Source organism: Agrobacterium sp. 719_389 (genome assembly GCF_900188475.1).
Classification (GTDB): Bacteria; Pseudomonadota; Alphaproteobacteria; order Rhizobiales; family Rhizobiaceae; genus Agrobacterium; species Agrobacterium radiobacter.
This window is the reverse complement of sequence record NZ_FYEM01000007.1, coordinates 1-115,343: the sequence shown is the minus strand read 5'-3', so window position 1 is coordinate 115,343 and position 115,343 is coordinate 1. Positions and strand designations below refer to the sequence as shown.

General features: G+C 60.4%; 106 protein-coding genes (1 of these 106 running past the window's edge). 29 read left to right on the top strand and 77 right to left on the bottom strand.

Going from position 1 to position 115,343, the window contains the following annotated elements:
* From CFB10_RS14330 to tssH, 6 genes are all read right to left on the bottom strand, one after another.
* Positions 1-71 carry the 5' end (the start) of a DUF4123 domain-containing protein gene (locus tag CFB10_RS14330; RefSeq protein ID WP_020010217.1) on the bottom strand. The gene continues 526 nt to the left of window position 1, outside the view, so 71 of the gene's 597 nt are visible here — the first part of the coding sequence; it begins with the start codon at positions 69-71; its stop codon lies off the left edge, out of view.
* A gap of 8 nt (positions 72-79) precedes the next feature.
* Positions 80-2,443 carry a type VI secretion system tip protein TssI/VgrG gene (gene tssI, locus CFB10_RS14325; RefSeq protein ID WP_020010216.1) on the bottom strand — a complete coding sequence of 788 codons (2,364 nt, stop codon included), beginning with the start codon at positions 2,441-2,443 and terminating at the stop codon, positions 80-82.
* 13 nt (positions 2,444-2,456) lie between these two features.
* Entirely contained in the window at positions 2,457-2,957 is a 501-nt protein-coding gene (locus CFB10_RS14320; RefSeq protein ID WP_020010215.1) for a type VI secretion system amidase effector protein Tae4, read from the bottom strand.
* An 11-nt stretch (positions 2,958-2,968) separates the two neighbouring features.
* Positions 2,969-3,358, bottom strand: a complete 390-nt coding sequence (locus CFB10_RS14315) for a Rap1a/Tai family immunity protein (RefSeq protein WP_003504562.1) — start codon at positions 3,356-3,358, stop codon at positions 2,969-2,971.
* A gap of 109 nt (positions 3,359-3,467) precedes the next feature.
* Positions 3,468-3,944 carry an Hcp family type VI secretion system effector gene (locus CFB10_RS14310; RefSeq protein WP_003504561.1) on the bottom strand — a complete coding sequence of 159 codons (477 nt, stop codon included), beginning with the start codon at positions 3,942-3,944 and terminating at the stop codon, positions 3,468-3,470.
* A 57-nt stretch (positions 3,945-4,001) separates the two neighbouring features.
* On the bottom strand, positions 4,002-6,656 hold the full coding sequence (gene tssH / locus CFB10_RS14305) for a type VI secretion system ATPase TssH (protein ID WP_020010214.1): 2,655 nt from the start codon (positions 6,654-6,656) through the stop codon (positions 4,002-4,004).
* A 220-nt stretch (positions 6,657-6,876) separates the two neighbouring features.
* On the opposite strand from tssH, the gene tssA reads away from it, so the two are divergent.
* The 14 genes from tssA (at position 6,877) to CFB10_RS14235 (ending at position 25,527) form a co-directional block, all read left to right on the top strand.
* The gene (gene tssA, locus CFB10_RS14300) at positions 6,877-7,929 is read left to right on the top strand and encodes a type VI secretion system protein TssA (protein ID WP_081629507.1); all 1,053 of its coding nucleotides are present in this window, start codon (positions 6,877-6,879) and stop codon (positions 7,927-7,929) included.
* Between the two features lie 67 nt (positions 7,930-7,996).
* Positions 7,997-8,506, top strand: coding sequence for a type VI secretion system contractile sheath small subunit (gene tssB / locus CFB10_RS14295; protein WP_020010212.1), 510 nt, complete (start codon positions 7,997-7,999; stop codon positions 8,504-8,506).
* Between the two features lie 98 nt (positions 8,507-8,604).
* A complete protein-coding gene (gene tssC / locus CFB10_RS14290; protein WP_003504545.1) occupies positions 8,605-10,086 on the top strand; it encodes a type VI secretion system contractile sheath large subunit in 1,482 nt (493 codons plus the stop codon).
* Between the two features lie 56 nt (positions 10,087-10,142).
* Positions 10,143-11,537, top strand: coding sequence for a type VI secretion system contractile sheath large subunit (tssC, locus tag CFB10_RS14285; protein ID WP_020010211.1), 1,395 nt, complete (start codon positions 10,143-10,145; stop codon positions 11,535-11,537).
* Complete coding sequence (locus CFB10_RS14280; protein WP_020010210.1) at positions 11,534-12,358, top strand: type VI secretion system accessory protein TagJ; 825 nt, start codon at positions 11,534-11,536, stop codon at positions 12,356-12,358. Before tssC (CFB10_RS14285) ends, CFB10_RS14280 begins: the two co-directional genes overlap by 4 nt.
* Positions 12,351-12,860, top strand: coding sequence for a type VI secretion system baseplate subunit TssE (gene tssE, locus CFB10_RS14275; protein ID WP_026363610.1), 510 nt, complete (start codon positions 12,351-12,353; stop codon positions 12,858-12,860). The genes CFB10_RS14280 and tssE overlap by 8 nt, the downstream gene beginning before the upstream one ends.
* A complete protein-coding gene (gene tssF, locus CFB10_RS14270; RefSeq protein ID WP_020010208.1) occupies positions 12,853-14,634 on the top strand; it encodes a type VI secretion system baseplate subunit TssF in 1,782 nt (593 codons plus the stop codon). The genes tssE and tssF overlap by 8 nt, the downstream gene beginning before the upstream one ends.
* 9 nt (positions 14,635-14,643) lie before the next feature.
* Positions 14,644-15,645, top strand: a complete 1,002-nt coding sequence (gene tssG, locus CFB10_RS14265) for a type VI secretion system baseplate subunit TssG (RefSeq protein WP_020010207.1) — start codon at positions 14,644-14,646, stop codon at positions 15,643-15,645.
* A 4-nt stretch (positions 15,646-15,649) separates the two neighbouring features.
* The gene (locus CFB10_RS14260) at positions 15,650-16,855 is read left to right on the top strand and encodes an FHA domain-containing protein (RefSeq protein WP_020010206.1); all 1,206 of its coding nucleotides are present in this window, start codon (positions 15,650-15,652) and stop codon (positions 16,853-16,855) included.
* Positions 16,845-18,185, top strand: a complete 1,341-nt coding sequence (gene tssK / locus CFB10_RS14255; RefSeq protein WP_026363609.1) for a type VI secretion system baseplate subunit TssK — start codon at positions 16,845-16,847, stop codon at positions 18,183-18,185. Before CFB10_RS14260 ends, tssK begins: the two co-directional genes overlap by 11 nt.
* A complete protein-coding gene (tssL, locus tag CFB10_RS14250; protein ID WP_020010204.1) occupies positions 18,182-19,684 on the top strand; it encodes a type VI secretion system protein TssL, long form in 1,503 nt (500 codons plus the stop codon). Before tssK ends, tssL begins: the two co-directional genes overlap by 4 nt.
* On the top strand, positions 19,681-23,160 hold the full coding sequence (gene tssM, locus CFB10_RS14245; protein WP_020010203.1) for a type VI secretion system membrane subunit TssM: 3,480 nt from the start codon (positions 19,681-19,683) through the stop codon (positions 23,158-23,160). The genes tssL and tssM overlap by 4 nt, the downstream gene beginning before the upstream one ends.
* A gap of 83 nt (positions 23,161-23,243) precedes the next feature.
* Positions 23,244-24,644, top strand: coding sequence for a type VI secretion system-associated protein TagF (gene tagF, locus CFB10_RS14240; RefSeq protein ID WP_020010202.1), 1,401 nt, complete (start codon positions 23,244-23,246; stop codon positions 24,642-24,644).
* The gene (locus CFB10_RS14235; protein ID WP_026363608.1) at positions 24,631-25,527 is read left to right on the top strand and encodes a protein kinase; all 897 of its coding nucleotides are present in this window, start codon (positions 24,631-24,633) and stop codon (positions 25,525-25,527) included. Before tagF ends, CFB10_RS14235 begins: the two co-directional genes overlap by 14 nt.
* Before the next feature lie 10 nt (positions 25,528-25,537).
* On the opposite strand, the gene CFB10_RS14230 is transcribed toward CFB10_RS14235, so the two are convergent.
* Positions 25,538-26,674, bottom strand: coding sequence for a polysaccharide biosynthesis/export family protein (locus tag CFB10_RS14230; RefSeq protein WP_020010200.1), 1,137 nt, complete (start codon positions 26,672-26,674; stop codon positions 25,538-25,540).
* A 275-nt stretch (positions 26,675-26,949) separates the two neighbouring features.
* On the opposite strand from CFB10_RS14230, the gene CFB10_RS14225 reads away from it, so the two are divergent.
* The gene (locus CFB10_RS14225; RefSeq protein WP_003504518.1) at positions 26,950-27,246 is read left to right on the top strand and encodes a PRC-barrel domain-containing protein; all 297 of its coding nucleotides are present in this window, start codon (positions 26,950-26,952) and stop codon (positions 27,244-27,246) included.
* Between the two features lie 166 nt (positions 27,247-27,412).
* Positions 27,413-28,933: a glycine betaine/L-proline transporter ProP gene (gene proP, locus CFB10_RS14220; protein WP_020010199.1), complete on the top strand. Its 1,521-nt coding sequence runs from the start codon at positions 27,413-27,415 to the stop codon at positions 28,931-28,933.
* A gap of 103 nt (positions 28,934-29,036) precedes the next feature.
* Here the strand turns inward: proP and CFB10_RS14215 are convergent, their stop codons facing one another.
* The 14 genes from CFB10_RS14215 to CFB10_RS14150 form a co-directional block, all read right to left on the bottom strand.
* A complete protein-coding gene (locus tag CFB10_RS14215; protein ID WP_020010198.1) occupies positions 29,037-29,762 on the bottom strand; it encodes an SDR family oxidoreductase in 726 nt (241 codons plus the stop codon).
* A 57-nt stretch (positions 29,763-29,819) separates the two neighbouring features.
* On the bottom strand, positions 29,820-31,430 hold the full coding sequence (locus tag CFB10_RS14210) for an FGGY-family carbohydrate kinase (RefSeq protein WP_020010197.1): 1,611 nt from the start codon (positions 31,428-31,430) through the stop codon (positions 29,820-29,822).
* A gap of 90 nt (positions 31,431-31,520) precedes the next feature.
* Positions 31,521-32,252: an SDR family oxidoreductase gene (locus CFB10_RS14205; RefSeq protein ID WP_020010196.1), complete on the bottom strand. Its 732-nt coding sequence runs from the start codon at positions 32,250-32,252 to the stop codon at positions 31,521-31,523.
* Positions 32,253-32,291: 39 nt separating this feature from the next.
* The gene (locus tag CFB10_RS14200) at positions 32,292-33,269 is read right to left on the bottom strand and encodes an ABC transporter permease (protein WP_020010195.1); all 978 of its coding nucleotides are present in this window, start codon (positions 33,267-33,269) and stop codon (positions 32,292-32,294) included.
* Complete coding sequence (locus CFB10_RS14195) at positions 33,259-34,761, bottom strand: sugar ABC transporter ATP-binding protein (RefSeq protein WP_020010194.1); 1,503 nt, start codon at positions 34,759-34,761, stop codon at positions 33,259-33,261. The genes CFB10_RS14200 and CFB10_RS14195 overlap by 11 nt, the downstream gene beginning before the upstream one ends.
* Positions 34,762-34,831: 70 nt before the next feature.
* On the bottom strand, positions 34,832-35,743 hold the full coding sequence (locus tag CFB10_RS14190; protein WP_020010193.1) for an ABC transporter substrate-binding protein: 912 nt from the start codon (positions 35,741-35,743) through the stop codon (positions 34,832-34,834).
* 97 nt (positions 35,744-35,840) lie between these two features.
* Positions 35,841-36,725 (bottom strand): helix-turn-helix domain-containing protein, encoded by an 885-nt coding sequence (locus CFB10_RS14185; RefSeq protein WP_003504503.1) that lies wholly within the window; start codon positions 36,723-36,725, stop codon positions 35,841-35,843.
* A gap of 373 nt (positions 36,726-37,098) precedes the next feature.
* Positions 37,099-38,151 (bottom strand): NAD(P)-dependent alcohol dehydrogenase, encoded by a 1,053-nt coding sequence (locus tag CFB10_RS14180; RefSeq protein ID WP_026363607.1) that lies wholly within the window; start codon positions 38,149-38,151, stop codon positions 37,099-37,101.
* 260 nt (positions 38,152-38,411) lie between these two features.
* Complete coding sequence (locus CFB10_RS14175; RefSeq protein ID WP_020010190.1) at positions 38,412-38,870, bottom strand: DUF1801 domain-containing protein; 459 nt, start codon at positions 38,868-38,870, stop codon at positions 38,412-38,414.
* 279 nt (positions 38,871-39,149) lie between these two features.
* Positions 39,150-40,583, bottom strand: a complete 1,434-nt coding sequence (locus CFB10_RS14170) for an ABC transporter permease (protein ID WP_020010189.1) — start codon at positions 40,581-40,583, stop codon at positions 39,150-39,152.
* Positions 40,580-41,269, bottom strand: coding sequence for an ABC transporter ATP-binding protein (locus tag CFB10_RS14165; RefSeq protein WP_020010188.1), 690 nt, complete (start codon positions 41,267-41,269; stop codon positions 40,580-40,582). The genes CFB10_RS14170 and CFB10_RS14165 overlap by 4 nt, the downstream gene beginning before the upstream one ends.
* A 4-nt stretch (positions 41,270-41,273) precedes the next feature.
* Complete coding sequence (locus CFB10_RS14160) at positions 41,274-41,738, bottom strand: hypothetical protein (protein ID WP_026363606.1); 465 nt, start codon at positions 41,736-41,738, stop codon at positions 41,274-41,276.
* Positions 41,739-41,851: 113 nt separating this feature from the next.
* Positions 41,852-43,606, bottom strand: coding sequence for an alkaline phosphatase (locus CFB10_RS14155; protein WP_020010186.1), 1,755 nt, complete (start codon positions 43,604-43,606; stop codon positions 41,852-41,854).
* A 358-nt stretch (positions 43,607-43,964) separates the two neighbouring features.
* Positions 43,965-44,558: a TetR/AcrR family transcriptional regulator gene (locus CFB10_RS14150; RefSeq protein ID WP_026363605.1), complete on the bottom strand. Its 594-nt coding sequence runs from the start codon at positions 44,556-44,558 to the stop codon at positions 43,965-43,967.
* A 121-nt stretch (positions 44,559-44,679) separates the two neighbouring features.
* Between CFB10_RS14150 and CFB10_RS14145 the strand changes: the two genes are divergently transcribed.
* Complete coding sequence (locus CFB10_RS14145; protein ID WP_020010184.1) at positions 44,680-45,906, top strand: MFS transporter; 1,227 nt, start codon at positions 44,680-44,682, stop codon at positions 45,904-45,906.
* Positions 45,907-46,003: 97 nt separating this feature from the next.
* Here CFB10_RS14145 and purU read toward each other — a convergent pair whose 3' ends face one another.
* The 6 genes from purU to CFB10_RS14115 all read right to left on the bottom strand — a co-directional run bounded on the left by purU (position 46,004) and on the right by CFB10_RS14115 (position 53,492).
* Complete coding sequence (gene purU / locus CFB10_RS14140) at positions 46,004-46,888, bottom strand: formyltetrahydrofolate deformylase (RefSeq protein ID WP_020010183.1); 885 nt, start codon at positions 46,886-46,888, stop codon at positions 46,004-46,006.
* Between the two features lie 122 nt (positions 46,889-47,010).
* The gene (gene glyA, locus CFB10_RS14135; RefSeq protein WP_020010182.1) at positions 47,011-48,279 is read right to left on the bottom strand and encodes a serine hydroxymethyltransferase; all 1,269 of its coding nucleotides are present in this window, start codon (positions 48,277-48,279) and stop codon (positions 47,011-47,013) included.
* An 18-nt stretch (positions 48,280-48,297) separates the two neighbouring features.
* Complete coding sequence (gene soxG / locus CFB10_RS14130) at positions 48,298-48,852, bottom strand: sarcosine oxidase subunit gamma family protein (RefSeq protein ID WP_020010181.1); 555 nt, start codon at positions 48,850-48,852, stop codon at positions 48,298-48,300.
* Positions 48,853-48,865: 13 nt separating this feature from the next.
* Positions 48,866-51,856, bottom strand: coding sequence for a sarcosine oxidase subunit alpha (locus CFB10_RS14125; RefSeq protein WP_020010180.1), 2,991 nt, complete (start codon positions 51,854-51,856; stop codon positions 48,866-48,868).
* The gene (locus tag CFB10_RS14120; protein ID WP_003504489.1) at positions 51,853-52,173 is read right to left on the bottom strand and encodes a sarcosine oxidase subunit delta; all 321 of its coding nucleotides are present in this window, start codon (positions 52,171-52,173) and stop codon (positions 51,853-51,855) included. The genes CFB10_RS14125 and CFB10_RS14120 overlap by 4 nt, the downstream gene beginning before the upstream one ends.
* Positions 52,174-52,238: 65 nt before the next feature.
* On the bottom strand, positions 52,239-53,492 hold the full coding sequence (locus CFB10_RS14115) for a sarcosine oxidase subunit beta family protein (RefSeq protein ID WP_020010179.1): 1,254 nt from the start codon (positions 53,490-53,492) through the stop codon (positions 52,239-52,241).
* Between the two features lie 85 nt (positions 53,493-53,577).
* Here CFB10_RS14115 and CFB10_RS14110 point away from each other — a divergent pair, with 85 nt between their 5' ends.
* The gene (locus tag CFB10_RS14110) at positions 53,578-54,624 is read left to right on the top strand and encodes a GlxA family transcriptional regulator (protein ID WP_020010178.1); all 1,047 of its coding nucleotides are present in this window, start codon (positions 53,578-53,580) and stop codon (positions 54,622-54,624) included.
* Between the two features lie 16 nt (positions 54,625-54,640).
* Here CFB10_RS14110 and CFB10_RS14105 read toward each other — a convergent pair whose 3' ends face one another.
* From CFB10_RS14105 to CFB10_RS14015, 19 genes are all read right to left on the bottom strand, one after another.
* Positions 54,641-54,964, bottom strand: a complete 324-nt coding sequence (locus tag CFB10_RS14105; RefSeq protein ID WP_026363604.1) for a cytochrome C oxidase subunit IV family protein — start codon at positions 54,962-54,964, stop codon at positions 54,641-54,643.
* Positions 54,965-54,978: 14 nt separating this feature from the next.
* Positions 54,979-55,701, bottom strand: a complete 723-nt coding sequence (locus tag CFB10_RS14100; RefSeq protein ID WP_020010176.1) for a heme-copper oxidase subunit III family protein — start codon at positions 55,699-55,701, stop codon at positions 54,979-54,981.
* Positions 55,702-55,817: 116 nt separating this feature from the next.
* Complete coding sequence (locus CFB10_RS14095; RefSeq protein WP_020010175.1) at positions 55,818-56,522, bottom strand: cytochrome c oxidase subunit 3; 705 nt, start codon at positions 56,520-56,522, stop codon at positions 55,818-55,820.
* Positions 56,519-58,297, bottom strand: a complete 1,779-nt coding sequence (locus tag CFB10_RS14090) for a cbb3-type cytochrome c oxidase subunit I (protein WP_020010174.1) — start codon at positions 58,295-58,297, stop codon at positions 56,519-56,521. The genes CFB10_RS14095 and CFB10_RS14090 overlap by 4 nt, the downstream gene beginning before the upstream one ends.
* 56 nt (positions 58,298-58,353) lie before the next feature.
* Positions 58,354-59,169: a cytochrome c oxidase subunit II gene (locus CFB10_RS14085; RefSeq protein ID WP_020010173.1), complete on the bottom strand. Its 816-nt coding sequence runs from the start codon at positions 59,167-59,169 to the stop codon at positions 58,354-58,356.
* 178 nt (positions 59,170-59,347) lie between these two features.
* A complete protein-coding gene (locus CFB10_RS14080; protein WP_020010172.1) occupies positions 59,348-59,734 on the bottom strand; it encodes a cytochrome c family protein in 387 nt (128 codons plus the stop codon).
* Between the two features lie 101 nt (positions 59,735-59,835).
* The gene (locus CFB10_RS14075) at positions 59,836-60,651 is read right to left on the bottom strand and encodes a DUF2189 domain-containing protein (RefSeq protein ID WP_020010171.1); all 816 of its coding nucleotides are present in this window, start codon (positions 60,649-60,651) and stop codon (positions 59,836-59,838) included.
* Positions 60,652-61,035: 384 nt separating this feature from the next.
* Positions 61,036-63,135, bottom strand: a complete 2,100-nt coding sequence (locus CFB10_RS14070; protein ID WP_020010170.1) for an FAD-binding protein — start codon at positions 63,133-63,135, stop codon at positions 61,036-61,038.
* Positions 63,136-63,212: 77 nt separating this feature from the next.
* Positions 63,213-64,868 carry a GMC family oxidoreductase gene (locus tag CFB10_RS14065; protein WP_020010169.1) on the bottom strand — a complete coding sequence of 552 codons (1,656 nt, stop codon included), beginning with the start codon at positions 64,866-64,868 and terminating at the stop codon, positions 63,213-63,215.
* Between the two features lie 92 nt (positions 64,869-64,960).
* Entirely contained in the window at positions 64,961-66,466 is a 1,506-nt protein-coding gene (locus tag CFB10_RS14060; protein WP_020010168.1) for an FAD-dependent oxidoreductase, read from the bottom strand.
* Positions 66,467-66,483: 17 nt separating this feature from the next.
* Positions 66,484-67,599, bottom strand: coding sequence for an ABC transporter ATP-binding protein (locus CFB10_RS14055; RefSeq protein WP_020010167.1), 1,116 nt, complete (start codon positions 67,597-67,599; stop codon positions 66,484-66,486).
* 3 nt (positions 67,600-67,602) lie between these two features.
* A complete protein-coding gene (locus tag CFB10_RS14050; protein WP_020010166.1) occupies positions 67,603-68,487 on the bottom strand; it encodes a carbohydrate ABC transporter permease in 885 nt (294 codons plus the stop codon).
* Positions 68,487-69,365, bottom strand: coding sequence for a carbohydrate ABC transporter permease (locus tag CFB10_RS14045; RefSeq protein ID WP_003504335.1), 879 nt, complete (start codon positions 69,363-69,365; stop codon positions 68,487-68,489). Before CFB10_RS14045 ends, CFB10_RS14050 begins: the two co-directional genes overlap by 1 nt.
* Positions 69,366-69,593: 228 nt before the next feature.
* The gene (locus CFB10_RS14040; RefSeq protein WP_020010164.1) at positions 69,594-70,835 is read right to left on the bottom strand and encodes an ABC transporter substrate-binding protein; all 1,242 of its coding nucleotides are present in this window, start codon (positions 70,833-70,835) and stop codon (positions 69,594-69,596) included.
* Between the two features lie 145 nt (positions 70,836-70,980).
* Entirely contained in the window at positions 70,981-72,501 is a 1,521-nt protein-coding gene (locus CFB10_RS14035) for an aldehyde dehydrogenase family protein (RefSeq protein ID WP_026363603.1), read from the bottom strand.
* Positions 72,501-73,280, bottom strand: a complete 780-nt coding sequence (locus CFB10_RS14030) for an enoyl-CoA hydratase/isomerase family protein (RefSeq protein ID WP_026363602.1) — start codon at positions 73,278-73,280, stop codon at positions 72,501-72,503. Before CFB10_RS14030 ends, CFB10_RS14035 begins: the two co-directional genes overlap by 1 nt.
* On the bottom strand, positions 73,273-74,886 hold the full coding sequence (locus CFB10_RS14025) for an acyl CoA:acetate/3-ketoacid CoA transferase (protein WP_020010161.1): 1,614 nt from the start codon (positions 74,884-74,886) through the stop codon (positions 73,273-73,275). Before CFB10_RS14025 ends, CFB10_RS14030 begins: the two co-directional genes overlap by 8 nt.
* Positions 74,883-75,896, bottom strand: coding sequence for a Gfo/Idh/MocA family protein (locus tag CFB10_RS14020; RefSeq protein WP_020010160.1), 1,014 nt, complete (start codon positions 75,894-75,896; stop codon positions 74,883-74,885). The genes CFB10_RS14025 and CFB10_RS14020 overlap by 4 nt, the downstream gene beginning before the upstream one ends.
* On the bottom strand, positions 75,893-76,939 hold the full coding sequence (locus tag CFB10_RS14015) for a LacI family DNA-binding transcriptional regulator (RefSeq protein WP_020010159.1): 1,047 nt from the start codon (positions 76,937-76,939) through the stop codon (positions 75,893-75,895). The genes CFB10_RS14020 and CFB10_RS14015 overlap by 4 nt, the downstream gene beginning before the upstream one ends.
* A 411-nt stretch (positions 76,940-77,350) precedes the next feature.
* Between CFB10_RS14015 and CFB10_RS14010 the strand changes: the two genes are divergently transcribed.
* Positions 77,351-77,821 (top strand): heme-degrading domain-containing protein, encoded by a 471-nt coding sequence (locus tag CFB10_RS14010; protein ID WP_020010158.1) that lies wholly within the window; start codon positions 77,351-77,353, stop codon positions 77,819-77,821.
* A gap of 119 nt (positions 77,822-77,940) precedes the next feature.
* Here CFB10_RS14010 and CFB10_RS14005 read toward each other — a convergent pair whose 3' ends face one another.
* From CFB10_RS14005 to CFB10_RS13950, 11 genes are all read right to left on the bottom strand, one after another.
* Positions 77,941-79,338 (bottom strand): FGGY family carbohydrate kinase, encoded by a 1,398-nt coding sequence (locus CFB10_RS14005; protein ID WP_020010157.1) that lies wholly within the window; start codon positions 79,336-79,338, stop codon positions 77,941-77,943.
* On the bottom strand, positions 79,338-80,600 hold the full coding sequence (locus CFB10_RS14000) for an NAD(P)/FAD-dependent oxidoreductase (protein WP_026363601.1): 1,263 nt from the start codon (positions 80,598-80,600) through the stop codon (positions 79,338-79,340). Before CFB10_RS14000 ends, CFB10_RS14005 begins: the two co-directional genes overlap by 1 nt.
* Positions 80,597-81,994 (bottom strand): NAD(P)/FAD-dependent oxidoreductase, encoded by a 1,398-nt coding sequence (locus tag CFB10_RS13995; RefSeq protein ID WP_026363600.1) that lies wholly within the window; start codon positions 81,992-81,994, stop codon positions 80,597-80,599. The genes CFB10_RS14000 and CFB10_RS13995 overlap by 4 nt, the downstream gene beginning before the upstream one ends.
* Before the next feature lie 142 nt (positions 81,995-82,136).
* A complete protein-coding gene (locus CFB10_RS13990) occupies positions 82,137-82,931 on the bottom strand; it encodes an ABC transporter permease (RefSeq protein WP_020010154.1) in 795 nt (264 codons plus the stop codon).
* Between the two features lie 12 nt (positions 82,932-82,943).
* Positions 82,944-83,822 (bottom strand): ABC transporter permease, encoded by an 879-nt coding sequence (locus CFB10_RS13985; RefSeq protein WP_020010153.1) that lies wholly within the window; start codon positions 83,820-83,822, stop codon positions 82,944-82,946.
* Complete coding sequence (locus CFB10_RS13980) at positions 83,819-84,892, bottom strand: ABC transporter ATP-binding protein (protein ID WP_020010152.1); 1,074 nt, start codon at positions 84,890-84,892, stop codon at positions 83,819-83,821. Before CFB10_RS13980 ends, CFB10_RS13985 begins: the two co-directional genes overlap by 4 nt.
* Before the next feature lie 273 nt (positions 84,893-85,165).
* On the bottom strand, positions 85,166-86,206 hold the full coding sequence (locus CFB10_RS13975) for an ABC transporter substrate-binding protein (RefSeq protein WP_026363598.1): 1,041 nt from the start codon (positions 86,204-86,206) through the stop codon (positions 85,166-85,168).
* Between the two features lie 62 nt (positions 86,207-86,268).
* Complete coding sequence (locus CFB10_RS13970; protein ID WP_020010150.1) at positions 86,269-86,934, bottom strand: RraA family protein; 666 nt, start codon at positions 86,932-86,934, stop codon at positions 86,269-86,271.
* Between the two features lie 15 nt (positions 86,935-86,949).
* Positions 86,950-87,732, bottom strand: coding sequence for a carbon-nitrogen hydrolase family protein (locus CFB10_RS13965; RefSeq protein WP_034501111.1), 783 nt, complete (start codon positions 87,730-87,732; stop codon positions 86,950-86,952).
* A 147-nt stretch (positions 87,733-87,879) separates the two neighbouring features.
* Complete coding sequence (locus CFB10_RS13960) at positions 87,880-88,788, bottom strand: LysR family transcriptional regulator (RefSeq protein WP_026363596.1); 909 nt, start codon at positions 88,786-88,788, stop codon at positions 87,880-87,882.
* Between the two features lie 316 nt (positions 88,789-89,104).
* The gene (locus CFB10_RS13950) at positions 89,105-89,764 is read right to left on the bottom strand and encodes a hydrolase (RefSeq protein ID WP_020010145.1); all 660 of its coding nucleotides are present in this window, start codon (positions 89,762-89,764) and stop codon (positions 89,105-89,107) included.
* 154 nt (positions 89,765-89,918) lie between these two features.
* Between CFB10_RS13950 and CFB10_RS13945 the strand changes: the two genes are divergently transcribed.
* The gene (locus tag CFB10_RS13945) at positions 89,919-90,839 is read left to right on the top strand and encodes a LysR family transcriptional regulator (RefSeq protein WP_020010144.1); all 921 of its coding nucleotides are present in this window, start codon (positions 89,919-89,921) and stop codon (positions 90,837-90,839) included.
* Between the two features lie 36 nt (positions 90,840-90,875).
* Here CFB10_RS13945 and CFB10_RS13940 read toward each other — a convergent pair whose 3' ends face one another.
* A complete protein-coding gene (locus CFB10_RS13940; RefSeq protein ID WP_020010143.1) occupies positions 90,876-91,229 on the bottom strand; it encodes an antibiotic biosynthesis monooxygenase in 354 nt (117 codons plus the stop codon).
* Between the two features lie 128 nt (positions 91,230-91,357).
* Between CFB10_RS13940 and CFB10_RS13935 the strand changes: the two genes are divergently transcribed.
* Positions 91,358-92,245: a LysR family transcriptional regulator gene (locus tag CFB10_RS13935; protein WP_020010142.1), complete on the top strand. Its 888-nt coding sequence runs from the start codon at positions 91,358-91,360 to the stop codon at positions 92,243-92,245.
* Positions 92,246-92,285: 40 nt separating this feature from the next.
* On the opposite strand, the gene CFB10_RS13930 is transcribed toward CFB10_RS13935, so the two are convergent.
* The 5 genes from CFB10_RS13930 to CFB10_RS13910 all read right to left on the bottom strand — a co-directional run bounded on the left by CFB10_RS13930 (position 92,286) and on the right by CFB10_RS13910 (position 95,576).
* On the bottom strand, positions 92,286-92,837 hold the full coding sequence (locus tag CFB10_RS13930; protein ID WP_026363595.1) for a DinB family protein: 552 nt from the start codon (positions 92,835-92,837) through the stop codon (positions 92,286-92,288).
* Between the two features lie 146 nt (positions 92,838-92,983).
* Positions 92,984-93,580 (bottom strand): NUDIX domain-containing protein, encoded by a 597-nt coding sequence (locus CFB10_RS13925; protein ID WP_026363594.1) that lies wholly within the window; start codon positions 93,578-93,580, stop codon positions 92,984-92,986.
* Positions 93,581-93,607: 27 nt separating this feature from the next.
* Complete coding sequence (locus CFB10_RS13920) at positions 93,608-94,453, bottom strand: PhzF family phenazine biosynthesis protein (RefSeq protein ID WP_026363593.1); 846 nt, start codon at positions 94,451-94,453, stop codon at positions 93,608-93,610.
* A 50-nt stretch (positions 94,454-94,503) separates the two neighbouring features.
* The gene (locus CFB10_RS13915; RefSeq protein ID WP_020010138.1) at positions 94,504-95,133 is read right to left on the bottom strand and encodes a LysE family translocator; all 630 of its coding nucleotides are present in this window, start codon (positions 95,131-95,133) and stop codon (positions 94,504-94,506) included.
* A 38-nt stretch (positions 95,134-95,171) separates the two neighbouring features.
* Positions 95,172-95,576 (bottom strand): VOC family protein, encoded by a 405-nt coding sequence (locus tag CFB10_RS13910; RefSeq protein WP_020010137.1) that lies wholly within the window; start codon positions 95,574-95,576, stop codon positions 95,172-95,174.
* Between the two features lie 132 nt (positions 95,577-95,708).
* Here CFB10_RS13910 and CFB10_RS13905 point away from each other — a divergent pair, with 132 nt between their 5' ends.
* Together CFB10_RS13905 and CFB10_RS13900 are read left to right on the top strand one after the other, a co-directional pair.
* Positions 95,709-97,061, top strand: a complete 1,353-nt coding sequence (locus CFB10_RS13905) for a PLP-dependent aminotransferase family protein (RefSeq protein ID WP_020010136.1) — start codon at positions 95,709-95,711, stop codon at positions 97,059-97,061.
* A 55-nt stretch (positions 97,062-97,116) separates the two neighbouring features.
* Positions 97,117-97,725 (top strand): nucleotidyltransferase domain-containing protein, encoded by a 609-nt coding sequence (locus CFB10_RS13900; RefSeq protein WP_020010135.1) that lies wholly within the window; start codon positions 97,117-97,119, stop codon positions 97,723-97,725.
* A 48-nt stretch (positions 97,726-97,773) separates the two neighbouring features.
* Here CFB10_RS13900 and CFB10_RS13895 read toward each other — a convergent pair whose 3' ends face one another.
* Positions 97,774-98,631, bottom strand: coding sequence for a LysR family transcriptional regulator (locus CFB10_RS13895; RefSeq protein ID WP_020010134.1), 858 nt, complete (start codon positions 98,629-98,631; stop codon positions 97,774-97,776).
* Positions 98,632-98,722: 91 nt separating this feature from the next.
* Between CFB10_RS13895 and CFB10_RS13890 the strand changes: the two genes are divergently transcribed.
* Positions 98,723-99,967 carry an MFS transporter gene (locus CFB10_RS13890; protein WP_020010133.1) on the top strand — a complete coding sequence of 415 codons (1,245 nt, stop codon included), beginning with the start codon at positions 98,723-98,725 and terminating at the stop codon, positions 99,965-99,967.
* A gap of 121 nt (positions 99,968-100,088) precedes the next feature.
* On the top strand, positions 100,089-101,018 hold the full coding sequence (locus tag CFB10_RS13885; protein ID WP_020010132.1) for an MYG1 family protein: 930 nt from the start codon (positions 100,089-100,091) through the stop codon (positions 101,016-101,018).
* Between the two features lie 64 nt (positions 101,019-101,082).
* On the opposite strand, the gene CFB10_RS13880 is transcribed toward CFB10_RS13885, so the two are convergent.
* Both CFB10_RS13880 and CFB10_RS13875 read right to left on the bottom strand, forming a co-directional pair.
* Complete coding sequence (locus tag CFB10_RS13880; protein WP_003504227.1) at positions 101,083-101,763, bottom strand: DUF2161 domain-containing phosphodiesterase; 681 nt, start codon at positions 101,761-101,763, stop codon at positions 101,083-101,085.
* A 107-nt stretch (positions 101,764-101,870) separates the two neighbouring features.
* On the bottom strand, positions 101,871-103,154 hold the full coding sequence (locus tag CFB10_RS13875) for a cystathionine gamma-synthase family protein (RefSeq protein ID WP_020010131.1): 1,284 nt from the start codon (positions 103,152-103,154) through the stop codon (positions 101,871-101,873).
* 123 nt (positions 103,155-103,277) lie between these two features.
* Between CFB10_RS13875 and CFB10_RS13870 the strand changes: the two genes are divergently transcribed.
* On the top strand, positions 103,278-103,736 hold the full coding sequence (locus CFB10_RS13870; RefSeq protein WP_003504223.1) for an Lrp/AsnC family transcriptional regulator: 459 nt from the start codon (positions 103,278-103,280) through the stop codon (positions 103,734-103,736).
* A gap of 77 nt (positions 103,737-103,813) precedes the next feature.
* On the opposite strand, the gene CFB10_RS13865 is transcribed toward CFB10_RS13870, so the two are convergent.
* Positions 103,814-105,508, bottom strand: coding sequence for a dihydroxyacetone kinase family protein (locus CFB10_RS13865; protein ID WP_020010130.1), 1,695 nt, complete (start codon positions 105,506-105,508; stop codon positions 103,814-103,816).
* Positions 105,509-105,711: 203 nt separating this feature from the next.
* Here CFB10_RS13865 and CFB10_RS13860 point away from each other — a divergent pair, with 203 nt between their 5' ends.
* Complete coding sequence (locus CFB10_RS13860; RefSeq protein WP_020010129.1) at positions 105,712-106,074, top strand: hypothetical protein; 363 nt, start codon at positions 105,712-105,714, stop codon at positions 106,072-106,074.
* A gap of 271 nt (positions 106,075-106,345) precedes the next feature.
* On the opposite strand, the gene CFB10_RS24045 is transcribed toward CFB10_RS13860, so the two are convergent.
* From CFB10_RS24045 to CFB10_RS13820, 9 genes are all read right to left on the bottom strand, one after another.
* Positions 106,346-106,516 (bottom strand): hypothetical protein, encoded by a 171-nt coding sequence (locus CFB10_RS24045; protein ID WP_155844709.1) that lies wholly within the window; start codon positions 106,514-106,516, stop codon positions 106,346-106,348.
* On the bottom strand, positions 106,461-106,889 hold the full coding sequence (locus CFB10_RS13855; RefSeq protein ID WP_026363591.1) for a hypothetical protein: 429 nt from the start codon (positions 106,887-106,889) through the stop codon (positions 106,461-106,463). The genes CFB10_RS24045 and CFB10_RS13855 overlap by 56 nt, the downstream gene beginning before the upstream one ends.
* A 294-nt stretch (positions 106,890-107,183) precedes the next feature.
* On the bottom strand, positions 107,184-107,876 hold the full coding sequence (locus CFB10_RS13850) for a DUF4405 domain-containing protein (protein WP_020010125.1): 693 nt from the start codon (positions 107,874-107,876) through the stop codon (positions 107,184-107,186).
* Positions 107,873-108,346, bottom strand: a complete 474-nt coding sequence (locus tag CFB10_RS13845; protein ID WP_020010124.1) for a cytochrome P460 family protein — start codon at positions 108,344-108,346, stop codon at positions 107,873-107,875. Before CFB10_RS13845 ends, CFB10_RS13850 begins: the two co-directional genes overlap by 4 nt.
* Before the next feature lie 32 nt (positions 108,347-108,378).
* Complete coding sequence (locus CFB10_RS13840) at positions 108,379-108,849, bottom strand: cupin domain-containing protein (protein ID WP_020010123.1); 471 nt, start codon at positions 108,847-108,849, stop codon at positions 108,379-108,381.
* A gap of 43 nt (positions 108,850-108,892) precedes the next feature.
* Entirely contained in the window at positions 108,893-109,237 is a 345-nt protein-coding gene (locus tag CFB10_RS13835; protein WP_244559872.1) for a carboxymuconolactone decarboxylase family protein, read from the bottom strand.
* A gap of 145 nt (positions 109,238-109,382) precedes the next feature.
* Entirely contained in the window at positions 109,383-110,399 is a 1,017-nt protein-coding gene (locus CFB10_RS13830; RefSeq protein ID WP_020010121.1) for an alpha/beta hydrolase, read from the bottom strand.
* A gap of 153 nt (positions 110,400-110,552) precedes the next feature.
* On the bottom strand, positions 110,553-111,629 hold the full coding sequence (locus CFB10_RS13825) for an alpha/beta fold hydrolase (RefSeq protein WP_020010120.1): 1,077 nt from the start codon (positions 111,627-111,629) through the stop codon (positions 110,553-110,555).
* A 130-nt stretch (positions 111,630-111,759) separates the two neighbouring features.
* A complete protein-coding gene (locus tag CFB10_RS13820; protein ID WP_020010119.1) occupies positions 111,760-112,653 on the bottom strand; it encodes a LysR family transcriptional regulator in 894 nt (297 codons plus the stop codon).
* A 276-nt stretch (positions 112,654-112,929) separates the two neighbouring features.
* Between CFB10_RS13820 and CFB10_RS13810 the strand changes: the two genes are divergently transcribed.
* Together CFB10_RS13810 and CFB10_RS13805 are read left to right on the top strand one after the other, a co-directional pair.
* Complete coding sequence (locus tag CFB10_RS13810) at positions 112,930-113,913, top strand: aldo/keto reductase (RefSeq protein ID WP_026363587.1); 984 nt, start codon at positions 112,930-112,932, stop codon at positions 113,911-113,913.
* A 47-nt stretch (positions 113,914-113,960) separates the two neighbouring features.
* The gene (locus CFB10_RS13805) at positions 113,961-114,818 is read left to right on the top strand and encodes an aldo/keto reductase (protein WP_020010116.1); all 858 of its coding nucleotides are present in this window, start codon (positions 113,961-113,963) and stop codon (positions 114,816-114,818) included.
* 263 nt (positions 114,819-115,081) lie between these two features.
* On the opposite strand, the gene CFB10_RS13800 is transcribed toward CFB10_RS13805, so the two are convergent.
* On the bottom strand, positions 115,082-115,343 hold a 262-nt coding region (locus CFB10_RS13800; RefSeq protein ID WP_035213811.1), incomplete at its 5' end, for an IS3 family transposase.

Genomic DNA, 115,343 nt, shown 5'->3' with positions numbered 1-115,343 from the left:
GTTCCGCCAGTTCCTTGCTCCTCCCGCAGTTTGGAAAGAACTTCCTGCCTTTTCTCGCTGTTGAGTTCCACGTCGGCCCCTACTTCTTCGAGCAGTCTTCAGCAAAGGGTTTGTTCGTACTTTTGCCGCCGCTGCCGCGCTTGAAGTTCACAGCATTTGCTTTGACCTCGAACTTCGACGCCTTGATAAACACCCCGTTTTTGTTGATCTCGATGACGCCGCCGGGCGCCGCAAGCACTATCTTGTCGCTCACGATCACCGTGTGATTTTCAGTTTGCGTAAAAATGGCTTTGCCAACGTTTATTTCGTAACGCTCTCCAACGGTCGTCTTCTTTGTCTTTCCGACACTTTCAAGCGACGTCTGGCCGACATTCGTGACCTTGCTCACCCCGATCTGTTCAGCCCGTGCTACGCCGACGCTGTCGGATTTGAACGTGCTGACGATCGTGTTCATGATGCCCGGCAGCGGAAACAATCCCGAAGCATCGGAACCGACGCCCGAGCCGGAACCGGCAAGTGCAGTGCCCGCATCTGCACGCGGGCTCGGACCGGAGACCACGCCCTCGCGCGAGGAAATACCGCCAGCACCAAGGAAACCGAGCGCGGACGAGGCAAGTGTGGTGGCGAAGGCTGCGACACCTGGGCCACCGCCGCCGGCGATCTGGGCGGCCTGCGAAAGGAGGCCCGCTGTCTGTCCTGAAAGCGCCTGTACACCCGCCATGGCCATCATCGCCATCGGCCCCGTACCGCCGACGACGGTGTTCACCGAACCACCGATTTCGTGTTTCTGGTTGCCGGAAACTTCAACGGCGCGGTTGCCGCCGACCGAGGCGACCTCGTGGCGGTCGATGCGCTTGGTCCGGTCATTCAATACCCGCGTCGTCTGGTCCTTCTGGGCGTGGAAGAACTGGTTCTCCTTGCCGGCCTCATCCTCGAAGGTGATTTCGTTGAAACCGTCCCCCTTGTGGCTGTTGGAACGCAGCACCATGCGCGTCTTGTTGGCCGGCAGGTCGTAAGGCACGGAATTGGCGGGATTGTTGACCACGCCAATGACCAGCGGTTTGTCCGGGTCACCATCGACGAAGGCCACCATCACTTCCATGCCGATGCGCGGAATGACCTGCGCACCCCATGTGCCGCCGCCCCATGCCTGACTGACACGCACCCAGCACGTATCCGTGCCGTCCTTCTTCGCCTTGCGATCCCATGGAAACCACAGCTTGATGCGGCCATACTGGTCCGGATGGATTTCCTCGCCCTCTGGCCCGGCGACGATCGCCACCTGCGTGCCTTCGATGCGCGGGCGCTTCGTCGCCCGGTGCGGCGTCAGCGGCACACGAGCCGGGATCGCTTCGAAGTGGTTGCGATATTCCGGCTCGTTGCTGTTTGTCTCATAGGAGAGATCCACAATGCTGTGGCTTGCCCTGATGACTACATGCTCTTCATAGGGATGCTCTGGATGGGCAACCTCGAAAGGCGTGAAACGGCGGCCGGCCTCCAGAATGCGCGTGGTCGACGAACCGAACACCCGGTCATGATCGGCTTCGATGGACTGGGTGCGCAGTTTTTGCGCGCGCTCGGCCTCTGCCACCGTCTTGATGCGGGCCGGATATTCGTAAAGCTCGCGCTTCGTCGCATCCGGCATCTGCACCAGTGAGGGCGTCATCGTGCCCGGCACCAAGCCCGGCGTCTCGAAATTCCAGTCGGCGCCCGCGCGCTGGCCCGAGACATAGGAAAAACGCCGCGCCCAGTCGCTGATGTGGTTGCGATCCGAGGACCCTTGCGCCAGACGCACCGTCCCCTCCCCCTGGGCGGCCGGCGACGGACCAAGCCAGCCGCTGGCGCTATCGGCCACATGCAGCTTGTGGGAACCATCCTCGTGGCTGAACCAGTAGAACAGGCCGTCCTCTTCGAAACGGCGGGTGAGATAGTCGAGATCGGTCTCGTTCCATTGAACACTGTAGTGCTGGGCGGGCGGCGGCGAGATGATGCCCGACGTGTCGGGAGCAGGAATGCCATGTTCGGAAAACAGCGTCTCGACGATCTCGACCGCCGTCTTGTCCATCCAGATACGGCAATCGGAACGGCGCGACAGAAGCCACATTTGCGGGCGGATCGTCAGCGCATAGGAGCGCATGCCGCGGGTGATCGGCGGGCCTTCATGCAGCTCCGTCACCAGGCCGTTGAACGGGCGGCGAACACCGCCGCCGTCACCCTCGCCCTGGCTGATCTCGATGGAGATATCGACCAGCCGTCCGATCAGTTCCTCGGGCTTGACCGCTTCTTTCTTGGCCCGCACGGTCAGGCGGATGTCGAAGAGCTGCGACACGCCCTCCTCGACCGTCAGGCGCTCCGGCAGAAGCTGATCCTCGCCGAGTGGCGAAGAAACCTTCAGAACACGGCTCGCCTGAACGAAATCAGAAAAAGACGGCTGGTCGGTCATGGGACACTCCTAATCAGGACCCGCGGCTGGACTGCAGGGGCCAGAACCAGATCGTTTCCGAATTGTAGTAGCAGGCAGATGCGCATTGGGTGGCTTCCGAGCCGCCCCGCACAAGATCGATATGACCGCCGCCGGTGTAGCCGGGGATATTGTTGAACGCCACGACGCCATTGCGCGCGCCGATACCGTTGCGCGCCGTCGCGGGCGTGAAAGGCTCGGGCTCGCCGAGATAGCCCGTCCGCTTCATCAGGTTGGCGAGGCGGCGCATGTTCACCTCTATGCCCTTTCCGGCATAGGGGCCTTTCTGGATGCGGTGCGAGGCAGGCACGATGTTGATGCCCGACTTCACGAAAGCGATGCTGACGCGAATGGCGCAGGTATTGTGATAGTTCGGATTGCCGATGAAATCATCCCAGCCGATTTCCGTGAACAGATCACGCTGGCTGATATAGTTCGGGTGCGACGGGTCGCTGCTCGGATAGTTCTTATAGAGAGTGTCAAAGTTAACACGCATGGTTCGTCCCACTAGTTACTTTTCTGCTCACAGGGAAAGGAGACCTTGAGCGCCTCCCGCACGAGAGTGGCTGCCTGTTCATCCAGTTTTTCCGCAGGAAGATCGCCGAGATAAGTGTAGATCCGGTCGGTAAGTTCATGGGGCGCCACGGCGCCCGCACCACACCAGTCCGATCCGCTTGTCAGATCGGCCACACCGGCGATATAGGCGCTCGATTTTGCAACGGAAACCAGCCGCCGCATTTCCGGATCAGACACCTCAGGGGCAAGTTTGCCCTCGATGGCCTGCTTGAGTTCGGTACCGGAGAATATCCATGTCCGTTCCTCGGCACCGGCAGGTGAAAGACCGGACAGAGCCAGAACAACCGGCACGGAAGCAAAAAACGCATATAGGGAGCGCATGATTAACCCGCCTCGTCCAACGTGGATGAGAAACATCACGACGTGAGCTGCAAAACTGCAATGAAAACGTTCCGGTGCCGGCCGAGGCCGGCACCGGGTCGCGTCGCTATCAAGCGGCCTTCGTCGTCGCCAGATCGTAAGAGGCGATCATCGGAGACTGCGGCGAGTTGTTGTCGTCGAACGGCGTGTACTTCACTTCCATTTTGGTGAAGTTGAGCTTGATGGTTTCCACCGGACGATCACCGCTGGAATCCACCGAGTAGCTGGCGATGAGTGTGTTCGTCAGCAGGTACTCGATATAGGTGTTGCCCGGATTGCCCGTGGTCACCAGATGGATGGTTGCGAGCTTGCCAGTGCGGCCGGCGCAGGCTTCCTGGAAAAGCTTGGTGGAAGAAGAATCGCTGACCTTGGTCAGAATGACTTCCGAAATAGTCGGTTCGGATGCTTCGCGGTTTGCAGCAGAACCAGCAGATGTGTTCATGTTGCGTGCCACGTTCCAGTGAATGGCTTCGATGTCCATCCACTTGCGGTGCTCCTCATGCGTGGCGTCGCCCTGGATACCGTCAATCTGCAGATAAATTGGCATGCTGTAAGCTCCTGTAGCTGAAATGACCTCTTGCTTCGAGGCCGCGTTACCCTTCGTTTAATGCCGCATGCGTCGGGTAGCCCCTTCCGACGCGGCAACTTTATCCACCCCACCCTCTTCGGTTGCGGCGAATTCATCTGGCTCCCCAGCCACTTCGGCACGAATACCGAACCGATTTTCATCAAAATCGACAACGATCTTGCCCACCCGTTCTCCCGCGATCACCTTCTCGAGGAAGAAGCTGGAAAGAGGCGGCAGGAGATCCTTGCCGATCATGATTTCGATGGCGCGTGCGCCAATTTCACTTGCACCGGCACGCGCCACCAACGCGTCGCGCGCGGCATCGGACAGGGTCAGGTCGGCGCCATATGTTGCCAGAACACGCTCCCTGATCTTGCCGATCTGCATGTCCACGATCCTTGCAAGCTCTTCCGCACCGAGCGGCATGAACGGCAGGATGATCGTACGCCCGAGGAAAGCGGGCTTGAACTGTTTGGTCAGCTCCGGCATCAGCAGCGCTTCCAGCGCCTCGCCTTCCGGCATCGTATCCGGATCGGCCGAAAGCGCGGTCAGCAGTTCCGATCCGGTATTGGCCGTCATGAAGATCGTGGTGTTCTTGAAATCGACGTCGCGGCCTTCGCCATCGCGAAGCACACCCTTGTCGAACACCTGGTAGAAAATATCCTGAACGCCGGGATGGGCCTTGTCGATCTCGTCGAGCAGGAGAACGCCGAACGGCCGGCGGCGCACCGCTTCCGTCAACACCCCGCCTTCACCGAAACCGACATAGCCCGGCGGCGAGCCGAGAAGCAGCGAAACCTTGTGCTCCTCCTTGAACTCCGACATGTTGATCGTCGTCAGATGGCTGTTGCCGCCATAGAGCAGATCGGCCAGCGACAGCGCCGTCTCGGTCTTGCCCGTTCCCGACATGCCGACGAGAAAGAACACGGCCGGCGGGCGGCGAGGATCGGACAATCCGGCGCGCGCGGTTCGCATGGCATCGGCAATCCGGCCGATTGCGGCATCCTGCCCCACGACCCGCTGGCGCATGCGCGCATCCAGAGTGCGGGCGCTTTCGATCTGGTCGGCCAGAAGTTTACCGAGCGGAATTCCCGTCCACCGCGATACGACGGATGCAATTGCTTCACGATCAACCACCGTCGGCACAAGTCTTTCGGCATTTGCCGGCCTGGTCTCAGCCGCACGCCGCAGGGGCGACACATTCGACGCGCCGGTTTCAGCCGGCTGCTCTTCGTTGAGTTCAGCCATTTCCGCATCGTAACGGCTGCGCAGATCGTCAATCCCACTCTCGAGCTTTTCGACTTCGTCGCGTATCGACTGGATACGGCCCTCAATCTCTTCGTCCTGCGGTTCACGCAGAAGCCAGTTCAACTCATCGGACAGAAGACGCCGCTCGCTTTCCATCGCGCGCAGCCGTTCCGGCAGGGTCTGCCGCGCCAGCGAAACCGCAGCCGCCGCCGTATCGAGAAGGCTGACGGCCTTGTCCGGCAATTGCCGCGCCGGCATGTAACGCGCAGATAATTGCACCGCCGCTACGATCGCCTCGTCACGAACGACAACGTTGTGATGGTTGACGAAGCTGTCGGCGACACCGCGCAACATGCGTATCGCGGTTGTCTCATCAGGCTCGCGCACATGTACGGGCTGGAAACGTCGCGTCAGCGCCGCATCCTTTTCGAAATATTTCTTGTATTCGCTCCAGGTCGTCGCCGCGACGGTGCGCACTTCACCCCGCGCCAGAGCTGGCTTGAGAATATTGGCCGCATCGCCTTGGCCAGCCGCACCACCTGCGCCGACAAGGCCGTGCGCCTCGTCGATGAACAGGATAACCGGTTCGGCCGAGCGCTTTACGGCATCGATCACACCATGAAGACGGCGCTCGAACTCGCCCTTCACACCGGCGCCGGCCTGCAGCAGCGAAATATCGAGGTTCAGCAGGCGGACGTTGCGCAATTTTTCCGGCACGTTCCCGGAAGCGATCTCCAGCGCCAGCGCTTCCGCAACCGCCGTTTTGCCGACACCGGCCTCGCCCACCAAAATAGGGTTATTCTGACGACGGCGCGTAAGAATATCAACGAGTTGGCGCAGTTCATCGTCGCGCCCAATCACCGGATCGACCTTGCCGTTCCGGGCATCGGCGGTCATGTCCTGGGTGTAAAGGCGTAGAAAATCGTTCTGGCCGGCGGCTGGCGCTGTACCCGCCGTCGTGGAAGGAACGCCGTTCCCGGCGGTCTCTTCAACGGAACTGCGAAGGCGCTCGAGAGCCGCGCGATCCATCGCCTTCAGCGACGGAAAAGCGGAGCGGACGAAAGAGCGGAGCGAGGTTTCCTCGTCCATCGCCAGAAGCAGGTCGCAGAGCGTCACGCGGTCGCGCCCGGCCTCCAGCGAAGCAAGAACCCATGCCTCGCGGCCCGCCGTCAGGATGTTCTGGGAGAGCGACAATGCCTCGCCGTCGCCGATCACGGCCTCTTCCAGGCTGCGGCCGATTTCTGCCTGCAACACCGGAAGTGGAATTTTTAATTCCTCGAATGTTTTCGCATAGATGCCGGCATCTACAACCGCCAGCAGCCAATGCGGGATATCCACGTACCTGTGCCCCATACGCACCGCGACAGAAGCCGCAGCTTCAAGGGTGACGCGCAGGTCAGGCTCAAGCGCTTCAACGAGGCGATTGAGATCAATATGCGACATGCAATGAGCCTCCTGCCCGGGTTCATTCCACAACGTGACGTGGAATAACTATGATGATGAAACCGGGTTGTCCACCCCGAAGTTTATTTTTTATCGGGTTAGATTAGAGGGTAGACGCCACAATTTAGACACATTTTGAATAAGTCTGTCTGATCAATAGCCTCACGTAAGGGAAGTAACTACAAAAAATCCATTACTATTTTCTGGGGATAGACTACCTTTGGATACGAAGCATGTTAAAACAGATACAGAACTTTTAGGGAATTGCGGAGATAATATCCGCAACGATTCAAGAACGCGTGAACTATACTATAGAATTAAGGATGAAAGAAACCAGGCACGCACAGAAGAGCGCGCCACCTCCCCCCAGGACAACTTAAAGATCTCCAGTAGCTGGGACAGCGTCAGCAATCTTGGATTGCAGATTATATATTCTGAAAGCAAGGACATAGAAATATTGGCGTGGCTTTCCGAAGCAAACCTGCGGTTGCGCGGCTTTTCTGGACTGCGCGAAATCTACGAGCTTTGTAATGATCTTTTTTACAACCACTGGGACTCATTGCGCTCCATCAGCGACGATAATGATGAGGAAAAATTTGCACCTTTTGCGGGATTGAACGGCATCGGCACCGAAGGAACACTTGTTCAGCCGCTCCGGCTTACGCCTCTGATCCCCGGAGGGAAATTTGGCGAGCACAGCCTCTGGGATTTCCAGCTGGCGCAGCGGCCAACCGAGAGCAAACGGCGCGAAGAACTGTATCGGCTGGCATCCGAAGCGGGCGTTGCCGCCATGTCTTCCCATCTGGCCGAGGTAACCGCCTGTCTCTCCAGCTTCGACGCCATCATGGCGGTTCTTTCCGAACGCTGCGGCCAGTTCGCGCCACCCAGTTCCAATATCCGCAATACGCTCATCGAAGCCGCCGCCGCCATCCGCACGCTGGGCGGGCGCGAAAAGGAGCCGGCCCCGGTTGAGCAGGCGGCAGCCGCCGTTGCGGACACTGACGAGGGCGGGCAACCGGCGGTGCGGATATCCGCAGCCTCACCGGAAGGCATATCTTCACGCGATGAGGCCTTTGAAACTCTTCTTTCGGTTGCGCGTTACTTTCGCCGGACCGAGCCGCACTCGCCGATCTCGCTCTCCATCGAAACGCTGGTTCGCAGGGGGCGCATGGATTTTTCGGAACTGCTGGCGGAGCTTCTGCCCGAAACGCAGGCCCGCAACGCAGTTCTGACGGCCGCCGGGATCAAGCCCGGCGGAGAAAACGGAAAATAACGGGCAAGGGACGGGAGACGCCGTCCCCTAACAGTCAGCCATGCCAAGGGGCATCAAGGAGGTTGAAATGGCAAGTGTACATGAAAAGCTGGAGCGGGTTCGCAAGCCCCGCGTTCACATCAAATACGAAGTCGAAACCGAAGGCGCGATGGTGGTCAAGGAACTGCCCTTCGTCGTCGGCGTGCTGGGTGATTTCTCCGGCAATCCCACCCAGCCGCTGAAGCCGTTCGGCGAGCGTAAGTTCGTTCAGATCGACCGCGACAACTTCGATGAGGTGATGCGCCGCATGACCCCCGGCCTCAACATTTCCGTTGCCAACACGCTGCAGAAAGATGGGACGGACATGCAGGTCAACCTGAAATTCGAAAGCATGGACGATTTCGAACCCGGCGCCGTCGTGCAGCAGGTTCCTGCGCTGAAGGCGCTTCTGGACGCCCGCAACGAACTGCGCGACCTGCTTTCCAAGGCCGACCGTTCTGAAGATCTGGAACGGATGCTGGAAGATATTCTGCAGAACAAGACCGATCTCGCAACGCTGGTTTCCGAACTCAAGGAAAAGAACGGCGCGAGCAAATAATCGCCTGTGCGGAGGAAAACCTCCCCGAACGGCCCCCATTGCGGGGCTTCAACTGTTCAAGCGGCATTTTTCAAAGCCGCATGTGGAAGGACTGAAACATGAGCGCTGAAAGCCTGCTGAAAAACGAAGCACAGGCAACGACCGCCGAAGATCAGGGACTGCTGTCCAAGGTGGTTGCCGCAACCCGCCAGACCGAACCGGACCGTGCGCAAAATCTTCTGCGCACGCTGACCGACCAGGCGCTGAAGGGAACGGTCAAATACGACCGCAACCTCACCGTCACCCTCAACCACGCCATTGCCGAACTGGACCGGACGATTTCCGAACAGCTTGCCGCCATCATGCAGGCGCCGGAATTCGCCAAGCTGGAAGGCACCTGGCGCGGGCTCAACTATCTCGTCAAGAATTCCGAGACGAGCGTCAACCTCAAGATCCGCGTCATGAATTCCGGCAAGCGGGAACTGGCGCGCGATCTGGAAAAGGCCGTGGAATTCGATCAGTCGCGCCTCTTCAAGGCGATCTACGAAGATGAATTCGGCACCCCCGGCGGCGAGCCGCTCGGCGCGATCATCGGTGACTATGAATTCGACAACTCCTTCGATGACGTGCAGTTGCTGCAGGGCGTCTCGTCAATTGCGGCGGCGGCTTTCGCACCGTTCATCTCGGCGGCAAGCCCGCACATGTTCGGTTTCGAGGATTACCGCGATCTCGCCCGTCCGCGCGATCTGGAGAAAATCTTCGATACGGTGGAATACGCCAAATGGCGCAGCTTCCGTGAAAGCGACGATTCCCGTTTCGTGACGCTCGCTCTTCCGCGTGTGCTGGCGCGCATGCCCTATGGTCCCAAAACCAACCCGATCGATGATTTCGCCTATGACGAGACCAAGGGCGCGGTGAATGGCGACCTGCAGCATGACGAATATTGCTGGATGAACGCCGCCTATGTCATGGGCACGAAGCTCACAGACGCTTTTGCAAAGAGCGGCTGGTGCACGGCGATCCGTGGCGCGGAAAATGGCGGCCGGGTGGAAAATCTGCCCATGCACGTCTTCTCCAGCGATGACGGCGATCTCGATCTGAAATGCCCGACGGAAGTTGGCATTACCGACCGCCGCGACGCTGAACTGGGCAAGCTCGGTTTCCTGCCGCTCTGCCACTACAAGAACACGGATTATGCTGTGTTCTTCGGCGCCCAGACGGCACACAAGCCGAAGCTTTACGACAAGCCCGAAGCCACGGCCAACGCCGCCGTTTCGGCCCGCCTGCCCTACATCATGGCCACGTCGCGTTTTGCGCATTATCTCAAAGTGATGGGCCGCGACAAGATCGGCTCCTTCATGGAAGCGTCCGATTGCGAAGTCTGGCTCAATCGCTGGATTGCCAATTACGTCAACGCCAATGACGAAGCGGGCGAAGAAAGCCGGGCGAAATATCCGCTGCGCGATGCGAAGGTGACCGTGCAGGAAGTGCCGGGCAAACCCGGCGCCTATAATGCGGTCGCATGGATGCGGCCCTGGTTGCAGATGGAAGAACTGACGACCTCGCTGCGCATGGTCGCCCGTATTCCGTCCAAGAACTGAACCCGGACCGGGGTGGTCCGGCCACCCCGGCCCCGTTCTTCACCTGGAGCCCGCTCATGGCACATCTGTCCTTTCCGGACGCCCGCATATTTGCCGACCAGCTCATCGCCCTCATTGACGATGCGCTGACCGGCCAGGTGAACGCCATTCTCCATCACCCTGATTTTCAGGCGATGGAAGCGAGATGGCGCGGGCTTGCCATGGTCGTGCGCGAGGCTGGCCGCGGCACCGACGTCAAGGTGAAGCTGCTGAACGCCAGCTGGCGCGACCTTGCCCGCAACACGGAACGCGCCACCGATTTCGACCAGAGCCATCTTTTCGAAGTTGTCTATAATCGCGAATTCGGCATGCCGGGCGGCGAACCGGTCGGCCTTTTGATCGGCGACTACGAATTTTCCCCTGATGATCTCGAGGGCGCCGATTCCATCACCACGCTATCGCAGATCGGCATGGTGGCTGCGGCCGCCTTCTGCCCCTTCGTCGCGGCGGCCTCGCCTTCCGCCATCGGCCTGCAGGACTTCTCGGAGCTGAGCCGGGTCCACGATTTTTCCTGGCTGAAACAGGAGAAATCACGGCTGCGGTGGAACGCGCTTCGTGCGCGTGACGATTCCCGTTTTGTCGGCCTTGTTGCGCCGCGCGTTTTGCTTCGCTCGCCCTACAGGCCCTATGCGCGCGGGCGCGATGACGGATTTCCCTTCCGCGAGCATGTGGCGGAAAGCGGCGAAACCCTGCTTTGGGGCAACGCCGCCTTCGCTTTTGCCACGGTGGTGGTGCGCAATTTCGTCGATTCCGGCTGGTTTGCGGATCTGCGCGGTGTGACGCAGGACGCCGTGGATGGCGGCATGCTCTCTTCCCGGCAATTGCCGCCGCTCGATCTCGGCATCGAGAGCAACGGCCTTTCCGCGCAGCCGCCTGTCGAGGTGCAGCTGACGACCGGGCAGGAACAGCAATTTTCCGACCTCGGCATCGTGCCCGTCTCCACCACCTATCTCTCCGGCATGGCGATCTTCAACGCCAACCAGTCCCTGCATGCGCCCGGCCACTATTCCAGCGAAGCGGCAAGACAGAACGCCCGCCTCGCGGCCATGCTGCAATATGTGCTGTGCGCCTCCCGGTTCTCGCATTACCTCAAGGTCATCATGCGCGACGATATCGGCCAGCTGAGCGATGCCTCGACGATAGAACGCAAGCTGGAAGGCTGGCTTTCCTCCTACACGCTCGGCAATGACGATGCGGAAGCGGCGCTGCGCACGCGCTACCCGCTGCGCTCCGCCGGGATCAACGTCTTCGAGGTTCCCGGCAAGCCCGGAACATTCTCCTGCACCGTGCGCCTTCAGCCGCATTTCCAGCTCGATGACGTCTCTACGAGCTTCCACCTCATTGCCGAAACCATGATGCCGCCGGCGGCGGCATCCCGATCTTCGGCCGAGCCGCAAAGGATATCCGCATGACGCTGCGCGACGACATTTCCCGCCTTCTCGATGATGACCGGCTGCAAGAGGCGATCGGGCTTGCACGCGAACACGTCAAGACGAAGCCCACCGACAAGGATGGCCGCCATTTTTACATCGACCTGCTGGTCCTTGCCGGGGAATACGAGAAGGCCGATGCGCAATGCAATCTGGCCGCAACGTTTTCGCCGCAAGAAAGCGTCGGTTTCTCTCTTTTCCGCCATCAGCTGCGCGCCATGGCGGCACGTAATGCCTGGTTCGAAACCGGGGCGGTGCCGGATTTTCCCGGCGGCCCGTCCGAACTCGATCAATTGGCGATCAGGGCGAATATCGCCGCACGCAACGGCGACGCGGAAACTGCCAAAAACGCACTGGCTGAACTCGACGAAAAACGCGGCAATGTGCCGATCGCTCATAACGGCAAAGGCACCGACGATATCCGCGATCTGGACGACCGGATTCCGCATGCGCTGGAAGTGCTGACCAATGGCGGCCGTTATCTATGGATCGATTACAGCCGCATCGAGAACCTTATAATCGACCCCATGAGCCGCCCGCGCGACCTCGCTTTCCGCGGCGCCGAACTGACGCTGCGCGACGGCGCGGTCGCATCCGTGCTGCTTCCGGCCATCTATCACGGCGCAAAGGACGATGTCGGCCTTCTCCTTGGCCGGGAGACGCGCTGGAGCGAAGGGGACCAGCCGCTGGCGACCGGGCAAGGCCAGCGCTGCCTGCTGATTGGCGACGATGTCGTGCCGTTCCACGAGATCGGTTCTCTTGCCGCCGCCTCCGACGATGAAAGGCAGATCGCCCGTGGTTGATCCGCTCGAGCAATATCGCGCACGGCAGAGAACGCTGTCACGCTCCGTTCTGGACCGGCTGCTCGATGACGCGCCGGATGCCGAAACGGATGCGCTCGTCAGCCTGAAGGATCAGGCGCGCGAAATGCGTGAGGCGATCCGCCGCGATCTCGAGGCATTGCTCAATACCCGCCGTAACCCCGCCGGCCCGCCGGCGGCGCTGAAGGAACTGTCCGATGCGCTGGTGAGCTATGGCGTGGACGGTATTCTCTCGGCCAATCTGGTGACGGATGCCTCCAAAGCGCGGCTCGCGCGCAGCATCGAACGGCGGATTTCCCTGTTCGAAACCCGCCTTGCCGACGTGCATGTGACAATCCTGAAAAACCGCACGGATGGCGATCGCGCGCTTCGCATGCGCATACAGGCAAGTTTCCGCCTTCAGGAAGGCATGCCGCCGATCAGCTTCGAATCCCGGATCGATCCGTCTACGCAACGTTTCCTGGTGGAGGCGACGAATGGCTGACGGCTTTCTCGAAAAATACAATGACGAACTTTTTGCCCTGAGAAAACGCGCATCGCGTTTCGCGGCGGCGTTTCCGAAAATCGCCGGCAGGCTGCGCATGACGGGAGATGTCGCCGACGATCCGCATGTCGAGCGGCTGATCCAGAGTTTTGCCTATTCCGCCGCCCGTGTGCGCCAGAAACTGGACGACGAATTTCCCGAACTGTCGGACAGCCTGCTGGAAACGCTCTATCCGCACTATCTTGCGCCCATCCCGTCCATGAGCGTGGTGCAGTTCAACCCGAGCACGGCGCTCGCAACCGTGCAGACGCTCCCACGGCACAGTGAAATCCTCGCCGAACCCGTCGGCGGTGAAAGCTGCCGTTTTCGCACCACGCAGGCGGTGGAGATCGCGCCGCTGCAAATCGCAGCCGCAACCTTGTCCGGCCAGCCGATCGACGCGCCGTTTTCGGCCTCCTTCGCCGGCGCCGCCAGCTGCCTGCGGCTTTCGCTGCGCAGCACGGCGCCGCGCGGCGGCAATTTCCCGGAAATGGGGCTGACGAAGCTTCAGATTTTCCTGTCCGCCGCCTGGCAGCAGGCCACGGCGCTTTACGAGCTTTTGACCAATCATTGCGTGGGCATGGCGCTTGCGCGTCACGCCGAGGACAAGGAAGCCGTTTTCCTGCCCGCCGGCAATCTCCGGCCATCCGGCTATACGCGCGATCAGGCGATGTTGCCCTATCCCGCCAACAGTTTTGACGGCTACCGGCTTCTCACCGAATTCTTCGCGCTGCCGCAGAAATTTCTCTTTCTCGATATCGACGGACTGGGCAAATGGAGCGGCGGCGATTGCGAGCTTTACATCTATCTGGATGCGGCGGATACGCAGCTTGAGCGCATGGTGTCGGTCAGGGATTTCGTGCTGAACGCCTCGCCGGTGATCAACCTGTTCAAACAAAGCTGCGAACCGCTCAGCCTCGATGGCACGCGCACGGAATACCGCCTGCTGCCGGATGCACGGCGGCAGCGGACCCGCGAAATCTATGCCGTCGAAAACGTTCAACTGACAAGCCGCTCCGGGCAGACCGAAAAGACCTCCCCGTTTTTTGGCCGCACACAGCGCAATAACGGCGCCAACGTGTTCTGGCAGATACAGCGCCGGTTCGATGACGACGGTTCTTCCGATACGGACATCGCCTTCGTGGATCAGAAACGCGGACCACTTGGACCGCTCGACATGGTGGCGAGCATCGATACGCTGTGCATCAATCGCGAGCTGCCAAGCCAGCTCCCCTTTGGCGGCGGACACCCGTTCCTGCAGCTTTCGACCGGCAACGAGGCGGTGAAATCCATCCATGCGCTGATGCCGCCGACAGCGGCGATCCGTGTCAACGAGCGTTCGGCGCGTGAATGGCGGCTGATCTCGCATCTCCTCCTCAACCATCTCTCCCTCACCGACAGCGGCGGCGCACCGCTGAAGGACATTCTGTCGCTGTATTCCTTCAGGGACAGCCCGGAGACCCGGCAGCTCGTGGAGGCAATCAGCAATGTCGAGGCGCAGAATTCCCATGCCAGGATCGGCTCGGCCATGGTGCCGGGAACTGACATCACCGTGGAGTTCGACCCCGCGCTGATCGCGCGACCTGCCGCATTTGTTTTCGCCAATGTCCTCAACCATTTCTTCGGGCTCTACACCTCGATCAATAGTTTCACGCGACTGACAGCGACGATGCGTGGCCACTCCAAACCGATTGCCCGCTGGCCAGCCCGCGCGGCCGACCGGCCGCTGCTCTAGGAGACCGGGATGGAACAGCAAACGCCAACCACGAAAGACCGGCAGGCGGCGCTTCTCAGCGACGATCCCGGTCGTTTTGAGCCCGCCACCGCGTTTCGCGTCGCCCAGCTCGTTTCGGCGGACGGGATTGTCATCGGCGCCCATGGCGGAACACAGCCTACTCCGCTGGCGATCAGCGGTTTCAATCACAAACGAGGCCAGGCCGAACTGAAATCCGCTTTCGCGCCCATTGTCGGGCCGCTCGGTTCGCTGCCGCCGGCCTATGGCGAATTGCTGCAGCGGGAGGAACGCAATCGCTCCGGCGCGCTGGCAAGCTTCTTCAATCTGTTCGCGGCAAGGTTCAGCGAACTGTTCGTATCCGCAACGGAAAAATACCGCCTCGCGAGGGGATTGCGCTGGTCGGCCGAGCAGCGGGAGAACGGTTTTCGTAAAACCCTGCTTGCACTCACCGGGTTCCGCACAGCCGGTCTGGTCGAGAAGGCAGGCGTGAGCGAAGATGCGCTCCTGCGGTTCAGCGGTCTTCTGGCCGGCCGCAACCGCAATGTTTCGGCCCTGACCTCGATGCTTTGCGAATTCACGGGACTTCCGGTTCATGTCGAACAGTTTCGCCGGCGATGGGTGGCTTTGCCGCTTCACGAACAAAGCCAGCTCGGGCAGGCATCCGGGCTGAGGCTCGGACAGAACACGACGGCGGGAAGCGCTGTCGAAGACATGAGCGGCGGTTTCCGGGTCGTGATCGGTCCTGTCGCCTATGCGGATTATCTGGCCCTGACGCCCGGATCGAAGCGGCTTGCTGAGATATTTTCGCTGACGCGCCTGTTCGTCGGAAGCGCATTACATTTCGATGTGCAGGTGATCCTGAAAAAGGAGGACATTCCCTTTTGCCGCCTCGGCCAGTCCGATGCTCCCGCCCGTCTCGGCTGGAACAGCTGGGCTCGTGTGGCGCCTGCACAAAAAGACAGCGCCGATGCTGTGGTGACCGAGCCGGAAGGCTCGGTAATTTCCGCGTGAGGGCATGGATATGAAGCTTGCACTCAGGGACACACAAAATATCGGAGCCACAAAAGCCAATCCATGGAGCTTTGAGCGAGGCCGCCGCGTCATCGGCCGATCTCGCGATTGCGACTGGCAGATCGACGACAATGAGCGGCGCGTTTCCAAGCAGCACTGCACGCTCAGCCGCGATGGTGAAGGTTTTACGATCCTTGACCAGAGCGCGAACGGCACGCTGGTCGATGGCCGCCTGCTGCTCGAAGGTGAAAGCGCGCGTCTCCGGGACGGTTCGCAAATCAATATTGGCGGGCAGATTTTTCAGGTTGCCATCAACGGCGACGCCGAGCTGGATTTTTCCGATCCCGACGCATCCCTGCGGATGAGTGACGAGCCGCTGACCATTTCGGCGATCCTTGCCGATATCGCCCCGAACGGCCGCTCGGCCGGCGGCGTGATGGGCAACACAGCCGCCTCCGATGAATGGTCCGAAACATGGCGCGAGGGCGCGAAACGGAAGGCAAAATCCATTTCGCGAAATGTTGAGATCGGCTGGAGCGAGCCGCCCTCGGCGCGTGGAATCGGCACCGTTCTGCCTGACAACTGGGACGAGGAGCCGGTTGCGAGCAGCGAGCACGAACATACCGACGCACTGAACACGCCGGTCATGATCTCACGCCCGGTTTCGGCCGCAAGTAGCGAAGATTTTGACAGTGTTTTTCCGGAGGCAAGCGAAGAGCTGACCCTGGAGAAAGCATCAACTGCTGATGTTTCGACCGCCCAGGAAATCGGCGATCTTCTGACCGCGCTGGAGCGGGAAAGCGCCGATTGTCTGGCCATTCTCGACATTGAAAGCGAGCGCGCCGGCCACGGTTCGTCAGCCTCCCTGAGCGAGCGGGTGGAAATGCTCATCCGCCAGCAGCGGCGTCTCGCCGCCTCTCTTGAAACCTTGATCCATAACTGCACGCAAAAGCTAGAACCAAGGCTTCTCGAAGCCTCCGTCGATGCCGGCAACGATCTCCGGGCGAAAATCGGCCGCAGGGACTGGCAGGGTCTGATCATGAAGACCGATTACTGGTCCGCGTACAAAAAGCAATTTGAGGAAAACGGCCGTCCATTGCCGATCAGACAGTTCCTGCAGCGGGCAGCGCGCGGTGAGGCCGCGCCCACGCAGGAGCCTGACGCGATAACGGCCGACGCAACGGGGGTAAACAACCACGATGAGACATGAGAACCGTGTTGCCTGGAGCGAGGGCATGTTTCTTCGCGTTCAGCATTTTCAGCAATCCGACCGCTGGACCGAGCGGCTGGTGCGCAACACCACGCGCAACCTCTCGCCTTACCCGTGGGGCATCGCCGAAATCGGCGTGGACCGCAGCGCGCTGTCGATAGGGCAATTCGCCCTGTCGAACCTGCGCGGCGTACTTCCCGATGGAACGCCCTTCGAGGCGCCTGAAGATTCCGACCTGCCGCCACCGCTCGATCTCGACGAAAGCGTCAAGAACGCCGTCATCTATCTCGCCCTGCCCGCCCGGCAGCCGGGCAAGGCGGACATGTCCGCCAGCAGCCGCAACGATGCGAACAATGTGCGCTTCACCGCCTCCAGCTACGAGGTCTCCGACACGAATATCGAGACGGATTTCGTGGCCCCCATCGATGTCGGTCGTCTCAGCCTGAAATTCCTGAAAACCGGCGACGATCTTTCCGGCTACGATCTCATCGGTCTGGCGCGCGTGATCGAGGTCCGCTCCGACCGCGCGGTCATTCTGGACCCGGATTTCATTCCTCCCAGCCTCAGCTGCGCGGCGGCACCGCGCCTCAACGAATTGCTGACGGAGCTTCTGGGGATCGTGCGCCACCGTGCGCAGGCGATTGCCGAACGCATCGGCGACCCGACGATCCGGGGAACCGCGGAAGTGGGCGATTATTTCCTGCTGCAGATCCTCAACCGCGCCGATCCGCTGCTGGCGCACCGCTGCGCCAACGCCACGCGCTTTCACCCCATCCGCTTTTACGAAGACTGCATCCAGCTTGCCGGCGAGCTCGCCACCTTCACCACGGACAAAAAACGGGCGACGGATTTCCCGCCCTATCGGCACGAGGATCTGAAGGCCACCTTCGGTGCGGTTTTTGATGATCTGCGCACATCGCTGTCAGCGGTTCTGGAACAGGCGGCTGTGGCCATCGAACTGGTGGAACGCCGCCACGGCGTCCGCGTCGGCACCATCCACGACCGCACGCTTCTGCGCGATGCCGGTTTCGTGCTTGCCGTGCGCGCGGACATGGCCGCCGAGGACATTCGCCGCCGCCTGCCGGCTCAGATCAAGGTTGGGCCGGTGGAGCGGATTTCAGAACTGGTCAATGTCGCACTGCCGGGCATTCCCGTGCGCTCCCTGCCGGTTCTGCCGCGGCAATTGCCCTATCGATCCGGCACCGTCTATTTCGAGATCGACACGCAATCACCACTCTGGAAGCAGCTTGATACATCAGGCGCCATCGCCCTGCATCTGGCAGGCGAGTTTCCCGGGCTTGAGATGGAAATGTGGGCGTTACGCGAATGAGCAAGGAAAAGCCCTCCTCCTGGCAGGATTTGCCGACGGTGGTCGAAATCACCGAAGAAAGCCGCCGACGCAACCAGAACGCCCGCAACATGGCGGCGATCCTGGAAGACATTGTCGAAGCCGACGAGCCGGCCGGGCGACCTAAGGCAAGCACTGCCGCCATGCCGGTCGATCAGCTGCTCTCCGGTTTTCATTTCGGCGGCGACGATGTGCCGACGCTCGTGCAATCGGCCGCCCCCCTTCTCAACCTCGCGCATCTCCTGCGCTTCAGCGATGCCGAGCCGGATTCCGACCAGCTTCGCCGCGCCTGCGTTGAAGCGATCACCCGCTACGAGCGCGACCTCGCTTCCGCCCGCATCAGCCCCGAGCGGGCAAGGGCGGCGCATTATGTCGTCTGCGCCACGGTGGATGATGTCGTTCTGAGCAAGCCCTGGGGCGTGCGAGCAGGCTGGGCGCGCTCCGGCCTTGTCTCCACCTTCCACAATGACGTTACCGGCGGCGACCGGGTTTTCGACATTCTCGACCATTTCCACCAGTCACCCGGCGCCAACAAGGATCTGCTGCTGCTGATCTATCTGTGCCTGTCACTGGCTTTCGAAGGACGCACCCGCGTTTCGCCAAAGGGTGCGCTGGAGCTCTCGCGCATCCGCGACAGCCTCTACAAGACGCTGATCGGCCAATACGGCACTTTCGAGCGGGAGCTTTCGCCACACTGGAAAGGCGTCGACGCACGGCATACGCCATTGCGCACGATGGCTGCGCTGTGGACCTTGCTGTCCCTGATGGCGCTTGCCTTTGCGCTTGGTTATCTCTTCTTCACGCTGTCGCTCAACAACGCCTCCGATGTGACCTTCGAGAGGCTCGCCCATCTCCCGCCGAACGAAACACCGAGCGTGCTGATCGCAAGCCCGCCGCCACAACCGCCGGCGCAGGTCGAAACGCCGAGGGTCGTGGAACCGCCGAAGACGGAGCCGCGGCAACCATCCCGGCTTGAAAAGCTGATGGCCTTCCTTCAGCCGGAAGTCGAAAAGAAGCTTGTCACGCTGGCGGATGTAAACGGGCGGCTGCGCATTCGCATCAACAATTCGGGCCTGTTCTCCACCGGCAGCGCCGATGTCAGCCCGCAGTTCCGCGATCTCATCCAGCGTATCGGCGGCGCGCTTGCGGCTGAGAAATTCCGCGCCGTCGTCATCGGTTATACCGACACCGTGCCGATCAAGACGGTGGAATTTCCGTCGAACTGGCACCTTTCCGAAGCGCGCGCCAAGGCGGTCGGAGACATTCTTTCACAATTCACCGGCCCGGAAGCGATCCTGACGGAAGGCCGTGCCGACAGCGACCCGATCGCCGACAACAAGACGGAGGAAGGCCGCCAGATAAACCGCAGAACGGAAATCATGGTCCTGACCAATCCCGATGAAAAACTGAGCGACGCCGGCATTCTCTCGCCGACCATCCAGAACAGTTCGGGACAGCAGCCGCAAGAGGCCCAGCCATGAATCCATTGAGCTATTTTTATACGATCCGATCCTATGTCGAGAGCTATGCCGCTCTCATCGGCCGCCGTTTCCTGTCGCTGTTATGGGTGGTCGCGCTCTGTATCGTCATCTGGTTTTACGGCTATCTGGTCGCGCTGGGCGATTTCAAGCCTTTGGGAACGACGCAGGCCCGGCTCATCGCCATTGGCATCATTCTGGCGATATGGCTGGTCTATATCGTCGTCACGGTTTACCGCGGTCGCAAGCAGGACAAGGAACTTGTCGACAGTATCGAGCGCGAAGCCCTAGCCAACCGCCAGGCTGAAGTCGGCGAAATCCAGACGCGCCTCAAGGAAGCGCTGGCGCTGCTGCGGCGGGTCACGAAAAAGCGCTTCGGTTATATTTACGACCTGCCCTGGTACGTGATCTTCGGCGCACCGGGCTCCGGCAAGACGACAGCGCTCACCAATTCCGGCCTGCAATTTCCGCTTGGCGATGCGCTTGGCGAAAACGCGGTGAAGGGCATCGGCGGCACGCGTAACTGCAACTGGTGGTTCGCCGACGAGGCGATATTGATCGACACCGCCGGCCGTTACACCACGCAGGACGACCTTGATGGCTCATCGAAGGCCGGCTGGGAAGGATTCCTCGGCCTTCTAAGACGTTATCGCCGCTCGCAGCCGATCAATGGCGCGCTGGTGACATTGTCGATCCCCGATCTTCTGAGCCGCGACCCCGAGGAGCAAAGGCAGGAACTGCGCTCCATCCGCCGGCGGCTTTCGGAACTGGACGAATATCTGCGTGCGCGCGTTCCGGTCTATATCGTCCTTACCAAGGCGGATCTGTTGCATGGTTTCGTGGAATTCTTCGACGGTTTCAACAAGACCGATCGCCAGCAGGTTTGGGGCACGACCTTCAAGCTGGATGAGAGCTATTCCGCCGAAAACCTGCCACAACGCCTGACGGAAGAATTCGAGCTGCTGCAACAGCGCGTCGATGCGATGCTGATCGAGCGCCTGCAGCAGGAGCAGAATGCCGAAACGCGCGGGCGCATCTTCCGCTTTCCCGCCGAACTCGCGCGGCTGAAAGACCGGCTCCATGAGGCGCTGAGCGAACTTTGCGCAAGTTCTCCCCTCATCGAAGCGCCGCTTCTGCGTGGCGTTTACCTCGCTTCGGGAACGCAGCCGGAAACGGAAAGATCGCCCGCAGCGTCCAGAGCCCGCCGAAGCTATTTCCTGTCGCGGCTGTTCAAGGACGTCATCTTCCCAGAAGCCGCACTGGTGATGCGCGACAAGCGCCTTTCCGGACGGCAATTGCTGGTGCGGCGCATCGCCTATGGTGTTTCGGCCGCAGCAGTCGCCATCGTCTTCACCGGCTGGATTTTCACCTATTTCGCCAATACGCAGGCGCTGGCGGAAGCCGATCGCAAACTTGGCGCTTATGAACAACTCGTTCAGGGCATTCCCGTGCGCGATGTTTCCGACGCCGATTTTCTCCGCATTCTTCCGGCGCTCGACAATCTGCGCGATGTCAACTCCGGCTTTGCCCGCGAGAGAGTGTGGAACGTCAGCTTCGGCCTCGATCAGGAAGACAAGATCGCCGGACGGCAGCGTGACGCCTATCAGCGCGCGCTCAACGCCCTGCTCCTGCCACGCATGATCGTGCAGCTGCAGAAGCAGCTGAAGGACGAAAAGGATGTCACGCGCACCTTCAATTCGCTGAAGCTCTATGGAATGCTCGGCGGCATGGGTGCGCTGGACCCCGATTTCCTGACCGTGCAGACGCATCAGATGTTCGCATCCCTCTACCCCGGCGACGGAAGAGCGGCGGCGAGAGATGCGCTCGACCAGCACGCGAAAGCGCTGGCGAATGGCGTACTCGCCCCGATCGAGCTCGATGCGCGGCTCATCGCCACCGCCCGCGAAACCATCCGCAACCAGGCTGTCGGCACGCGTGCCTATGATATTCTCGCCGGTCTTCCGCAGGCGCGGGAACTGATGGAATGGACACCAGCCACGGCTTTCGGCCCGCTTGGCGAGCGTGCCTTCGAGCGGCGCAGCAAGGCGCCGATGGCGGAAGGCATCGAAGGTCTTTTCACGGCGGAAGGATATCGCAGCGTCGTCATTCCGCAGGTCGCCCATGCGGCGCGCATCGCACTTTCCGAAGGGTGGGTGCGCGGTTCCGATGATGCACTCCGTGGCGCAACGGTCGAGCAGGTGGCGCAGGCTGCACTGCAAATCTATTTCGACCGTTTCGAGAAAAAATGGGCCGATACGCTGGCCGACCTTCGGGTCAAACCGTCCCAAACCCTTGGCGACGCGGTGGAAACGAGCCGCGCACTTGCCAATGAGCGCAATATCGTGGTGGAAGCTGCCAGATCGATCGCGGATGCGACCGATCTACGTCCCGGAGCAAACCCGGCCACCCTCGCCTCCGCCGCGGAAGGTGACGCAACCGCAGCCGTTCTGGCCGCCACGGTGAATGCGGCCGATCCCTATGCGAGACTGCGCGACATGCTGGCGGCGAAAGGCACGGCCACAACGGGCGAGCAGGCCAATGGCGGCAAGGCCGGTGGTTCACCATCGGAACAGTTGCTCGCGCATTTCAAGATGCTGAACGAGCAGCTTGCCCGCTCGGCAACCACCTCCGATGAAGTCGCCAGGGTGTTCGACGTGGACAGCCAGCTCACCAAGGCAAATCAGGATCTGTTGCAGCAGGCCCGCGAATTGCCTGCGCCGCTGGATGTGTGGGTGGCGGGCGTGGCGGCGGATGTCGGCTCGCTTGCGGTCAAATCCGCACGCAGCCGCATTGCCGAACTCTGGGCAGCCGATGCGGCGTCCCTGTGCTCTTCCATCGTCACGGGCCGTTATCCTTTTGACAGGTCGTCTTCCCGCGATGTCGCCATCGCGGATTTCACCCGTCTCTTCGGGCCATCTGGTGTTTTCCAGAGCTTCTTCAAACAGCGACTGGAGCCGTTTGTCGACAGGACGACCAACCCCTGGAGCTGGAAAGGCACCTTCGGTGCCGCCGGCATTCCCAGCAGCGCCATTGCCCAGTTCGAAAATGCCGACAAGATTTCGCGCGCCTTCTTCCCGAATGGCAGCGAGACGCCGGCGGTGTCGATCAATGTCAAACCCGTTTCGCTCACAAATGCCTCCAGTGCCGTCATGCTGGAAATCGAGGGTGAGCGGGTCGTTTATTATCACGGCCCCATTCAGGCGAAATCGATCACCTGGCCGTCGCGGGAAAACACGGCCAGCCTGTCGCGCATCGCCTTCCAGCCGGGCGGCTGGCAGCAGGCGAAAACCGAAAACGGCGACTGGTCGCCATTCCGGCTGTTCGACGGCGCCGACATCGAAAACCAGTCGGGTGATCTGCTGCGGGTGCGATTTGCGAATGGCGCTCAGGCTGCCGAATTCGATATTCAGTTCGGTTCGGTTCTCAACCCATTCAGGCTGGACGCCATCGCCGGCTTTGCCTGCCCCGCACAGTTTTAGCGGCGGGGCGGCACAGCGTTTTTTTACAGGAGGGGATCTATGATGAAAGCAACGACGAAAAGCACCACGGTCAATAACGACTGATGGCCAATCAGGCATCGAGGCCCGCGGAAACCGCAGCGGAAAGCGACCGCATCGGTTTCTTCGGCAAGGTACCCAGCCATGGCGACTTCATCTCCGACGGGCTTGAACGGGAATTGATCGGGACGTTTGACGACTGGATGCGATCCGGCCTGCACGCCTGCGCGGACACGTTCGCGGGCCGATGGTCCGAAATATTCGCGTCATCGCCTCCCATACGTTTCATCATCGAAAGCGGCATATGGGGAAACTCCGCCTATGCCGGCGTGCTGGTGCCCAGTGCAGACCGGGTGGGGCGAAAATATCCGCTTGCCATCGTTGCCCAGCTCAATAACTTCCGGAAACATCCGAGAACGCTCTATCTCGACGACACCTGGTTCATGGCCGCCGAGGCGCTGGCCGAAACATCCATGACGGGTGATTTCGACATGTCCCGGTTCAACGCCTCCGTCAAAAAACTGCGCCCGCCGAAGCCACGGGAAGAGGATGATACACAGGAAATGGTGCGTAACCGCGTACCGACGAGCCTCTGGTGGCACATTGATCCCATCAGCCGCCGTGCCCGCGGCCTCAAATTTGACGGTAAACCCAAAGCTTCCGATTTCCTGCGCCTCTTCAGCGACATGACGGGCAAGGGCGATGAGGACGGCTCAGCACCTGCGCAGGCGCCGGAGAGTGCGAGACAGAAACCACCACCCGTTATTTCGCCCACACCCTCAACCGAACAGCCCACGCCGGTTATCTACAGCTATGCCACGCACCCGGGAACGAGGCTCTCCCTGAACGCGGATTCGCTCTTCGTTTCCCAGACGCCCGCCCTCTTCGCCATAGCGGATGGACAGGGCGACACGCACAGCGCCGTGGAAGCCGCCCGTCTGGTCACGAATATTCTTGCCGAGACGCCGGATGCCGAAAATCCCGAAGTGATGGCGCAGCAGATCAGGGGGAAGCTCGGCACGGTCAACAGCCTGCTTCTGTCCCGACAGGCCATGGGCGCCGACGGCAGGCCGATGGCGAGCGTTATCATAGCCTCCATTTTCGGCCGCAGGCTGAGCGTGTTGTGGTCTGGCGACGCGCGTGCCTATCTCCTGAAAAACGGAACCATGCACCAGCTTTCGCGCGATCACGTCGTTGTCGGCATGAAAAAGCAGCTCTCGCAATGTGTCGGCCTTTCCCAGCAATTCCGGCCGGATATCGTCGGGGAAGAGTGGAGTTCGCAGGACAGGCTGCTCCTGTGCAGCTATCCGCTGGTGCAAATCCTGAAAGAGCGCGCTATTGCCGAGATTGTCGGCAACACCCCGATCAAGGACTGCGCCAGCGCCCTGATCCAGGAAGCGCTGATCGAGGACGCACGCGAAAATGTCAGCGCCATCGTGATTGGAAACCGGCTTGAGCAAGGGTAAAGAACCAGCGGATGGGCCTGCCTACCCGCAGGTCGCCGAGCGCTTTTTCGATCTGTGGCAAACCATCCGCCACGACGGCAGGCGGGAAAGGCCTGCCGAAGAACAGAAAGACCTTATCGATCAGGTTAGAAATGCGCTGGATCGGAAAGTCTCGCATTTTTCCGACAAGAAACCCGACTGGATCGCCGACAGTTTTGCCCTAGAACGGATTGCCTACGAAAGCGAAAACACGCTGCTGCTGCAGGTGCGGCACCGCGATCTCGGCTCCCTTCATGCGCTGAAGACCGTGCCACCGACGTTGAGAAACGACGCGGTGCTGCTGCAAAGATTGCGGCAGGAGGCACAGGTCGGACTGACACTGCGTCATCCTTGCCTGGTGGAAACATCGGCGCTGCTGAGACTGCCCGATGGGAGGCCGGGTCTGTTGCAACCATGGCTGCCGCAGTCACTGGCGTCGCAGCGGCCTACTACCGCGCCGCAGGCGATCACAATCCTTCGCCGCCTGCTGGAAGGGCTAAGCGGCATGCATGCACGGGGTTATGTCCACTGCGATGTCACGCCAGCCAATATTTTTCTGGAGGACGGCGATTTCGAAACAGGTAGGCTTGGCGATTTCGGTATTACGCTGGAGATCGGCCAAAAACATGCGGAACGGGGCATGAGCTTCGCCGCCTCGCGCGAATTTGCGTCACCGGAACGGATGCGGGATGCAGCGGCAAAGCCGGATCAGGATATATTTTCAGTGGGACGGCTTGCCCGGCGGCTTGCTGGGTCAGATGGGGCGCGAACAACGCAAAGCTTGGCGGATTTTGCGGACGCCTGTTGCTATGACAATCCCGCTTTGCGTCCGCAATCGGCGATGGAAGCGCTACAGCTTCTGTAGCGCCCAATCGTCAGTTGCCGCTGCCGGGAAGCGGTGCTGCCGCCGTCGGCACGCTCTTCTGGAACACGGTCAGGAGCTTGGCCGAATCCACCAGCGGCGCGTTGCTGGCATAAAGCACATCACCCTTCTGCATCTGGAAAAGCTGCATGAGGGCAATACTGGAAGCGTCGCGCATATTGACGTGATAGATTACCGGCCGCATGGTCGTGGCTGTCGCGACCGGGCCTTTCGCGCCCGATGCCGTTGCGGCGGGAACCTGAATGATCTCGTTGCGGAAGACATAGACATTGCGTGCGTCCGCACGGTCATCCAGCAACCCGCCGGCGCGGCCGACAGCCTGCGCCAGGGTGAGTTTCCCGGCTTCGAACTGGAATTCGCCGGCGCTCTTGAAGGCGCCGAGCGCCGTGTAACTCGCCGCATCGCCATCGATCATGATCTGATCATCCGGCGAAAGTCGGATATTCTGGCGGTCTTCCCGCATGACGCGGTCAAGCGGCGCACTGGCCCGGTGCGAGCCGCGAACAACGGTGACCGTCGCAGCGCCCGGCGCGACAGTCGGGCCGCCGGCCTGATTGAGGGCATCGAGCACCCGCTCCTGCCAGGCGGTGAGCGTTATTTTGCCGGGGTTCTTCACCGCACCGCTGAGCATGACGGCGCTCGTCGGCTTGTCAACGACGGTGACGACGGCCTGCGGGTTCACGGCCGATCCCTTGAGCCCGGCGACGACCTGCGATTGCAGCCCCTCGGGCGTCGAATCCACCACCCGCTGTTTGCCGACGAAGGGAATATTCACCGATCCGCTCTGGTCCACTGTAAAGCGGCCGAGATTGAGCGTCTTGCTTTGCGTCGGGGAGAAAAGTCCGTCTTCTCCCGTATCCAGCACGGTGATGTCGATCACGTCGCCGCGCCGCAATCTCTGGGCGTTGTAACCGGTGTTGCGAAGCGCGGTAAGGCCGGGGCCGGAGGCGCCCTGCAGGCTTCCGGCGGAAACCGTAGCAGCCGGTGCATTCGCCAGTTCGATGACGGGGATTTTTTCGTTGGTTCGCGGGAAGGTCGCAGATCGGATATTGCCTGCGGTCGGTCCGTCAGATGGCTTTGCACATGCGCTCAAAAGCGCCACCAGCAAAACCGCCCCCAACTTTTTCATCCCTCATCCCCTCGATGATTCAACCTGACGCAGAGATAACATCCCGACACGTCATCGCAACAACTTTAGCGGTTGCTATTTAGCGAAAACTTGTCTTCCAAAGAAAAGGTGTGACCATTCCGCAACCTTTTCGAAAGCGCCCAAAAGCAAACCCCAACAATGTACCGATGAGAAATAGGCGCGATACCGCGCTCACCGGCATGGGGGATTTTGGATGGAACGGTTTTGCGGTGCGGGAGTTTGTTTTGTGCAAACCCAAGACAGGAGGAAGAACAATGGACCACAGCAATCACGTCCGTCTGGCTGAAACCGAACTCACGCCATCCGTTCTGGAAGGCGCCACCGTTTATGGCGCGGATGATCACAAGGTAGGTAAAGTTGACCATGTGCACGGTGTCGGCGCCAACACGACAGCCATCATCGATGTCGGCGGTTTTCTCGGCATTGGCGCAAAGCCCGTTGCAGTGCCGATCAGCGACCTTGATTTCATGCGCGATGAAGATGGCGACGTCCATGCCGTTACCTCGTGGACAAAGGACCAGCTGAAGGACATGCCCGAACATCGTCACTAAGCCTGTCCCAGCAGACTTCAGAAGCGCCCGGCCATGTGCCGGGCGTTCGTTTATATGGGCCGCTCCCTGCACCGCTCCCCCTCCGCCGGCAAATGGAACACTTGCGCATGTCAGGCATTTTCATGGCGCGCAATAATTGGGCGCAAGGCATTCAAGGGGATAACAATTGCACAATCAGGTTCAGGCCAGCCCGCTGAGCATTGACGACGTGACCGTCATCGATGACGAAAAGGTCAAAAAGGCCGTAACGGCCGCAGCCCTCGGCAACGCCATGGAGTGGTTCGATTTCGGCGTTTACGGTTTTGTCGCTTACGCCGTCGGCAAGGTCTTCTTTCCCGAGGCGGCTCCCGCCGTTCAGACCGTGGCGGCACTGGCGACATTTTCGGTGCCATTTCTCATTCGTCCTCTCGGCGGCATTTTCTTCGGCGCGATGGGCGACAAGTTCGGCCGCCAGAAAGTCCTTTCGCTCACCATCATCATCATGGCGGCGAGCACCTTCTGCATCGGCCTAATCCCGGGCTATGCGACCATCGGCATCTGGGCGCCTGTCCTCTTGCTGCTCTGCAAGCTCGCCCAGGGCTTTTCCGTCGGCGGCGAATATACCGGCGCGGCCATCTTCGTGGCGGAATATGCGCCAGACCGCAAACGCGGCTTCCTCGGCAGCTGGCTCGATTTCGGCTCCATCGCCGGTTTCGTGCTTGGCGCGGGGTTCGTCGTGCTGCTCAGCACCGCCATGGGGGAAGCAAAGTTCCTCGATTGGGGCTGGCGCATACCGTTCTTCCTGGCCGCACCGCTCGGGCTCATCGGCCTTTATCTCCGCCACGCCGCGGAAGAAACCCCGGCTTTCACCGAACGGCTGCAGCGCGCTGAAGAAGAGGACCGCCAGTCGCTCAAGGAACGGCCGATGGTGCCGATCGCGGAGATCGCCAGAGAGCATACCCGATCGCTGGCGATCTGCATCGGCATGGTTCTCGTCACCAACGTGACCTATTACATGCTGCTGACCTACATGCCGACCTATCTGTCAAAAACGCTGAATTACAGCGAGGATCACGGCGTTCTCATCATCATAGCTGTCATGGTCGGCATGCTGTTCGTCCAGCCGGCGATCGGGCTGCTCAGCGACCGGATCGGTCGCAAACCGTTTCTTGCCGTCGGCAGCACGGCGATCCTTTTCCTCTCGCTGCCTGCCTTTCATTTCATCGCCAGCGGCCAGGTGGTGCAGATTTTCTTCGGGCTGCTCATTCTCGCAGTCGCACTCAATTGCCTGATCGGCATCATGGCCTCGACCCTGCCCGCCCTCTTCCCGGCCCGCATCCGCTACAGCGCTCTGGCAATCGCCTTCAATATCTCGATCATCGTCGCGGGGCTGACACCAACGGTAACCGCCTGGCTGGTGGAGGTGACCGAAAACATCTACATGCCGGCCTATTACCTCATGGTCGCAGCCGTCTTCGGCATCATCACGACCTTCTTCCTGAAGGAAACGGCCAATCGGCCGCTCTATGGCGATACACCGAATGCCTCCAGCCGGAAGGAAGCAAAATCGCTTCTTGCCGAGCAATATCTGCACATCGAAAAAAGTGTCGAGGAGATTGACGAGGAACTCGTCAAATTGGAAGAGCAGAAGAAAACCCTGCAGGCGAAACGCGAGGAACTCGTCGGCCGCCATCCGGACCTGAACTGACAACTCCGCATCAAAAAATAAAATGCGCGGCGGTGCATCTCGCACCCCGCGCATCGGTTTGATGGTTTTCAGCGATCCGCCCTGAAATCCGCCGTTGCCTGCCTCAAACGGCGAGGAAACCGCCATCGACCGGCAAGACGGCGCCGGAAATCATCTTGCTGTCGTCCGAGAGCAGCAGCGCGATGCTTTGCGCCACTTCTTCCGCTTCGGCAAAACGGTTGAGCGGATGACGAACCATCATCGGCTGGCTCTTTGCGGGGTCGTTCCAGGCTTCCGCTGCGAGTTCGGTCAGCGTAATTGTCGGCGCAACGGCGTTGACGCGGATACCATGCGGGCCGAGCTCCTTGGCGAGAACGCGAGTTGCGCCTTCAAGCCCTGCCTTGGACGCCGCATAACACAGGTGATCCTGAAAACCGCGATGGCCGGCGATAGACGTGATGTTGACGATGGCGCCACTGCCGCCATTTGCGATGCGGGCGCGGGCAAATTCCTGGCAGGTGACAAGGGCCGCACGCAGGTTGATGCCCAGCACGGCTTCATAACCCGCATCGCTCATGTCAAGCACGCTTTCCAGCACGTTGATGCCGGCGCTGTTGATCAGGAAATCGCAGGGGCCAGCCTCGGCCATCGCGGCGCGGGTGGCGGCGACATCGGCAAGATCGACACGGATCGAACGGCCGCCGATTTCGCTTTTCAGGCTGTCGAGATCTGATTGCGTGCGGCTGATCGCCACCACCTCCGCACCGCGCGCGGCCATCAGCTGCGCACAGGCGCGGCCGATACCTTTTCCTGCGCCGGTGATGATGACGGATTTTCCGGAAAACTGCATGGAATCCTCGTTGTTTTGCGGCCGATAAGGCCGGATGATTTAAGCTTGTGACGCGTTTCAGGAATGGCTGGCGGAACGAATGGCGCGGGCCGCATTCTGCAGCGCCAGAAACGCGTCGTAACGCGCCTGATGAACCTTCTGAAAATCAGGATCGGGTGTCGCGCAGCTGGCGATACGCGACATCGCTGGCATGGCGGCGATGAGGTCGGGATAGGTTCCCGCAGCAACGGCACCCAGCATGGCCGAACCGAGCAGCACCGGCTCCTCGCATTCGGTCAGTTCAACCGGAAGGCCGGTCGCATCCGCCAGCAATTGCCGGGCAAGCGGATGAGCACCCGCCCCACCGCTGACGCTGATCGTTTCCACCGGCGCGCCGTTGCGGGCCTGCGTCTCGATAATCTGGCGAAGCCCGTAACCGAGGCCGAGAAGCCCCGCAACATAAAGCGCGACGAGAGAATCCACGCCCGTCTCCATGCCGTAACCGGCAATGACCGCGCGGGCATGGGGATCGGCGAAGGGCGCGCGGTTACCGAGAAATTCCGGCACCACATGAAAATCCTCGGCGATCTCAGCTGCGGCGGAAGCGGATGCGGCGAGGCTGAGCGCGCGGTCGGCAAGCCATACCGGGAAGGCTTTGCCGTCCTTCTCGGCAAGCGCCTTGGCCTCGGTAAAGGCAGGATGCAGTTGCACGAGATAATCGATGGCGGCACCGGCAGCGGACTGGCCGCCCTCGTTCAACCAAGCGCCCGGAACCATGGCGGAATAATAGGGCCCCCAGACGCCAGGCACGAAGGCGGGTTCGGCGGTGGTGGTCATGGTGCAGGACGAGGTGCCGAAGACATAACCAAGGCATCGCGAGGCATCGCCGCCGGCAGCAACCGTGCCGACACCGCCGGCATGGGCGTCTATCAGGCCTGCTGCGACGGCTATGCCTGCAACCAGCCCCATGGCTTTTGCGGCGTCTTCGGTGAGACCCTTGCCCAGCGCCGTACCGGGATGGACGACGCTTTCACCGATACGGCGGAACCCCTGCTCTGCCAGATCCCCGAGGCCGATCTTGGTGAAATACTCTGCATCCCAACGGCTCTCATGGGCAAGATAGGTCCATTTGCAGGTGACCGTGCAGGCGGAGCGATCAAGAGCGCCCGAAGCCTTCCATGTCAGGAAGTCCGTGAGGTCGAAGAAGTGCTCGGCGCGGGCATAGATATCCGGCTTGTTTTCGCTAAGCCACAGCAGCTTCGGCGTCTGCATTTCCGGGGAAATACGCCCGCCGACATATTTCAGGACGGCATGCTCTCCCGCATTGATGCGTTCCGCCTGTTCGACGGCGCGGTGATCCATCCAGACGATGATATCGCGCTCGGGATGATCGGCGGCCCCCACGGGGAGGGTTTCATTATCAGGCCCGCGCACGACAAGCGAACAGGTCGCGTCGAAACCGATGCCGGCAACCTCAGCCGGATCGATACCGGCGCGTGACACGCTTTCCCGCACACTCTCGCAAACGGCCTGCCACACCTCGCCGCTTGATTGTTCGGCGATACCCCCGTCTTCGCGGTGCATTGTGATCGGGCGCTTGGCGGTGGCGAGAAGCTTGCCCGCGACATCAAAGACACCGGCCCGCGCCGAGCCGGTCCCGACATCGACGCCAACAAGATAGGAAGCCATTTGCGATACTCCTCGGAGCGGATCATCCGGTGCTTGAACAGATTTTAAGCGGCGGGACCGTTTCCGGTTGCCCCGCCGCTCCAGACGTTTTTAAACGCGGTCGAAGTTGGTCGGCAAGACCAGCATGTCGCGGATGGTGACGGTGCGCTTGCGCGTCAGCATGTAGATGACGGCATCGGCCACTTCGCTCGCGTCGATCAGGCTGCCCGATTCCTTGGCCTTGCGAAGGTTTTCCTCGGGCCAGTCAGCCAGAAGTGCGGAAACGACCGGGCCGGGAGAAACCTGGGCGACGCGCACGCCGTGCGGGATCATCTGGCGGCGCATGCCCTGCACGAAGCTGGTGATCGCCCATTTCGAGCCCGAATAGACCGGCTCCCAATAGGTCGGGAAATGGCCGGCGATCGAGCAGGTGACAATGATATCGCCAGTCTTGCGCTCCGACATATGCGGCACGACGGCATGAACATTCTTCATGACGGCGTTGACGTTGAGGTTCAGCATCTTGTCGATGGCTTCGGGCGTCGTTTCGGTGAGATCGCCGCCGATATAGGTGCCGGCATTGCAATAGAGAATGTCGATATGGTCGACCTTCCCGAGGATTTCCGGGATCATGGCGTTGCAGCTGTCGGCGTCGAGCAGGTTCGTCACCTGCGGGATGGCGCGGTCACCAAGCTTGGCGACCAGATCATTCAAGGCTTTCTCGTTCCAGTCGACCATGACCACGGTTGCGCCCTGTTCCAAGAGCGCTTCTGATGTGGCAAGCCCGATGCCGGATGCGGCGCCGGTGATGACCGCGATCTTGCCTTGCAGCGATTCAGACATTTAATTCTCCTGCGTTTATGAAGGTGTTTCCGGGCCGGCTCAGCGCCACTCACGCCCGATATAGATGGCCAGCAGGATGATGCCGCCCTTGATGACATCCTGCAGATAGGGGTTGATGCCCATCAGGTTGAGGCCGTTATTGAGAATGCCGAGCAGCACCGCGCCGATGAGCGTGCCGAGAATGAGACCCCTGCCGCCTGCAATCGCCGTGCCGCCGAGAACGACCGCCGCAATGGCGTCCAGTTCGAAGCCGACACCGGCATTGGGCTGACCGCTCATAAGGCGGCCGGTGAGGATGAGCGCGGCGAAAGCTGCCGTGACGCCCGAGATGCCATAGACCGCAAGCTTGACGCGCTGGGTTTTCACGCCCGAAAGACGGGCCGCCAGTTCGTTTCCGCCGAGCGCATAGACGTGGCGGCCAAAAGCCGTGCGTTGCAGCAGCACCCAGGCGATAGCATAGATCACCACCATGATAATGACAGGCACCGGAACGACGCCGATACGGCCGACGCCGAACCAGGAAATCCAGCTCGGAATGCCGCTGACAGGGTAACCACCGGAATAGATAAGGCCGAGGCCACGCGCCATTCCCATGGTGGCGAGCGTCACGATGATGGCGGGCATCTTGCCCCAGGCGACGAGCGCACCGTTGAAGATGCCGATGCCGAGACCGATGAACAGGCCGGCAGGCAGCGCAATCGCGGGCGACAGGCCCGTATTCACCATCAGGCCCGCCGACAGCGTTCCGACAAGCGCCATCACCGCGCCGACAGACAGGTCGATACCGCCGGTGAGAATGACGAAGGTCATGCCCACGGCGAGAATGCCGACGACGGAAACCTGCCGCAGTACGTTCATGATGTTGTTGACGCTGAAGAAATTGTCGCTCGCAAGCCCCATGAGGATCGATACGACAATCAGACCCGCCAGAGGCAGGGCGAGCGGCGAACGCAGCATCGAGCTGAAACTGAAACCGCCCGTTTTCGCGGCGGTGCCGGTGTTTGCATCAAGCGACATGTTCAACTCTCCCGGTGGTGGCGTTTGTCATTATTGTTTCTGAATTGATGTCTTCGCCTTCGACCGTGGCGACGATGCCGCCGGAACGGAAGACGCAGACCCTGTCGGACATGCCGATCACTTCCGGCAGCTCCGAGGAGATCATGATGATCGAATGGCCCTTCGCGGCGAATTCGCGCATGAGCGAATAGATTTCCGCCTTCGCGCCGACATCGATACCACGCGTCGGCTCATCGAAGATCAGCACGCGCATGTCATGGTTCAGCCAGCGCGCGATGACGATCTTCTGCTGGTTACCGCCGGACAGCGTGTCGACGCGGGCAAAAGGCCCCTGCGCCTTCACCTGCACCTGCGCCATGGCCTTTGTCGTATGTTCCAGTTCCTTTTTGAGATCGAGGAACCAGTGCGCCTTGCGGTATTTACGATAATTGTTCAGCGAAATATTCTGCAGGATGGAGAAGCTGGTGATCAGCCCCTCTTCCTTGCGGCTTTCAGGCAGCAGGCCGATGCCGCGCATCAGCGCTTCATCGGGGCCGGAAAAACGCGTGTCCACGCCATCGACCTTGATCTTGCGGCGCGAGGCGGAATGCGCGCCCAGCATGGCGAGAACCGTTTCGGTGCGGCCCGAGCCGACAAGCCCGGCAAAGCCGAGGATTTCACCCTTGCGCAGCGCAAAGCGCGAAACGGGGCCGCCTTTCTTCAATTGCAGCTCTTCCACTTCGATCAGGCTTTCGGCGGAGGGATTGAGCTGTGGCTTTGGCGGGAAGCTGGCTTCGATGCGCCGGCCGACCATCATCTCGACCAGGCGGTCATTGTCGACCTCCGACGTCAGGCAGGAGCCGATCAGTTCGCCATCGCGCAGAACGGTGATGCGGTCGCAGATCTCGAATATTTCCTCAAGGTGGTGCGAAATGAAGATGATCGCCACGCCCTGACGACGCAACTCGCGCATGACCTTGAACAGGTGCTCGGTCTCAGACGGGGTGAGCGTCGCGGTCGGCTCGTCAAGAACAAGGATGCGGGCATCCAGCGACAGCGCCTTGGCGATTTCGACAAATTGCTGCTGGGCAACGGAAAGACGATGCACCGGCACATCAAGCGGCACATCCACGGCCAGACGGCTCATGATCTCGGCCGCGCGCTTGCGCATCGCGCCCTTGTTGAGAAGGCGAAGCGGTCCGCGAATTTCGCGGGCGAGAAACATGTTTTCAACGGCATTGAGATAGGGGATCAGGCTGAATTCCTGAAACACGATGCCAACGCCGGCGGCAATCGCCTCATCATAATTGGCGAAGCGGCGATCCTTGCCGTCGATGCGGATCGTCCCTTCCGAGGGCTGCAGAATGCCGCACAGGATCTTCATCAAAGTCGACTTGCCGGCGCCGTTCTCGCCCAGAAGCGCATGCACCTCGCCGGCGCGCGCCTGAAGGTCGACACCGCGCAGGACTTCGATCTTGCCAAAGCTTTTTCTTATTCCATTCAGTTCCAGCATTTCACCCTCCTCGATGGTCGGGATTTAACCCCGCCCCCGCATAAGCGGGGACGGAGCCTGGGAGGAGTTCTTACCAGCTGAACTCGCCGGCGTTTTTGCTGTCGACGACCATGACGTCGATCGGGACTTCCTTCGGCACAACGCGTGCGCCCCACTTCTGGGCGAGCGCCATGGCAAGGCCGACACGGACCTGGTCACGCGGGAACTGCGCGGTGGTTTCGATGAAAGGGCCACCGTCGGCAATTGCCTTCACCGCTTCCGGAGCACCGTCTACCGAGGTCAGCTTGATGTCCTTGCCGGAACCCTGGATCGCAGCAAGCGCACCCATCGCGCCGCCATCGTTGACCGAGAAGATACCGGCAAGGTTCGGACGCGACTGGATCATGTTTTCGACGACGCCGAGAGCAACGGAACGGTCCTGACGGCCGTTCTGCGTGTCAACGAGCTTGACCTCGGGGAATTCTGCAAGGGCCGCCTTGCAACCTTCGACGCGCTGGAGGATCGGCACGACCGGAATACCGTCGAGGATAGCAACCTCACCCTTACCACCGAGGGCTTCACCGAGATATTTGCACGACTGGTAACCCGCGTCGCGGTTCTTCGAACCGACGAAGGTATCGACCGGGCCGTTGGCGTTGGCGTCGACGGCGACGACAGTCACGCCGGCAGCCTTGGCAGCATGCACGGCGGCTTCGATGCCGGCGCTGTCGGTGGGGTTCAGGAGCAGGATGTCGATCTTCTGCTGAAGCATGTCTTCAACGTCGGAAATCTGCTTTGCCACATCGTGGCCGGCATCGGTGACGACGACATCGGCGCCGATGCTTGCAGCGGCTTCCTTCAGGGCTTCCTGCATCGATACGAAATAGGGGTTGTTCAGTTCCTGGAAGGTCATGCCGATCTTCAGCTTTTCCTGCGCCAGCGCCGGAGCGGCCATCATTGCAATTGCGGCTGTCGCCATCAGAAACTTGGATTTCATTTTCATCTCACTCTTCCTCCCGTTTGGAAAGTTGGGGCAACAGGTGCCCGTTTCCGGACAGCCCTCTGCCCGAATTGGTAAAAATCGGCGATGTGTCGCTGGTTTACTCCGCCATGACCGCTGCCTTCTGGGCCGCGAATATGGTTCGGAACCTCGACGGCGACATTCCCTTCAATTTCAGGAAATGCCGGTTGAAATTTGAAAGGTTGGAAAAGCCCACATCGTAGCAGACCTCCGCCACCTTTACGTCCTGATCCGCCAGGAGCATCTGGCAGGCGAGATCGATGCGCAACTGATTGCGATAGCGCACCAGCGTCGTTCCCGTGTGGCGCTTGAAGGCGCGGGAAAAGGCGCTCGGGCTCTGGCCCACCATGTCGGCGAGATCGATTTCCTCAACCTGCTCGGTCAGATGCTGGCGCAGATGCGACAGGGCGCGGTTGATGCCGCTGTCACCGATGCCGGTCAGGTCCAACTCGTAGCTCAGGCTCGCCAGCACCTCGGATGTCGGGGCATTGACCAGGAGATCGAGAATTTCCCAGAAAAGCGCCAGACGCGTCAGCCCCTGCGCTTCGATCAACCGGAGGATCAGCGGACGGACGCGGTCGCTCGTCTCATCATCGAAAAGAATGCCCCGACGGCTACGATCCAGGAGGCCGCGCACCACGTCCATTTCCGACATGGAGGTGCAGGCATCCTCGATAAAGCTCTCCGGAAACTGGATCACGAGGGAACGTGTCGGCACGATTTCGTCCGGCTCGATCTCGCTGATCCAGTTCTGGGGGAGATTGGGACCGGTCATGATGAGCTGACCGGGGCCGAAGCGACCGACGAAATCACCGATATAAAACGTGCCCGATGTGGCGACGACGAGGTGGATTTCGTATTCGGGATGATAATGCCAGCGCACGGTGCGGAACGGATAGCCATGCCGCCAGGCGGCGAAGGATTCGCCCTTGCGGATGTGCACCAGTTCCAGGTCGGGCTGCATCATGGTTCCTCCCATCAGTCGCGTCCGCCGTATTTGCGGACAGGAGCCATTTCCTCTTTATGGCTCGTCCCAGGCGTTGATGAGGAGCATATGGCGGGCGGCGGCAGTACATCCACATCACGCCGAAGAAATTGCCGATACTTTTTTGACTCTTTTTTGTCGAAAATTGAAGAGTCGCCCGAAAGGGCTGACCATAAACGCGGCGATGGGGCCGATTTTTCCGCTCAATTTAGTGTGATGCGCTCAAACAATGCGCAACCGGAAGCGATTTTCGTTGAAATTTTGACGTGTAGCCTGCCGGATGCCGGCAGGCTACACTCATACTTTTCCGCAACGTCTCTGCCGCTCAATCATCAGCGGCTGGCTTCGTTCGTTACTGCGACATCACGATCTGCAGTTTCACATCCGTTTCCCGCGCTTCCACCGCACGGTCGAAACCGGCGATGCTATCTTCGAAGGGGATGGTCGCGGAAATCAGCGGCTTCAGGTCCACCTTGCCGGATGCGATGAGAGCCACGGCGCGGTCATAGACATTGGCGTAGCGGAAAACCGTCTCCACCCGAAGTTCCTTGGCCTGCAGGCCGACAATATCGACCGGAACCGGATCGACAGGCATGCCGACCAGAACGATCGCGCCGCCCGGCCGCGCCAGCTTCGCCATGCCGAGTACAGCGGGTGCTGCACCCGAGCATTCGAAGACGATGTCGCAACCCCAGCCGTCGGTCGCAGCCGAGACAGCCTCTGCGAGATTGCGCTCGCGAATGTTGACGGTTTCGATGCCATCATAGGAGCCGATGATATCGAGCTTCGGCTGGGCAAGATCGGCAACGATGACCTTCGCGCAACCGCCGGCAAGTGCTGCGAGCGCCACCATCATGCCGATCGGACCTGCACCCGTTACCACGGCGATATCGCCCGGCTGGATACGCGCCCGCAGCGCCGCCTGCATGCCGATGGCGAAGGGTTCGACCATGGCGCCTTCGGCAAAGGACACGTTGTCGGGCAGCTTGTAGGTGAAGGCGGCAGGATGAATGACCTCGGGCGTCAGGCAGCCATGGATCGGCGGCGTCGCCCAGAAGCGGACAGCCGGATCGACATTATAGATGCCGAGCTTTGCGGCGCGCGATGTCGGATCGGGAATGCCGGGCTCCATGCAGACGCGATCGCCGGCTTTCAGGTGTGTTACCTCGGCGCCGGTTTCGATCACCGTTCCCGACGCTTCGTGCCCGAGCACCATGGGCGCATTGACGACGAAATGACCGATCTTGCCGTGGGTATAATAATGGACGTCCGAGCCGCAAATGCCGACCGTATGGGTGCGGATAAGCACATCCTTCGGCCCGAGTTCACCGGATCCTGCTCCACCGGGAATATCAAAATCCCTGAGCGAGAGCTTGCCTTTTTCTTCCAGCACCAGTGCCTTCATCTCATCCTCCGTGGTTTGCGATACGCCTGGCAGCGAATTCAGCAAGCGTGATGGCGTGCAACATCGGCAAAAGTAAACAGAAATCGGCCGGATCGGCCGGTTTTTCTTTGCGACGGAAAAACTGTATCGAGCAGCCTGCGATTTCTCATCATTCCCAGCGCGGCGCGGCCTTTGAGGGTGAGGAAAGAAGGCGTGATTCGCCGCCGCATGCCGCAATCTTCACCCGCTTCCAAGCCTGCCGAGCCGGCGAACCAAGTCGATCACATTTTTTCGCCGGGCAAGGCGCTCGCCTGCCGCACCCAGTCGGCAAACTGCGTTTCATCAAACGCACCCTCATGGATATCGAGGTAACGAACCTTCGGATGTTTGGAGGCGCCGGGCGGCAAAGGCTGTAAAGATACGCCGTTGAGGAAGGTTACTTTGATATATTTCGTAAAACAGTGAAGGCTGAGAAACCAGACGTCGTCCTCCATGCCATAAAAGGGCGAATTCCACTTCACGGCCTTGCGCACGCCGGGCACGAGGCTTTCGATCAGCGCATCGATACGTGCTCCGACCGGGCTTTTCCAACCCGGCATGGCGGCAATATAGGCCTGCACCGGGCCGTCGCCATATCCCTTGGCAATCTGCGGATTGCCGCCCGAAAGAAGTGTTGGCGCGGCAGTGGGCGGCTCGGTCTGCGCGATTTCAGCAGATTTACCCGGCTTCTTTTCAACCATCTCGGTTCCCTCCCAGTATTGCGCGGCTCCTGCTTCTTTTTCCCAAGCCTCGATGCAATCCTCAGTACAAGCCTGCCATAAAAAGCAGCCACAGTAAAAAAACTATATTTTATGTGCGTGCTCATGTTTTACGCCTTGGAGAGCATATTTGAGGCCGAAGCGTCGATGTGTCGGCATGGCTATCAAAATGCTGACGGACTAGACCGCGCCAATCGCCCCGGGCTGGCACGCCATTCGATCAATCAAAAAAAGCGAAAACTGCGGCGACTTGCGCGCGATCTAGGCGCGCAGGGCGGCGGCTGGAGACTGGCGATAGGCGAGCAGGGCCGGTATCGCTGAGAGAACCGCGGCAAAGCCCAGCAGGAACAGTGCAAGACGCAGATCTTCGCGGGTGAAGCCAACCGGCAGGATGACGCCGCTTTTTGCGGTAAAGAGTTTTGCGCCGATATGGGCAGCGCCCAACCCGACCAGAAAACCGATACCGACACCGAGCGCCACCAGCAAGAAAAGCTCAAGCCAGACGATGGCGAATACCGAGCCGCGCGGCGCGCCGAATGCCCGCAATGCGCCGATCTGCCTGCGCCGCTGCCCGACATGGATCACCGTCACCAGCACCAGCGCCGCCGCCACCAGCCCCTGCGAACCGGCGGCAACCGCGCTCAGCACCATCTTGGCATCGCCGAGCGTCGCATAAAGACCGGTCAGAACTTCGCCCGGGAAAACGCCAAGCGTATTGCCGGTCCGGTATTCCTGCCGCAGGCGATAGGCGTCGGCGATCGTTTTGGGCTTGACGAGAATGGCAGGCAGGCCGGGCGTGCCCTCGCCGAACGTCTCCACGATTGGCGCATCCGGATCGATGCTGCCTTGATGGTCGGACTCCACATGCGCCGACGTGGCGGGGCCGAGGGCCAAAGCATGTTTTTGCTCTTGCGAGACCACCAGTTGAACAGCGGCTTCGGCATGACCCACCTCACCTTCGGCATGCTTACCGCCATCTTCGTGATGTTCTTCACTTTCATGGGCGTGATCGTGACCATCTCCGTGGTGATGTCCTTCATCATGCGCGCCCGCATCGCCATCCTCATGCCCTTCATCATGGCCATGATCATGACCGAGACCATGGACGTGCCACACGGCCTGTATCGGCACGAGAATGGCGCGATCCCAGGGCGTGCCGGTGGGCCGCAGCTTGCCGACGACTTTATAGGCGATCTCGGTATGGGTGTGGCCGCCGGTCTCGGCGGTGCCGTGCATCGGCTTGATCGCAGCACCGAGAGACAGATCGACGGCAGCCCCGAGTATGGCTTCGCCTTCCAGCGCGAACGTCCTGCCTTCGGTGAAACCTGATGTCGTATTGCTGACAAGGCTCGTCGTCGTGCCGACTATCGGGTATCCGGCAAAAGAATCACCAAAACCCACCGGAGCCGCCCAGGCAACCCGTGGATCGGCAGTGAGCCTGGTCAGAACAGCGCCATTCACGAGCGGCAACGGTGCGGCCTGCAGAAAAATGGAGGAAAGGATCAACTGGGTTTCGCTGCCGGCCGCACCGATAACGAGATCGAATTTATCGGCGGCACGGGCGCTGCCGAGACGCAGCGAACGCTCCTGCAGCGTGACCGCAACGCCAAGCGCGGTGGCGAGCGCAACCAGGAGAACCACGACGATGCCACCCAGCCAAAGGCGGCGCAGGTCGGCAAGGATGAAGCCGATCATGCCGCAATCTCCTTCCGCTCGGTATCGGCGACGATACGGCCGCCGCTGAGGGTGAGACGCCGGTCGAGGCGACCGATAAGATGCTGGTCATGGCTGGCGACGATAAGCGTGCTGCGGGTGCTGGCCGCTACGGAAAGCAGGAGATCACCGACAGCCTCGCCGCTTTCGAGATCAAGGCTTGCGGTCGGTTCGTCGGCAATGATGACGCCGGGACTGCGCAGCAGCGCACGGGCGATAGCGACACGCTGCATTTCACCGCGCGACATGGTCTCAACGTGCTGTCCCGGGCGTTTGAGGCCGACAGTCGCAAACAGGGATTCCGCGCGTTTCACGAGGTCCGCATTCACTGCGCGCGACAGGCGGGCGGGCAGCAGGATATTATCCAGCGCGGAAAGGCCGGGGAAAAGATGAAACTCCTGCATGACGAGGCCGATATTGGCGGCGCGCCAGCGGTCGCGCCGACCCTCGGGCAGATCCGCAATGTTCTCTTCTCCCCAGACAACGCGGCCGGCCTGAACACGCTCAAGGCCGGCGATGATGTTGATCAGGGTGCTTTTGCCCGAGCCGGAACCACCGGTCAGCGCAACGCGGCTACCGGCAGCGATTTCCAGACCGTCGAGAACGAGAACCGGCGCCGACAAACCGGGAAAGGATACGGCAAGATCATCTATCTTCAGGGACAGCATGGTCTCAAACCGTCGCGTATTCTGCCCGGCGGATGCGCAGCAGGCTGACGAAGCCGGTATCCGGATCGGTCCAGGAACCCGTTTCCAGCGTGCCGCGCACTTCGATTGTCTGGCTCGGCTGGGTAAAAGTCTGTTTTTCGCCGAGATAAACGACGACGATGTTGTCCGGCCAGTCGGCATCCGTGGAGCAGAAGGGGCAGATCGACATGGGTATTTCGGTCAGCACGAAAAACTGCGCTTCGGCCTTCAGCGGCGGCGCCATGAAACCGCGCATGGCGATCTCCCTGCCGTTTAACTGCTTGACCTTTTCGGAAAACTCCAGCCCGAGGACGCTGACCTTGCCATAGAGTTCGTCGAAGGTGATGTCGCTGTTCGCCTGCGCGCGCGTGCCGGCGGCCAGCAGCGGCAGACCGGCAATGAGACCCAGGGTCTGGCGACGGTTGAATTGCGCCCGATCAGCCTTGCTCATGACCATTCTCCTTCTTGAAAAGGTCTGCCATCGTCCGTCATCCGAATGGAAGATGGAAGACCTGAAACCATTGTGAGGACACGCGACAGCGGCGTGCCCTCACAACTCATATCTTAGTTGGTGTGCTTGGCGCCGAGTGCGAAAGCTTCGGCAAGACCCTTGTAGACGTCGCTCTGTTCCATGTAACCACGGAAGCCTTCGGCGCCGGGGCCTTCAGCCTGCAGAACGACGTCATCCACCGCGTGGACGCCGCTATCGGAACTTTTCGGAATGATGCCTGGTACGAATACAGCACCGGGAACATCCTTGTACTGCTCGTTGGCGACATATTCCTTCTTTTCGTTCTGGACGGCCGGTGTGAACGGGCCATCGAGCTTAGGACGGAAGGTTTCGTAATGGTCAGGACCGTTATTGGCGTTCAGGAACAGGCGACGGGAAACGTCGACCTTATCAGGATAACCGTCGCCGTCCTTGTCTTCATAATTCGGGAAGCCGGCCTCGGCGTAGGTACCGACCTTTTCGCGCATTTCGGCGCCCGGCTTGTCATCATCGACGGTGCCGATGATGGAAACGCCATGCGTATGGTCGCCGGTGACGACGATCAGCGTATCGGGGTTCTTAGCCGCGAATTCACGGGCGACACCGATGGCCTTGTCGAATTCGATCGTGTCGACGACGGCGCGATCCCAGTCAAGCGGATGGGACATCTTGTCGACGTTGGCAGCTTCGACCATCAGGAAGAAGCCGTCCGGGTTCTTCGACAGTTCGCCGAGCGCGACCTTGGTCATTTCAACAAGGCCCGGCTGGTCAGGGAACTTCGCCGTGGTGCCCTTCTTGAGGAACTCGCGGTCGAGTGCTGTATCCATGTTGCCGGTGTGGAACAGGCCGAGGATCTTGCCCGTGTTGGTGCCGGCAGCCGTGGCGAGTTCCGCCTTGCTGGTCGCCAGCGTGTAGCCAGCTTCCTTGAACAAGGCGATATAGTCCTTGTCATCCTTGCGCTTGGAACCGGCCGTCGCCTGCGGCAGGAAGTAGGCGGAGCCGCCGCCGAGAAGGACATCCGGCTTCACATCGAACAGCATGCCGTTGATGTCAGCCTTGTCGCCGCGCTTGCGGGTGTGGGCAACGACGGCGGCCGGCGTGGCGTCCTGCAATTCGGCGGTCGAGATGATGCCGATCGACTTCTTGGTCTGGCGGCGCAGGGCTTCCGCGATCGTTTCGACCTTCGGATCGTCGAGCGAGGCCGGGGTGCGGTCGGCATAAACGCCAATGGCGTTCACGGCGGTCTTGTGACCGGTCATATAGGCCGACATGGTGTTGGCGCTGTCGGTGGCGACCGCGTCGGTGGCGGAGGTGCCGATAAAGGCGACCGGCGGCACATCATCCATGTTGAGGCGGCCGTTGGCCTTACCCTCGGTCATGCCCTTGGACATGATGCGGGCAGCGGTGCGGTGGGCGACGGACAGACCATCGGCGATGAGGAAGATGACGTTCTTGGCCTTTGCCTGGGCAGGCGTGCCATAAACGGTCCAGGTGATCGCCTTGATTTCGGAACCGGCAGAAACTTCGACCTTGTAGTCACCGGCGCTGGCGAGCGTGACGCCGCGCAGGATGACGGCCGAACCAAGGACCTTGTCCTTGTTCTTTTCTTCGGCGACGAACTCGGCATCCTTGCCGAGAGCGGCCTTGTAATCCTGGCCGTTGACGGTGATCTTGACGTCCTCCGGCTTTACAACGGAAGCGAACTCGACTTTGAAATCGAACGGCGAACCGGTCAGGATCGTAGCACGATCAAGCGGATAAACCTCGGCAGCCTGAACGGCGCCGGCAAGAAAGGTCGTGGCGACCAAAGCAGCAACGATTTTGCGCATATTCCCCTCGCGAAACGTATGAAAACCACACTTTCTCCTAGACCCGCGATATGACAGTCGCATGACTTGCAGGCAGCATATCTGGGCTCATGGGAAATTTGCGGGGGACGTTTTCAGCACGCCGTCCTCCTCCGGTCACCGCGCGGCGCGGCGACCCTGTACGATGCGTTTCTTTCCGGGGAGCCGAAATGGTGGCGATCCCGTTTGAACCGAGGATCGAAGTCTCCTATTTCACCCCCGCACGAGCGGCCGCCAGCGGATAGCAATCCTCAACGAAATTATCGGGCGAATGCAGGATATGCTGCGGGCCGAATGACCCGGCTGCCTGACGCCGCGGGCAACCGCGTAAAGCCAAGTATCAGTCTTTCCTGATCCGCAATCCCTCCAGAAAGGCCCGGAAGCTTCCCACGGCCCGTTTCGAGGTCATTTCGGGGTCGTCGGAATTGGCGATCCACTGGGCGGCGGCGCTGCTTGCCGCGTTGATGAAACGAGCGCATGCCTCCGCATCGATATCGCCGATCGTGCCTTCTTCCTTCAGGGCATCGAGGCTTCGCGCGACTGCCGAGATGCAGCCGTTTGCATTTGGCCAGCGCGACGGATCGCCGAGCACCGCCGGCCCGTCGCGAAACATGATCCGCTGGATTTCCGGTTCGAGAGCCATGCGCACATAACCGAGATTCTCCTCGACAAAACCTTCCCACCGGGACTCGGCCCTCGATGAGATGTCACAGAGCCTCTTCGTCATTTCCGTATCGATTTCGGCCACCACCGCCAACAGCAGGCCTTTTTTATCGCCAAAATGGTGATAGAGCGCGCCGCGGGTGAGACCGGCCTCGGCGGTGAAGTCATCCATCGACGCTTCCGCATAACCGATGCTGCCAAAGGCCTTGCGGCCGGCAGCCAGAAGCTTCGTCCGCGTCTCGGCAATCATTTCACTGCGAGGTTTACGCATTTTTTCTCCATTTTCCACATACGACGCGTATATTAGTTGACATACGCGCCGTATGCAATTATCTCATTTACATACGCCACGTATGTATGTGGTGGACACGCTCTGAACAAGGTGTATCCCGATGGCTAATCCATACAGAGAAATTTTCCGGGCTCCAGGCGCAAAAGGCTTTTCCGCCGCCGGTTTCTTCGCCCGCCTTCCCATTGCCATGGCCCCGATCGGCATCGTTGCCATGCTTTCGCAAACCCATGGCGAATATTGGCTGGCCGGCGCCGTCTCCGCAACCTTTGCGCTGACCAATGCCGCCGTCTCCCCACAAATCTCCCGGCTGGTGGATCGCAAGGGGCAGAGCAAGGTCCTCATCCCCGCCACCATCGTCTCGGTCATCGCCTTTGCGGCGCTGATTATCGCGACGAACCAGAAATGGCCGGCCTGGACACTGTTTCTTTCCGCCTTCCTCGCCGCCGCCATGCCGAGCATTCCGGCCATGATGCGCGCCCGCTGGACAGAAATCTTCCGCGACCGTCCGGAACTGAACACCGCCTTCGCCTTTGAATCCGCCGCTGACGAACTCGTCTACATTTCAGGCGCGTCGCTTTCCGTCGGCCTGGCAGTCTCGCTCTTTCCGGAAGCGGGCATGATGATCAGCACCACCTTTCTGGCGCTCGGCACCTTCGCTTTCCTTCTTCAACGTTCGACAGAGCCCAAGGTACGCCCGGTTGAAAGCGGTCGCCGGCAGCGTTCGGCCATCTCCCTGCGTCCGGTCCAGATCATCACACTTGCGCTGATCTTTGTCGGCTCCACTTTCGCCACTGCCGAGGTAAGTGCCGTCGCAATCACCAAGGAACTTGGCCAACCGGAAGCCGCCAGCCTCGTCATCGGCGTCTATGCCATCGGGTCCTTCGTGGTCGGCCTCATTCTCGGCGCGCTCAATCCCAAAATGCCGCTGCAACGGCAACTGCTGATCGCCGTCAGCGTGCTTGCACTTACTGCTCTGCCGCTGCTTGCCGCCAGCACCTCTGTTGCCCTTCTGGCTTTTGCCGTTTTCCTCAGCGGCGTTGCAATCTCCCCGATCTTCATCACCTCATTCGGCCTGATCGAGCGCCGGGTGCCTGAATCGATGCTGACGGAAAGCGTGACCTGGGTGATGACCGGCATCGGTATCGGCATGGCGCTCGGCGCCTTCATCTCCGGCTGGGTCATCGATAATTTCGGCCCGGATAACGGTTTCTGGGTGTCAGTTGCCGCAAGCCTTTCGACCGTCGCCATCATCACGCTCGGTCAGCGCAGCCTCTCGGGAGATCGCGAAAGATCCGGCGCGGAGGCCGTGGCGCAGCCCGCCGAATAACAACCCTCACTCGTAGTCCGCCTCGTTCACTGGCGGGACGGCATGACAACGAGCCACTGACGACGGACGCAAATCACGGTTCCGCATGAGCCGGCATTCAGCCCATGCGCTCGGACACATGCTCCCCGGGAGACGCGGGAAAGACAACCGTCCTGTTTCCATTCAGGAAGACCCGGTGATGAATATGGGCGTGGATGGCCCGCGCGAGAACCTGGCTTTCCACATCCCGGCCCAGGCTGACATAGTCCATCGCGCTTTGGGCATGGGTTACGCGGATCGTATCCTGCTCGATGATCGGCCCTTCATCGAGATCGGCGGTGACGTAATGGGCGGTCGCGCCGATCAGCCTCACCCCGCGTTCATAGGCCTGTTTATAAGGGTTGGCGCCCTTGAAAGACGGCAGGAAGGAATGATGGATGTTGATGATGCGGCCAGACATTTCCTGACACAGCCGGTCCGACAGGACCTGCATGTAGCGCGCAAGCACCACAAGCTCCGCTCCGGTATCCTGCACCACCTGCAGGATCGCGGCTTCCGCCTCCGGCTTCGTTTCCGGCGTGACGCGAATGTGGTGAAAGGGAATATCCTCGTTCACCACCTGCTTCTGGTAGTCGAGGTGATTGGAGATCACCGCGACAATCTCGACCGGCAGCGCGCCGATGCGGGAGCGGTACAGCAGATCGTTCAGGCAGTGGCCAAAGCGCGAGACCATGATCACGACCTTCGTCTTTCGCGAAAGATCATGGATATCATAGTCCATATCGAAATCGGCAGCGACGGGACCAAACCCGTCGAGCAGCGCATCGCGTCCCGATCCCTGTTCGGAAACGAAGCTCAGCCGCATGAAAAAGCGGCCCGTCTCCTGGTCGGTGAATTGCGAACTGTCGTTGATATTGCATCCGGACCGGGCGAGATAACCGGATACGGCGGCGACAATGCCGCTACGCGCCGGGCACGCGACTGTCATGATATAGGTGCTCAAATCCTGCTCCCCTGGGTCTTTGCCGCGCGGACGGATCGCCCGCGCTTTCGCGCCGATTGCCGATGAACCGCCGGCCGTGGTCAGGACGGCGATTGAGACTTGCCGAAGCCCGGCGGGGCCGCTTACGAACCGTAGATCGGGAAGGCCTCGCAAAGTGCAGCAACCTCTCCCCGCACCTCGGCCTCGACTACGGCATCACCTTCGGCATTCGCCGCCAGCGCGTCGATGACACGCAGGATCAGCGCGCCGACCTGTTCGAATTCGGCCACACCGAAACCACGCGTGGTACCGGCCGAGCTTCCAAGCCGGATGCCCGAGGTGACAAAGGGCTTTTCCGGATCGTTGGGAATGGCGTTCTTGTTGCAGGTAAGCCCCGCCCGCTCCAGAGCGATTTCGGCAACCTTGCCGGTCACGCCTTTCGGGCGTAGATCGACCAGCACCATGTGGCTATCGGTTCCACCCGAGACGATGCCCAGACCACCCGTCGTCAGCACCTTCGCCAGCGCCTGTGCATTGGCGATGACCTGACCGGCATAATCGGAAAACTCCGGACGCAAGGCCTCGCCAAAAGCCACGGCCTTGGCGGCGATGACATGCATCAGCGGGCCGCCCTGATTGCCGGGGAAGACGGCCGAGTTCAGCTTCTTCGCCAGGTCGGCGTCATTGGTGAGGATCACGCCGCCGCGGGGGCCGCGCAGGGTCTTGTGGGTGGTGGAGGTGACGACATGGGCGTGCGGCACCGGGTTCGGATATTTGCCGCCGGCGATCAGACCGGCATAATGGGCCATGTCGACCATCAGATAAGCGCCGACTTCGTCGGCTATTCTGCGGAAGCCGGCAAAATCGATCCGGCGCGGATAGGCCGATGCGCCCGCCACGATCAGCTTCGGCTTGGTCTCCAGCGCCCGCGCCCGCACCTTCTCCATATCGATCAGATGTGTATCGGCATCGACCTCGTAGGAGACGACATCGAACCACTTGCCGGACATCGTCACCGGCGAACCGTGGGTCAGGTGGCCGCCATGGGCAAGCGACATGCCCATGATCCGGTCTCCCGGCTGCAGCAACGCCAGAAATACCGCCTGATTGGCCTGCGCGCCGGAATGCGGCTGCACATTGGCGAATTCCGCACCGAATAGCTGCTTCAACCGGTCGATCGCGACCTGTTCGACCTTGTCGACGAATTCGCACCCCCCGTAATAACGCTTGCCGGGATAGCCCTCGGCATATTTGTTGGTCAGCACCGAGCCTTGAGCCGCCAGAACATCGGCGGAAACGATGTTTTCCGAAGCGATCAGCTCGATCTGCGTCTTCTGGCGGTCGAGTTCCTCGGCGATGGCGTCGGCGATCACCGTGTCCGAAACGGTATTATGTGACAGGCGGTTGAGCATTGTTTTCTCCTCTGAGAATCAAGCGATGTCAGCCGCAAGTTCCTTGCAGCCGGTTTCAAGAAAATGGCCAAGATGCGACACGAAGCTGTTCCAGATATCCATGCGGAAACGGTTTTCCGCATCGCGCCAGAGCACCACGGTCACGCCGTCGAAAATCGTTCGGCGCGCCTCACCGACAGCAATGGTGTCGATATCGCGGGCGCAGCCCAGCGTCAGCAGTTCGGCAGCCTGTGGCCCCTCGATCGAGAGCGTCACTTCCCGGCCGGAAATATCGACGAGGCTGTGCGGGTGGCTGGCATAGACAGCGCCGCAGGCCGCAATCAGCCTGTCGGTCTCCCCTGTCGGAGCAAGGATCGTCCATTCGTCGGGACCGAGGCGCACGGCCTCGATTTCACCTGCGGCGGAGCGGGTGCCGATCCGGTCGGGCAAGGCAAGGCCAAGGGCGGCGCTGAGCGGCGTGAGATCGCCTCGGGCGCGCAGCGACAACCGAGCCTTTGCGGCCACGATACTGACCCGGGCCGCCTTGCTCTCTGCCAAAGTGCCGGAAATGGGGGAGGAAACGCGCATGTTCATTGTCATCTCCGGGTCAGATTTTCAGGCGGGTATTTTCGGGATCGACAAAGACCATCCCGGTGATTTTCGCGGCAATGGTGCGGTCCAGCATGGGGATGTAGACGGTCTCGCCCATCCGCTCATGGCCACCCTCCACCAGAGCCAGCGCGATGGGCCGGCCGACAGCATCCGAGTGATAGGACGAGGTGACGTGGCCGACCATTTTCATCGGGATCGGCTGTTTCGGGTCGAAGACGATCTGCGCGCCCTCTTCCAGCTTCGAGCGGTCTTCGGTCAGAAGGCCGACGAGGTGGCGGCGATCCTTGGCGACGAGATCAGGGCGGGCAAGGCCGCGCTTGCCGACGAAATCCGGCTTGTTCTTGCCCACGGCCCAGCCCATCGCCGCATCATAGGGCGTGACCGTGCCATCGGTATCCTGGCCGACGATGATGTAACCCTTTTCGGCACGCAGCACATGCATGGTTTCCGTGCCGTAAGGCGTGATGCCATATTGCTGGCCGGCCTCCCACAGGATTTCCCAGAGCTTGCGGCCGAGCGGTGCCGGCACATTGACCTCGAAGCCGATCTCGCCGGTGAAGCTGACGCGGAACAGCCGCGCCGGCATGCCGGCCACCGTGCACTCCACGCAGGACATATGCGGGAAGGCCTCTTCCGTCAGTTCGACGCCCTCCACCAGCGGCGCAAGCAGCTTTGCCGCGTTCGGGCCGTTCAGCGCAATGGTGGACCACTGTTCGGTCGTCGAGGTCAGCCAGACATTGAGATCCGGCCACTCCGTCTGGAGGTAATCCTCCATCATGTTCAGCACGCGGGCGGCGCCGCCTGTGGTGGTGGTGACGTGGAAACGGTCTTCGGTCATGCGGCCGATGACGCCATCGTCGCGAATGAAGCCGTCATCGCCGAGCAGCAGGCCATAACGGCAGCGGCCGGCGGCGAGCTTCGTCCAGGGATTGGTATACATGCGGTTCATGAACTCGACCGCATCAGGCCCGACAACCTCGATCTTGCCGAGCGTCGAAGCGTCGAAAATGCCCACACTCTGGCGCACCGCCCGGCATTCGCGGCCGACAGCCGCATCCATGTCTTCGCCCGGTTTCGGGAAATACCAGGCGCGACGCCATTGCCCGACCGGCTCGTAGACCGCGCCATGGGCCTCAGCCCACCCGTCGATCTGCGTCTTGCGCGTCACCTCGAAATGTGCGCCGCGGTGATAACCGGCGAAGGCTCCGAAGGTCGTCGGCGTATAGGGCGGGCGGAAGGTCGTCAGTCCCACCTGCGGCTGGCGTTTGCCGAGCGCTTCCGCCGCGATGTTGAGGCCGTTGATGTTGGACATCTTGCCCTGATCGGTGGCCATGCCATTGGTGGTGTAGCGCTTGACATGCTCGATGGACCGCATGCCCTCGCGCACGGCAAGGCGCAGATCCTTGGCGGTCACATCATTCTGGTAATCTACGAAAGCCTTGGCCTTGCCGGCATCGCGGTCGCTCGGCAATTCGGTGTGCGAGACGCCGCTGCCGGTGCGGTCATGTTCCACCGCATGGCTGGAAATATTGGCGGCCTTGCCGAGTGCTGCTGCAACTTCACGGCCCCGCTCAGCGCCGTCCTTCAGCGCCGCCTCGATGCCCCAGAGCCCGCGTCCGGCCCCGGCAATCACGCAATCCTCGTTGGTGGCGGCAGGAAGGAAGGTAGTCCGCTCGTCATCCCAGGCGATCTTGCCCTGCGTATGGGAAAAGAGATGCAGCGACGGCGTCCAGCCGCCTGACATCAGCACCGCGTCGCAGGCGATTTCCTGTCCCGCAGCGACCGACGCGCCATTAACCGGATTGACCCGAACCGACTTGACCCGCAGCCGCCCCGACGTCGCCGTGACCGTATGCGACAGTTTGACCGGAATGCCGAGAGCGCGCGCCTCGTTCACCAGTTCTTCCCGCACCTTGGCGCGGGTATCGACAATGGCCTGAACAGGTGCGCCCGCTCCGTGAAGATCAAAAGCGGCATACCAGGCGCTGTCATGGCTCGTCACCACCACCGGCCGGTTGCCGGCCTTGACGCCGTAGCGGTTGAGATAGGTCTGGGCGGCACCCGCGAGCATCACGCCCGGCCGGTCGTTACCGTGGAAGACCAGCGGCTTTTCCAGTGCGCCCTGCGCCAATACGACCTGACGCGCCCGAACGCGCCACAGGCGCTCGCGCGGCGTATGCTTCGGCACGGTTTCCAGATGGTCCGTGAGCTTTTCGCAAAGGCCGATCATGTTCTGGTGGTAATAGGCAATGGCCGTCGTGCGGGTCATCACTTTGACGCCGCGCTCCTTCAAAGCCGTCAATTCATCCGCCAGCCAGTTCCATGCGGGCTTGCCATCGATCTTCGCCTGCGGCTCCGACAGCAGCGTGCCGCCGGCTTCGGCATTTTCATCGACCAGCACGACCTTGAGACCATCGACCGCCGCCGCGCGGGCCGCCGCCAGACCGGCGGGACCTGCGCCGACAACCAGCACATCGCAATGCAAATTGCGCGATGCATAAATATCCGGGTCTTCTTCGGTCGGCGAAACGCCAAGCCCTGCGGCCGCGCGGATGAAGGGCTCATAGACCTTGTTCCAGAAGCTCTTCGGCCACATGAAGGTCTTGTAGTAAAAACCCGCCGAAAACAGCATATAGGCCATGTCATTGACCGCGCCGATATCAAATTTCAGGCTCGGATATTTGTTCTGGGAGGTGGTTTCCAGCCCGTTCCAGATTTCCTGCACCGTGGCGCGGGTGTTCGGCTCGAAACGCCCTGCGCGGCGGCGGGTGCCGATCAGCGCATTCGGCTCTTCGGAACCCGCCGCCACCGGGCCGCGCGGGCGGTGGTATTTGAACGAGCGGCCCATGAGATGCACACCATTGGCGAGAAGTGCCGAGGCGACCGTATCGCCCTTCACGCCGCGATAGGTCCTGCCATCGAAGGTAAAGCTGACCGAGCGGGCGGCATCCACACGGCCACGGCCGGAAACGCGATAAGAGTTCATTTCGACACCTCGGAACTGGCTGGTGCACGGGTCAGGGAAGAAAGTTCTGGACGCGGTTCACCCGCCCGATAGGTCGTGAGGAACCGGTCGCTCACCGTGTCACGCACGGCGTTGAAGAAGCGGCCGCAACCATGCAGATGCCGCCAGCGCTCGAAATGCGGGCCTTTCACGTTTTCGCGGATGAACAGGAATTCTTCCCATTGCTCATCGGTCTGCGACGAGGGATCGGCGGCGCGGGTAATATGGGCCTGCCCGGCATAGGTGAATTCGGCCTCGGGCAACGTTTCATTGCAATAGGGGCAGCGGATCAAAAGCATCGTCGTATCCTCAGAGCATTTCCAGTAAAAGTGCAGCGCGGTTTTACGTCCGGAAAATGCGTGAATTAATGCGCCACGGCGGCGGCGGCGGCCTCGTCGATCAGGCGGCCGGACCGGAAACGCTCCAGCGTGAACGGCGCGTTGATCGGGTGCGGTTCGTTTTTGGCAATGGTCCAGGCGAAGGTGTGCGCAGCGCCCGGCGTGGCCTTGAAGCCGCCCGTACCCCAGCCGCAATTGACGTAAAGCCCGTCGACAGGCGTCTTGCCGAGAATGGCCGAGCGATCCGGCGTCACATCGACGATGCCGCCCCATTTGCGCAGCATGCGCATGCGATTGAAGATCGGGAAAATCTCGACGATCGCAGCGATCGTATGCTCGATCAGCGGCAGGCCGCCGCGCTGCGAATAGGATGTATATTGGTCCGTACCCGAACCGATAACCAGCTCGCCCTTGTCGGACTGGCTGATATAAGCGTGGACCGCGTTCGACATGACAACGCAGGGGAAAATCGGCTTGATCGGCTCCGACACCAGCGCCTGCAGCGGGTAGCTTTCGAGCGGCAGGCGCACACCCGCCGTGTCCATCACAACAGAGGTGTGGCCGGCGGCGGAAACCGCGACCTTCTTCGCCTTGATGAAGCCCCTCGCCGTCTCGACGCCCGCAACGGAGCCGTCTGCGTTACGGCGAATGGCGGTGACCGGGCAGTTCTGGATGATATCGACACCACGGGCGGCAGCGCCGCGCGCATAACCCCAGGCAACCGCATCGTGGCGCGCCGTGCCGGCCCGTTCCTGAAGCGCACCGCCCATGACAGGATAACGCGCATTCGGCGCAATGCTGAGCGGCGGGCAATAGTCCTTGCATTCTTCCGGGGTAAGCCAGCGATTGTCCACACCGTTCAAACGGTTGGAATGGATGTGGCGCTTGAAGCTCTGCACGTCATGCACATTGTGGGCCAGCATCAGCACGCCGCGCCTTGAATACATGACGTTGTAGTTCAGCTCCTGGCTCAAATTCTCCCAGAGATCGACGGCGTGATCGTAAAGACGGGCGCTCTCGTCATAGAGATAGTTGGAGCGGATGATCGTGGTGTTGCGGCCGGTATTACCGCCGCCGAGCCAGCCCTTGTCGATGACGGCGACATTGGTGATGCCGTGCTGGCTGGCCAGATAATAGGCGGCGCCCAGACCATGGCCGCCGGCGCCGACGATGACCACGTCATATTCGGTTTTCGGCTGGCTGTCCGGCCACTGCTCGTCCCAGTTCTTGTGGCCGGTCAGGGCATTCCGCAAAAGATTGAAAGCATTAAAACGCGTCATGAGCGGACCCGATGGTTGGAAAATCTCGTGTCGTAAACGCTATGAGCATTTGCCGCGCCGCGGCTGGACAATCGCGTCTGTTTGCATGAATATTTGCGTCATGACTTCACACCGCGCCAGAAAACGCCTCAGCGTCGCCTTCCTGCTTGCCGACCGCTTCACACTGTCGGCCTTTGCGAATTTCGTTGATGTGCTGCGCCTTGCCGCTGATGAGGCGGACCGTTCCCGGCCGATCCTGTGCGAATGGTCGGTGCTCTCGGCAACGCTCGGCAGCGTGCAATCGAGCTGCGGCGTGAAGGTGCAGCCGGATACACGGCTGATGGACGCCGGGCACTACGACTATATCGTCGTTGTCGGCGGCTTGATCAGCGATCACAGCGCCCTGCCGCAGGAAGCGCTGCGGTTCCTAAAAGACCGGGCGGCGGCGGGCATTCCCATCGTCGGGCTCTGCACCGGTGTTTTCATTCTGCACGAAGCGGGCCTGCTTGATGGTTATCGCTGCTGCGTGAGCTGGTTCCACCATCAGGATTTTCTCGACCGTTTCGATACCGTCCAGATGATCTCCGACCAGATCTTCGTCATCGACCGCGACCGGCTGACCTGTTCCGGTGGTCACGGCGCCGCGCATCTGGCAGCCTTCCTCGTCGAGCGCCATGTCGGCCAGTCAGCCGCCATCAAAAGCCTCAACATCATGATGATCGACAGCGCGCTGAGCGGCGAAAAACCCCAGCCCGGCCAGCAGAGCACGCGCAAGGCCAATGATCCCCTCGTCAAAAAAGCGATCCTGCGGATGCAGCAGAATATCGAGGTTCCGAAAACCGTGCTGGAACTGGCGAGCGACCTCGGCCTTGGCCGCCGCAGTCTCGAACGGCGTTTCCTCACCGACCTGAACGCGACGCCGTCCAAGGTCTATCTCGAGCTTCGGCTGGACCGTGCGCTCTCCCTCCTGCGCACCACGCATGACCCGATCACCCAGATTGCGCTCGCCACCGGTTTCTGCGACGCGCCACATCTTTCCCGCACCCTGCGAACCGAGCGCGGTTTCACGCCCAGCGAATATCGCAAGACACAGGCCGGCCACACGGCAACCGACGAGGAATTCGCCGTCGGCGTGCTGCTTCCGCAAGCCTGAAATATGTTGCAGCGGTCTAGGAACCCGCAGTCATAAAGGTCAGACGGGTGAAAGCCGTATAATTGGATTCCGACACCATCAGGGCGGCGAAGACAAGCACGAGGACCGGCGGGAGCAGGATGACGTAGATCAAGACCAGCCGCTCCCAGGCCAGATGCATGAAAATCGCGATGATCAGCCCCGCCTTCAGCAGCATGAATACGATGATCAAAGACCATCTGGGATAGCCCTGAATGCCGAGATAATCGACCAGATAGGAGAAGGTGCTGAGGACAAAAAGCAATCCCCAGGCCACCATGTAAAGTCTTATCGGATGCTGCCGTGACTGTTCCTGTGCCATGATGCCATCCTCACTCACCACAGATAGAAAAATGCAAAGATGAAGACCCACACCAGATCGACGAAGTGCCAATAAAGCCCCACGATCTCCACAACCTCGTAGTGCCCCTTGCGGCTGGTAAAAAATCCGCGCCTTTCCTGATCGAAATCTCCCCGCCATACCTTGCGCGCGATGATGAGGAGGAACAGCACGCCTATCGAGACATGGGTGCCGTGAAAGCCAGTGATCATGAAGAAAGTCGAACCGAATTGCGCCGCACCCCAGGGGTTTTCCCATGGACGCACACCTTCCCCGATCAGTTTCGTCCATTCGAATGCCTGCATTCCGACGAATGTCGCGCCAAGGAGGGCCGTTACCACCATCAGCGCGGCAGTTTTGCGACGATCGCGGCGGTATCCGAAATTGACGGCCATGGCCATCGTGCCGCTGCTGCTGATGAGGACGAAGGTCATGATGGCAATCAGGATCAGCGGAATGTCCTTGCCGCCAATCGTCAGCGCAAAAACCTCGCTCGGATTGGGCCAGGCGACGGTGGTCGACATGCGCGCGGACATATAGGCCAGAAGGAAACAGCCGAAAATGAAGATGTCGCTGAGGATGAAGATCCACATCATCGCCTTGCCCCAGGAGACGTTCTTGAACGCCCGCTGGTCCGATGACAGATCGGCGGCAACGCCGCGCAGTCCCGTGGGGCGCAGGGGCGGATCGCTTGCTGGCCTTTCCATGGATGCGGTCATGATCGACACTCCTTAGAGGATTTCCAGTAAAAGTGCGGAGCGCTTTACGTCCGGAAAATCCGATGCTTTGATAGAACTTAGAGCGGCGGGACGTGCTCGAGCACATCTCCCGCCCTCTAGCTGACCAATTGACGGCATAGATCGACAAAACTATTCGCCCAGCCTGCAAAAAGCGCAAAAAGGATCAGCCATATCACCAGCATGAAATGCCAGTAGATGGCGCACAGCTCTACGCTCAGGCGCGTCCTTGCCGACAGGGGTTCGCTCCGGGTGCGTATTGCGGTGCGTCCAAGCACGCAGAGCCCGCCCGCTATATGCAGGCCGTGCAGCCCGGTGATCATGTAAAAGAAACTGTTGGATGGGTTATCCGCCAGCACATAGCCCGCGGAGGTGAGTTGCCACCACGCCAGAAACTGCCCGGCGACGAAGAGAACGGCCGTCGCAAAGGCTGCTGCAAGAGCCGTGTTCAGCCTGTCCCGGCGACCGGCGCCGGCTTCGGTTTTCGCCCATTGCAGCGCGAGACTACTGGCGGCAAGCGCCGCAGTATTGGCCCATAACAGCCCGGGAAGGGGGATGCCCCACCAGTCCGCGCCGCCCATGCGGCCGAGATAGGCGCTGATGAGCAGCGTGAACAGCGCGCCCACGACACCCAGAAAAATGCCGAGCCCGAGTTTCGCTATTGTTGCCGACGATCCCTGCATCTGCGGCGCATCGCCCGCCACTCCCACTTCCAGCCATGGCTTTGACGTCAACCGCTGCCCCGCCATCCACCAGGCGATGATGCCGGCAACACCCGCCATGAAAATGAGAATGGCGATCATGACAGAGCCCTTTCGGACGGTCCGGCCGCAGCCGGCTGGTTTTGCGGCAGGAAGTCCTCATCTGCGCCGGGCACGCTGTAGTCATAAGGCCAGCGATAGACGACCGGCAGCTCCTTGCCCCAGTTTCCATGAACGGGCGGGGTCTGCGGCGTTTGCCATTCCAGTGTCGTCGCCCGCCACGGATTGCCGCCGGCCTTTTTGCCCCAGCGAAGGCTCCAGGCGAGATTGAACAGGAACAGCAGTTGCGCGGCGCCGACGACCAGTGCCGCAACGGAGATGAACATGTTGAGCGTGTGTGCCGAGGGTGGGATGAAAGCGGTCTCGCCCAGCTCGTAATAACGGCGCGGCACGCCCATCAGGCCGAGATAATGCATCGGGAAGAAGATGGCATAAGCGCCGAGAAAGGTGATCCAGAAGTGGATATGCCCCATCGCCGCGTTCAGCATCCGGCCCGTGACTTTCGGATACCAATGGTGGATCGCGCCGAAAATCACCATGATCGGCGCGACCCCCATCACCATATGAAAATGCGCGACGACGAACATCGTATCCGAAAGAGGAACGTCTACGACGACATTGCCGAGGAAAAGACCGGTCAGTCCGCCATTGATGAATGTGACGATGAAGGCGAGCGAAAACAGCATCGGCAAGGTCAAATGGATATCGCCGCGCCAGAGCGTGAGCACCCAGTTATAGACCTTGATCGCCGTCGGCACGGCGATGATCAGCGTCGTGGTCGCAAAAAAGAAGCCGAAATTCGGGTTCATGCCGCTGACATACATGTGATGCGCCCAGACGACGAAGCTCAGCGCCGCGATGATGACGATCGCCCAGACCATCATCCGGTAACCGAAGATGTTCTTGCGTGCATGGGTGCTGATCAAATCCGAGACGATGCCGAAGGCCGGAAGTGCGACGATATAGACTTCCGGATGGCCGAAGAACCAGAACAGGTGCTGGAACAGGATGGGGCTGCCGCCCTCCTGCTTCAGCTGTTCGCCCATCTCGACAATGGCGGGCATGAAGAAGCTCGTGCCGAGCAGCCGGTCGAACAACATCATGACGGCGGCAACGAGAAGCGCCGGGAAGGCGAGAAGCGCCATGGCGGTCGCCGTGAAGATACCCCAGATCGTCAGGGGCATGCGCATCAGCGTCATGCCGCGCGTGCGCCCTTGGAGCACGGTGACGACGTAATTCAGCCCGCCCAAAGTGAAGCCGATGATGAAAAGGATCAGCGAGGACAGCATCAGGATGATGCCCCAGTCGCGCCCGCCCGGCGTTCCCGACAGCAGCGCCTGCGGTGGATAAAGCGTCCAGCCCGCGCCCGTCGGCCCGCCGGGCGCGAAGAAACCGGCGACCAGCACGAGGACTGCGAGAAGATAGAGCCAGTAGCTCAGCATATTCGCATAGGGGAACACCATGTCGCGCGCGCCGAGCATCAGCGGGATCAGATAATTGCCGAAACCGCCGAGAAACAGGGCAGTAAGCAGGTAAATCACCATGATCATGCCGTGCATGGTGATGAACTGATAATAATGTTCCGCGTCGATGAAGGAGAAATAACCGGGAAAGCCGAGTTGCAGGCGCATCAGCCAGGACAGCACCAGCGCCACCATGCCGATTGCCGTCGCAGTCAGGAAATATTGAATGGCGATGATCTTGGCATCCTGGCTGAAGACATATTTCGTCCACCAGCTTTTCGGGTGATAAAGCTCGACATCCTCGACCTCAGCGGGCTGGATGACCTGCCCCGCGCCGGATCCAATCTCGACCATCTTCCGTCCTCCCTGTTTCCTCCGGCGCAGCTTTTCCCTTCAACGATGCATGGCGTTCATCTGGCTGCCGACTTTTCCGCCAAAGCCAGCGATTTCGAGAAAGTCGGTTGCTGCTGTAGCCAGGCCTGATAGTCAGCCTCGGTATCGACGACGACCGTGCCGCGCATCTGCGGATGGCCGACGCCGCACAGTTCCGCGCAGAGAACCTCGAAGGTTCCCGTCCGCGTCGGGGTGAACCAGTAATAGGTGACCGAACCGGGGATCATGTCCATCTTGGCCCGGAACTCCGGCACGTAGAAATCATGCACCACGTCAATCGCGCGCAGCAGCATTTTCACCGGCCTGCCGGCGGGCAAATGCAGCTCGCCGCCTTCAACGATGACATCGTCCATTCCGGCGGGGTCGTTTCTGTTCAAACCGAGAGGATTGTCCGGTGCAATAGCGCGCGTATCCGCCCGTCCGAGCCGGCCATCCGCACCGGGCAGCCGGAAACTCCATTGCCATTGCTGACCGACGACTTCCACCTCGCTGGCGCCATCAGGCACGGTCACGAACTGGTTCCACACGAAGAGGCCCGGCAGAAGCATGGCAGCCACGCCGACCCCGGTTCCTCCGGCCAGCCACCCTTCCAGGCGCTTGTTTTCAGGCTGGTATGCCGCCCGGTTTCCGGTTCGGTGCCTGAAACGGAAGACGCAATAGGCGACGAACAACACGATGGCGGAAAAAACGAAACCGGTAATCCAGAAGGTGATGATGATCGTATTGTCGATATAGCTCCAGTTGGAGGCAATCGGCGTCCACCACCAAGGGCTCAGCAGGTGGAATGCAATCGACCCCACCACCAGCAGAACGAGAACCACAACGACAGCCATCGTCTCCTCCCCTGACACGGCCGCGACTATTTCTACAATCCTATCGCGAAACGTATTAGCATTATCTCATGAACGGTTCGGGCGAGCAATTGCGGTAACAGCAGCGGTTCGCCGCTCATTCGGCCCTATCCTGCCGATCCACCCCGGCGAAAGACAGCTCTTCGGCACACATCTTTCGCTACTTGGAGTATTGCTTCAGATAGGCGATGAGATTGGTGATGTCGGTGTCATCCTTCACCCCGGCAAAGGCCATTTTTGTGCCCTTCACCTTAGCCTTGGGGTCGTGCAGATAATCGCGAAGTGATGTCTCGTCCCACACCAGCCCGGCCTTGCCCGCATCCTGCATCGCCTGGGAATAGGCGAAATTCGGATGGGTGCCGGCGGTTCGGCCGAACAGGCCGTTCAGCGAGGGACCGACCTTGTTCTGGTCGGTTTCGGCGACATGACAAATGCCGCATTTTTTGAAAACCGTCGCGCCGGCGGCAGGGTCGCCCTCCTGTGCGTGCGCATCAAGCGGAAGGGTAATGGCGAAAAGCAGACAGATGGCAGGAAAACGATACGACATGGCATCCTCACGCGCTCCATCGCCATCCCGGCCGCCACGGCTCCCTCAGGAGAGCCGCAACGGCGGGAAGGATGATCGACAGCTAGATTTCCGTTATGAGTTCAAGGCATACGGTTTGGATAAACGGGGACGATCAATTTCCGATAAAGGTGCCAGGTTGCATGTCCGAGGATGGGCATGATGACAGCAAGGCCGACGAAAACCGGGATTGTGCCGACGACGAGCAGCGCCGCGACGATCACCCCCCAAAGCGCAACGGGAACCGGATTGGCAAGCGTGGCGCGTATGCTCGCATCCACCGCCGCGACTGCGCCGACATCCCGATCCAGCAGCAGCGGGAACGCCACCACCGTTGTCGCCAGCACAATGACCGCGAAAACAAAACCGGCAAGATTCCCCCAGATTATCAGGGAAAGTCCCTGCGGGGTGGTCAGCACGTCTGACAGAAAGGTTGAGAGCGAGGCCGGACCGGCCGCATCGAACGTCGTGGTGTAGAGGTGCTGCGCAACAATCAGCCAGACGGCGAAAAGCACGAACAGCATGACGGCGACCGCGATAATCGACGGCAGGGCCGGAGAGTGACGAACCTCCAGCGCATGACGCCAGGAGCTATCCAACCCCTGCTCGCGTCGGCGGCTGATTTCATAAAGACCGATGGCCGCAATCGGACCGATCAGCGCAAAACCTGACATCAAGGGATAAATCAGCGGCAACAGATTGGCGCCGGAACTCCACATGACCAGAAAAACACCCGCAATGGGATACATAAGACAGAGAAAGACATAATGGGACGGCTTCTCTTTGAAGTCATCAAGCCCCAGCCTCAATGCATCGACAATATCCGCGAAACCAATCTTGCGGACTTCGGGGCGGGTAAATTCACCGGTCGCACCGGCCATGACATGGAATGCCGTCATAGCACTTCTCCTCCTGCGCCATGATCCGGCTGGCGGCGTGGAAACGCCTGGAGACTTTATCCGCGCGTCAAACCGCAACCGGCTAAATTGTAATTTATCAAATCCGGGCGCCTTTGTCGCCTGTTCTTTAAATTAGAGAAATTAGATGCTCGTCGTCAGCGCGACCGGGGGCAACGCCGGTCCTTCGAAGACAATCCCGCCGGGGGGCTCCTCGCATCGGCAAACTGGCCAGCCATGGAGGAAAACACCTCCACCTGCCGAGGCTGATCCGCTTCTTCATGTTTTCTCTTGAAAGGCGCCTGGCTTGCGAGCGCGAGGACAGAATGCTGATCGGCCGTATCAAAGGCGTGACTGGGGCCCGTCCGAGCATAATTCAAAACGAATTCAGTCTTCGGCGCATCCTTCTCTTTCGCCGAGATCATAGATGCGTCCGGTGAGCCAGGCGGGCCAGTCCCGTTCAAAGAAGGATTTCTGGCTTTCATCGAAGACACGGTTGGGACGCGTCGATGTCGCCATATCCTCACCTTCGAGCCTGACGACAATCTGTTCGCTTCGATGATCGTCTTTCTCCCTGCGAAAGCGGAATTCATGCAGGGGGCCCGCATTGACGTTCGGAACCAGTTCACCGTCAGCGTCGCAGATCGCGCGTGCGCCCCGGCTGCCCCCGCCGTTGCGAATGAAGTAATCCAATGCCGTGAGTACGGCCTCGGACGCTATCGCCATCTGTTGCCACTGAACGGCGCGAACCGCCTCTGCTGCCCGTCCGTAAGCGATCCCGTTCAAGCGGATCGTTGCATTGAGCGAACGCGCCTCGGCAAGCGCCTGAGAAACACTTTCGGCATCGCATATCATCCCCGCCTTGTCGCTCATGCGGGACTGGATTTCGGTGCGGATGTCCCTGGCGGACAGGCGACTATCCTCCTTCAGAATGGCAAGCAGGCCGTCGAGCCCCGCTAACGCCACCGCCTCGATATTTCCCGATGACGAAGATTTCGCGCGACGGCTTGCGCCGATATGTTCGGCTACGCGTGTGCCGAACACCTGCCCGGCATTCAATGCCGCGCCGCCCGGTCGTGTCACCCCATGTGTTCCAGCGGCCTCGCCGACGGAATAACAGCCCGCCAGATTGGTCCGCCCCCAGGTATCGACCATGATACCGCCGTTCATGTGCTGGTTGTTCACCGCAAACTCCAGCGGCTCACTGGCAATGTCGATTTTGTAGCGCCGGTAGAGTTCGATCGCGAGCGGGTTCATATGCAGCAACCGGTCGATCGGCAGTTCCTTCATCGCGCCGGCGTTTTCGATGTAGCTGCGGACATCGGTATCAAGACGATCAAGGCTGAACGGAAGATCACCGGGAACCGCCAGCGGATTGCGATTGAAATCCATGAAGACCCGCCGCCCGGCCGCCGACTCGCGGAAGATTGCAAGGTCGACCAGACTTGAGCCGAAATCGAGCATCCGGGTCGAATGGAAGGGCCATTGGTAGCCCTTTCGGAAAATGTTGGAGGCCATTTCCTGCGTGTTGCGATAGTAGTCCGCCAAAAAATGGTGCTCTTTGCCCTCGGCATCCAGCGAATAAATGTGAGGAATGGCCTGAACATAGGTTCCCGACAGGTTCCATGGAAACCCCTCCCGCCGCGTGCCGATGCCGAACTGGCTTTCCGTGAGGTTTACAAGGTCTATCCCCGCTTCCAGCGCCAGCCCCAGAGAGCCGAAGCAGCCATTCGGATAGACGCTGTCGCGATAAAGTTCACCCGGTCCTCCGGCTGCAAGGACAATCACCGCACACATGAACAGAGCAATCCCGAACGGATTGGTGTCGCTGCGCTCATGAGGCTGCATGGCGAGGACGCCGACGACCCGTCTTTCGTCCTTCAAACCTTCGGTCAGTATTTTGACGACGGTGGTATGATTGTGAAACGGGATATCGAGGCGGATCGCTTCATCCGCAAGCACCTTGACCATCAACCGCGATGTCCTCGGACCGCAACTGGTCGCGCGGCCGACTTCGTCGTGGTCGGTCTGATATCTCAGCGTCCCACCCAGCGGGTCCTGCGGCAAGGGCAATCCGAGGAATTGCAGCGAGGCCATCATGCGCGCCGATCCGACCGCCTCGACATAGGCGGTGTCCTCGTCCATGGCGCCACCGCTGCGGATAGCGCGCGCCATTGCCTTGAAGTTGTCGCCCTGATCGGCCGTGTTTACGGTGTGGAGCGTTTGTTTGTCTGATCCCGAACAGGCGGATGTCCCACCCCACGCGCTCTGGCTGAGGATGACGACGTCATCGCCGCGCCGCTTCATTTCCACCGCGGCCCGCAGCCCGGCGGCACCGGAGCCGACCACGACGCAGCCGGCGCGATGAACCGGGACATCGATACCGCCGAGAGAGATCATCTCCATGGAGCCGGGCGCATTCGGCAAACGCGGCATGTTCACATCCGTGAGCGCGTCAAGAATATGCTGCGGGACGGTCGCGTCCATGAGCGTTGTACTCCTCGTAAATTGCCTTGCAGGCTTCGTCTCGGGTTCGCATCAAGACCGCCTGATCCGCGAAATGACTATCGAACCTGCGCGCGCGCCCTTGGACGCGTTTCATTGCGTTCGTACGAAAAAATCGCCGGTGCAAGGGGGCCAAGTCCTCTTATCAGATCCGCACCTTTCTCTCCGACCATGATCGTCGGCGCATTGGTGTTGCACGAGGGAACGCGCGGCATGACGGAGGAATCGCAGACGCGCAGCCCTTCCAGACCGTGAACCTTGAGATCAAGGCCGACGACGGATTCCGGCCCGTTGCCCATCTTGCAGGTGCCGACGGGATGGTGATCGGTCTTGGCGTTCGCGCAGCCGTATTCGAAAAGCTCATCATCCGTCATGACCTTGGGGCCGGGAAGACGTTCCGCCATGATGTATGGCTTCAACGCCGCCTGCTGGAATATCTCACGGGCGATCTTGAGGCCTTCCAGCGACATCTTCCGGTCATGGGGATCGGACCAGTAATTGGGATCGATCAGCGGCGCGGCGGCCGGATCGGAGGATGACAGCCGCACGGTTCCGCGCGATCTGGGATGAAGATAGGCGGAATTCAGCGTGACCCCGGCGTTTTTCAGCCGCTCCACGCCCGCCTCGATACCCGACCCCAATCCCAGATGGAACTGGATATCCGGCGAGCGCGCGTCCGGGTCCGCATACCAGAAGCCGCCCGTTTCAAATAGCGAGGAAGCAACCGGGCCGGTACGGAACAGAATATACTCAAGCCCCGCCCATATCGTCCGATGAAGCTTGGCGACGCCGTCATAGGTATGGTCGCCGGTGCATTCGGCAATCACGAAAAGATCGAGATGATCCTGCAGGTTCGAACCGACGCCGGGCAGGTCATGCAGCACCTTCACGCCCACGGATTTCAGATGGTCCGCCGGGCCGATGCCCGATTGCTGAAGAAGCTTGGGGGAGCCGATGGCGCCGGAAGAGACGAGGACTTCCCGTTCGGCGCGGATGATTTCCGAGCCGGATTTTCCGACAACCTCTACCCCTATGGCGCGTTTTCCTTCCAGAACGATGCGGGAGACGCGTGCACCGAGTTTGATTGTCAGGTTCTTGCGATGACGGATCGGGTTGAGATAGGCGAGCGATGCGGACGATCTGCGGCGGTTGCGCTGGGTGAGCTGATAGAAGCCGACGCCGGCCTGCTGCCGGCCGTTGAAATCGTGATTATAGGGTATGCCGAGTTCCTGGCCTGCTCGAATGTAAGCATCGCAGATGGGCAGGGCCGAAACCGGCATGGAGACGCCAAGCGGTCCGCCATAGGAATGATAATCGTCGGCAAAACGCTGATTGTCTTCGGCGCGTTTGTAATAGGGCAGGATGTCGCGATAGCTCCAGCCGTCACAGCCATCCTCGGAGACCCATGTGTCGTAGTCGGCCGCATTGCCGCGCGTATAAAGCTGGGCATTGATCGATGAGCCGCCGCCCAGCACCTTGGCCTGGGTGTACCGTAACACCCTGCCCTTCATGTGCTTCTGCGGCACGGTCTCCCAGCCCCAGCTCGCCACGCCTTTGGTCATCTTGGCAAAACCGGCGGGCATATGGAAAAGCGGGTTCCAGTCTCCCCCACCGGCTTCGAGCAGCAGGACGTTGACATCCGGGTCTTCGCTCAAACGGTTGGCAAGCACACATCCAGCGGGGCCGGCACCGGTGATGATATAGTCGAAACGCATCGAACTATCCTGTTACACTTGAGTAATCTGATGACCGCCGCCCACATAAAGCGACATCGCGGTCATGAAATGGGGTGTCGGGGTCGTCGGCCTCATGGGGCGAGGTCCTCCGTCGAGATATGATGGGCAACCCTCAGCGCCTGGCTCGCAATGGTGAGAGCCGGATTGACGGCGGCCGACGTCGGGATAAAGCTGGCATCGACAACGAAAAGATTGCGGTGGTCATAGGAACGGCAGAAGGGATCGAGCGGCGCGGTCGCCGGGTCGCTACCCATGCGGATCGTGCCGCACTGATGCGACGGCGTGCGTTTATCGAACGGTTTCGACAGGACGATCGGGAAACCGATCGATTTGAGGATGCCTTTCAATTTCGCAACCAGCGCCAGATGAGCGTCCCAGTTCGTCCGCCGCCAGTGGAGCACGATGCGATTTCCGTCGACCATTATCCGGCTGTCGGGATGAGGAATGTCTTCGCTCATGGCGTAGAAATCGATCGCGTGCCCGGTCAGTTGCCGGAGCAGCCATTCCGGCATGCGGGGCATTGCTCCCTTCAAGATCGCCGGGGAAATCTTGCCGAGCAGTTGGACGTTGCCAAGCGGCGGCCCGCCCTCGCCGTCGGACAGATAGAAATCATTGAAGCCGAATGTCTTCTGATAGACGGCCGTGTTGCGGAAGCTTGGCGACACGGCGATCACCGCCGACGAATTGTGGTTCATGAAGTTTCGCCCGACCTGATCGGAGGAATTCGCCAGACCCTTCGGATATCGCTCATCCGCCGAGCGCAGAAGCAGCACGGCAGACTGCACGGCTCCCGCAGACAGGATCACCAGTTTCGGCGTGACCGAGCGGGCCTCGCCGTGCTTTTCAAAATGGACACGCTCAATGCTGCCGCTCTGTCCGGCCTCAAGTCTGGTCACTCTGGCGGCGGTTTCGATTTTGACGTTCGGATATTCAAGGGCCTTGAGAAGCGCCGCGGTCTCCGCATCCATCTTTCCATCGCGAGAATTTGGATGGGCATCCCACGGTGTCGGGCCTTTCGAGAGCCATTTTTCGATATCGATGGCAAGCGGCAGGGAGAAGGGATGCAGGCCTTTCGCCTTCAGGCGCGCCCGCACATCCGCCACAGGCGGCTCGTCCGCAACCGGGGAAAATAAATATGCGGTGGAATGTTCGGGTTCAGTCGGGTCTTGGCCCAGCGCGCCGCGAACCTGATACATCGCCTCCGCCTTGCTGTACCATGGCTCCAGCTCCTCATAAGGAAACGGCCATGCGGGAGACACGCCTTCCCTGTGCCTGATCTCGCTGAAGTCTTCCTTGCGATAGCGCGACAGCACCGCGCCGTAGAATTTCGAATTTCCGCCGACATTGTAATAATTGCCGGGATTGAACGCAGCGCCATTGGCCTCGTACCAATTCTCCTTTGGGCGAAAATGGCCCTTTTGAAAGATGGCGCGCTGGTCGCGATTGATCGGGCTGTCGGCGATGTAATCGCCGGCTTCAAGGATCAGGATGTCAGCGCCTGTCGCCGCAAGCCCGGCGGCAATCGTCGCGCCGCCGATACCGGAGCCGATAATGACAATGTCTGGACTGTTCATCATGCCGATCCACCAAATATTCAGGCAATACGCGCCTGGCTCGTCGGATCGAAGAACACGGCCTTGTCGAGGTTGAAGGCAAGGCGGGCGTTCTGGCCGGCATGAATACGGGCATCGGCACGCAGGCGGGCAACGACCTCCTTACCGCCGAGCTTGGTGACGGCGAATGTATCCGATCCGGCCGGCTCCACGACCTCGATGTGGCATTCTCCCTCTGCAAGCGTTCTGGCGTTCCGGTCCGCCCCTTCCGGGTCTGTCAGAGCTTCTGGACGAATGCCGAAAATGACCTGCCTGCCCGCATGGGACGCCAGCGCCTCCTTGCCGGCGGCGACGGGAAGACGCATCGGCGCCCCATCGGGTCTCGCAAGGGAAACGGAAAGTCCGGCCGCGTCCTGTTCGATGGTGCCGGTCAGAAGGTTCATGGCGGGCGAGCCCATGAAATCGGCGACGAACATGTTCGCCGGATTATTGTAAATCTCGGCGGGCGAGCCGAATTGTTGCAGAACGCCGTCCTTCAGAACCGCGATCTTCGTCGCCAGCGTCATCGCCTCGATCTGATCGTGGGTCACGTAGACGATCGTCGTCTTCATCCGCTGGTGAAGCCGCTTGATCTCGGTGCGCATATCGACGCGCAGCTTGGCGTCGAGGTTGGACAGCGGCTCATCGAAAAGAAAGACCTGGGGGTTGCGCACCAGCGCACGGCCCATGGCGACGCGCTGCCTTTGGCCGCCCGACAATTGGCTCGGCTTGCGGTCAAGGAGATGGCCGATCTGGAGAATATCGGCGACCTGCCTGATCGCCTTCTCGCGCTCTTCCTTCGGAACCTTGCGGATTTCCATGCCAAAGGCGATGTTCCCGGCAACGGTCATGTTGGGATAGAGCGCGTAGGACTGAAACACCATGGCGATATCCCGCTGCGACGGCGGCAGACCGGCAACGTTGCGCCCGTTGATCGAGATCGTGCCTGACGTGATGGGCTCCAGCCCGGCAATGGTGTTGAGCAGGGTGGATTTGCCGCAGCCGGAAGGTCCGACGAGCACCAGAAAACCGCCCTCCTCGATTTCAATATTGATGTCCTTTAGAATTTCCAGCGCGCCGTAGGACTTGCGCAGATGCGAGATTTCGAGAAACGACATGGTTTATCCTTTCACAGCGCCGGACATGAGACCCCGTACGAAATAGCGGCCGGAGACGATGTAAACGATGAGGGTTGGCAGGGCGGCGAGGATCGCGCCCGCGAAATGGACGTTGTATTCCTTGACCCCCGTGGATGAGGACACGAGATTGTTGAGCGCCACCGTCATCGGGGTCGAGGACGCACCCGAAAACGAGGCGCCGAACAGGAAATCATTCCAGATATTGGTGAACTGCCAGATGACCGAGACTACGATGATCGGTCCCGATGACGGCAGCAGGATGCGGCGGAAAATCTGGAAGAAACTCGCACCGTCGATCTGCGCCGCCCGGACGAGTTCCGTCGGGAAGGCTTCATAGTAGTTGCGGAAATAGAGCGTGGTGAAGCCGAGACCATAGATCACATGCACCATGATCAGGCCCCAGATCGAACCGGCCAAACCCAGCGTACCAAGGATGCGCGCCATGGGGATCAGCACGATCTGGAACGGGATGAAGCATGAAAGAAGCAGCAGCCCGAAGAAGACGTTCGAACCGCGAAAGCTCCACTTGGTCAGAACGTAACCGTTCAACGCGCCAACGATGGTGGAGATCGCGACAGCCGGAACGACCATCAGGATCGAATTGATGAAGAAGGGCTTGAGGCCCGTCGGCTGAACGCCGATCTGCGCCGTGGACCAGGCGGAGAGCCACGGTTCAATCGTCCACACCTGCGGCAGGTTCAGCATGCCGCCCTGCCGGATTTCGTCCAGCGGTTTCAGCGAATTGACCACCATGACGTAGAGCGGCAGCATGTAGTAGATGGCGAAGAATATCAGCGCCAGATAGATCAGCGCGCGCGTCAGATGGCCGTGGCTGATTGCGTTTTGCTGGTTTGGAGCGCCGCTCATCAGCGTTTCCCTCCGCGAATTTCCGAATAGAGATAGGGCACGATGATCGAGAAGATCATGATGAGCATGATGATCGCCGACGATGCACCGATGCCCATGGAGTTGCGCGTGAACGTGTAGGAATACATGAATGTCGCTGGCAGCTCGGTCGCCTGCCCCGGCCCGCCGCCCGTCAACGCAACCACGAGGTCATAGGCTTTGATTGCGAGGTGAGCGAGAACGACGAATGCGGACAGGAAGACCGGCCGCATCAGTGGAATGATGATGCGGCGATAGGTCATGACGGTGGAAGCGCCGTCGATCTGGGCCGCCTTGATGATTTCATTGTCGACACCACGAAGACCGGCCAGAAACATCGCCATGACAAAGCCCGAGGACTGCCAGACCGCCGCGATCACCACGCAGTAGATGGCGTAGTTGCGGTCCTTGATCCACGCAAACTGGAAGCTTTCCCAGCCCCACAGATGCATGGTGTTCTGCAGGCCGATGCCGGGGTCCAGAAACCATTTCCACGCCGTGCCCGTGACGATGAAAGACAGCGCCATGGGGTAGAGATAGATCGGCCGCAGGAAGCCTTCGCCGCGGATTTTCTGGTCGAGCAGGATCGCCAGAAACAGGCCGAGAACCGAGCAGATGATGATGTAAAGCGACGCGAAGATCGCGAGGTTGCTGATCGCCCGCCACCAGTGCGGCAGCGCCCAGAGCCGCTGGTAATTCAGAAGCCCGACGAAATTGTAGGAGGGCAGCATCTTACTGTCCGTCAACGACAGGAAACCCGTATAGGCGATAAAGCCGTATACAAAAATGATAATGACGACGAAGCTTGGAGCCAGAACAAGCTTCGGTAACAGCTCCTGAAGTCGACTACGACCAGTCATCGCGCAGATATCCTTGATCCTTGAAACAGCGCCCGACGCTTGCCGTTTCCGTCAATGAGAGCATTTCCAGGAAAAGTGGACCCCGGTTTTCCGTTCGGAAATGCGACAAAACAAAGAGTTTAGGTAGCCGAAGGCGACAGGCTGCCTGCAAGGCGCCCGGACGGTTCGACTGCGATTTCATGCGAGCATTGGTGCGGTGGGGTATGCCCCCACCGCATTTTTGCGCGTTTACTTTGCGGCTGCGACGGCAGCCGGCAGTTCGACGATTGCTTCATCCGCCGTCAGTTCACCGTTGAACTCACGGGTAACGACGTCATAGATCGCGTTCTTGACGGCAGCCGGGTTGGCGTGACCATGGGCCATCGAGCCGAAGAGCTTGCCGCTCTTGTCAGCTTCGGCAAGGTCGGCAATCGCCTTCTTGCCGCAGGCGTCAAAGGCCTCGTTCGACACATCGGAGCGGGCCGGAGCCGAACCCTTGACGACATTGAATGCCGACTGGAAGGTCGGGCTTTCAATTGCGGCGGCCATTTCCATCTGCGCCGGCACCTTGTCGGCGGCGACCTTGAACATGGCGAACTGGTCGGAGTTGAAGGTCACCGCCCCTTGCGTTTCAGGATAACGGACGCAGACAAAGTCCGTACCCGGCACCTTCTTCGCCTTGACGAATTCACCCTTCGCCCAGTCGCCCATGAACTGAACGCCGGCCTTGCCTTCGATGACCATGGCGGAAGCAAGGTTCCAGTCGCGACCGGAGAAGTTGTCATCCACGTAAGTGCGAAGTTTCGTCATGCGCTCGAAAGCGGTCTTCATCTTCTCGCCGCCAAGTGCTGCCGGGTCGAGGTCGATGAACGCCTGCTTGTAGAAATCCGTGCCGAGCGACAGCACGACCGCGTCGAAGATTGTTGCGTCCTGCCATGGCTGTCCACCAGCGGCGATGGGGGTAATGCCCTGCGCCTTGAAGTTGTCGAGCATGGCGATCAGTTCGTCCCAGTTCTTGGGCTCCTTGCCGCCGGCCTTGTCGAGCGCCGCCTTGTTGATCCACATCCAGTTGGTGGAATGCACATTCACGGGTGCGGCAATCCAGTGGCCGTCATATTTCGAGAAGCGCTGCAGGGCTTTCGGAATGACCTTGTCCCAGCCGTCTTTGGCGGCCAGTTCATCGAGATTGCCGAGAGCGCCTTCTTTCGCCCAGTCCTGAATGTCGAAACCGAGCATCTGCACGGCGGTCGGCGCGTTGCCGGCGGTAACGCGGGCGCGCAGCACCGTCATGGCTTCCGTGCCGCCGCCGCCGGCGACAGGCATATCGGTCCAGGAGATATTCTTCGCCTCAAGGTCCTTCTTCAGGACGTCGAGTGCGGCAGCCTCGCCGCCGGACGTCCACCAATGCAGGACTTCAACACTCTCCGCCGCCTGTGCGGCGCCGGCCATCATGGACACTGCCAATGCAGTGCCTGTCAGAAATTTGCGCATATGTTCCTCCCATTGTCGCAAATTAAAGCGAGGAATACCCCGCCCCGTCACCCGTCCTCCTCGGACGCAGTCAGTCTAACCGGCTAGAGCGGGATGGCGAAAAGTGTGTGCGGTTTTCGCCTGAAATCCCGCTCAATTCTATGATCTACGCCGGTTTTTCAGTCTGCGGCATCCACCAGCCGGTGCGTCCGCCAATATGCATGTTCAGGGTCTTGGTTTCCGTATAGTCCTCGACCGCATGGCGGCCGAGCTCCCGGCCGAGACCGGACTGCTTGTAACCTCCGAACGGCAGCTCGCTCGCGCCATCCATGAAGGTATTCATCCACACCGTACCGGCCCGCACGCGGCGTCCGATCGTCAGGCACGTATCGAAATCGCGGCTCCAGACGCCTGCGGACAGGCCGTAATCGACGGAGTTGGCAATTTCGATGGCTTCTGCGGTTGTCTCAAAGGTCAGAACCGAAAGGACCGGTCCGAAAACTTCTTCACGCGCAACGGCCATGACCGGCGTGACGTCGGAAAGAATGGTCGGCGACATGAACTGCCCCATTCCCAAGTCGAGCTTTTCTCCCCCATGAGCGATCTGTGCGCCGCTGTTTTTCGCATCTGAAACGTAACCGGAGATTTTTTCAAGATGCTGTGGCGTAATGATCGCGCCGACCTGTGTCGTCGAGTCCAGAGGATCGCCTACCTTTACCTTGCTGGCAAGTTCGCCGACGCGTTTGACCACATCCGCCGCGATGCTCTTGTGAAGAATAAGGCGCGACCCGGCATTGCAGCACTCGCCGGCATTAAAATAGGCCCCGAAGACAGCCGCGTCGATGAACGCATCGAGATCAGCGTCCGGAAATACGATCTGCGGGTTCTTGCCGCCCAGTTCAAGCGAGACCTTTTTCAGGCTTTGCGCGGCATTGACCATGGTCAGCTTGCCGACGCCCGTGGAACCGGTGAAAGAAACCATATCGACGGACGGATGCGAGGTCATGATCGAACCGACCTCGGCGCCGGTTCCCGTCACGATGTTGACCACACCCTTCGGCACGCCCGCTTCCTGCAGGATTTCGCCGAGAACAAGCGTCGAGCCGGAACTGAGTTCCGAGGGCTTTACAACCGTCGTGCAGCCGGCCGCCAGCGCAAAAGGCAACTTCTGACCGACGATCAGGAAAGGGAAATTCCAGGGTGTGATGATCGACACGACACCGATCGCTTCGCGCAGGACAACGCCGAGCGTGCCGTCACCGAGTGTGTTGTAGCTTTCGCCGTGCAAATCTCTCGCAAGTGCGGCGGCATAACGCCAGATATCGACGGAACCGGCGATTTCACCACGCACCTGGGTAATCGGTTTGCCGGCCTCGACCGCATCGAGATAGGCAAGTTCTTCGGATCGCGCGGCAATCAGGTCCGCAGCCTTCAACAAAATAGCCGAACGTTCGGAAGCAGTCATGCGAGGCCATGGGCCATTATCGAAAGCGGCGCGCGCGGCCGCTATCGCCCGTTCCGCATCGGCCTTGGTTCCGGATTGAAAACGACTGACGACGGAGCCATGGCCGGGCGCTACCCGCTCGATCGGGTCGACATTGCTTTCGATCCAGTTGCCGTCGATGAGCATCTTGAAATCTCGGGCCGTCCGGTCGCTCAGCATTTTCGGATTGATCAGAACCGTCATCACCATTCTCCGTTGAATATCGCCGGGCGCTTTGCGCCAAATGCCGCCACGCCTTCTTTCAGGTCGCCGGTCTTGGCAGCCAGGATGGAACCCAATGCTTCGATCGCCGTGCCATTGTCTTCACCGCTTGCCGAAGCGATCATCAATTTAACGATCTCGGACGCGGCCGGGCCACGCGCGGCAACACGTTGCGCATAGTCCTTCGCAGCGGTCAGAGCATTGCCCGTTGTGGTAACGGCATCGACAATCCCAAGCGCGAGCGCTTCCTGCGCACTGAATACCTCGCCACCGAGCGCCATCCGGCGCACGGGCTGGGCGCCGAACCGCTTGACCAGCCGCTGCGTGCCCGACCAGCCGGGCACCATTCCGAGGCTGGTTTCCGGCAGACCGATCTTGATCTGCTCCTCGGCGATGCGAATGTCGGCGATACCCGCCAGTTCAAGGCCGCCGCCGAGCGCATGGCCGTTCAGCGCGGCGATCAACGGCACCCGCAAGGTCGCAAGACGTTCAAAAACCCGGTGACCGTGGCGAACCCAAGCGTGGCCAAATTCCTGAGGCTGCATACCGCCCCATGCCTTGATATCGCCGCCGGCCGAAAAGCCCTGCCCCTGGCCCGTCAGGATCGCCACCCGGACCGTGCTGTTTGCCTCAACCTCATCGGCGGACGCCATCAGCGCGCCGAGCATATCGAGATCGAGAGCATTGCGTTTTTCCGGCCGCGACACCGTCATGATCGCGATGTGGCCGTCGACCTCGACGCGGACCATGCCATTAGCCATGGAAGGTTCCCTCCAGCACACGGGCGCTTTTTGTCGGCAGCGCAAGGCCGATATTGGCTGCGGCAAAAAGCGAGGCGTCCATCACCTTGAGATCATCGGCAACAATCAGTTTGAATTCGGACTGATCGAGGATTTGTGTCTGCAAGTCGATGCCTGGCGCGATCTCGGTCAACACCACGCCTTCCGGCGTCAGCTTCATCACGCAACGTTCGGTGACATAGGTGATGTCCTGACCCTGTTCGATTGCCCTGCGGCCGGAGAAGGTAACGTGCTCGACCTCGTTGACGAGCTTCTTCAGCTTGCCTTCTTTTTCGACGACAAGCCTGCCGTCATTGATCGACAACTTTGCCCCCGCATTGAACATGCCGGAAAAGACGATCTTTCTGGCCCGCGCCGTGATGTCGACAAAGCCGCCTGCGCCTGCGGTCACATGCGGACGGAAGGAAAGCTTCGAGACATTGACGGAGCCGTCCCGGCCAATTTCGAGGAAGGACAGAAGCGAGGCGTCGAAGCCGGCCCCCTGGAAATAGGTAAACTGATAGGGTGAAGGCATATAGGCGTCGGCGTTCGAGGCGCAGCCGAATGCGAAATCCAGGAGGGGAACCCCGCCGACTGCTCCCTGCTCGATCACCCAGGTCACCGCGCCATGCAGCCCTTCTTCCAGCAGAATTCTCGGTACGTTCGCCGAGATGCCGAAACCGAGATTGACGCAGCTGCCAGCCTCCAGCTCCTGCGCCACGCGACGGGCAATCACCTTCTGGATATTAAATTCCGGCACCTCGAATGAATCGAGCGGATGGAAAACCTCTCCCGATATCGCCGGATCATAGGCCGTCTGGGTCGTCTGCTTCTGATCGGGATCAACCACCACATAATCCACCAGCATGCCGGGCACCCGCACATCGTGCGGCTTGAGCGAGCCTTCCTTGGTGATGCGCTTCACCTGCGCAATGATGATGCCGCCATTGTTGCGGGCGGCCAGCGCCTGATCGAGGCCGCCGAGATAAGCGCCCTCATGTTCGTAGGAGAGATTGCCGCGCTCATCGGCAGTCGTCGCCCGAATGATCGTCACCTGCGGAATGATCGAGGGAAAATAGAGCCAGTCCTCACCCTCGAAAGTCACGCGCTTGACGACCGGCTCGGCCGCTGCCGAAGCATTCATCGCGCAGCCCTGACGGGCCGGATCGACAAAGGTATCGAGGCCGATTTTTGTGAGAACACCCGGGCGCTTTGCGGCCGCCTCGCGATGCATGTCGAACATGATACCGGATGGAATATTATAGGCCGGAATTTCATCGGCGGTGATCATCTGCCAGATCAGAGGCGGCTCGGCGCTGGATGGACCGGACGGATATGAGCCGCCAATGATCCGCTTCAACAGTCCCTTTTTCGCAATGTGATCCACACCCCTGATGCCGCTCATGTCACCGGCGGCAATCGGATGAAGCGTCGTGATTTCCTTTGGATGTCCGGTCGCGTCGAAGCGCTCGCCGATCGCCTTCAACATCAGATCGGGGCAGCCGAGACCGCTTGATGACGAGACGGAAACAATCGCGCCGTCTGGAATGAGATCCGCTGCCTGCGCGGGAGTGATGTGTTTTTTCATGACCGGCTCTCGATTCCCGTTTTGACCCGAACAGCGGCTCCGCTTTTCGCAGCTTCGACGACGGCAAGCCCGGTCGCCAGCGACCAGATGCCGTCTTCAGCAGTCGCGGAAGGTTTGCCGCCCGTGATGGCCGAGTGAAATGCTTTGAGCGCGACCTCATAGAGATTGTCGGAACCCGCCTGGATTTCCTCCTCGCCATCTTCGGTACGCAGCACGACGGTGCCGACAGACTTCTGGGTCATCACATTTCTGGCGATCAGGGAGCCTTCGGTGCCATGAACCTCAAAACCGGTCTCGGCATATCTGGTCGTGAAGCCATCGTGGAACTGCGCGATAAGACCATTTTCGAAACGGATGACACCCATGACGGCGTCTTCAAGACCTTCCCTGCTCATGCCGCCGGCCTGAGAAAACGCGATGACCTCGACCGGATCGGCACCCAGCACAAAGCGAAGCGTGTCGACGTCGTGCACGGTGATGTCGAGGATAACGCCGCCGCCCGCAGACGGCTTGTCCAGCCGCCAACCCTGTAAGTGCGGCGGCAGGTAAACCGCATGAAAGACGCGCGCGCTCAGCGGTGTTCCGATCCTGCCGGCGGCGATTGCATCGCGCATCGCGCGGTGAGTGGGGGCATTACGAAGATGATGATTTGTGGCCAGAACGACGTTTGCCTCGCGGGCCGCGTTTGTCATCGCGTGCGCCTCTTCGAGCGACAGCGCCAAAGGCTTTTCACAAAGAATGTGTTTTCCCGCTCTGGCAGCGGCAAGCGCCTGCTCGCAATGCAGATCATTCGTCGTGGAAATATAAACCGCATCGATGGCCGGATCGGCAAGGAGCGAAGCCAGATCGGAAGCGACATTCGGGATGCCGTTTGCCGCCGCATATTCCGCCCCGCGAACAGGGTTGGAACTCAGAACGGAAACAACCTCACCGCCGGTTTTTCTGATCGCGTCGATCACCCATTCGCGCGCGATCGTGCTTGCGCCGATCAATCCCCAACGCACCGTCATGCCAATGTCCTCCCGAATTCATTGCGTTGCGCTCCGCAGCTCTCCCGCACAACGAGCCGAACCGCCGTTGTCACGGTCTCCGCATCGGCTTTCTCTGAATTAATCTGCTTGAGAAGCAGCTGCGCCGCCCGCCTGCCGATCCCCTGGGGGTCGACGGCGATGGTGGTCAAAGCCGGCACCGTCGTCTTGGCTTCGATGACATCGTCGAAGCCGACAACCGCAAAATCGCGCCCCGCCTCCATCTGCCGGGCACGCAGCCCGTCGCAAACGCCGAAAGCCACGGCATCATTAAAGCAGACGGCGGCCGTGACCGGATCGCTCGCCTCGAGCACTCGACCGATCGCCTCGACCCCGCCGGCGCGCGAGGGCGTGCAGGGAACAACGGCCGCCTCCTGAAAAGGCAGACCGGCGACAGCCAGGGCATCCCGAAAGCCGCCGACCCGCTCGTGAAAAACCGCCGTATCGGGAAAGCCGCCCATGAAAGCGATGCGGCTGTGGCCGAGCGAGGCAAGATGGGCAACCGCCTGCGCCATGCCGGCCTGATTGTCGGATGCCACCGACGAGACTTTCGCACCGGGCAGACTGCGAACAACGACCACGACAGGAATGCCGGCGGCAATCAGCGGCTTGAAGTCGAGCGGATCGGTCGCACGGGCGGGCGACACGATCAGTCCGGAAATGCCATGCTCGCGCATCGAGGCAATCACCTCGCGCTGCCGGTCGATGCTTTCGCTGGTATTGGCAAGAAATTGGACATAGCCGGCCGATTGCACGACCGTATCAACGCCGACGGCAAGCTCCGCAAAGAAGCTGTTCGTCAGATCGTTGACGACGACACCGATGATTTTCGATTTCGCACTGGTCTGGCGCAGGTTCGCGGCGCCACGGTTATAGACATAACCAAGCTCGCGCATCGCCGCATTGACCTTGGCCCGCGTCCCCTCATTGACGAGCGGAGACCCCCGCAGCACCAGCGAGACGGTCGATTTCGACACGCCCGCGGCCTGCGCGATATCTATAACGGTCACCCGTCCGCCAGTCATTGAACCCTCCCATGCCGCTCATCAAGATCGAGGGGTAATTAATTGGAACGTTCCAATTTTGTCAAGTGACATCGCTGTGGGAAAAGCGAAAACTGTGGAAGGCGTCGCCTAAAATTGCCAATAACACTTTAATTTCAATGATCTTACGATTGTTTCTCAGTTTTATGATTTTCAAGAAACTCTGTGAAGTTTCGGCTCAATCACCCTTGAAAAATGGAACGTTCCAAAATACGCTGTCATTCCTTCTCGGCAGGAGCGACATGGATCGGGTTTGCAATGTCGGCGAATGCGAAGGCCGGCGGTACCGCCCAAGCCGGAACAGCGACGCTTGCCCTTCAGCCCTAATGGATCGTAGTTTACCGGCCAACGCCTACGGTCGGTAAACGATCAACCCTTATTCCGGAGCAATGAATGACCACCGAAACGCCTTCGCTTGACGCTCTGCGGGCAGAGCTAGCAGCCCTTCAGCTCAACACCTTCAACTATGACTTCGCCTGGAAGCTGGGCAGCCTGATAAGACTGCGGGCAGCGGCACAGGCGCTTCCCGTCGCAATCGAGATAAGGCACGGCGCCGACGTGGTGTTCGCCAGCCTGCTACCGGGTGCGACTATCGACAATTTTGGATGGACACGCCGCAAATGCGCGGTCGTTCATCGTTTTCACCGCAGTTCGCTTCAGGTCCGGCTCGAAGCCGAACTGAAGGGATACGACTTCAACGCAAAGTTTGGCCTGCCGGTCAGCGATTTCGTTGCCAGCGGCGGTGGATTCCCCCTCATTATCCGCGGCGGCACACTGATCGGCTCGGTGGGTGTCAGCGGACTGCCTGACGTTGAAGACCACAATCTTATTACGCTCTGCATGAAAGAAATGCTCACAGGCTGACATGGTTCGACACGAGTACTCGTCATACCGGAATAAGCCCTCCTCCGATCGCCGATACCGACGCCGCCCTTTCATTCGTCAGGGAGGCGCTCGGCGTGAAGGCGATAGACAGGGGGGCGTCACCCGCCCCGCCAGCCCCGCGCATTGTCTAGGGCGCGCGCAAAGCGGGCGTGGTCAGCTGCCCCGACCGATCCGTCAGGCGTGAATATCTCGGCATCGTTTCGCATCGCGGCAACATCGATACCGCACAGTTCCGCCAGGCCGAGCGCCGTCAGCTCGCGCATGGCAGGAACGCAAATGGTTCGGCCGCTGGCTGCAGCCAGAAAACGGGCGAAATAGCGACTGTTCGACAAGCCGCCATCGATGGAGATCGTATCGCCTATGGGAGCAACAGCCGATGCCGCCTCGATCAGCCGAGCCGTCAGCAGGGCAATGCCCTCCAGCACGGCGCGCACCATGTCACTTCGTCCGGTGGCGTGATCCATGCCGATGAAAAGCGGCACGCCCTGCCTGTCCCAATAGGGCGCGGCAAGGCCCGAAAGGGCGGGCACGAATACAAGGCCGCGGCGAATGGCCGATGGTCCCTCGAAACCATCGAGTTCGGCACTATCCGCGTATAGGCCGATCTTTTTTGCCCATTCAAGTGCCGCGCCGGCATCGTAGACGCCGCCTTCGATGGCGAAGACGGTGCGCGCGTCCTGCGTCTTCCAGCCGATGGTCGGCAGAAGCTCGCCCGCCAACGGACGCCCGTTACCGGCAACGGCCAGCAGAAAGGCCCCGGTTCCGAAGGTTATCTTGCAATCGCCGGCCTTGCGGCAGCCATGTCCATAAAGCGCGGCCTGCTGATCGACAATGGAAACGCGAATGGGCGTTGCCTCAACCGCGCCAAAACCGCTATCGACAGGACCGATCAGGGGCAGGCAATCCATCGGCACGCCGTGAAGCGCGCATAGTTCAGGGCTCCAGTCTCCGGTTGAAAGATCGAGCAGCCCCGTGCGCGACGCCGTCGCAAGGTCCGTGCGGAAAGCGCCCGTCAGCCGGTCCAGAAAGAACGCATCGGTAGTGCCCAGCCGCAAACGCCCTGCGGCCCTTGCCTGCGCCACTGCCGGATTGTGCTTGACCAGCCAGGCCAGTTTGCTGGCCGAAAAATAGGGATCGAGCGGCAGCCCACAAATCTCTTTCGAACGATCCGTTGCCGAAGGCGGCAGGGCGGCCAGCGCTTCGGCGGTACGGGCATCCTGCCAGACGATAACCGGCGACAGCGCCTCGCCGCTCACGGCATCCCATGCCAGACAACTCTCGCCCTGATTGGCGATGGCGATGGCCTCCACCGGTCCGGCGGCAGCCAGCACCGCGCGAATATTGCGCAGCAGTTCTTCCGGATCATGTTCCACATGGCCGGCGGCCGGGTAAAATTGCGCGTGACGCCGGCTGGCCACGACCTCTGCCGTGCCGCTATCGCTCACCACAAGGCACCGGGTCGATGTCGTCCCCTGATCGATCGCCGCAATGCGCATCAATTGGTCTCCCGAAAGTGAAAGGCAATCTGGCTCGCTTCAAACGCAGCGCCGGGAATGGGCACCAGCACACGGCGTTCAGGGCGCCACCGACCGGTCTTGCTCCACACTTCCGTTCCGTCGAGACGAAGCGAAAGCCGGCCTTGAACGCGTCTGGTGAAACGAAGCTGAAAATCGCGAAATGCCGGTCTATCGAGTCCACCCGGCCGCAGCATGGCTGGAACCGCCAGTTTGAGCGGATCGGCGAAGGCAACGGGAACCCCCGGCGCGTTGCAGGGTTCCCGGGCGAGATCGTCAGCCACCGACGCGCCAACGCGGCGGCCTTCGCGAAACGCCCAGCCGCCCGTTTCCACGGCTCGCAAGACATTCCCGCTGGCGAAGAAAATCGGATTGGCCATCCGTCCGTCCTGATCGATCAGCGGCCCGGCACTGCCTGCCGCAACATCCACGGGGGATGCATTGAGAAGCGCTGCCTCAGGTGTGAATCGCCCGGTGAGCAGAACACCGTCGCATTGAACGGTCAGGATGCGGCCATCCGCCAGACGGATATCGGCCTCCTCGACACGGTCACGCCCGCGAATATCCGTGAGTGTCGCACCACAATGAAAGGGCACCCCGACCAGTCGCGGAAACCAATGAAAAGGCGACCGCGCCAGCGGATGAGGCTCCGGCTCGACCATCGCGACCGGTCGGGCGCGATGGGTGAGGCAGGTCAGAAGTGCGGAAAAGGAAACCAGCTCCGAACCGATGATCAACGGCCGGCGAAAGGGCATGATGCCGTGAAAGGCGATATAGGATTGCAGCGTGCCGGTGGTGACCACGCCCACCGGACGGTCGCCGGGCAGAAGCCACACGGAGCGTGGTTTTTCCCGTGCGCCGGTCGCCAGCACGATACGCCTTGCCTTCAACGCCTCGACGCCACGCGCCGATGTCACCAGCAGCACGCCATCCTGCCCGAGTTCCACCACGGAATGACCGGTGCGGATATCGACACCCGCCTCCTGTGCTTGCCGCTGCAGGTGTTGTGCATAGGCGGGGCCGAAATAAACCCGCCTGAATTCGCGCATGCCGAAGGGCGAGTGCAGGCAATGCCGGGTCGCACCGCCAAGGGCCGGCTCGCGGTCGAGGATCATCACACGGGCGATACCGCGCGCTTTCAGCTCCAGCGCCGCAGCCACGCCTGCCGGGCCGCCGCCAACCACGACTACATCTGCATACTCAGCGTTTGGATGCTCTCGCTGAAAGGACTCCACGGCGCTCATCGGTCGTCTCCCTCCCGAACGGCTAGCGGGGCTGCCAGACGGTCGCCCGTCATCGCGGCCAGCCGGGCGTTGCAATAAAAGCCCTGACAGCGCCCCATACCGGCACGGGTGCGCCGGCGCAGCCCGCCGAAATCGCCAGGCGGCACCGGACTTAAGAATGTCGCCTCGATCTCGCGGCGGGTGACGAGTTCGCAATGACAGACGATTTCGCCGTGATCGGCGCGCTGCCAGTCCCGCTCGCAGGTTTCGGTCAGGTTGGGCATCGTCACTTCTGGGACTGAACGCGGCGGGGCAAAATCCCTACCGAAACCCTCGTGGAGCGTCAAAGCATGTTGCGCCAGACCGAGCGCTGCGCTGAGACCCGTGGAACGCACCCCGCCGAGCGTGATGGCGCGCCGCTCGGGCCGCGCGGAAATCCGGTAATGTTTCTTTTCAGAGGCTGGCCGCAAACCGGCATAAACGGCGGTCACGGAAACAGAGGCCAGCGCCGGAACGATCTCCGCACCGCGTTTCAGCAGCGCTTCCAGCGTCGCCGTTTCGACCGTCGCCCGCTCGCGCTCATCCTGCTCTTCCGCCGTCGGCCCGACGAGAACATTACCGAAGGCGGTTGGGCACACCACGATGCCCTTGGTGATTTCGGTCGGAACGGGCAGGATGATGCGCGGCACATGCCGGCGGGCAGCCTTATCAAGCACGACAAACTGCCCCTTGCGGGGCTTGATGGTAAATTCGGGTGAAAGCCCCAGACGCGCATCGACGATATCGCCGAACAGGCCGGCGGCATTGACGAGGCTCGCGGCAAGGATAGCGCCCGCCGTCGTCTCGATCCGCCACGCACCGTCGAACACACCGGACAGAACCTCCGCGTTTCGCACCAGCTGCGCGCCCAGCGCCACCGCCTGCGTGAGATAGCCAAGCGGGGCGGACCACGGATCGATGATATGTTCGCCCCGGACTTCAAGTGCTGCCACAAGACGCTCGGACAGGCCCGGCATGGTTTCACGGGCCTGTCCGGCCGTAAGGAGCTCAAGTCCGGCAATGCCGTTGCGCCGACCCTGATCGGCGATTGCCTGCAGTTTTTCCGCCTCGTCCGGGTTCCAGGCGCAGACGAGCGCGCCGGTTTCAACGAGGCTAAGGCTCATCTGCCCATGAATGGAAAGATATTCCGCCCGGCCCGCCTTCACCAGTTCCAGTTCCAGACTGCCTTCCGGCGCATCGAAGCCGGTATGGAGGATGGCGCTATTGGCCTTGGAGGCGCCGGAGAGGATATCGGGGCCTTTTTCGACGACCACCACCTTCGCACCGGCCAGCGCGAAACGGCGGGCGACCGCGCAACCGACCACACCGGCGCCGATGACGGCAACGTCGAATTCCGTGGAGGGGGTCTGAGCCATGGGCTTCCCTTTGCCTTCGTCCTTCAAAGCGAAATCAACAGGCGCGACGGATCGCGCCGATGCAGCAGCGGCGTTCATAAACGAGAGTGAAATTCGCGCCTGTGCCAGTAGGGGCAGCCAGCACCAGCCGGTGGCCCCGCCGTTACTTCACGAAAGTCTTGGTCAGGCCCGCCGTGCGGTCGACGATGAGAACGACGGCAAGGGTGAGCACGATCAAAAGAACGGAAATGGCTGCAACAAGCGGATCCGCTTGCGTTTCCACATGCTGATACATGGCGACGGGAAGCGTGGTGATGCGCGGGCCGGTGAGGAACAGCGAAATCACCGCTTCATCGAACGACACGAGAAAAGAAAGTGCGGCCGTCGCAACGACGCCCGGCGCGATCATCGGCATCGTCACGCGTCGGAAGACCGTGAGCGGCGATGCCCCGAGTGTCGAAGCAGCCTCCTCGAAGATCAGCGGCAGACCCGCAAGCGAGGTGGTGAGGACGCGCAGCGCATAGGGCAGCACGATGATGAGATGCGCGATCACCAGACCGGTGAAGGTGGCGAGCAGGCCGGCGCCAGCGAAGACGATCAGGATCGCGAGGCCGAGCACGATGGTGGGCAGGAGCAGCGGAGCCGTAAAGAAGGCGAGAAGCGCATCCGCGCCGATCACCCGCATGCGCACGATGGCATAGGAGGCAGGCAGCGCGATCAGCATGGACAGCACTGTGACGATGACGGCGAGAAGGGTGCTGGTGCCGAGCGCCGCCATCATCTTGGAATTATGCATGAGTTCCACATACCAGCGCAGGCTCCAGCCGGAGGGCGGAAAGGCCATGTAGCTGTCGGCCGAAAACGAGATCGGCACGACGAGAACCACGGGCGCCAGCAGGAAAAGGAACATGATGAAGGCGACGATTTTCAGCGCCAGCGGAGCGGGACGTTCTTCCATCTTCGATCTCCTTTAGAGAATGGCCCGCAGAAGCCGGGAATAAAGCACCAGCGCCGCACCGAAGATCACGAGGATGATCATCGACAGCGTCGCAGCGAGTGGCCAGTTGAGCGTCACGATGGCCTGATCGTAGATTTCCGTCGCCAGAAGGAAGACGCGCCCACCGCCGAGCAGCTTGGGGGTGATGAACGAACTGACCGCCAGAACGAAGGAGAGCAGGCAACCGAGCGCGACGCCGGGCATGGTGAGCGGCACGATGATCCGCCAGAACACCTTCCAGGGCGACGCGCCGAGTGTTTCGGCCGCTTCCTCGACACGTGGATCAAGCCTGCCGAAACCGGCAAGCAGCGCCAGGATCATATAGGGCATCAGGATTTCCGTGAGGCCGATGACGACGCCAACCTTGTTGAACAGCAACCGCACGCCGCTTTCGGCGCCGAGTGCAAAGAGGATGTTGTTGATGAGGCCGTCATCGGCAAGGATCGCGATCCAGCCATAGGTGCGCACCACGGCCGAGGTCAAAAGCGGCGAAATAACGAGCACCAGCAGCAGCGTTTTCCAGCGGCCCTGCGCCCGATGAAGGTAAAGCGCGATGGGATAGGAGGCGATGAGTGTCAGAATGGTGATCAGAAGGCTGGTCAGGATGCTCTGGCCGATCAGTTCGATATAAAAACCGTCGGTCAGCGTGGACGACCAGTTGTCGAGCGTGTGGGCTTCCCCAAGACCGCCACCGCCGAGGCTTTCACGGAAGGAAAGCAAAAGCAGGTTGAAGACGGGCATTACGAAGGCAAGGCCATTGACCGCGATGATCGGCCCGAGAAGAAGCGTTGCGAGAAACACCATGGAGGATGTGCGGCTGCCGGGAGCCGTGATCATGACCGCCGCCGTCATTGGCCTGCTCCGAAGACCAGCGTGTCCTCCACGCGCCAGATGAGGCTGACCGCACTGCCGGCCGCCACCGGCGTTTCGCCGCCTGATGTCGCGCGCTCCACCGACAATGTCTGCCCGCCGGCGGCGATCTCGTAATGGAGGATATCACCGGCATAATAGACGTCACGAACCTCACCGGTGATGCGGTTGACCGGCGCGCCATCGAAATCTGGCACGGCGTCATCAGCAACCGTCATGGCCATGCGGTGCGGCCGCACCATCAAATCAATCTTGCCATTGTGTGAACCGGGTGCCCGCAATACCGCATCGCCGACCGTGATGTGATCGCCGACCGCGTTTCCGACCAGCCTGTTGGTGCGGCCGACGAAGGAGGCGACGAAAGCCGTTGCCGGACGTTCGTAAAGATCATGCGGGGTGCCGAGCTGTTCCAGCCGCCCGCCATTGAGGACGGCGACCTTGTCGCACATGCTGAGCGCCTCTACCTGATCATGCGTGACGAAGATGGAGGTAATGCCGAGCTGCTTCTGGATGCGGCGGATTTCCGAGCGCATCTCGTCGCGCAGCTTGGCATCGAGATTGGAAAGAGGCTCATCGAACAGGAGAATGGAGGGCTGGATGACAAGCGCACGCGCCAGTGCGACGCGCTGCTGCTGGCCACCGGAAAGCTGGGCGGGACGACGGTCCTCACGCCCTTCCAGGTGCACCATGGCAATCGCCTCACGGGCGCGACGTTCCGCTTCGGCAGCCGGCACCTTGCGCATTTCAAGACCGAACATGACGTTCTTGAGGACCGTCATGTGCGGGAAGAGCGCGTAGCTCTGGAAAACGAGGCCGATGTCGCGCTTGTAGGGCGCAAGCTTCGTCACATCCTTGCCATCGATCAGGATCGAACCCGACGTCACGGGCGCGAGGCCTGCAATCATGCGCAACGACGTCGACTTGCCGCAGCCGGATGGACCGAGGAAAGCGACAAGTTCGCCCTTGGGTATCTCGAGGTTGAGATTATCGACGGCGACCATGGTCTCGTAGCGCTTGGTCAGTGAACGAATCGAGAGAAATCCTGGCTGCATGATGTCTGAAGTTCCCATTCCGGCTTTTTGCCTTTCTCCAGAACATGTTCCACCCCGGCGGGGTCTCGGACATGTCCTGTCCCTTGATCTATGCAATCACGGCGGAAATTCACCTGCGCTGTGCGCGGCGCTTTCCCTAATGCCGATCCTCGGACCACTCCCCTCCATCGACCCCGACACCGACGGAGGAAATGAGCCGAGGGCTATGCCGTTTCCGCATCCACCCGAAGGGATGCGGAAGTCTTGCCATTTTTCACGCCGGGCGCGAAAGCCTTAGCGGCTGAGCGGGATGACCTTGCGGCGCCAGTCCTGTGTGATCTTGTCACGAACCTTCGAGAGGCCGATCCAGTCAACCGGGATAACCTTGTCCATCGCCTTGACGACCGTGCGATCGCTGACATCGGGAGCCACCGTTGCCTTGGCATTGGTCGGCGCATAATACATGGCGGCGGTAAAGGCAGCCTGGGCTTCCGGGCTCAGCGCATAGTCAACGAACTTGCGGGCCGCCTCGGACGATGGGCCGCCCTTGACGAGATTGAGCGTGTTGATCTGCAGGATGGTGCCTTCTTTGGGCAGAACCACCTTCATCTTGCCCTTGGAACCATCAGCATTCACCTGGCTGCGGGCATTCCAGCCCACGCCCAGCGACACCTGGCCGTTGACGACATTCGGATAGACTTCCGGCTTCGGTTCCCAGGTCTGGACGTTCGGCGCGACTTCCGCCATCGCATTGATGCCGGCGTCGATATTCTTGATGAAATCGGTGCCGCCATTCATATGGTCCATGATGATCGTCGTGCCGATACCGACGATGTCAGGAGCGCTCAGCATGGCGACCTTGCCCTTGAAGGCGCTGTCTTTGAGCGCATTCCAGCTGTCCGGTGCGGTCTTGATTGCATCGGTGTTGTAGATGAGAACGAGATTGTCAAAGGTCACGCCGACGCCGGCGACACCCTCGAAGCGGGCGTTCGGATAGAGGTCGGCGACATTCTTGGTGACGCTTTCATCGATCTTGTCGAACAGGCCTTCATCCGTGCCGGTCTTGGCGACGGAGACGTCCATTAGCGCAATATCGGCCTGTGGCGCAGCCTTCTGGGCGCGCAACGAGCCGAGCATGGCGGCAGAACCCTGCTGCGGGAAATAATCGACCTTGATGTCAGGGTTGGCGGCCATGAAAGGCTCGATGACGGCCTTGGTGTAACGCTCCTGGAAAAGGCCGCTATAACCGAGGAACGTTACGGTCTGCTGGGCGTGCGCCGGCAGGGCGGCCGCGCCAAGCATGAGAATCCCACTCAGAAGTATCGTTTTCTTCATTGTCCTGTTCTCCTCTATTGTTATTGGGAGTGGCGAACGGATCCGCCACCCGTAAGATTGTGTCAGGCGCTGAGCTTGGCCTGGACAAATTTATTGGCCCCGGAAATATCAGGCAGCTTCTCGCCGTTGCGCAGGCGCTCCAGAAGCACGAGTTCAGCTTCCTGCATGCCGATGGCGCGCTCCGCCATGGCGCGTGCCTGATCTGGGTGAAGGGCGACGACGCCGCTTTCATCGCACAGGATCGCATCGCCCGGATTGATCACCTGGCCGCCGACGCTGATGGGAATGTTGATCGCGCCTTCCAGACCAAGGATTTTGGTGGTGATCGGCGACGGGCCGCGGCACCACATGGGCATGTCGACCTTGGTGAACTCCGAGAAGTCGGTCGCCGGACCATCAACGACGCCGGCTTTGACGCCAGCCATCTTCATGGTGTTGGTGATGACGCCGCCCCAGCAGGCGTGGCGGGTATCACCGCAACGGTCGATGAGGACGATATCGCCCGGACGCACGAGTTGCGTCAGGTAGTGGAGCATGGTCGAATCCGCGTTCGGGATGCGCAGCGTGACGGCTGTGCCCGCCACGCGCTTGCCCGGAAGAACGGCCCGGATTTCGGGATCGACAAAGCCGGAGTGAAGCACATGACCAATCGTTGCGACTTCGACCTTCTCAAGAAGCTCGATAATGTCGCCGCTGATCTGTTCCGGCATGGGGTTGACGATAAACATCAGGTCTTTCTCCGATCAGAGAACATGGTGGTTCGCCACCGGCACGTTGGCGCGCACCTTGGCCGAATAGTCGAAATCGAGGGCGGCCCCCGCCGTGCCGACAGTGTCGGAGCACTGGGCGATGATGTGGCCCCAGGGGTCGATGACCATGGAATGACCCCAGCAGGCTTTCTTGCCACCCGCATGGGCGCCTATCTGGCCGACAGCGAGGAAATAAGTCTGGGTTTCGACGGCGCGGGCACGAGCCAGCACCTCCCAATGGTCCTTGCCTGTCATCAGCGTGAAGGCGGCTGGCAGGACGATGACATCAGCGCCCTTGTCCCGCAGGGCGCGGAACAGTTCCGGGAAGCGGATATCGTAGCAAATGCCGCAACCGACCGTCTTGTCACCAACCTTATAGGTCACGACCTCTTCACCACGGGCGACGGAATCGGATTCGCGATAGCTGATGCCGTTCGGCGTATCGACGTCGAACAGGTGAATCTTGCGGTACCGGGCAATCTGCTTGCCATCAGGACCGAAAACGAGCGTCGAATTATAGAAGCGGTTGCCTTCCTTCTCCACGATGGAACCGGCATGGAGCGTAATTGCGTGCTTCTTTGCCAGCCCCGAAAGCAGCGTATAGATTTCACCATCGGGAAATTCCTCGCCGCTTTCATGCATCTCCTGAGGGTTATCTCCAAGAAATGCAAAGTATTCTGGAAGAACAACAAGGTCTGGATTATCAGACTTCACTGCCTTCTCAATCAAATCGGCAGCAACCTTAAGATTTTCTGCCTTGTCATTCTGGGTATTCATTTGAACAAGTGAGACTTTCACGTTGCTCTCCTCTCATGTTGCGAGGAGAATTAAGAACGGGAACTGTTTTCGTTACAAACGGAAAAACTCTATCGAAACCCATAAGATAAGCTTATGGATTAATCATTTTGCGCCGCAGCATAAAATTTAAGCTGCAGCGGTCATCCATTGCGTGGTGGTTTCACTGACGATCTCAGTCGCCATGTCGGCGATGGCCCGGGCGAGCGCATTGTCGCCGCGCTCCTGGTAAACCGTGTGAAAGGTAAGTGGCGGCACCGGCGGCGTGATGTCGAGAATACGCGCTTCGCCCGATTTGATGATGCCGTCCACCAAAACGCGCGGCAATGCGCCCACACCAACGGCGGCGGCCACCAGCCGGGTCATGATCGACAGCGAATTGGAATTATAGATGCGGCTATCGGACAAGCCGTGGGAATCGAGAAGCGCGCGCAATGCCTGGTGCGGCTGCGACCCGGTCGAGAAGGTAAGCAGCGGAAAATGCGCGATATCTTCAAGCGTGACACCGGTTTCCGGCAGCGGCAGATCGACCGCGCCGACCCAGCAGGATTCGAAGGTACAGAGCGGTGAGTTGTAGATATCCGCCGCCATGATCGGCCCCATGATGAAACCGACATCCACCTCGCCGTTCTGAATGCGCTGGGAGAGTTTCAGGCTGGTATCGATGGTCAGATCGAGGCTGACACCGGGATATTGTTCGTTCATCCGGCGGATGAGCAGCGGCAGCCAGGCATAGACGATCGTATCGGCGGCACCGATGCGCACGGTGCCCCTCAACGCTTCCCGGTTACTGACGATCTGGCGGAATTCGCCGGTGAGGTTGACGATCTTTTCGGCATGCTGCAACGCCAGACGACCGGCGGGTGTCAGGTTGACGCAGCGCACATCGCGCGTGAACAGCACGACACCGAGCTCACGCTCCAGCGCGGCAATCCGGTTGGAGACTGACGCCTGCGTGGTGTGCAAACGTTCCGCAGCCGCCGAAAAGCTGCTCAATCGTGCTGCCCAGAGGAAAGTTTCGAGGAATCGCGTGTTCATGGGGTCCATCTCCTCGCATGGCTCCGCGATCCAGCTTTGCATCTCTGGCTTCGTCTTGCCCTTGGCCTTTTTTGGTTCAGGAGCCAGTATGTCCGATGCGCGCGCCGATAAGCAAGGGATCACCGCCGGCGCCTCCCTTTCTCATGGGGATCGCGCCGGCGGCGCCATGCAGCTGCGAATGGAGAGCCCCTTCAGCGTCGAGGCAACAGTGGAACCGTCGCGGCCGCACGCCTTGCTCAATTCAGAGGGGTCAATTCGCATATTCGGAGAGGACGGGATGCGGGCCTAAACAGACGCCCGTCATCCCTGCCCGGTTCTAGTGTCCGCCCTTTGTGGTCGGCGCCGGCGTGTTGAGAAGCTGCTGCTCCCAGAGATAAGCAATGCCGCTGCCGCCGAAGTGCTGGATGAGAATCTCGGTCAGTTCCTCGACATGCTCCGTGCGCGCCCAATCGCGCTGCCATTCGCCAGCAAGCGCCATCACGGTCATCACGTTCGCGCCGGCAGCGATCATGCGCTGGACGGCAACTTCGTGAGACTCCTTCGAAATCCCGCCCGACGCGTCGGTGATCACTGTCACGTCCCAGCCTTCGCCGGCGGCCTGGATGACCGGCATTGCGACGCAGACCTCGGTCCAAAGGCCGGCGATGATCAGTTGCTTGCGGCCGGTCGCCTTGACGGCGTTCACCACATTCTCGTCCTGCCAGGTGTTCACCCAGGTGCGGTCGATGACCTCCTGGCCTGGGAACACGTCGGTGATCTGCTTGAAGAGAAGTCCCCCGCGCGCCGCGATCACGCTGGTGAGAACGGTCGGAACATTGAAGGCTTTTGCCAGCTTTGCCAGCGCGGTCGTGAGGTTGACCACGGCTTGCGGATCGTGGCTGTTCAGGTTCGCTAACTGATAGGGCTGGTGATCGATCAGAACGAGGACCGAGTCTTCGGGACGGAGAAGTGAATCAAGGCCGTTTCGAAAGGTCATGGGTTCATCCTATGTTGGTGGTTTATTGAAGCGCGCTTGCGCAAAAAGGCATGCACCCCCTGGGCGCTGCCGCGGGGCGAAACTTGTCATTCCCGTTTCTGATGCGGTAGTCCTTGTCCGTGCTAAGCTGTGTCGCAGAATGGGGAACACTCGCGTGGATATTGAAGATATCAGGACATTCGTCGAAGTTGCGAATGTGGGAGGCGTCACAGCGGCCGCGCTGCGTCTCGGTATCTCTAAGTCGATGGTCAGCCGGCGGCTGGTGCGGCTTGAAGCGGAGCTTGGCGTCCAGCTTCTGGCCCGATCCACACGCGGCGCTTCCCTGACCGAGGAGGGCGCAACCTTCCGCGACTATGCGGCAAGGATTTCAGCGGAAATCGATGTGGCCAGGGAAACAATCCTTCCGGCTGGTGAACTTCGCGGCCGCCTGCGGATTGCTGCGCCGCTCTCCTTTGGCCCAACGCATTTCGCGCTGGTGATTGCGCAGATGGCGCGCCGCCATCCTCAACTCCAGATACAGACCTGCTACATTGATCGTTTCGTGGATCTCATCGCAGAAGGATACGATTGTGCGATCCGGGTCGGCACCCTTCCAGACTCCAACCTCGTCGCCAGACGCGTCGGTCCTCTCTACGGTATTTTCGTCGCCAGCCCGGACTATATCAGGGTCCACGGCTCTCCGGAGACACCGGAGGAACTCGTGACCCATCAGGCTCTCATGCAGGGAACGGAAACCTGGCAGGTGATGGATGGAGACACGGTGATAACTCTTCGCCCGCAGGGACGGTTCAAGGCCGATAATGGGGTCGCTCTTGCCGTCGCCGCAGCAGCCGGATTGGGGATCGCCGTGCTGCCTGAGGATCTCGTCAAAAATTATCTGGCCTCAGGCGAGTTGGTGCAGGTGATGAAACGTCATCCACCGCCCCCGGCCGGGATATATGTCGTCAGACCGCCGGGGCAGCATCCCGTCAGAAAAATCCGGGTGCTCACTGAAATGCTGATCGAGTGCTTCGACCACGGCCCCGCGACGGCATCCCTCTCCAACGCCGGGGGAAGCCCCCCGGCAGCTACCTGACCGGCACATTTTCAGAGCCGAACGTCGCTCAATCTTTCATACGGCCGCGGGTTTTGGCAGAACCAGATCGCCAACCGTATAGGTGTGGAACTCGCTCCTGGAGACGATGTCCAGTTTCCGGAATTTTTCGACGAATTGCGGATCGGAAAAGAACTCGTCGACATTGCCGGTTCCCTGAATGGCCTCGACATTAACAACCGTCTCTCCGTCGGTGCTTTTCGCAAGGCTGCTCCAGAGGAACCCTTCCTTTCGTTCGGCAACATAGTGGACGACATCCTGAATGATGGCGAATGCTTCGTCCTGCTTTCCCGGATGCGCATGAATGACGTTGACAACGAAGGTCGTGGGAGCGGGCGAGCCCGCAAAAGCTGCGATAGGTTTCGTTTCCATGAATTATCTCCATTTGAAGCTTCGGGCCATTTTCAGCCGCGACGACATCTGGATATCGGAAGCAAAATAGCGGATAAATAAGCTTCTATTCTCGACATACCGGACAAAAATTCCTTATTTGCGACGTCATGGACAAGCTCGGAACCCTCGGCATATTCATTCAGGTGGCGGAAGCGGGAAGCTTCGTGGCCGCCGGACATCGTCTCGGCATCTCAGGATCCGCGGTCGGAAAAGCCATTGCACGTCTGGAGGAGGAGCTGGGCGTAAGACTGTTCAATCGCTCGACACGCAGCATGGCCCTGACGGAGGATGGGAGTTTCTTCCTCGATACTTGCCGGCGCATCCAGTCGGAATATGAGACCGTGCAGGCGCAGTTATCGAGGTCGCAGGCCGTTCCGCGCGGGCAACTGCGTGTGAGCCTGCCGCTGGCAGGCATGTTGCTGATGCCGACGATATCCGCCTTCATGGAGGCATATCCCGAAATCAGCCTCGACCTTGATTTTACAGACCGTCTGGTTGACGTCATCGAAGAGGGATTCGACGCCGTCATCCGAACCGGCGAGATCAGGGACACGCGGCTGATGAGCCGCAAGCTCGGCACCTTCAGGCACAGCATCGTGGCGGCGCCCGGCTACCTGGAAGCGCATGGCCGTCCAGAGATTCCGGAAGATCTTGTCCGGCACCGCTGTCTCCACCATCGCTTCGCCAATTCCGGAAAGCTTGAACCGTGGCCGCTGGTTCGCGAAGGGCGCGAGATCAGGATCGATCTGCCGGTCGCCACCGTTGCTAGCACGCTGGAACCCCTGATCTACCTTGCGGCGCGATCATTCGGCATAACATGCCTGCCGTCATTCGCCGTGACATCCGAAATCGCTGAAGGGAAACTGGTATCGTTGCTGGACGACTATATGGCCGACACAGGGACCTTCCGCGTCCTCTGGCCGACCAATCGATATCTTTCTCCAAAAGTCAGAGCTTTTGTAGACTACATGGCCGCCAATCTTTTCGCCCGGTGATCGCACCGGGGGCAAAGGGCATAAAACGCTGCGCAAGCGCTCAGTAAACGCCGCGATAATGATCCCTGATGAAGACGGGAAGATCGTTTGACGGCGGCGTAAAAGGCACCTGATACATCATGTCGCCGACAAAGCCGCGGTGATAGGCGCCATGATTGACGATATGCAGCACGATCTGCGCGCGGGTCATGACGCCTTCTCCTCCTCCGACAAATTCGAAATGAACGGCTTTCGCGAGATCCCCGTCCGACCAGGTGTCGACCATATCGACATACCAGCGGTCCATTTCCTGAACGGCTTCCCATAATTCGCCAATAGCGGGCGTATGGTCGGTGTTGCGGGCGGTGTAGCTGTGTTTCTTTCCTTGTAGATGGTGCCTGAAAATATCATCCACCACATAAACGTGGTTCAGCGTATGCACCATGTTTCCGAACTGCGTCGGCCTCTGCCGAAGGGCTTCACCTTCCGGCAGCTCCATCACGCTTCTGAACGTCAACCCGTTCGCCCAGGCTTTGTAGCGTACCAGCATTTTCAGGGTGCCTGTTGCCGATGCGGTGGGTGCATGCACGGGGCTGAGCGGCGCAATATCCATGCTGAAACTCCTTCGTATTTTTGAAATTTCAAAAACGATGATCGGGTTGATCCGGCGCTGACGCGCCGGGCCGGAAGCATTGTTGCCGGCAAACCATGAGAAGATGATCGGCACCTGTCCCGGATAGATAAATCCGGAACTGAAGATCAGCGCGCCGTGGCCTTTTCCTGCAAAAGCCTGATAGCGAGATGCTGGAGCAGAATGATCGTCTTGGCATCGCGAATATCGCCGCGGGTGATCATCCCCATCGCCTCGGGCAAGGCGATTTCCAGAACATCGATATCTTCGCCCTCGTCCGCTGAACCGCCACCTGCTCCAACCTTATGTTTCTCGGCATATTCGCCATAGAAAAAGGCGAGATATTCCGTGACCGATCCGGGGCTCATATAGATATCGAAAAGATGCGTAAGTTCGGAAACCTCATAACCGGTTTCCTCAATCAGTTCCGCACGCATTCGCGTCGCCGGGTCTGCGCCTTCCAGCAGCCCCGCCGGTGTCTCGATCAGGGATTCCAGGCCGCCATTCAGGAGAACGGGCAACCGGAACTGGCGGGTCAGCAGGACGTTGTCGCTGGCCGGATTGTACAACAGGCATGTCGCACCGTTGCCGCGATCATATGCCTCCCGGGTCTGCCGTTGCCAGCTTCCGTCCCGCAGCTGAAGTTCATATTCATACTTCGTCAGCCGCCCCCAATCGTCTGCCAATACACGTTCGGAAATAGGGCGGTAAACACTGCTATTCATCAAAGTCACCTCGTTTTCATCTGTCTTTCAAAGGCCGAGTAAACGGCCTTCGACATGCGTGCGCGTTTCGCCGCCAACCCATATCTTGCCGGCATCATCGCGGGTAAGGTAGATACGGCCATGGCGGCCAAGGCGCGTTCCCTGCGCCGCGACATAGTCTTCGCCAACCACACCCGTTGCGAACAGCCATTGCGCCAATGAGGCGTTGAGGCTTCCGGTGACGGGGTCTTCAACGATGGTGCCCAGATGATCGTTGAAGAAAGCGCGAACCTCAAAGGCGGTCTCGCCGCCTTTCGCATGGGGCCCAACCACGCCGATATCGATGTGATGGGGCCAGCTGCGGGCCGGGGTGATGCCAAGCACCTTTTCGGCGGACGCCATCCTGATCCCCAGCCAGCCGGGACCATTATCGATCCATGCCGCATCGATGATGTCGCAAGCCTCGATCCCCAAAAACTGCCGCGCATCCTCCAGCTCGGCGGGCGTCGGCGCTCCGGAACGGATAAGCGGCGGAGCTGCAAAAGAAAGCCGTCCATGCGAGCGCCGGATCGTGACCAGCCCGGCGCCGCATTCCTGAACAATCGCCGTTTCTTGCCCGGGCATGCCATTGGCGGAGAGCCAGGCATGGCAGCTGCCCAGTGTGGGATGCCCGGCAAAGGGCAACTCCCTGTCCAGCGAGAATATCCTGACCCGGTAATCAGCCTGCGGGTGGGTGGGCCGTAGCAGGAAGGTGGTTTCGGAAAGGTTGAACCACCGCGTCATCAGCTGCATTTCATCCGTCGATAAGGCATCAGCACCGATGACGACCGCCAGCGGATTGCCGGAAAGCGGCCCGGAGCCGAATACATCGATCATATGGATAGCAAAACTCATGACATGGCTCTTTCAGTTGGGATTAATCGGCAACGCGGATGGTGGGGCTGTCAGTTCTGCCAGAGAAGCAATTTCAGCCCGGCGGCGGCAAATACCATAGAAAGCACGGATTCGATCCAGCGCCGCAATCTGGTATAGAGCGCAATCATCGAGGCGGTGGAAAAGAGAAGTGCATAGCTGCCGAACACGATAACGCCGAGAATGGCGCAGCCGCCAATGATTGCCGGCAACATGCCCGCAGGCGCGTCCTCGCGAAACCCCAGCGACATGATCGCTATCCAGGCCATGATGGCCTTCGGGTTTCCGATATGCATGAGAAGACCCTGCCGGTAGAGCGCCCGATAGCGCGGCGTCGCGCGCCCGGTATCCACACCCGCAAAGTCGGAGACCGGCTTCATGGCCGACCTGCCAGCTCGAAAAGCCAGATACAGCAGGTAAACACCGCCGAATATCTTGATGACGAAAAGCGCCTGGGCATAGGCGGCCAGCGCGGCCGACATGCCCGTCGCCGCCAGGGTCGCCCAGAACAGCGAGCCGGTGATGACACCGGCGGTCAAGACAAGGGCGGGCAGACGGCCGTCGCGCATCGCCGTTCCCATGATCGCCATGTTGCTCGGGCCCGGGCTGGCGGTGGCGACGATATAGGTGCCGTAAACGAGGGCGATCTGGCTGGCGATCATTCTGACTTTCTCCGGAAACAGGACAGATTTTCCAAGCACTATTGCCGGAGGTCTCCGCGATGCACGATGTGGACCTTGTTGCCGTCAGGATCACGCAGATAGGCGCCGAAATAGCCCTCGCCATAATGCGGACGCGGCCCGGGCGCTCCTTCGCCCATGCCGCCATGATCAAGGCCGCCGGCATAAGCCACACTCACCGCCTCTGCCGACGGCGCCAGAAAGGCAACCATGCCGCCGTTGCCAACCGTTGCCGGTTCGCCGTTGAAAGGCTGATAGACATAAAAGCGTGGCAACGGGGATTGCGCTCTCGCCCAGCAAAGCGCCGCAGGCCCGCCATCGGGGCTCACGGTTCGCCGCTTCAGGCCGAGCGGAGCAAGCACGGCGTCATAAAAGCGTTCCGCCCGCTCGAGATCACGCGTTCCGACGGTTACATGGCTGAACATTTGATCCTCTAAGCGCGCCGGCAGGATGGCAGGCCGGCCGCCGCAAAGTGTGGATATCAATCAGCCTCGTCATAGCCCATGTTACACTTGCTGTTTATTGAAATAGTGTAACGTGACACTTTTATCGAAGGTATGAACGTGCTGCTGCAATCTCCCTGGACCCCCCGTCTTGCAGACATTGAGGCGAATGCCGCAGAACGACTGGTGCTTGCCCTTGCCGACGACATCATCGAGGGGCGGCTGACAGGCGGTGACCGCCTGCCCGCCCATCGCGATCTCGCGTGGAAACTGGGGGTGGGCCTTGGCACGGTGACAAAAGCCTATTCCGTTCTTGAACGGCGCGGGCTGACACGCAGCGTCAAGGGCCGGGGAACATTCGTGGCAATCCAGGAAGCGCATAACGACCAGCAAATCGACCTCTCGTCCAATGCGCCGCCGGCCACGCTCAATGCCCGCATTCTCGCAAAGACCCTGACGGGGATCGCGCGCAGGATCGACGCGGATCATATCAATCTTTATGCCCCGCCCGCGGGACATCTGGAACACCGCCGCGTTCTGGCCCGCTGGCTCGAAACGCAGGGTCTGACGATCGATCCCTCGCATCTGGTGCTGACGAGCGGCGCCCGTCAGGCGCTGGCCCTGGCCTTCGATCTCGCCTGTGGCCCCAAGGGCCTGCTCCTGACTGAACGGATCACCTATCCCGGCGCCATCGCGCTGGCCCGGCGGAAAGGATACCGGATGCAGGGCGTCGAAATCGATGCCGAAGGCATGGTGCCGGAAGCACTGGCGGCGGCGCTGGATGGCACCCCACCGAATGATTGCAAAGCGATCTATCTGACGCCGACCCTGCATAATCCAACAACCGTCACCATGGGCGCGGCGCGGCGGCAGATCATTGCGGATATTTGCCGCCGGGCGGGCGTGTGGATCATCGAGGACGGTGTTTATGCGGCATCCGCGGAAGCCTTGCCGCCGCTGGCGTCATTGGCTCCTGAAATCTCGTTTCATGTGAACGGGCTCTCCAAATCCCTTGGCCCCGGCTTGCAGATCGGCGTCCTTGCTTTACCGGCCGGGCTGCATGACACCGCCGAAGACCTTCTGCAGGACATGCCGATGGCCCCATCCGCCCTCTCCTGCGCAATGGTTGAGGACTGGCTGACCTCCGGCATCATCTCTTCAATTCAGCGCGATCTGCGCCACGAGGCCCAACGGCGCTCCAATCTGGCCGTTTCCCTGCTCGGCACGAACCAGCTTGGCTCACATCCCGATGCATATAATGTCTGGCTGCCAATGGAGCACGACGACGCCAATCGCTTTGCATTCGCCGCTGCGGCAATGCGCATCAAGCTGACCCCTCCGAAAGCCATGCTGGTGAACCCTGATGATCAGGCGAGCGGTATTCGCCTCTGCCTCGGCGGCCCGTCGTTCGACGATCTCACGGAAGCGCTTAAGCTTCTGGCCGGGCTGCTGAAACGCGGGGCTTGACGCCATCAGGAAACAGGGCGACAGCACGAGAATTGAATGAAAGCGACCATATATCATGAATGATCACCCGCCTATACCGGACCAGGACGCCTGGGACGCTTGGAGCCCCGCCGAATTGTCCCGGCGACTGGATGGCGTGTCGAGGCCATGGTGCGTTGTTGGCGGTTGGGCTCTCGACCTGTGGCAGGGAAGCAAGACACGCGAGCACGATGATCTTGAATTCACGGTGCTGCGCGAAGATGTAGGCATCTTTCGCCGGAAGCTGGGTGACATGGCGTTCTACACCGTCAACGATGGCGTTATCGAACCGCTGCCGGCGGATCGGGATCCGGCTCCCGAGATTTTCCAGATCTGGTGCTTCGATCGCGCTGCCGGATGCTGGCGCGCCGATATGATGATCGAGCCGGGAACGAACGACACCTGGGTTTACAAGAGAGATCCGGAAATGACGCGACCCCGTATCGAAATGGTGTCGCTGACCGCCAACGGCATCCCTTACCTTAGTCCCTCCGCCGTGCTTCTGTTCAAGGCGAAGCACAGACGCACCAAGGACGAGGAAGACTTCGCAAGAGCCCAGCCAGGGTTACCTCTTTCGGAACGCCAATGGCTCAAAGACTGCCTCGCCCGCCTTCACCCGGGTCACGATTGGATACAGGCGCTGTGATCTCAGGCTGCCTTATTGTGGTCTCGTTCGAAATTCGAAAATAGCATTTCAGGTTCGAGGCGACTGAAATGCCCGCGTGATCCGTCTCAGCACCGCGTTCGCGTGATCGCCCGTGATCGCGGAAATCATCACCACATCCAGCTTTGCGAGTTGTGGAAGCAGGCCGTCCCTCATCTCCCGCAAACCGGCAGGCGCAACACTTCGCGCCAGCAATGCGACGCCGATCCCGGCTTCCGCAGCAGCTCCAACCGCCGTTGCGCCTGTCCCGACGAACACCTCGCGCCAGGCGATGTCCGCCGCCTCCAGCGCCCGAAGGGCCATGGCCCGCAAATTGCAGGGTTCGGGTTGCAGCACCAGCGGCACCGGCGCGTTCGAAGGCAGATCAAAATCCGCGCTGCAATACCAGCCGAAGCTTTCCTGAAACAGCAGCTCGCCATCCCGGCGGATATCGTCATGCCGCAACACGACGATCGCGTCGAGCTCACCGGCATCATAGAGTTCAAGCAGGGTCCTCGTACCGGCCGTGCGCAGGTGAAGCGTAACGCTCGTTTCGCGCTCGCTGATCACGCGAAGTATCCGAGGCAGGTCGGCCCCGATCAAATGATGCGTGAAACCAATCGCCAGACGGGTCGGCTCCTGCCCAAAGACATCAAGCGCACGGCGGCCGGCCGCGACATAAGCACGCGCGGGCTCCAGAAAGCGTTCGCCGGCCGTCGTCAAACGCACCCGGCGCGGCGTCCGTTCGACGAGGCGATGCCCCAGCATGTCCTCAAGCCGGCGCAGGCGCAGGGAGATAGCGGCCTGTGATGTGTTCATCACGCCTGCAACCCGTGTGAACGACTGCAATTCGGCAACAAGAAGAAAAGCCTCGACGGCCTCGGGATCCAATGAGCGCATGTTTTGCATAACAAGCTGTTATCGCTGAAATGCGCAAGCCCCTAATTCTATCAGGTTGTCGCGAGCGCTATTGCACGAAAACCCATGATAGGAGCTTTTCGTGTCGTCACAGATTTCCTCGCCCGCACCCGCCACCGACAGCCGGATCTGGGCAGTCCTTGCCGTGGCAGTCGCAACGCAGACCGCCGGCTCGTTCGTATCGCAGGGAATTTACATTCTCGTGCCCTTCTGGCGGGAAGCATTCGGTATTTCCCTTGCATCCGCTTCACTGGCCGTGACCGTCATGAACGGCGTTCAGATCGTGACGATGTTCACGCTCGGCCGCGCCATCGACATTCACGGTGAGCGTCGCATCGTCGGCATTGCCATGCTCGGCATGGCGCTCGCAATGGCCTGTGCGGCGGCATTCGCCAACAGCCTGCCGGCGCTGCTTGTTTGCATCGCGTTTCTCGGCGGCACCTATGCTGCCGTCCAGCCGGGAGGCACGCGGGCGATCATGCGCTGGTTCCCGCCTGCCAAACGCGGCATAGCAACAGGGTTTCGGCAGGCCGCAGTTCCATTCGGGACCATGATCGCAACCGCCCTCCTGCCGTTCATGGCGGTCCGTTACGGGTGGCACGCGGCGGCATGGCTTTGCGCCGGAGTTTCCATTCTGGGCGCCGTACTCTTCTGGGGCCTCTATCGCGAAGGAGGCGATGTTGCCGCAAAAACCGAGCGCCCTCTTCCCCTGGCGAAACTTATCCGCGAGGTCGGGCAGAATTCGGGCTTCTGGCCCGTATTGCGGCTCGGTATCGCCATGTCGGCATTTCAATTCACCCTCACCGCACACGTTATCGGCTTCATGGCGGATGGGCTGGGGTTTGGCCTCTTTGCCGCATCGTCCATGTTTGCCGCGACGCAGCTTGCCGGCATTCCCGGCCGGATTCTGCTGCCATGGCTCAGCGACCGCTTCCGGCCCGGACTGCGCGCCCAATCGTTCGGCCTGGTATCCGTCATCGCCGCAGGCGCTGCCGCAATCCTCGCGGCGCTCCCCATCGGTACTGCCCCGGCCATTGTCCTCTTCGTGCTTTCCGTGCTCGGAATATTCGGGATCGGATGGTTTCCACTTTACCTTCTGCAGATCGCCGAAAGTGCGCCGAAGGGTTCGATAGCATCGACAATTGCCTTCGCTTCCACGATCTGTTTGGGGGCCATGGCGATCGGCCCCTACATATTCGGCCTTCTGGTCGATCATTTTGGTTATGGGGCAGCATGGTCCGCACTGATCGTGCCTGTCGTTGTGACAGCTTTGCCCCTGGCAATCTCATCGCCGCGCCTGCCGAAGGCTCAAATCGGCTCCTCCTGAAACGGGATAAGCGTGCTCGACGTCATGGACAGCAATAGCGGGTTGAGGTGACGTCCGGCAAAGGATATCAGGGGCATCAAATCCCGGCGGATATTCCGCAAGCAACAAGGCGCATCCTGACATGATCCCGGACTTCCTCGTCACCCATTCCGGTGGCTTCCACGCCGACGAACTCCTATCCAGCGTCGTGCTCACCCGGCTTTTCCCGCAGGCCCGCCTCATCCGCAGCAGGGCGTCCGAATGGATTACGCCCGGCGCGAACCGCATCATCTACGACGTCGGTGGCGCTTATGACCCATCGGAGGGAATATTTGATCACCACCAGCGCGGCGCGCCACTACGGGACGACGGTCAGCCCTATAGCTCGTTCGGCCTGATCTGGAAGCATTTCGGCCGCGACTATCTTGCCGCCTCCGGCGTTCCTGAAGACCATATCGAAGCCATTCACACCTCTTTCGATACCAGCTTCGTGCTGCCGGTCGATCTGGTCGACAATGGTGCGCTCAGCCCCTCCATCGCCGGACCGCTCGCTGGGCTGACCCTGCCCGTCCTGCTGGAAACTCTGAAACCTGTTTTCGACGAGACCGATCCCGAAGCGGATAATCGCAATTTCCACGCGGCGCTGGCCGTTGCCCGCAGCTTCGTGGAGGCAAAGATTGCCAACAGCGCTGCAAAATTGCGGGCCGAAGCGCTTGTGAACCGGGCTATCGTGGATGCCGGTGAGGGACATATTCTGGAACTGCCGGTAGGAATGCCGTTTCGACCCGCCATCATGAAGGCAGGCGCCGACCATCTGCTCTTTGTCGTTCACCCGCGCAACAGCGACTGGTGTCTGACCGGTATCCGCCGCGCGGATGAGGGCTTTGAGCTGCGTGCCGACCTGCCGGCAGCTTGGGCCGGCCTGACGGACAAAGATCTCGAAGCGGTTTGTGGCGTCGAAGGCGCGACCTTCTGCCATAACGGCCGGTTTGTGGCTGCGGCCAAAACCCGCGATGCTGCACTGGCCATGGCGGAGCTGGCGGTAAAGGAAGCAATCGCAGCAAAGCAGTGATGTGGAGCCGGCCGTGTGGCCGGCCGCATCCTGTGGCGGCGCGAGCCTCCATTGCTGAAAAAAATCAGCCGGTAACAGTGTCAGTTGCCGGCGTATCCTGCTGCGGCCATCGCTGTAGTGCTTCACGGCCGGCCTGGGTCAAACCATAGACTCCTCGGTCCTGCCGTTCGAACCAGCCGTAAACATTCGAAAGCAGGATCTTCCCGGCATCAGGTACGCTGGATCTGACTTCACGCACCCGCATCGGCCCTGATGCCAGCGCCAGGGCACAGCCGAGCGCCTGCTGGCGGTACGCGGTCATGATCGGCGCGCGCGTGCTGCCGCCTGCCGTCGGATCGCCGCGTCGCCTCTGGTGTTCGCGCATCAGCCGCGACCGCCGTTTCGGATTGGTTCGCGGCATCGGTGATATGGAACCAACGATCACGCTGACCTCACCGGTATCGGAGATGCCGAGCATGCCGATCCCGAGCCTGCGGCAAAGATCGCGGTAACGTCTGTCGGCCTCGCGGCCTTTGCCCCTGGCTGAAACCCGAGCCGCGATCCAGACCTCGTCCGCAATGGCTGCGCGATCGACAGCCTGCAAGATGAGTTCCAGGTTGAAGCTCAGTTTCAACTCGCAAATCACGACAACAGGCGGATCGTCATCGCTCAAGCCGACGAGGTCGCAACCGCCAACTTCGCCCTTGACGGTGTAACCCGCCTTTTCGAGAAAGCCCTTGATGGGCAGATAAAGCGACGTTTCCATGTGCCTGCAGGTCTAGTGAAGTTCCCCCCAGATACATCGATCCACCTGCACAGGACAACCTCTATAGCCGCTGGCGCGCGTGGTTACAGATTGTCCGCGACCTGTCGTCAGGCCTGATCAAGGGCAAGGGTCAGGTCGGCGACAAGATCATCGGGATGTTCGATGCCGATTGACAGCCGGATCGTGGAATCCAGCACACCGATGCGCTGGCGGACATCGGCAGGAACACCCGAATGCGTCATCGCCGCGGGGTGAGAAGCAAGAGACTCCGTACCGCCGAGGCTTACCGCGAGTTTGAATATGTTGAGCGCATTGAGGAATTTGAAAGAGGCAGCCTGCCCGCCGACGATGTCGAACGAGAAGGTCGATCCCGCACCGGAGCATTGTGCGGCAAACACCTTGCCAACCGCGGATCCCGGATCGCTGAACGGCAGGTAATGGATTTTTTCGACCTTGGGATGCGCGTTCAGGAATTCCGCCACGACCCTGGCGTTGCTGTTCGCCCGCTCCATCCGGATTTGCAGCGTCTCAAGGGAACGTCCAAGCATCCAGCATGAGTGCGGATCGAGCTGCGTGCCGATTGCTCCACGCAATGCCTTCACCTGCTTCATGACATCCTTGCGGCCGAGCGCTGCGCCGGCGATGAGGTCGGAGTGCCCGCCAACATACTTCGTCAGTGAATAGAGCGAGATATCGGCGCCATGCTCGATGGGCCGCTGGAACACGGGCCCAAGAAGCGTATTGTCGCAGGCGATGATCGGCCTGTGCCCCTGCTTTTCGCCGATGACATCGGCAACCCGGCTTATCATCGCGACGTCGACAATGCTGTTTGTCGGATTGGCGGGGGTCTCGATGAGGATGACCGACACCCTGCCTTTCGCCATCGCTTCTTCTGCGGCTGCCATCACCGAGGTCTCGCTGACACCGTCGGCGAAACCCACTGCCGAGACGCCGAAATTATGGAAGGTCTTAGCCAGCAGCGTCTCCGTACCGCCATACAGGGGCTGGGAATGGAGCACGGTATCGCCCGGCCGGACGAAGGCGAAAAGCGTTGTCGAAATGGCGGACATGCCGGAGGAAAAGAGCGCGCAACTCTCAGTCCGTTCATAAACGGCAAGGCGATCCTCGACAATCTCGCTGTTCGGGTGGTTGAAACGCGAATAGACGAGGCCCGCGCCCCTGCCCTCCGGCGGCTCCTTGCGCCCGGAGACGTAGTCGAAGAAGTCGCGCCCGTCTTCTGCCGATTTGAAGACGAAGGTCGATGTCAGGAACACGGGAGGCTTTACGGCGCCCTCCGACAATTCCGGATCATACCCATAATTGAGCATCTGGGTTTCAGGATGGAGAGCGTGGTTGCCGATATGGGTTTTGGATGGATGCGGCGCGGTCATTTCCGATGATACCTCAGCTGGCGTTGAATTACCTGCAGATTACACGCAGTGAAACCAAAATATCTTGCATTCTGAAGCGTCGAGCTGTCTCATTAAGCAATATATTGCGGAGAATGGTCATTTATGTCGCAGAAAATTGCAGACCCAATCGACAGCAGGATACTAAAGGAACTGTCTGCCGATGCGCGGATCACCAACAACGAACTTGCCGAGCGGGTCGGACTTTCGGCATCGGCGTGCCTGCGACGGCTTCGACGCCTGGAAGAGATAGGCGCGATCAAAGGATATTCCGCGATCATCGATCCGGCAATCGAGGGATGGACCATGACCGCCCTTGCCTCCATCCGCCTCAGCCGTCAGCACGATGACGAAATCCGCATGTTCGAGGCGGCCGTTCTTGACTGGGACGAGGTTCTCGAATGTCACCTCGTCACGGGTCCGCGGGACTATATGCTCAAGGTCATGTGCGGTGGGCTGGAGGATTACGAGCGCTTCATCAAGGACAAGATTGCCAAGCTGAAATGCGTCGACACCATCGAGACCAGCTTCGTCATGAACACGATCAAGGCACGGCGTATCTGAGCTCGAAGGCCGCCGGAGCCGGCGCAATATATTCACGGGCGTCGGGCGACGGCATGCCTGCGCCGGCCAGCGGCCCGTCAGCGCTCATCGTTCCTGATTGCTTCAAGCCACACACTGACGGCGACCGCTCCCGCATCGAGATGTCCGACCGCCCGCTCGCCAAGATAGCTCGCGCGCCCGAGCCGCGGCTTCATCGACGCCGTCGCCTCGGCGCCGGCGACGCCTGCCGCCACCGCGGATCGCCAGGCTTCCGCGGCCGAAGCTCCGCCTGCGAGTTTATCCCGGAAGGTTCCTGCCGCCGGATGAAGCGCATCTATCATCGTGCGGTCCCCCGGCTTCGCACCACCGAGTTCAGAAACCGCGGCAACGGCGGCAACGAATGCTTCCGCCATCTGCTGGGCCGTCGGCTTTTCGATGCCGGCAAGATGGCGCGAGGCGCGCATCAGGCCCGTGGCGTAAAAGGGGCCAGAGCTTCCGCCGATCGCCTTGCGCATCGCGTTTGCCATCGCCATCAATCCACCGGAGACATCTGCGAAGCTCTCCATGGGCAGCGCCAGGATTGCTTCGGCGCCCCGCACCATGCTTGTTCCGAGGTCACCGTCGCCCGTAACACTGTCCAGCTGTGTCAATTTGGGCTCCGCGGCGATCAGGGCTCCGGCAACCAGCTCTGCGGCGGCACGCAATCGCTCACCGGCTGCCGTCATCCTGTTTTCCGCAGTCACGCTCTTCTCGACGCCTGCCGAAGGCAGGACCCGCTCGCGGTTCACCGCACCGCCGCGCGGCCATGCACCGGCATCGGTTGGCGCATCCATGAGGCTCAGCCTTGCATCGTCCACATGCATGACCGATAGTGAAAAGCCCGGCATGTCGAGAGCGGAGAGGAAAGTGCCGGCCCAGGCCCGCTCGACCACGACGCCCTTCGCTTCCAGGCGTGCGACCGCTGATCGCGCCACGACCGCAAGTTCCATTGGCGGCGTTGATCCCAGCCCGTTGACCAGGAGCGCCACCCGGTCTCCGCTCTTCAGCCTGCCATCGGCTTCGACCGTTTCAAGCAGCAGCTTCACAAGCTCGTCCGCCGATGCGACAGGCATCCGTCGTACACCCTGCTCGCCATGAATTCCAAGCCCGACCTCTATTTCAGCGTCGCCAAGGACGAAGCCCGGCCTGCCGACAGCAGGGAGGGTGCAGGAGCCCAGCGATACTCCCATGGAGGACAATTTTTCTGCGGCTTCCTGCGCGATCCGGGCCACCGCCTGAAGGGGAAGTCCCTGCTCCGCGGCAGCGCCTGCGACCTTGTGAACCAGTACCGTACCCGCAATACCTCGGCGGCGATCCGCCGGAACCGTGTCCTTCAGCGCGACGTCATCGGCAACGACCACGATCTCGACCGGAATTCCTTCAGCCCTTGCCAGCTCGGCCGCCAATCCGAAATTCAGCCGGTCGCCCGTATAATTCTTGACGATAACCAGAGCGCCGGCGGGGCCGGCTGCAGCCTTTATACCGGCAAGAACCGCATCGGTACTGGGCGAAGTGAAGACATCGCCTGCCACCGCAACGGTCAACATGCCCGCACCGACATAGCCGGCATGGGCTGGCTCGTGTCCACTGCCTCCACCCGACAGGACCGCCACCTTCCGCTTTTCCGTTTCCGGAAGACCAGACCGGATCACAACATTCTCATCTGCTAGCAGGACCGTCGCGGGGCTAAGCGCCACCACCCCTTCAAGCATATCCCGCACAACGGTGGCTGGATCGTTGATGAGCTTCTTCATGCCTTACTCCTCGATGCAGTTCTCAACTGACGGTGGACGCAAACGTGCCCTGCTAATCGTGAACAAGCACGATCTCCCGGCCAATTTCAAGTTCCGGGCATTCGAAACGCAGGTACATTTCCGCCATTGCCTCTCGCGGCGGACGCGCTATCATGATTTTGCTGTGGGTGGGTAAGCTTTGGGAGGAGCGATACGTGAGACGGATGTGGCCAGACGAATTTGCCTTTCTGCTTGATGGTGCGGAAGAGGTTGACCTGAATGTTCCACCGGCGGCAGGCGACGATGGTTCACCTGGAAAAGCAACCTCCAGAAAAGCCTTGAAAGTCCGGATCAGCCAGGAGGATTTTGAGAAGATCTGGAGCTTAGCAGAGGCTCGCTATCGGCTGAACGGCAGCTTCGCGGGCAAGGCGATCACGCTGATAACCAACAATCCCCATTATCAGAAATGGCATCCCTCCGATGGCGGCAGCGTTGAAAGCGTCTCCGATAGCGGTCAGAAATACACGACGCGTTATGTGATCGTGCACTTTCTTCTGGACGACGTTAGCGAACCTGTCGAAGCCTGAAGTCCTCGGAGTCGGAGGATTCCACCGCCAATGTGTTATCATGGCGCGCAGGATGATAGTCCTCAGTATCGTGGTATAGCGTGATCGCACGCTCGCCCGCCTCCTTGCTCAACGTGCCGGCTGCCTTGAGCGGCGCGAGCACGGCCTCGAATTCCCTTTAGCCTTCCTCACCCAGCGCAAGCCGCGTTAGTATGCTACGCACGGTGCTGGCGCTCAGGCCCATCGCCTGGAAAGTGCCCATAAGGAACTCGTCCGAGCCCACCTTGCGCAGCTACGCCGCAATATCCTTGACGGTGGTGACGGGCAACTCGCCCTTGCCCGCCTTGCCGGTCGTATACTTCTCGGTGAATTCCTCCATCATCATCGCCAGCATCTGCACGCAGGCTTCACGCTCGGTTGCCGTCAGCTCGGCGATCTCCTTGCCGTTTGTGTCGTACAGCACGCATCCCGACGCCGCGTAGGCCGGCGTGAAGATCAGATCGAGAAGATTGAACCCCTGCCGGCCCCCCCCGGTCGGTGAAGCCGTTGGCGGTGATGTCGCGGCTCTTCAGCGTTTCGTTGACGATCGAGGCAGCACGGATGGAAATATTATCGCCTGAGACAAGGCCTGAACGGTTGGTAAAGCTGCTGCGCGCATCGATGACGACATCGCTTTTGGCGAACAGGCTGCCGCCGTCGTTGAGAAGCGAGCCGGAGGAAGCGATGGCGAGGCTGGAACCGGAGAACAGCGTTCCGGAATTGCCCATACCGCCGGCCACTATCGCGACCGAACCGCCCCAAGCGCACGCCGGAGGCTCGTAGATCCTGCAATTCATCAAATCCAAGCTCAGGATTTTCAGTCTTCAGCATCGCCAGAACCGAGAACTCAACGCGCGGAACTCGCGAGTTGACGACTTCAGGGCCATGGACGCAAGGACTTTAACCAGAGCGCCGACCCAAGCGCCTGAGTTCGACGCGCTAGCGGGACAGGTGCTGCAGGCGCGGCCCTCGCGCGAGACAGGCCACACATCGATCAAGACGAAATCGGGCTAACATGTCGTCACTCCAGTCATAACCCGCTACCCGCCGCCTTCCAGAAATAATAACCGATCAACGAGGCGGCATTCGCGTCAAAGCAAACCTTGTGACTTACGTCGCTCTGGTCGCCGAGCAAATCTGAGCCCATAATGTGTCCCGCATGCGAACATGCCGACGATGGCTCCATAATTGAGAAAGAACCCCAGTGACGATTCGTTGAAATCCCACATATCCAGCGAATACTGCAGCATCAGCTTTGTCCCTAACGCCATTTCGGAGCAGCTTTTCAAACCCCACGCGGCGATGACCAACGCCATTAGCCGCAAGGCCGCCGTGCGGTAGATGTTCGGGTCCGAAATGCCGAACAGGTCTCGGCCGACATTCATCACCACCTGCCATCGCGTCCCCAGATGTATCGCGACGATCAGCAGGACCCAGTATGCGGCGAACATGTGCATCTCCCGCACAGCAAAGGCGCCATCGATTGCCATAAATGGGAAAATGTTCCGGGAAATCAGAAGGCTCGTGATGAACATCACCGTCATACCTATGGCGAGGCAGGCGATCGTCAACAGGTTCACGAAGCGGGCAGCATCCATCTTCCGCTTCGCCACGCCGCCGTACCAGCGTCTGTTGAACACGTTATGGACGATGACGAGCGCAAACAGCACCGTCCCGAACAGCTCGTGTGACAGGTTGTCGAGCCACCAATAGGCAAGGCACGCGATGATCAGGACAACCGCCAAGAGGTCCAGCAACAGGCGTATACGGAAGATTCTGCTCATTCAAACTCGAACCGGCGCATGTCGTTATAGGTGTAGAGAAAGTCCCTGTCCGAGCGTGACGTGTGGCACCTCTGGCAGCGCGCGGTGTTCTCTTCCGTGTTGATCGTGCCATCAGGCTTGAACCACTGAAACTGCCAGTCGGCCGTGCGTCGGTTCTCGTCGTAGTCCTGTCCCCAGCCCTCACCCTTTTCCATGATAAAGTAGCGGAAGACCTTGCCGTCGCGGTAATCGACGAGCGCTACATGGGTGCCGTTTGGAATAGGCTCTCCGCGCTTGACCGCCTCGATCGCCTCACGGGTCGTCATGATGTGCTCGGTCACCTCGCCCCGCTCGACGGTCGTGTAGTGAACAAGCTTGTCGATGTCAGGCATCGTAGCACGCGTCGGTTCAGCGTGGACTTGCAGCCCAACCAAGAGGACCATCAGTCCAGACAAAGCCGCACCACCTATGCCACCGATTATTTTCTTCATAGAAACCTCTTCGATCGACGTGGGACCAGAGGTCACCGCGCGTATTGTTCGTCGGAAACGTGTTCCATCCACTCGACCGACTTGCCGTCCAGTACCTCGGAAATCGCGATATGCGACATTCCGGTGGTCGCCGTTGCGCCGTGCCAGTGCTTCACGCCTGGCGGTATCCAGGCGATGTCACCCGGGCGGATTTCCTGCACTTCCCCGTCCCAATGCTGGACGAGGCCAACGCCTGCCGTGACGATCAGGGTCTGGCCAAGAGGATGGGTGTGCCAGGCAGTGCGCGCGCCGGGCTCGAAGGTCACCGTGCCCCCACCGACCGTAGCCGGGGCAGTCGCGGAAAAGCGGGAATCAACCCGGACGGCTCCGGTAAAGTTGGTCGACGGACCAGTCGTCGATGATTGGCTGCCGGCTCGGGTCACCGTCACGCGCTTGTCGGGTTCGGCGAAAGCAGTGGACGCGCCCAGTGACATGGCAATAGTCATAAGGGTCTTCATGTTCATGGGATACCTGTGATGATAGAGACCGCGCGGGCTCGACCGTGATCTATTTCTCTGCGAAGACATCCTTGGCGATCGCCACCGCCGACACAGCGCTCGGCCAGCCGGAATAGAACGCCATATGCGTGATGGTCTCGACGAGCTGCTCTTCGGTCAGGCCGTTGGTCTTGGCGCGAACGAGATGTGAACGGAGCTGGTCAGGACGGTTGAGGGCGATCAGCGCCGCGACCGTCACCAGGCTGCGGTCTCGTTGAGAAAGCTGCGGCCGCTCCCACACATCCGCGTAAAGGACGTCATCCGTCAGTTCCGCCAGCTTGGGTGCGATATCGCCCATCAGTTGCTGAGTTCGCGAACGAGCGCTTTCGAGGTTCGATGCTGGTTCCTGTGCCATGATTGTCTCCACTCCGGCTCCAAAGACGACGGCTGCGCTGAGAATTCCCGACATGAGTTTCTTCAAGTTGATTTCCTCTCGATAATTCAGTCCACCGGCTTCTGACGATGATGGGGCAGAAGGCGCCTGGCGCTTCTGAGAACCGTCACGCAGAAGCGAGGTAACGGTCGAAGAACGGCTTCAGTCTGGACAGAGCCGCCTCGACATATTCGGGAACCCAATAGGTCTCGATGTGCTTGGCGCCTTCGATCTTGAACAGTTCCTTGTCGTTGGTGCCCGTGGCCTTGGAGAACGCATCCTCGGTCATATAGAGGGTGTCGGCTTCGCTGCCCGCAATCATCAGAAGCGGCACGTCGATGAGCGCGATCTCGTCCGTCGCGTCCCAACGCATCAGGTCCATAAGGCTGCTCGTCGTGTACCTGAAGGTCGAACCGGGATGGGCGTGGGTACGCCAGTAGTAGTGGTAACCCTGCCGATAGAGGTCGAAGGGAAGCGCTTCGATCTGTGCATCCGTCAGATCGGCATCTCCGGAATAGAGGACCTTGCCGCCGGCCGCTTCCTGTGCGCGGGCGGCCGAAGCCTGTTGCAGGCGCTGCTGGATCGTGGCCATTTGGCTGTCCTGGAAGCCGTTGCGGCGGACACGGCCCGAATTGAACATGCTGAGCGTCGCCACGGCCTTGAAGCGCTTGTCGGTCTTTGCGGCCGCCAGCGAATAGCCGCCACCGCCACAGATGCCGAATAAGCCAAGTCGCGTCGTGTCGACGCCGGGGAAGCGGCTGATGAAATCCGCCATCCCGTGGATATCTTCGACGCGATGTTGAGGCTTGTCGACGCTGCGCGGCGCACCACCGCTTCCACCCTGATAGGCGGCATCAGCCGTGATAGTAATGAAGCCCCGCTCCGCCAGATGCTGGGCATAGAGGCCCGTCGTCTGCTCCTTCACACCGCCGTTGGGATGTGCAAGCACGATCGCAGGGTATTTCTTGGTCGGGTCATAATTGGCCGGAGTATAAATGTTGGCGACGATATCGAGGCCGTTCAGCTTGTACGTCACCGGGTGGATATTCACCTTGCCGGATTCGTTCTTGGTAATCGCGCCGTCATAGACAAGCGTGAAAGGGTTCTGCCTGTAGTTGGCTGCGACAGCCTGGGTGGTCGTCATGGTTGCCACTCCTAACATTGCACCGGAGATGACGAGAGCCGATGCTCCTAGAAACTCGCGTCTCTTTCTGTTGATGATTTCGTTCGCCATCGTCAGGTTCCTTGTCTGATTGGGAATGCGCGAACGGCCGTTTCACGCGAACGGATCGGTGGTTCAGTCCAGCTTCTTGTCGGCGAGGAATTTCGAGATTTGGTCGGCGATCTCGACGTTGTTCAGGTCCGACATCAGGAAGTGGGTGCCGCCCTTGATGCCGATATCCGGCAAGTGCACGAGCGTCGCGTCACCGCCGTGCTTGTTGATGGTGTCGACCCAGAGCTTCGCCATTGCCAGGCGGACACGCCAGTTGTCCTGTCCGCGTTCCTTGGTCGGTTCGATCGGGAAATTGTCGCCGTAGTAAACGACGATCGGCAGCTTGGTGAGCTTTTCGAAGTCCGCGGCGGGAACTGCCTCGGCCTTGAGCGTACCGGCGGCGCTCGGCATGTCGGCGGGGACCTCGCCTTCAGGGAAGATAAAACCGCTGCCCGGCTCGAGCGCCACGATACCTTTGACGTTCGGGTTCTTGATCGCCGTCAACCAGCCCGGTCCGCCCGCCTGAGAATGTGTGAACAGGATTCCCGGTCCGGTCCTTGCGAACAGGGCCGACATGGCGTTCGAGATCATGTTTGCATCGAACGGCCCTGTGTTGGGCGTAACCGAACGGAAGAACTGGTTCAGCGTTTCGGGGTCACGCGAGAACTGGACGTTGTCGAAATAGTCCGGCCATTTGCCAATCCTGAACTGGTCAAAGAATAGCTGGTCGTATGGCGTCGGCTCGATCGTTGTCGCCACGGTGCTGTTGCCCGCGCGGCCACGACGCGGCTGATCCACCAGATAGACGGGATACCCGCGGCGCAAGAAGATGTTCTGGAAACCTTCTCGGCCGTCCGGCGTGGTCTCCCAGGAACGTCCCGACTGAAAGGCTCCGTGGAGCATGACGATCGGCAGCGGCTTCGGCTTCTCGGGCACCTGATAGAAAACGTAGGCGTGATCGCCGTGAAGGGTCTGGCCCTCGGCGGTCGGAGCGTTGTTGTTGTAGGTTCCGGGCGTGGCCGACACCGTGCCGCCAACCGCGAAGCTGCCCTGCTCCTCCACGACAAGCGGCTCCGCCTTGGAGGCGGGTTGGGCATAGACCGCACCTGAAGACAGACTGAGAGCGGAAAACGCGATGGCTGAAAGAGTTCTGGAGAACATGCTCGATACACCTTGCCTTGCAACATGAAGTTGGAAGAAGGCTACGCGAGCAGCATTCTGTTGATTAGATACCTATTTCCGATTGAGGATATTAGCCGCACTTATTAATCACGAACGGTTGATAACCACTTTACCTGCGATACCGTAGAGCGTCCACGACCAGGGCAAATGCCGGAGAAGCGTGCCGCCGGTTAGGAAAATAGAGGTGGTAACCCGCAAACGGCATGCACCAGTCCTCAAGGACACGGATGAGTTTGCCTTGCGCAATATCGTCTTCCACGAGGTCTTCAGGCATATAGGCGAGACCGAGGCCCCGTCTCACTGCATCAAGACGCATTGCAATATTGTTGAATACCATCTGGCCTTCGACCCGGACCTTGAGTTCATGTCCATCCTTCTCGAACTCCCATGCAAGGATGTTGCCATAGGTCGGCATCCGGATCTGGATGCAATTGTGCGCCGTCAGGTCCTGCGGAATATCGGGCCACGGGTGCTGCTGGAAATAGGAAGGCGCTCCCACAACCGCCATACGCATTTCCGGGCCGATTTTCACGGCGATCATGTCTTTCGCCAGTTGCTCACCGAGCCGGACGCCCGCGTCGTAACGTTCTGCGACAATATCGGTGAGGCCGTAGTCCACGGTGATCTCGACGTTGACATCCGGATTTTCGGGCAGGAATTTTTCGAGCGCCGGAGCAAGGACCGAGATCGCAGCATGCTCGCCTGCCGTAATCCGGACCGTTCCAGCCGGCTTGTCCCGCATCTCGCTGAGCGCCTCGAGTTCCGCCTGAATTTCTTCGAACCTGGGTCCCGCTGTCTGAAGAAGGCGTTCACCCGCAGCCGTTGGGGATACCCGTCGCGTCGTCCGCGTCAGCAGCCGAATGCCGAGCCGCTCTTCAAGACCACGGACAGTCTGGCTAAGGGCTGACTGCGAGACGCCAAGCTTCAAAGCGGCGCGAGTGAAACTTTCCTCGCGTGCGACCATTACGAAAGCGAGCAGATCGTTGAAATTCTCCTGCGGCATTCATTAGTTATCCTTATAGCTTCATCCTGATTACTGCCCCTAATCAGCATGGTGGGCAAGAGCTATCTTTCCATCATCACAATTCAGCTTCGCCGTGCAGGACGGTCCAAGCCAAGGATGTCAACGGGGCTGCAATGCCTGACGGAAACATGACAGCCTCGCCGTCAGACAAGACGGCGATCCTCGCGATCATCCTGATCCTACCGCCCGGCGGCAGGCTCCGTCCGAAGAAAAGCCGCGCCAACCAGATGCGTGGCCTGATCAAGGAGAACGACAATGCAAAAGCGAACACTCGGAACTTTGGAAGTATCCGCTCTTGGCCTCGGATGCATGGGGCTCAGCCACGGCTATGGAGCCGCGACTGACACCAGGGATGCGGTAAAGCTCATCCGCGCCGCCCATGATCGTGGCGTCACCTTCTTTGATACCGCTCAGGTCTACGGGCCGTTCACGAACGAGGAACTTGTCGGCGAGGCTCTCGAACCGATCCGGGACAAGGTCGTCATCGCTACCAAGTTCGGGTTCGAGCTTCCGAGCCCGGACGCTGGTCAGCATATGAACAGCCGACCCGACTACATCCGCCAGTCGGTTGAGGGGTCGCTGAAGCGGCTCCGGACCGAAGTCATCGACCTCCTGTACCAGCATCGCGTCGATCCGATCGTTCCGATCGAGGATGTCGCCGGAACCGTCAAGGACCTGATCGCCGAGGGCAAGGTCAGGCATTTCGGGTTGTCGGAAGCTGGCGCTCAGACCATCCGCAAGGCGCATGCCGTGCAACCGGTGACGGCGCTTCAGAGCGAATATTCCCTGTTCTGGCGCGAACCCGAGAACGAGATCATTCCGACGCTCGATGAACTCGGCATCGGCTTCGTGCCTTTCAGCCCGCTCGGCAAAGGATTCCTCACGGGCAAGATTGACGCGACCGCCACCTTTGGCCCTGGCGACTTCCGCAGCATCGTTCCACGGTTCCAGGCGGAAGCACTCAAAGCCAACCAGGCGCTCGTGGCGGCTCTGACACAGATAGCCGAGGCGAAAGGCGTCACGCCCGCCCAGATCGCGCTTGCCTGGCTGCTGGCTCAAAAGGAATGGATCGTTCCGATCCCCGGCACCACCAAACTGCATCGCCTGCAAGAAAACCTCGGCGCTGCTACCGTAGAGCTCGCCGCCAGCGACGCTTCCGAGATCGCGGATGCACTCGCGACGATTGACATCGTCGGCGACAGATACCCCGCGCATCTTCAGGCGCGTGTCGGAAAGTGAAACAGGCGGGGCGCGCGGGCGCTCGCCTTTGGATAAGAGGAAATGACATGACCAGAACCGTTCCCACAGTCACCCTGAACAACGGGATCGAGATGCCGATACTTGGCTTCGGCGTCTTCCAGGTGCCCGATCCTGCCGAGTGCGAGCGCAGCGTCCATGACGCGATCGATGTCGGCTATCGTCTGCTCGACACAGCAACGTCATATGGCAATGAAGAATCCGTCGGCACCGCGATCCGCAACCACGGCATTGATCGAAGCGATCTGTTTGTCACGACCAAGCTCTGGATTGAGGACGCGACATACGAGGGCGCGAAGGCCGCTTTCGAACGTTCCCTGAACAAGTTGCAGCTCGACTATCTGGACCTCTGGCTCATCCACCAGCCTTTTGGTGATGTCTATGGCGCTTGGCGTGCGATGGAAGAGCTGTATAAGGCCGGTCGCATCCGCGCGATCGGCGTCAGCAACTTCTATCCCGACCGCTTGCTGGATTTCGTGCTTCACAACGAGATCGTTCCCGCGGTCAATCAGATCGAAATCCACCCGTTCCATCACCAGGAAGACGCGCAGAAGCTGCTTCAGGAATACGCCGTTCAACCCGAAGCATGGGGGCCTTTCGCGGAGGGAAAGAATGGGCTGTTCACGAACGGGCTCTTGCAGTCGATCGGCAAGAAGCATGGGAAAAGCGTCGCGCAGGTCGTGCTCCGGTGGCTGATCCAACGCCACATCGTCGCCATCCCGAAGTCGGTGCGCAAAGAACGGATGGCCGAGAACTTTTCGGTCTTTGACTTCGAACTGGATCAGGAAGACGTCGCTGCGATCGGTTCGCTTGACCAGAAGGCCAGCAGCTTCTTCGATCATCGCGATCCTGCAATGGTGAAATGGCTTGGCACGCGCAAGCTCTGACTCAAGGCTACGGGTGCTGAGTTGCTAACTTTCGTTTCGAGTTCGATGCCATGGGCACGTCTTACGGCATCGACACCCCCATTCAACTCAAGCCGGAGACGAGGACCATATCATCTATATGTCGAGCGCTTCGACAACGTTTAGCCGAAGCAGCAGATCGTGCCTCGCTGATCATCGAGGGTATATATGGCTCAATTCTCAAGCAAATCTTTTTACGCGTGGCAACATTCTGAATAGCCCCGAGTTTCGTAGACACCCTCGGGTTAGATTTTCTGCTGCTTCTCGAACTCGACGGGCGACAGCATCCCGTTCCTGACGTGTTTGCGTTTCGGGTTGTAGAACATTTCGATGTAGTCGAACACGTCCTGGCGTGCTTCATCGCGTGAACGGTAGACTTTGCGCCGTATCCGCTCTCGCTTCAGAAGATTGAAGAAGCTCTCGGCCACCGCATTGTCATGGCAGTTGCCGCGTCGGCTCATCGAGTGAACCAGATTGTGGTGCCTGAGGAACGAGGCCCAGTCCATG

What these genes read in the sequence shown, in the direction of transcription:
- tssI (WP_020010216.1), bottom strand. Translation starts at nt 2,443, where the DNA reads ATGACCGACCAGCCGTCTTTTTCTGATTTCGTTCAGGCGAGCCGTGTT.
- CFB10_RS14320 (WP_020010215.1), bottom strand. Translation starts at nt 2,957, where the DNA reads ATGCGTGTTAACTTTGACACTCTCTATAAGAACTATCCGAGCAGCGAC.
- CFB10_RS14315 (WP_003504562.1), bottom strand. Translation starts at nt 3,358, where the DNA reads ATGCGCTCCCTATATGCGTTTTTTGCTTCCGTGCCGGTTGTTCTGGCT.
- CFB10_RS14310 (WP_003504561.1), bottom strand. Translation starts at nt 3,944, where the DNA reads ATGCCAATTTATCTGCAGATTGACGGTATCCAGGGCGACGCCACGCAT.
- tssH (WP_020010214.1), bottom strand. Translation starts at nt 6,656, where the DNA reads ATGTCGCATATTGATCTCAATCGCCTCGTTGAAGCGCTTGAGCCTGAC.
- tssB (WP_020010212.1), top strand. Translation starts at nt 7,997, where the DNA reads ATGGCAAGTGTACATGAAAAGCTGGAGCGGGTTCGCAAGCCCCGCGTT.
- tssC (WP_003504545.1), top strand. Translation starts at nt 8,605, where the DNA reads ATGAGCGCTGAAAGCCTGCTGAAAAACGAAGCACAGGCAACGACCGCC.
- tssC (WP_020010211.1), top strand. Translation starts at nt 10,143, where the DNA reads ATGGCACATCTGTCCTTTCCGGACGCCCGCATATTTGCCGACCAGCTC.
- CFB10_RS14280 (WP_020010210.1), top strand. Translation starts at nt 11,534, where the DNA reads ATGACGCTGCGCGACGACATTTCCCGCCTTCTCGATGATGACCGGCTG.
- tssF (WP_020010208.1), top strand. Translation starts at nt 12,853, where the DNA reads ATGGCTGACGGCTTTCTCGAAAAATACAATGACGAACTTTTTGCCCTG.
- tssG (WP_020010207.1), top strand. Translation starts at nt 14,644, where the DNA reads ATGGAACAGCAAACGCCAACCACGAAAGACCGGCAGGCGGCGCTTCTC.
- CFB10_RS14260 (WP_020010206.1), top strand. Translation starts at nt 15,650, where the DNA reads ATGGATATGAAGCTTGCACTCAGGGACACACAAAATATCGGAGCCACA.
- tssK (WP_026363609.1), top strand. Translation starts at nt 16,845, where the DNA reads ATGAGACATGAGAACCGTGTTGCCTGGAGCGAGGGCATGTTTCTTCGC.
- tssL (WP_020010204.1), top strand. Translation starts at nt 18,182, where the DNA reads ATGAGCAAGGAAAAGCCCTCCTCCTGGCAGGATTTGCCGACGGTGGTC.
- tssM (WP_020010203.1), top strand. Translation starts at nt 19,681, where the DNA reads ATGAATCCATTGAGCTATTTTTATACGATCCGATCCTATGTCGAGAGC.
- tagF (WP_020010202.1), top strand. Translation starts at nt 23,244, where the DNA reads ATGGCCAATCAGGCATCGAGGCCCGCGGAAACCGCAGCGGAAAGCGAC.
- CFB10_RS14230 (WP_020010200.1), bottom strand. Translation starts at nt 26,674, where the DNA reads ATGAAAAAGTTGGGGGCGGTTTTGCTGGTGGCGCTTTTGAGCGCATGT.
- CFB10_RS14225 (WP_003504518.1), top strand. Translation starts at nt 26,950, where the DNA reads ATGGACCACAGCAATCACGTCCGTCTGGCTGAAACCGAACTCACGCCA.
- CFB10_RS14215 (WP_020010198.1), bottom strand. Translation starts at nt 29,762, where the DNA reads ATGCAGTTTTCCGGAAAATCCGTCATCATCACCGGCGCAGGAAAAGGT.
- CFB10_RS14210 (WP_020010197.1), bottom strand. Translation starts at nt 31,430, where the DNA reads ATGGCTTCCTATCTTGTTGGCGTCGATGTCGGGACCGGCTCGGCGCGG.
- CFB10_RS14205 (WP_020010196.1), bottom strand. Translation starts at nt 32,252, where the DNA reads ATGTCTGAATCGCTGCAAGGCAAGATCGCGGTCATCACCGGCGCCGCA.
- CFB10_RS14200 (WP_020010195.1), bottom strand. Translation starts at nt 33,269, where the DNA reads ATGTCGCTTGATGCAAACACCGGCACCGCCGCGAAAACGGGCGGTTTC.
- CFB10_RS14195 (WP_020010194.1), bottom strand. Translation starts at nt 34,761, where the DNA reads ATGCTGGAACTGAATGGAATAAGAAAAAGCTTTGGCAAGATCGAAGTC.
- CFB10_RS14190 (WP_020010193.1), bottom strand. Translation starts at nt 35,743, where the DNA reads ATGAAAATGAAATCCAAGTTTCTGATGGCGACAGCCGCAATTGCAATG.
- CFB10_RS14185 (WP_003504503.1), bottom strand. Translation starts at nt 36,725, where the DNA reads ATGCAGCCCGACCTGGAACTGGTGCACATCCGCAAGGGCGAATCCTTC.
- CFB10_RS14180 (WP_026363607.1), bottom strand. Translation starts at nt 38,151, where the DNA reads ATGAAGGCACTGGTGCTGGAAGAAAAAGGCAAGCTCTCGCTCAGGGAT.
- CFB10_RS14175 (WP_020010190.1), bottom strand. Translation starts at nt 38,870, where the DNA reads ATGGTTGAAAAGAAGCCGGGTAAATCTGCTGAAATCGCGCAGACCGAG.
- CFB10_RS14170 (WP_020010189.1), bottom strand. Translation starts at nt 40,583, where the DNA reads ATGATCGGCTTCATCCTTGCCGACCTGCGCCGCCTTTGGCTGGGTGGC.
- CFB10_RS14165 (WP_020010188.1), bottom strand. Translation starts at nt 41,269, where the DNA reads ATGCTGTCCCTGAAGATAGATGATCTTGCCGTATCCTTTCCCGGTTTG.
- CFB10_RS14160 (WP_026363606.1), bottom strand. Translation starts at nt 41,738, where the DNA reads ATGAGCAAGGCTGATCGGGCGCAATTCAACCGTCGCCAGACCCTGGGT.
- CFB10_RS14155 (WP_020010186.1), bottom strand. Translation starts at nt 43,606, where the DNA reads ATGCGCAAAATCGTTGCTGCTTTGGTCGCCACGACCTTTCTTGCCGGC.
- CFB10_RS14150 (WP_026363605.1), bottom strand. Translation starts at nt 44,558, where the DNA reads ATGCGTAAACCTCGCAGTGAAATGATTGCCGAGACGCGGACGAAGCTT.
- CFB10_RS14145 (WP_020010184.1), top strand. Translation starts at nt 44,680, where the DNA reads ATGGCTAATCCATACAGAGAAATTTTCCGGGCTCCAGGCGCAAAAGGC.
- glyA (WP_020010182.1), bottom strand. Translation starts at nt 48,279, where the DNA reads ATGCTCAACCGCCTGTCACATAATACCGTTTCGGACACGGTGATCGCC.
- soxG (WP_020010181.1), bottom strand. Translation starts at nt 48,852, where the DNA reads ATGAACATGCGCGTTTCCTCCCCCATTTCCGGCACTTTGGCAGAGAGC.
- CFB10_RS14125 (WP_020010180.1), bottom strand. Translation starts at nt 51,856, where the DNA reads ATGAACTCTTATCGCGTTTCCGGCCGTGGCCGTGTGGATGCCGCCCGC.
- CFB10_RS14120 (WP_003504489.1), bottom strand. Translation starts at nt 52,173, where the DNA reads ATGCTTTTGATCCGCTGCCCCTATTGCAATGAAACGTTGCCCGAGGCC.
- CFB10_RS14115 (WP_020010179.1), bottom strand. Translation starts at nt 53,492, where the DNA reads ATGACGCGTTTTAATGCTTTCAATCTTTTGCGGAATGCCCTGACCGGC.
- CFB10_RS14110 (WP_020010178.1), top strand. Translation starts at nt 53,578, where the DNA reads ATGAATATTTGCGTCATGACTTCACACCGCGCCAGAAAACGCCTCAGC.
- CFB10_RS14105 (WP_026363604.1), bottom strand. Translation starts at nt 54,964, where the DNA reads ATGGCACAGGAACAGTCACGGCAGCATCCGATAAGACTTTACATGGTG.
- CFB10_RS14100 (WP_020010176.1), bottom strand. Translation starts at nt 55,701, where the DNA reads ATGACCGCATCCATGGAAAGGCCAGCAAGCGATCCGCCCCTGCGCCCC.
- CFB10_RS14095 (WP_020010175.1), bottom strand. Translation starts at nt 56,522, where the DNA reads ATGATCGCCATTCTCATTTTCATGGCGGGTGTTGCCGGCATCATCGCC.
- CFB10_RS14090 (WP_020010174.1), bottom strand. Translation starts at nt 58,297, where the DNA reads ATGGTCGAGATTGGATCCGGCGCGGGGCAGGTCATCCAGCCCGCTGAG.
- CFB10_RS14085 (WP_020010173.1), bottom strand. Translation starts at nt 59,169, where the DNA reads ATGGCTGTCGTTGTGGTTCTCGTTCTGCTGGTGGTGGGGTCGATTGCA.
- CFB10_RS14080 (WP_020010172.1), bottom strand. Translation starts at nt 59,734, where the DNA reads ATGTCGTATCGTTTTCCTGCCATCTGTCTGCTTTTCGCCATTACCCTT.
- CFB10_RS14075 (WP_020010171.1), bottom strand. Translation starts at nt 60,651, where the DNA reads ATGACGGCATTCCATGTCATGGCCGGTGCGACCGGTGAATTTACCCGC.
- CFB10_RS14070 (WP_020010170.1), bottom strand. Translation starts at nt 63,135, where the DNA reads ATGGACGCGACCGTCCCGCAGCATATTCTTGACGCGCTCACGGATGTG.
- CFB10_RS14065 (WP_020010169.1), bottom strand. Translation starts at nt 64,868, where the DNA reads ATGCGTTTCGACTATATCATCACCGGTGCCGGCCCCGCTGGATGTGTG.
- CFB10_RS14060 (WP_020010168.1), bottom strand. Translation starts at nt 66,466, where the DNA reads ATGATGAACAGTCCAGACATTGTCATTATCGGCTCCGGTATCGGCGGC.
- CFB10_RS14055 (WP_020010167.1), bottom strand. Translation starts at nt 67,599, where the DNA reads ATGTCGTTTCTCGAAATCTCGCATCTGCGCAAGTCCTACGGCGCGCTG.
- CFB10_RS14050 (WP_020010166.1), bottom strand. Translation starts at nt 68,487, where the DNA reads ATGAGCGGCGCTCCAAACCAGCAAAACGCAATCAGCCACGGCCATCTG.
- CFB10_RS14045 (WP_003504335.1), bottom strand. Translation starts at nt 69,365, where the DNA reads ATGACTGGTCGTAGTCGACTTCAGGAGCTGTTACCGAAGCTTGTTCTG.
- CFB10_RS14040 (WP_020010164.1), bottom strand. Translation starts at nt 70,835, where the DNA reads ATGCGCAAATTTCTGACAGGCACTGCATTGGCAGTGTCCATGATGGCC.
- CFB10_RS14035 (WP_026363603.1), bottom strand. Translation starts at nt 72,501, where the DNA reads ATGACGGTTCTGATCAATCCGAAAATGCTGAGCGACCGGACGGCCCGA.
- CFB10_RS14030 (WP_026363602.1), bottom strand. Translation starts at nt 73,280, where the DNA reads ATGGCTAATGGCATGGTCCGCGTCGAGGTCGACGGCCACATCGCGATC.
- CFB10_RS14025 (WP_020010161.1), bottom strand. Translation starts at nt 74,886, where the DNA reads ATGAAAAAACACATCACTCCCGCGCAGGCAGCGGATCTCATTCCAGAC.
- CFB10_RS14020 (WP_020010160.1), bottom strand. Translation starts at nt 75,896, where the DNA reads ATGACGGTGCGTTGGGGATTGATCGGCGCAAGCACGATCGCGCGCGAA.
- CFB10_RS14015 (WP_020010159.1), bottom strand. Translation starts at nt 76,939, where the DNA reads ATGACTGGCGGACGGGTGACCGTTATAGATATCGCGCAGGCCGCGGGC.
- CFB10_RS14010 (WP_020010158.1), top strand. Translation starts at nt 77,351, where the DNA reads ATGACCACCGAAACGCCTTCGCTTGACGCTCTGCGGGCAGAGCTAGCA.
- CFB10_RS14005 (WP_020010157.1), bottom strand. Translation starts at nt 79,338, where the DNA reads ATGCGCATTGCGGCGATCGATCAGGGGACGACATCGACCCGGTGCCTT.
- CFB10_RS14000 (WP_026363601.1), bottom strand. Translation starts at nt 80,600, where the DNA reads ATGAGCGCCGTGGAGTCCTTTCAGCGAGAGCATCCAAACGCTGAGTAT.
- CFB10_RS13995 (WP_026363600.1), bottom strand. Translation starts at nt 81,994, where the DNA reads ATGGCTCAGACCCCCTCCACGGAATTCGACGTTGCCGTCATCGGCGCC.
- CFB10_RS13990 (WP_020010154.1), bottom strand. Translation starts at nt 82,931, where the DNA reads ATGGAAGAACGTCCCGCTCCGCTGGCGCTGAAAATCGTCGCCTTCATC.
- CFB10_RS13985 (WP_020010153.1), bottom strand. Translation starts at nt 83,822, where the DNA reads ATGACGGCGGCGGTCATGATCACGGCTCCCGGCAGCCGCACATCCTCC.
- CFB10_RS13980 (WP_020010152.1), bottom strand. Translation starts at nt 84,892, where the DNA reads ATGCAGCCAGGATTTCTCTCGATTCGTTCACTGACCAAGCGCTACGAG.
- CFB10_RS13975 (WP_026363598.1), bottom strand. Translation starts at nt 86,206, where the DNA reads ATGAAGAAAACGATACTTCTGAGTGGGATTCTCATGCTTGGCGCGGCC.
- CFB10_RS13970 (WP_020010150.1), bottom strand. Translation starts at nt 86,934, where the DNA reads ATGTTTATCGTCAACCCCATGCCGGAACAGATCAGCGGCGACATTATC.
- CFB10_RS13965 (WP_034501111.1), bottom strand. Translation starts at nt 87,732, where the DNA reads ATGAATACCCAGAATGACAAGGCAGAAAATCTTAAGGTTGCTGCCGAT.
- CFB10_RS13960 (WP_026363596.1), bottom strand. Translation starts at nt 88,788, where the DNA reads ATGAACACGCGATTCCTCGAAACTTTCCTCTGGGCAGCACGATTGAGC.
- CFB10_RS13950 (WP_020010145.1), bottom strand. Translation starts at nt 89,764, where the DNA reads ATGACCTTTCGAAACGGCCTTGATTCACTTCTCCGTCCCGAAGACTCG.
- CFB10_RS13940 (WP_020010143.1), bottom strand. Translation starts at nt 91,229, where the DNA reads ATGGAAACGAAACCTATCGCAGCTTTTGCGGGCTCGCCCGCTCCCACG.
- CFB10_RS13935 (WP_020010142.1), top strand. Translation starts at nt 91,358, where the DNA reads ATGGACAAGCTCGGAACCCTCGGCATATTCATTCAGGTGGCGGAAGCG.
- CFB10_RS13930 (WP_026363595.1), bottom strand. Translation starts at nt 92,837, where the DNA reads ATGGATATTGCGCCGCTCAGCCCCGTGCATGCACCCACCGCATCGGCA.
- CFB10_RS13925 (WP_026363594.1), bottom strand. Translation starts at nt 93,580, where the DNA reads ATGAATAGCAGTGTTTACCGCCCTATTTCCGAACGTGTATTGGCAGAC.
- CFB10_RS13920 (WP_026363593.1), bottom strand. Translation starts at nt 94,453, where the DNA reads ATGAGTTTTGCTATCCATATGATCGATGTATTCGGCTCCGGGCCGCTT.
- CFB10_RS13915 (WP_020010138.1), bottom strand. Translation starts at nt 95,133, where the DNA reads ATGATCGCCAGCCAGATCGCCCTCGTTTACGGCACCTATATCGTCGCC.
- CFB10_RS13910 (WP_020010137.1), bottom strand. Translation starts at nt 95,576, where the DNA reads ATGTTCAGCCATGTAACCGTCGGAACGCGTGATCTCGAGCGGGCGGAA.
- CFB10_RS13905 (WP_020010136.1), top strand. Translation starts at nt 95,709, where the DNA reads ATGAACGTGCTGCTGCAATCTCCCTGGACCCCCCGTCTTGCAGACATT.
- CFB10_RS13900 (WP_020010135.1), top strand. Translation starts at nt 97,117, where the DNA reads ATGAATGATCACCCGCCTATACCGGACCAGGACGCCTGGGACGCTTGG.
- CFB10_RS13895 (WP_020010134.1), bottom strand. Translation starts at nt 98,631, where the DNA reads ATGCAAAACATGCGCTCATTGGATCCCGAGGCCGTCGAGGCTTTTCTT.
- CFB10_RS13885 (WP_020010132.1), top strand. Translation starts at nt 100,089, where the DNA reads ATGATCCCGGACTTCCTCGTCACCCATTCCGGTGGCTTCCACGCCGAC.
- CFB10_RS13880 (WP_003504227.1), bottom strand. Translation starts at nt 101,763, where the DNA reads ATGGAAACGTCGCTTTATCTGCCCATCAAGGGCTTTCTCGAAAAGGCG.
- CFB10_RS13875 (WP_020010131.1), bottom strand. Translation starts at nt 103,154, where the DNA reads ATGACCGCGCCGCATCCATCCAAAACCCATATCGGCAACCACGCTCTC.
- CFB10_RS13870 (WP_003504223.1), top strand. Translation starts at nt 103,278, where the DNA reads ATGTCGCAGAAAATTGCAGACCCAATCGACAGCAGGATACTAAAGGAA.
- CFB10_RS13865 (WP_020010130.1), bottom strand. Translation starts at nt 105,508, where the DNA reads ATGAAGAAGCTCATCAACGATCCAGCCACCGTTGTGCGGGATATGCTT.
- CFB10_RS13860 (WP_020010129.1), top strand. Translation starts at nt 105,712, where the DNA reads ATGTGGCCAGACGAATTTGCCTTTCTGCTTGATGGTGCGGAAGAGGTT.
- CFB10_RS13855 (WP_026363591.1), bottom strand. Translation starts at nt 106,889, where the DNA reads ATGAATTGCAGGATCTACGAGCCTCCGGCGTGCGCTTGGGGCGGTTCG.
- CFB10_RS13850 (WP_020010125.1), bottom strand. Translation starts at nt 107,876, where the DNA reads ATGAGCAGAATCTTCCGTATACGCCTGTTGCTGGACCTCTTGGCGGTT.
- CFB10_RS13845 (WP_020010124.1), bottom strand. Translation starts at nt 108,346, where the DNA reads ATGAAGAAAATAATCGGTGGCATAGGTGGTGCGGCTTTGTCTGGACTG.
- CFB10_RS13840 (WP_020010123.1), bottom strand. Translation starts at nt 108,849, where the DNA reads ATGAACATGAAGACCCTTATGACTATTGCCATGTCACTGGGCGCGTCC.
- CFB10_RS13835 (WP_244559872.1), bottom strand. Translation starts at nt 109,237, where the DNA reads ATGGCACAGGAACCAGCATCGAACCTCGAAAGCGCTCGTTCGCGAACT.
- CFB10_RS13830 (WP_020010121.1), bottom strand. Translation starts at nt 110,399, where the DNA reads ATGACGACCACCCAGGCTGTCGCAGCCAACTACAGGCAGAACCCTTTC.
- CFB10_RS13825 (WP_020010120.1), bottom strand. Translation starts at nt 111,629, where the DNA reads ATGTTCTCCAGAACTCTTTCAGCCATCGCGTTTTCCGCTCTCAGTCTG.
- CFB10_RS13820 (WP_020010119.1), bottom strand. Translation starts at nt 112,653, where the DNA reads ATGCCGCAGGAGAATTTCAACGATCTGCTCGCTTTCGTAATGGTCGCA.
- CFB10_RS13810 (WP_026363587.1), top strand. Translation starts at nt 112,930, where the DNA reads ATGCAAAAGCGAACACTCGGAACTTTGGAAGTATCCGCTCTTGGCCTC.
- CFB10_RS13805 (WP_020010116.1), top strand. Translation starts at nt 113,961, where the DNA reads ATGACCAGAACCGTTCCCACAGTCACCCTGAACAACGGGATCGAGATG.